This is a genomic window from Streptomyces sp. NPDC054842, from assembly GCF_053611025.1.
In genome coordinates this window covers 57,672-170,821 of the sequence record NZ_JBSGZN010000008.1, presented here as the reverse complement: position 1 = coordinate 170,821, position 113,150 = coordinate 57,672, and the positions used below count along the sequence as shown (strand labels likewise).

Below are 113,150 nucleotides of genomic sequence, written 5' to 3'. Positions count from 1 at the left end.
GTGGCGCGCCGGGCCGCCGAGGCGTTGCCCGCAAAGAGGTCGCGGATGGCCTCGACCGAGGTGAGCGCGTCCTTGCCCCGGGCGGGTTCCTCGCTGTTGACGAGTCGTACCGCGTAATCCGAGTAATAGGCCAGTTCCACTTGTAGTCCTTACTGGGGCGCTCTATCGTCGTGGCTGCGGTCGGGTAAGAGATGACTGTGCTTACAGGGTATTACGCGGCGGAGTGGAGAAGGGGCGGCCATGACGAGCACGACCGGAACGGACAGGGCGACGGCCGGAACCGACTGGCAGGCCTGGCAGAAGAGCTGGGACCGGCAGCAGGAGTGGTACATGCCCGACCGCGAGGAGCGGTTCCGGGTCATGCTCGACATGGTGGAGGCCCTCGTCGGCACCGCGCCGCGCGTCCTCGACCTCGCCTGCGGCACGGGCACCGTCACCGCCCGGCTGCTCGACCGGTTCCCGGACGCGCGCAGCACCGGCGTCGACCTCGACCCGGCCCTGCTCACCATCGCCCGGGGCACCTTCGACGGGGACGACCGGGTCTCCTTCGTCACCGCCGACCTCAAGGACCCCGCGTGGACGACGGCACTGCCGTACGCGTCGTACGACGCCGTCCTGACCGCGACGGCCCTGCACTGGCTGCACTGCGAACCCCTCGCGGTCCTCTACGGGCAGGTCGCGGAACTCGTCCGCGACGGCGGCGTCCTCATGAACGCCGACCACATGATCGACGAGACCACGCCGCGGATCAACGCGGCGGAACGCGCCCAGCGGCACGCGCGGATGGACCGGGCCGGGCGGGACGGCGCCCTCGACTGGGCGCAGTGGTGGGAGCTGGCCGCCGCGGACCCGGTCCTCGCCGGGCCGACCGCCCGCCGCTTCGAGATCTACGGCGAGCACGCCGACGGTGACACCCCCTCCGCCGACTGGCACGCCCGCGTGCTGCGGGAGAAGGGCTTCGCCGAGGCGCGCCCGGTGTGGCGCTCGCCGTCGGACGCGCTGGTCCTCGCGGTGAAGTGACGCCGGTTCACGCGGAAGGGGCGGTACGGAGATTTCCGTACCGCCCCTTCCCGTGCGGCGCGTGCCGCGTGCCGAACGGTCAGAGCACCTTCGACAGGAAGGACTGCGTCCGCTCGTGCTGCGGGTTCGTCAGGACGTCGCGCGGGTTGCCGGACTCGACCACCACACCGCCGTCCATGAAGACCAGCGAGTCGCCGACCTCCCGGGCGAAGCCCATCTCGTGCGTGACGACGACCATCGTCATGCCGGACTCGGCGAGGTCGCGCATGACGTCGAGGACGTCACCGACCAGCTCCGGGTCGAGCGCCGAGGTCGGCTCGTCGAAGAGCATCAGCTTCGGGTCCATCGCCAGCGCGCGGGCGATCGCCACGCGCTGCTGCTGGCCGCCGGACAGCTGCGAGGGGTAGTTGCCTGCCTTGTCCGCGAGGCCCACTCGCTCCAGGAGCTGGCCCGCGCGCTCCCGCGCCTGGGCCCTGCTGATGCCCTTGACCTGCACCGGCGCCTCCATGACGTTCTCCAGCGCCGTCATGTGCGGGAACAGGTTGAAGCGCTGGAAGACCATGCCGATGTCCCGGCGCTTGCGGGCGACCTCGCTGTCCTTGAGCTCGTAGAGCTTGTCGCCCTTCTGCCGGTAGCCGACCAGCTCGCCGTCGACGTACAGCCGGCCGGCGTTGACCTTCTCCAGGTGGTTGATGCACCGCAGGAAGGTCGACTTGCCGGAACCCGAGGGGCCGATGAGGCAGAAGACCTCGCCGGACTTCACCTCCAGGTCGATGCCCTTGAGGACCTCCACCGGGCCGAAGGACTTGTGGACACCCTCGGACTTCACCATCGCAGTGGTGGCGTCCGCCTTGGTCACGTTCGCGGTCATGCCGCGCCTCCCTTCGGGCGGCCCAGCGACAGCAGGTTGGCCTTGATCTTCTGGAACGGGGTGGCGGGCAGGCTGCGGCTGGAACCGCGTGCGTAGTACCGCTCCACGTAGTACTGCCCGACGCTGAGGACCGAGGTCATGATCAGGTACCAGGCGGCGGCGAGGAACAGCATCTCCACCGGTGCGCCGGAGGTCTGGCCGATGTCCTGGGCGTACCGGAAGAGTTCCGGATACTGGACCACCGAGACCAGCGACGTGGTCTTCAGCATGTTGATGACCTCGTTGCCCGTCGGCGGCACGATCACGCGCATCGCCTGCGGGATCACGATCCGGCGCAGCGTCTTGCCGTGGCTCATGCCGAGGGCGTGCGAGGCCTCGGTCTGGCCCTCGTCGACCGAGAGCAGACCGGCGCGGCAGATCTCCGCCATGTAGGCGGCCTCGTTCAGACCGAGACCCAGGAGCGCCGTCAGCAGCGGCGTCATGAAGCTCGACCAGTAGTCCTTGTAGATCGGACCGAGGTTGATGTACTCGAAGACCAGGCCCAGGTTGAACCAGATGATCAGCTGGACCAGCACCGGGGTGCCCCGGAAGAACCAGATGTAGAACCACGCGATGGACGAGGTCACCGGGTTCTTCGACAGCCGCATCACGGCCAGCATGATGCCGCCGACGATGCCGATCAGCATCGACAGCACCGTCAGCAGGAGCGTCTTGCCGACGCCCGTGAGGATGCGGTCGTCGAAGAAGTAGTCCGGAACGGCGTTCCAGTTGATCTTGCCCTGGCCGAACGCGTAGATGATCGAGACGAAGATCGCGATCGCGATGACGGCGGAGACATAGCGGCCGTAGTGCCGCACCGGAATGGCCTTGATGGCCTCCGGTCCGGCCGGCGGAGTGTCCGCGGGGCCCGTCGTCTTGTCGATGTCAGCAGTCACGGATGTTGCCTTTCAGCGCCGCTGTCGCGGTCACTTGCCGCCGTTGATCTCGGCCGACTTCACCGCTCCGGCGTCAACGCCCCACTTGGAGATGACCTTGTCGTACGAGCCGTCCTTGATGATCGCGTCGAGCGCGGCCTGGAGCGCGTCCCGCAGCTGCGTGTTGCCCTTGGCCACCGCGATGCCGTACGGAGCGGCCTCGACCTGGTCGCCGACGATCTCGAAGTCGTTGCCGCCGCCCGAGGTCTTCACCGCGTACGCGGCGACCGGGAAGTCGGAGGAGCCGGCGTCGGCCCCGCCGGCGCGCAGCCGGGTCTGGGCCTGCTGGTCGTTGTCGTAGGCCTCGATGGTGATCTTCTTGCCACCGGTGCACTTCTTCGACTCGGCCTTGGCGAGGTCCTCGGAGACCGTGCCGCGCTGGAGGGCGATCTTCTTGCCGCACAGGTCGGACCAGGTCTTGATGCCCTGCGTCTTGCCCTTGGGCGTGTAGATGGAGACACCGGCGGTGAAGTAGTCGATGAAGTCGACGCCCTCGCCGACCTTCTTGCCGGTCTCGGAGTCGATGCCCTCCTGACGGTCCTTGGTGTCCGTCATGGCCGACATCGCCATGTCGTAGCGCTTGGAGCGCAGACCGGTCAGCAGGGTGTCGAAGGTGCCGTTCTCGAACTCGAACTTCACGCCGAGCTGCTTGCCCATGGCGTCCGCGAGGTCGGGGTCGATGCCGACGGTCTTGCCGGACTTGTCCTTGAACTCGACCGGCGCGTACGCGATGTCCGAGCCGACCTTGATGACGCCCTTGTCACGGATGGCCTGGGGAAGCTTGTCCGCCAGCGGGGCGGTGCTGGTCTTCGTGCTGTCCGAGCCCTTGTCCTTGGTCTGGTCACCGCAGCCGGTGACGAGCAGGGCGCCGGCGACCGCGATCGCACCGACCGCTGCTATACGGGACCGAGCGGCGGGGGTACGACGGGTGGAGCTTGCGGTCATGGTGGGTTCCTCCGGCGGATGAGGGAGTTGCCGATGGGTCGACGAGAACACACACCATCGGGTGTCGCGACCTCGTGTGATGACGGCATCTTGCCATTCGGACTTGCGCATTCAGGTGACTCGCTATGTCAAAATCGGATAACGGGTCACCCCCGAACCACCCCACACCGGTCCACCGGGACCGGATCTTGTGCGGGAATCCCCCCTTCCGGCCGGAAGATCTTCGGTTCTCCGCTGACTGCGAGCGACCGCTTCTGCGCACTTGTGCGGCTTGAGGACCAAGCGAGGACTTGTCCATATATCCGGGCATGAGTCATGTCACGCGCGTGTGACCTTCGCACTATGGACTCGTCCCCGCCCTGGTCCGTCGGGTAAGAAGGTTCCTTACACCCCTCATCCGGGGCTCAGGGCGCGTGTGCGGCGCGCCCGTCGCGTATCCGCCCGTACGCAACCACGGCGGCAGGGCATGCGCGGTGCCCGCCCACGCCTCAACCAGGAGTGGTCACCCTCAAACCTTGAAGACTTAAGGGGTAAAACAAAGTGGCAGCGGAGATCGTCAATCCTCGCAGCGACAGCAGTACGGATCAGGAGGGAGGGGCGGAGCCCCTCGATTCCTTCGACCCGGCATTCGCGCTGCACCGTGGCGGCAAGATGGCCGTGCAGGCCACCGTGCCCATCCGCGACAAGGACGACCTGTCCCTGGCGTACACACCCGGCGTGGCGAAAGTGTGCAGCGCCATCGCCGAGCAGCCGGAACTGGTCCACGACTACACGTGGAAGTCGTCCGTCGTCGCCGTCGTCACCGACGGCACGGCCGTGCTCGGACTCGGTGACATCGGTCCGGAGGCCTCGCTCCCCGTCATGGAGGGCAAGGCCATCCTCTTCAAGCAGTTCGGCGGGGTCGACGCCGTGCCGATCGCCCTCGACTGCACGGGCGTCGACGAGATCGTCGAGACCGTGGTCCGGCTCGCGCCGTCGTTCGGCGGCGTGAACCTGGAGGACATCTCGGCGCCCCGGTGCTTCGAGATCGAGCGGAAGCTCCAGGAGCGCCTGGACATCCCGGTCTTCCACGACGACCAGCACGGCACCGCCGTCGTCACCCTCGCCGCCCTGCGCAACGCGGCACGGCTGACCGGGCGCTCGCTCGGTGAGCTGCGCGCGGTGATCTCGGGCGCCGGTGCGGCCGGGGTCGCCATCGCCAAGTTCCTGCTGGAGGCGGGGCTCGGCGACGTCGCGGTCGCGGACCGCAAGGGCATCGTGTCGCGGGACCGGGACGACCTCACCCCGGTCAAGCGGGAACTGGCCGAGCTCACCAACAAGGCCGGCATCTCCGGTTCGCTGGAGTCGGCGCTCGCGGGCGCCGACGTCTTCATCGGCGTCTCCGGCGGTACGGTGCCGGAGCCGGCGGTGGCGTCGATGGCGGAGGGCGCGTTCGTCTTCGCCATGGCCAACCCGGACCCCGAGGTCCACCCGGAGGTCGCGCACAAGTACGCGGCCGTGGTGGCGACCGGCCGGTCCGACTTCCCGAACCAGATCAACAACGTGCTCGCCTTCCCGGGCATCTTCGCCGGTGCGCTCCAGGTCCGGGCCTCCCGGATCACGGAGACGATGAAGATCGCGGCGGCCGAGGCGCTGGCCGCGGTGGTCGGGGACGACCTCGCCGCGGACTACGTGATCCCCTCGCCGTTCGACGAGCGGGTGGCGCCTGCGGTCACCGCCGCGGTTGCCGCTGCCGCTCGGGCGGAGGGTGTGGCTCGGCGCTGACGTGCCGGTCGCGTCGCCTGTGGCCCCGTCGGGACTCGTCCCGGCGGGGCCGTCTTCTTCGCCGCGGGGGTTGCCGACGGCGCCTGACGTGCTCCCTGCCGCGTGGTCCGGCGGTGCGCGACTTCTCCGCGATTTTTTACCTGGGCGGTGGTCCATGCGGGTGGTTCCTCGCCCCCTCCGCCCCCTCCCGTCCCGTCCCCGGGGGCTGCGCCCTCGGGACCCCCCTGTCGCGCTCCGCGCTCGTCCTCAAACGCCGGACGGGCTGAAAGCAGTCCCCGGGGCTCTTGGGGTGCGCTCGTACTCGAATGCCGGACGGGCTGACATCGGCCCCCGGGGCTCTCCGGGTGCGCTCGTCCTCGGACGCGGGACGCCGGGCGCCGGACGGCTGAACCGGTGGCGTTTCGGGACGCGTGTCACAGAGGGACGTGGTTCCTTCGGGGAGGGGCGGAGCCTATCGTCATGGTCATGTTCGCTGCCTACGCCGCCCGAATCGACCGTGACCAGCCGCTGAACGGCCTGGAGTTGGGGGAGCGCCCGGCCCCCGAGCAGAGGCCCGGCTGGACGACCGTGAACGTCAGGGCCGCTTCCCTCAACCACCACGACCTGTGGTCCCTGCGCGGAGTCGGCCTGTCCGAGGACAAGCTGCCGATGATCCTCGGCTGCGACGCCGCGGGCGTCGACGAGGACGGCAACGAGGTCGTCCTGCACTCCGTGATCGGCCAGAGCGGCCACGGCGTGGGACCTGACGAACCGCGCTCCATCCTCACCGAGCGCTATCAGGGCACCTTCGCCGAACAGGTGTCCGTCCCGACGTGGAACGTGCTGCCCAAGCCCAAGGAGCTCTCCTTCGAGGAGGCCGCCTGTCTGCCGACGGCCTGGCTGACGGCGTACCGCATGCTCTTCACCAACGCGGGCGTACGGCCCGGGGACTCCGTCCTCGTGCAGGGTGCCGGCGGCGGTGTCGCCACGGCCGCGATCGTGCTCGGCAAGGCCGCGGGGCTGCGCATCTTCGCCACCAGCCGCGACGAGGCCAAGCGCAAGCGCGCCGTGGAGCTCGGCGCCGTGGAGGCGCTGGAGTCCGGCGCGCGGCTGCCGCAGCGGGTGGACGCCGTGATCGAGACGGTCGGCGCCGCCACCTGGTCCCACTCGGTCAAGTCGCTGCGTCCCGGCGGCACCGTGGTCATCTCGGGGGCCACCAGCGGCGACCGTCCCTCCCACGCGGAGCTGACCCGGATCTTTTTCCTGGAACTCAAGGTCGTCGGCTCCACGATGGGCACCAAGGACGAGCTGGAGGACCTGCTGTCCTTCTGCGCCGCGACCGGCGTACGGCCCGTGATCGACGACGTCCTTCCGCTCGACCGGGCCCGCGAGGGCTTCGCGCGGATGGAGTCGGGCGACCAGTTCGGCAAGATCGTGCTGACCACGGGCTGACGCCCGCCTCCGCTCTGTCCCGCGGCGGGCCCGGATCTCCGGGCCCGCCGTCGGCATGTCCGCCCGCGTTCCGCCGCACCCGGCATGTCAACCACGGTTGACATGCCGGGTGTGTCAACGTACGTTGACATCATGACCGAAGCGACGGATCTCGCCGAGCGTGCGGGTGACCGTGATCCGCGGATCGGCCTGCGGGCCGTCTCCGCGCTGCGAAGGCTGCTGGAGCAGCTGGAAGCCGTCCAGGTGCGCAGTGCGCGCAATCAGGGCTGGTCGTGGCAGGAGATCGCGGCGGAACTCGGCGTGAGCAGACAGGCCGTGCACAAGAAGTACGGGAGGCAGTGATGTTCGAGCGATTCACCAAGGACGCCCGCGCCGTGGTCACGGGTGCCGTCGAGCACTGTGAACGGGCGGGGGAGAAGCGGGTCGAGGAGGCGCACATGCTGCTCGCCCTCCTCGACCGGAAGGGCAGCCGCGGGTCGTTCGCCCTGACGTCCCTCGGGCTGGCCGACCGCCGGGACGCGGTGGCCCGGGACCTGGCCGAGGCCCGCCGCCGCGGAGGGTTCACCCGCGCCGACGCCGACGCTCTCTCCGGGCTCGGCATCGACCTCACCGAGATCCTCTCCCGCGTCGAGGAGGCGCACGGCCCCGGCGCCCTGGCCGGCTCCGGAACCCGCGGCCGGTGGTCGGGCCGACCCTCCTTCACCCGCGGGGCCAAGGACCTGCTCACGGAGTCCCTCCGGGTCGCCCTCGCCCACCGGGACCGCACCATCGGCGACGAGCACCTGCTCCTGGCCCTCACGGCCCGCCCGGGCGTCCCGGCCGAGGTCCTCGCGGACCACGGGGTGACGTACGACGGCGTACGGCGCGTGCTCTGGGGCGGGGGAGCGGCGAAGGCGGGGTGACATCCTGCGGTCACGCCGCTGCGGGTGGCCGGGCGCCGTTTCGTGAACCCGTGCCGCCGGGAGGCCCTCCGTGCCCGGCCCTCGTCGCCGGGTGGCATCTCGCGTCCGGGCCCGGACCGCCGGGGAGTTGCGGTGGGCCCGGGTTGCCGGTGACACCTCGTGGGGCAGGGTGGCAGGGTGGCGTCCCACGCCGGTCCCAGGTCGCCGGGTGACACCTCGTAGCCCCGGGGTTCGTAGCCCCGGGCCCCGAAACCCGGGCCCCGAAACCCGGGCTCTGGGGGACCTCCCGTGCCCGGCCCCGATATTGCCGGCGAGACGCGGTGTGCCCGGGGTGACGGTGACAACCGGTGAGCCCGGGTCGCCAGGTGACGTTCCGTGAACCCGTGCCGCCGGGTGACTCCCGGTGCCGGCCCGCGGGCGCGGGTGACACCTCGTGGCCCCGGCCCCCGGGTAACCCTCCCGCGGCCCCCGGTCGCCAGCTGACGCTCGCGCACCGGGGTCACCCGGTGGCACCGTGAGCCGGAGCCTGGGCTCACCCGTCCCGTGGGCTCAGGGCTTCGGGGTGCGCAGGGCCGCGCCGATGTGGGCCGCCGCCGTCGACAAGTGGCGGCGGGCGTCGCGCAGTTGCTCCTCGGTCACTCCGTGGTCGCGGGCCGCGTCGCGGATGTCGTCGCGGAAGCGGTCCAGGAGGCGGTCGAGGTCGCGGGCCGGATCACCGGTGGAGTCCTCGTGGGCCCAGGACGGCTCGTACCCGGCGGGGAAGTCCTCGCGCGTGACCGTGTACTCGGGCTCCGGTCCGGGCGGGGGCGTCGGTCCGGGGCGGCCGAAGCCGAAGTCCTTCCCGAGGCCCTTGCCGAAGTCCTTGCCGAAGTCGCCGAACTCCTTGGCCAGTTCGCTCAGGCCCTCGCGCACCCCGGTCGGCCAGTCGCCGCGCGCGAAGTGGTCCTGCACCTGGTCCTGGACCCGCTTGGCCATGCGCTGCATCTCCTCCTGGGCCTGGGCGCGGACCTTCTCCTGGGCCTCCTTGGCCTGCCGCCTGGCCCGCTGGGCCTCGTCGCGGGCGCGCCGGCTCTCGTCCTTGGCGCGCCGGGCCTGCTCCTTCCACTCCTGCTTGACCCGCCGCATCTCCTCCTTCGCGAGCCGCCACGACTCCTTGTCGCCGAAGTCGCCGGACCCGGCGGCGGTTCCGAAGCCGCCCGCGTGCCCGTGCCGCTCGCCGGCCGCGGAGTCCCCCGGGGACCCGCGCCGGGCCTCCCGGGCCGCCGCCCGCATCTCGCGCCGCAGGTCGCCCGCGGCGCCCCGCACGTCGGCCCGGATCTCGGCGGCGAGCTCTGCGACCGACTCGCGGATCTCCAGCTCCAGGTCGGCCAGCTCACCGCTGCGGTCGGCCAGTTCGGCGCGGCCCGCGTCCGTGATGGCGTACACCTTGCGGCCGCCCTCGGTGGTGTGGGTGACCAGTCCCTCGGCCTCCAGCTTGGCGAGGCGGGGGTAGACGGTGCCGGCCGAGGGGGCGTACAGCCCCTGGAAGCGCTCCTCCAGGAGGCGGATCACCTCGTACCCGTGGCGCGGGGCCTCGTCCAGCAGCTTGAGCAGGTAGAGCCGCAGGCGGCCGTGAGCGAAGACGGGAGGCATCTCAGAGCACCTTCTTGTCGGTCGTGCCGTCAGTCTGCGGCTCGTCCTCCGCGGGTGGCCGCCGCAGCAGGGCGATGGAGCCGGAGGCGGTCGTCGCCTTGAGCCTGCCGTTGCCCGCGCCCAGCCTGCCGGTGATCGTCTTGGCGCCCCAGTGCCCGCTGACCCGCAGGTCCTCGAAGGCGCTGGAGACCGTGCCGCTCGCGGTGTTGGCCTCCACCTCGGCGTCCGCCGGGTGCGGCAGCCGGACGGCGATCTCACCCGACACGTTCGTCAGCTGGACGTCGGTCGCGGTGGCCGTGGCGTCGAGGTCCACGATCATCGAGCCGCTCACGGACTCGGCCCGCACGCAGGAGCCGGAGCCCTCGACGACGGTCAGATCGCCCGAGACGGAGTTGAAGCGCAGGTCCCCCGTGACCGCCTGGGCCTCCAGATTCCCCGAGACGGTGCTCACGCGGACCGGGCCGGCCACCCCGACCAGGGTCGTGTCGCCCGAGACGCCCTTGACCTCCACCCGGCCCTCCGTCCCGGACACCACGGCGGCGGCGCCCACGACGCCCACCTCGATCCGGGTCCCCGCCGGGACGGCCAGCGAGACGACCGCGCTGCGGCGCCAGCCCATCGGGTCGAGCCACTTGAGGAAGCCCTTCCAGGGGAGGTCCTCATAGGCGACGGTCAAGGTGCCGTCCGTCTGCCTCACGAGCAGGGGAGGGCCCTCCAGCTCGGAGACCTCCAGCCGGGCGGAACCCTCGTCGGTGCCCACGACGTTCACCGTTCCGTTCACGATGCGCACGTGGAGCGTCGTCACGGGGTCGTCGAACGTCAGCTTTCCGGGCTCTGCGACGGACCACTCGGACATGATGCGACCTCCTCGGCCGGATGGGACACGACACGCCATATCGCGTCTTCCACGGAACACGATATATCGCGGGAACGGAAAGTCAAGACACTCGTTCCCGTGAACGTGACGCTGGGTCACCGGCGGCAGGAGGTAATAAAACGGGCATTTCGGGCGCGGGTCGCCCTACCGTAGAACCATGCCGACCACCCCCGACGAGCCCGCGGCCCCGCCCGCCGGCGCCCTCCTGCTCTGCCGGTCGGAGCCCGACACCGTGGGGCCCGCCGCCCGGCTGCTGCGGGAGCGGATGGAGCTGCTCGCGGCGGGCGGCGAGTGGAGTGTCCTGGTGCCCGCGGGCACGCCCTGGACCGACGGCGCCGAACCGGTCGACCGGGTCCTGACCGGCTGGGCCGCCGCCCTCGCGGTGGGCGCCCCCTGGCCGGTGCTCGCCCTGTGGTGGGACGCCGACCGCAGCGGCTACAGCCTGGCCTCGGGATTCCGCCGTCCCGTCGGCTACGAATGGCTCGCGAACGGCACCCCGGTGGGCCAGGACGAGGCGATGCGCACCTTCGCCGCGCGCCTCGGCCTCGACCCCGTCCTCGACATGCAGGCACTGGAGCGGCTGACCCGCCCCGACGCGGCGGCCGACGCCCGGGCCCGCCTGCGCGGGCTGCTCGCCGTCCTCATGCGCGCGGGGGTGACCCTGCCGGACGGCCTGGCCCCCGGCCTCCCGGCCGACCGCCTGTGCGAGAACGCCCGTGCCCTGCCCGGCGCCCGCGCGATCACCTGGTCCGACCGACGCGAGGACGCCGGGGTGGAGCCCGGGACCGTTGACGGCGCCGGGGCGACCCCCGGGACCGTGGACGACGGGGGTGAGCAGCCTGGGACCGTCGAGGACGCCCTCACGGAGTCCGAGGTCGTCGACGGCGGCGGCGCGGAGCCCGGGGCCGTCACGGACGCCCGTGCGGAGGCCGCGGAGGCCGGGACCGCCGAGGACGGTGGTGCGGAGCCCGCGTTCCGGGCCGTCCGGGCCGGTCACTCCCGGCACGGTCACGCCGGGCACGCCTGGCACCGTCCCGCGCCCGGAAGCCACCGGCCGCCCGTGCGTGCCCTGGCGGCCGCGCAGCTGGCCGTGGGGCTGGCCCTCGGCGTCTACGGGATCCGGTGCCGCAGCGGCGGCTGGATCGCCTCCGGGGCCCTGCTGCTGGCCCACGGCGCCCTCGGTCTCGCGTACGACCGCCTCCGTGACGACGGGTGACGTCCCGCCACCCCCGTAAGGCGGCGGTTCCCGTCCGTGCCTGGGCCGGTCCTACTCCTCGTCGTCCTCGTCGTCCAGCCGCGCCAGCCACGTCGCGAGCCGCTCCACCGGGACCTCGAAGTCCGGGTTGAGGTCGACGAACGTGCGCAGCTGCTCGGCGAGCCACTCGAAGGTGACCTCCTCCTCGCCGCGCCGCTTCTCCAGTTCCTCGATGCCACGGTCGGTGAAGTACACGGATGCTCTCCTGGGGCTGGGCCGGCGCTGACCGGCCGGGGGTCGTACCCCTCCAGGTTAGGCGGCACCCGTACGGCGTCCCGTACCGCCTCCGACCACGGAGCCGGCCCCGCCGCCCGGTGGGGGCGACGGGGCCGGCTCCTCGCTCGCTCGGCGGTGCTCCGGGGCTCAGGCCTCGAACACCTCACGCACCAGCTGCTCCTGCTCGGCCTGGTGGCGCTTGGCCGAACCCACCGCCGGGGAGGACGAGTGCGGACGCGAGATGCGCCGCAGCCGCTCGCCGTGCGGGACGTCCGCGCCGACCGCCAGGTCCAGGTGGTCGATCAGGTTGAGGGCGATGAAGGGCCACGCGCCCTGGTTCGCCGGCTCCTCCTGGGCCCACAGGTACTTCTCGGCGTTCGGGTACTTGGCGATCTCCGCCTGGAGCTCGGCACCCGGCAGCGGGTACAGGCGCTCGATGCGGATGATGGCCGTGTCCGTGACGCCCCGCTTGGTGCGCTCGGCCTCCAGGTCGTAGTAGACCTTGCCGGCGCAGAACACCACCTTGCGGACCGCGGCCGGGTCGGCGGACGCGTCGCCGATGACCGGGCGGAACTGGCCCGTCGTGAACTCCTCCGCCTTCGACGCCGCCGCCTTCAGGCGCAGCATCGACTTCGGGGTGAAGACCACCAGCGGCTTGTGGTGCGGGTTGTGCACCTGCCACCGCAGGAGGTGGAAGTAGTTCGACGGCAGGGTCGGCATCGCGACCGTCATGTTGTTCTGCGCGCACAGCTGGAGGAAGCGCTCCGGGCGGGCGGACGAGTGGTCCGGGCCCTGGCCCTCGTAGCCGTGCGGCAGCAGCAGCGTGACGCCGGACGTCTGGCCCCACTTCTGCTCCGCCGAGGAGATGAACTCGTCCACGACCGTCTGGGCGCCGTTGACGAAGTCGCCGAACTGGGCCTCCCACATGACCAGGGACTCCGGCCTCGCGAGCGAGTAGCCGTACTCGAAGCCCATCGCCGCGTACTCGCTGAGCAGCGAGTCGTAGACGTTGTAGCGGGCCTGGTCCTCGGACAGGTACAGCAGCGGCGTGTAGTCCTCGCCGGTCTCCCGGTCGATGAGGACCGCGTGGCGCTGGCCGAACGTGCCGCGGCGGGAGTCCTGGCCCGAGAGGCGCACCGGGGTGCCCTCCAGGAGCAGGGAGCCGATCGCGAGCGTCTCGCCCATGCCCCAGTCGATCGTGCCGTCCTCGACCATCGACGCGCGGCGCTGCAGCTGGGGCAGCAGGCGCGGGTGGACGGTGACCCGGTCGGGGATGTTGACCTGGGACTCGGCGATGCGCTTGACGACCTCCGCGGAGACCGCGGTGTTCACGGCGACCGGGAACTGGGCCTGCGGGTCGGAGACGGGTGCCTCACCCGGCTGCGAGGTGGCCTCGCGGACCTCCGTGAAGACCTTCTCCAGCTGGCCCTGGTAGTCCTGCAGCGCCTGCTCGGCCTCTTCCAGCGTGATGTCGCCGCGACCGATGAGGGACTCGGTGTAGAGCTTGCGCACCGAGCGCTTCTTGTCGATCAGGTCGTACATCAGCGGCTGGGTGAACGCCGGGTTGTCCGACTCGTTGTGACCGCGGCGGCGGTAGCAGATGAGGTCGATGACGACGTCCTTGTTGAACGCCTGGCGGAACTCGAAGGCCAGGCGAGCGACGCGGACGACGGCCTCGGGGTCGTCGCCGTTCACATGGAAGATCGGCGCCTCGATCATGCGGGCCACGTCGGTGGCGTACATCGAGGAGCGCGACGACTCCGGGGCGGCGGTGAAGCCGACCTGGTTGTTGATGACGACGTGCACCGTGCCGCCGGTGCGGTAGCCGCGCAGCTGGGACATGTTGAGCGTCTCGGCCACGACGCCCTGGCCGGCGAAGGCCGCGTCACCGTGCAGGGCGACCGGCAGGACCGTGAAGTCCGTGCCGCCCTTGTTGATGATGTCCTGCTTGGCGCGGGCGATGCCCTCCAGGATCGGGTCGACCGCCTCCAGGTGCGAGGGGTTCGCCGCCAGCGAGACCTTGATCTGCTCGCCGTCGAGGCCGGTGAAGGTGCCCTCGGCGCCCAGGTGGTACTTCACGTCGCCGGAGCCGTGCATCGACTTCGGGTCGAGGTTGCCCTCGAACTCGCGGAAGATCTGCGCGTACGACTTGCCGACGATGTTGGCGAGGACGTTCAGCCGGCCGCGGTGGGCCATGCCGATGACGACCTCGTCCAGGCGCGACTCGGCGGCCGAGTCGAGCACGGCGTCGAGCAGCGGGATGACGGACTCGCCGCCCTCCAGGGAGAAGCGCTTCTGGCCGACGTACTTCGTCTGCAGGAAGGTCTCGAACGCCTCCGCCGCGTTCAGCCGGCGCAGGATGCGCAGCTGCTCCTCGCGCTCCGGCTTGGTGTGCGAGCGCTCGATGCGGTCCTGGATCCACTTGCGCTGCTTGGGGTCCTGGATGTGCATGAACTCGACGCCGGTGGTGCGGCAGTACGAGTCGCGCAGGACGCCGAGGATGTCGCGCAGCTTCATCAGGGACTTGCCCGCGAAGCCGCCGACGGCGAACTCGCGCTCCAGGTCCCAGAGGGTGAGCCCGTGCTCGGTGATGTCCAGGTCGGGGTGCTTGCGCTGGCGGTACTCCAGCGGGTCGGTGTCGGCCATGACGTGGCCGCGGACCCGGTAGGAGTGGATCAGCTCGAAGACGCGCGCCGCCTTGGTGACGTCGTCGTCGTGCGAGGCGTCGATGTCCTTGAGCCAGCGGACCGGCTCGTAGGGGATGCGCAGCGCCTCGAAGATCTCGTCGAAGAAGCCGTTCTCGCCGAGCAGCAGGTTCGCGACGATCCGCAGGAACTCGCCGGACGCGGCGCCCTGGATGACCCGGTGGTCGTAGGTCGACGTGAGCGTCATGACCTTCGAGATGCCGAGCTTGTTCAGGGTGTCCTGGGAGGTGCCCTGGAACTCTGCGGGGTAGTCCATCGAGCCGACGCCCATGATGACCGACTGTCCGGGCATCAGGCGCGGGACGGAGTGGACGGTGCCGAGGCCGCCGGGGTTGGTCAGCGAGACGGTGACCCCGGTGAAGTCGTCCATCGTCAGCTTGCCGTCACGGGCCCGGCGGACGATGTCCTCGTAGGCCTGCCAGAACTCGAAGAAGTTCAGCGTCTCGGCCTTCTTGATGCCCGCGACGACCAGCTGGCGGTCGCCGTTGGGCTTCACCAGGTCGATGGCGAGGCCGAAGTTGACGTGCGGCGGCTTGACGAGGGTGGGCTTCCCGTCCTTTTCCGCGTAGTGCCAGTTCATCGACGGCATGGCCTTGATGGCCTGCACCATCGCGTACCCGATGAGGTGGGTGAAGGAGATCTTCCCGCCCCGGGCGCGCTTCAGGTGGTTGTTGATGACGATGCGGTTGTCGAAGAGCAGCTTCACCGGCACGGCGCGCACGGACGTGGCCGTGGGCAGTTCCAGCGAGGCGTTCATGTTCTTCGCGACGGCACCGGCGGGACCGCGCAGGGTCACGTACTCGGGGCCCTCGGGGGCCTCGCCCGCGGGCTCGGCGGCCTTCGGCTTCGCGGCGGCCGGAGCGGCCTTCGCGGGAGCGGGCGCGGCGGCCGCGGGCTTCGGCGCCGCCGGAGCGGCGGCCGGGGCCGCCGGGGCGGCGGCCGGAGCCTGCGCCGGGGCGGCCTGGGCCGGAGCGGCGGGCGCAGCGGGCGCGGTCTTCACCGGAGCGGCCGGAGCCGGGGTGCTGGTGCCTGCGGCCCCCGTGGCCGCAGTACCCGCCGCAGCCGTGGCGGTCGCGCCGCCCGGCTTGTAATCGGCGAAGAAGTCCCACCAGGCTCGGTCCACCGAGTTCGGGTCCTGGAGGTACTGCTGATAGATCTCGTCGACGAGCCACTCATTGGGACCGAAGGCCGCGGCCGGGTTCTTCCCGGCTTGGTCGTCGGTCGAGATGCTCGAGTTACTGGGGGACTGTGGCGACACGGCGGCAACCGCCCTCTTCCGCTTCACAAGGTGATGGACAGCGGGAATAAAGGCTACGCCTCCCTGGCCGAGAAGGTCAGGCCGGGCTGGTCATCGTCGTGTAAGTCACATCAGATTGCGTGTTTCGGGGCTGGAAATGGCGGGAAACAAGCGTGGTTCCGCTTCGGAGCGGGCACGCCTGCCCGGCCGCGCCGCCCCGGGGGCGCGGGCCCCTGCCTGCTCACACGTGTCCGTCAGGACGGACAGAGGTGGATCTTGAGGCTCCGCTTCGAACCCTACGTCAACTCGGCATCGAAGGCAGGCCCGGAAGGGTGACCTGGATCCGGCAACCGCGTTGGCTTTCGGCCACTCCGATCCGGCCCCCGTGCAGATCGACCGCCCAGCGGGCGATGGCGAGCCCGAGGCCCGTGCCGCCGTCGCTGCCGGGACCGTGCGGCGAGGGCACGCCACCGCGGTTGAACCGCTCGAAGACGCGGTGCCACTCGGATTTCGGGATGCCCGGGCCCTCGTCGAGGACCTCCAGGTCCAGCGACTCCGGGTAGGCGCCCCGGCGGGCCTTCACCGTCACCCGGCCGTGCGGCGGGCTGTGCTTGACGGCGTTGTCGATGAGGTTGGCGACGACCTGGTGGATCCGCTCCGGGTCCGCGTGCGCCGTCAGCTCCGGCGGGGACACGTCGAGGTGCAGGTGGACGTCCGTGCGCGTGTGGCTGCCGGAGCCCGAGGCGATCCCCGCGCGCGCGGAGGCGACCATGTTGGCCTCCTTGAGCACGCCCGACAGGTAGGGCCAGACCTCGAAGCGCCGCTTCTTCAGCGGGACCACGCCGTTGTCGAGGCGGGAGAGGTCGAGGAGGGTCTCCACCAGGCGGCCGAGGCGCTCCGTCTGCTTGAGCGCCGTGCGCATCGTCTCGGGGTCGGCGGCCGAGACGCCGTCCACCACGTTCTCCAGGACCGCGCGCAGGCCGGCGATGGGGGTGCGCAGCTCGTGCGAGACGTTCGCCACGAGTTCCTTGCGCTGGCGGTCCTGGGCCTCCAGCTCGTCCGCCATGAGGTTGATCGTCTGGGCCAGGTCGCCCAGCTCGTCGCGGCGGCCGTCGCTCACCCGGCGGGTGTAGTCGCCGTGCGAGATGGACCGGGCGACCGTGTTCATCTCGTCCAGCGGGGCGGTGAGCGAGTGCGCCACGAACTGCGTGATCAGGAGGGTGGCGATCATCGAGAAGACGGTGATGAAGCGCAGCTCGGTCTCGGTGCGCACCGCGATCATCAGCAGACCGGTGGTGATGAAGACGGAGACCACGACCAGCGTGCCGAGTTTCGTCTTGATGGAGAAGGGGCGCACGCCTCCCCAGGGGCCCGCACCCTTGCGTCCCCCGGACCCGGTCATCACATCCGCCCCCTCAGAGGTCCCGAACAGCGGCCCGGCTCAGGGAGTCGGGGTCTCCAGCGCGTAGCCCACACCGTGGACCGTACGGATCCGCTCGGCGCCGATCTTCCGGCGCAGGGCCTTGATGTGGCTGTCGACGGTGCGCGTCCCGGAGGCGTCCGCCCAGTCCCAGACCTCGGCGAGCAGCTGCTCGCGGGAGAGCACCGCGCGCGGGGTGTTCGCCAGGCAGACCAGCAGGTCGAACTCGGTGGGCGTCAGGTGCACGTCCTCCGAGCGGACCCGGACCCGGCGCTGCGCGTGGTCGATCTCCAGCTCGCCGAGCCGCAGGATGCCGCTGCGGGGCGTGGACGCGGCCACCACGGCACGCTCCACGCGGCGCAGCAGGACGTGCACGCGGGCGGCCAGTTCCCGCATCGAGAACGGCTTCGTCATGTAGTCGTCGGCGCCGACGCCGAGCCCGACCAGCATGTCCGTCTCGTCGTCGCGGGCCGTGAGCATCAGCACCGGCACCGGACGCTGGGCCTGTACGCGGCGGCAGACCTCCAGGCCGTCGAAGCCGGGCAGCATGATGTCGAGGATCAGCAGGTCGGGCTGCCAGGCCTCGGCGGTGTCGACGGCGGCCGGGCCGTCACCGGCGGTCTGGACGAGAAATCCCTCGGCTCGCAGGCGGGCCGCGATGGCGTCGACGATCGTCGGGTCGTCCTCGACCACCAGCACCCGGCGCTGTGCGCCGGGCGTCGCCGCCGTGCCGTTGTGGGAGGTGTGTGTCTGCTCCATCGCCCGCCCCTGAGTGTGCTTTCCGGAATCCGTGGGGTGATCCCATGACTGCGCTTGACGCTTGAATGATCGGCGTCAGGGAAGCAGAGTACGGGCAGTCACCACGGCTCGGCTATCCAGGCCTTACCGCGAGATGCACCACGTCGGGAACGCCCCGGGCAACGGGGATCTCTTCGGTACGCACCTGTTGGAATCCGGCATTCCGCAAGGTTCCTTCAAATTCCGGAGAGGGCTGCGCGGACCACACCGCGAGCACCCCGCCGGGGCTCAACACCCTTGCGCAGCTTGCCAGTCCGGCCTGCGAGTACAGGCTGTCGTTGCCCTCGGTGACCGTCCAGCCGGGTCCGTTGTCGATGTCCAGGCACAGCGCGTCGTACGTGTCGGATGTCTCATTGACGTACGCGACGAGATCGGCCTCGACGACGGCGGTCCGCGGGTCGGCGAGGGCGTCCGCGGACAGCGCGGACAGCGGTCCCGAGCGGTGCCAGCCGATGATGGCCGGTTCCCGCTCCACGACCGTGATGCGGCCCCAGCGGGGATCGGCGGCGGCGTGTGTGAGCGAGAAGCCGACGCCGAGTCCGCCGATCAGCACGCCGGGCCGCGCCCGCCCGTCCAGGGCGCCGTACGCGGCGTCGACCAGCAGCCGCTCCGAGCGGCCGTCGGAGGTGTCCATCAGGAAGCAGCCGTTGGCGATGATCTGCAGCAGCCCTCCGTGGCGCCGCAGCGCGACCTCGCCGTACGGGCCCTCCCGGCGGTCGATGACCACAGGGGTGTCGTACGTGGCAGTCATGGCGCCCATCCTGGCATCGCCGGCGCCGCGGCCCCGGCGATTTTCACCCGGTGAACCGGGCGCTCGTCAGCGGCGCGTCCACCCGCCACCCCAGGGACTCGTACAGCGCCCGTCCGTCCGGTGTGCCGGCCAGGACTCCCGTGCCGGCGCCCGCGGCGACGGCCAGGCCGGTGAGCGCGCGCATCACCAGCCGGCCCAGGCCCCTGCGGCGGTGCGCGGGGGCCGTCTCGATCCGGTCGAAGACCGCGGTGGCGCCGGTCGGCGCGACGTGTCCGTGCGCGGCCCAGGAGCCGTCCGCCGACAGGACGAGGGCGTGCCCGACGCCGCCGCGCGACCAGGTCCGCAGGCGGTAGCCGTCCGGCGGCGAGTGGGCGCCGTCCGACGGCGCCGCTTCCGCCGCCGGGCCGGTGGCCGTCAGCGGGGCGGTCATGAGGATTCCCGGCCCCGCGTCCGCCGCCGGGCAGGCTGCCGTCGGTGGGGCGGTCATGAGGTTTCCCGGCCCCGCGTCCGCCGGGCCGGTGGCCGTCAGCGGGGCGGTCATGAGGAAACCCGGCACCGGGTCCACCCACCAGCCGTCGCCGAGCCAGGGCCCCACGGCCGCCGGCTCCGCGAAGACCTTGAGCCACACGCCGGTCCCCGTCACCGCGTCCGCGACCTCGCGCACGGCGGCCTCCCGGACGGCGTCCCCGGTCGCCGCCAGGACGTGCCGGGTCACGTGGTCCGGCAGTCCCACGTCGATCGTGAACCCCCAGGGACCGACCACGGGCGGAGCCGCCCCGCGCGAGACGACCCACCCGTCCACCCATGCCCGCACGATCCCGGTCACCGCATCCCCCGTAATGGTCATTCAGCCTTGTGGACTATTACGTGAGGACGGTACCCGGGCCGCCGTCCAGGGCGACAGCGGTGATCGCTGAGAGCGAACGCGGCCGGGGGAACAATCGGCGGCTCATGTGCATTGAGTCGGCATAGCTCAACTTGACTGCCGAAGGGGAGATCATGGCTGCTGAGTCCACGGCGTTCACACCGCTCGCCCTGCCCGTGCTGCCGCTCGACGACGAGGTCGTGCTGCCCGGGATGGTGGTTCCGCTGGACCTCAACGACACCGACGTCCGCGCCGCCGTGGAGGCCGCCCAGGCCGCCGCGCGGTCCGAACCCGGCAAGCCGAAGGTGCTGCTCGTCCCGCGCATCGACGGGTCGTACCCGGGCACGGGTGTGCTCGGCACCGTCGAGCAGGTCGGCCGCCTGGCCGACGGTGACCCGGGCGCGCTGATCCGCGGCCGTGCCCGCGTGAAGATCGGCGCGGGGACCACCGGCCCCGGCGCCGCCCTCTGGGTCGAGGGCACGAGGATCGACGAGACCGTGCCCGACCCGCTGCCCGGCCAGGTCACGGACCTGGTCAAGGAGTACAAGGCCCTCGCCACCAGCTGGCTGCGCAAGCGCGGCGCCTGGCAGGTCGTGGACCGCGTCCAGGCCATCGACGACGTCTCCGCCCTCGCCGACAACTCCGGCTACTCGCCCTTCCTGTCCACGGAACAGAAGGTGGCGCTGCTGGAGACGACCGACCCGGTCGCCCGGCTGAAGCTCGCGACCGAGCAGCTCCGCGAGCACCTCGCCGAGCAGGACGTCGCCGAGTCCATCGCCAAGGACGTCCAGGAAGGCGTCGACAAGCAGCAGCGCGAGTTCCTGCTGCGCCGGCAGCTCGAAGCCGTACGCAAGGAACTGCGCGAGCTGAACGGCGACGCCCAGGACGGCGAGGAGTCCGACGACTACCGGGCGCGCGTCGAGGCCGCCGATCTCCCCGAGAACGTCCGCGAGGCCGCTTTCAAGGAGGTCGAGAAGCTGGAGCGCGCCAGCGACCAGTCGCCCGAGGGCTCCTGGATCCGCACCTGGCTCGACACGGTGCTCGAACTGCCGTGGAACGAGCGCACCGACGACAGCGCCTCCGCGTACGACATCCAGGGCGCCCAGCGCGTGCTGGACGCCGAGCACGCGGGACTCCAGGACGTGAAGGAGCGCATCACCGAGTACCTGGCGGTGCGCAAGCGGCGCAGCGACCGGGGCCTCGGCGTGGTCGGCGGGCGGCGCGGCGGTGCCGTGCTGGCGCTCGTCGGACCGCCCGGAGTCGGCAAGACCTCGCTCGGCGAGTCGGTCGCGCACGCCATGGGCCGCAAGTTCGTCCGGGTCGCCCTCGGCGGCGTGCGGGACGAGGCCGAGATCCGCGGCCACCGCCGTACGTACGTCGGCGCGCTGCCCGGCCGGATCGTCCGCGCCATCAAGGAGGCCGGGTCGATGAACCCGGTCGTGCTGCTCGACGAGATCGACAAGGTCGGCTCCGACTTCCGCGGCGACCCGGCCGCGGCCCTGCTCGAAGTGCTCGACCCGGCGCAGAACCACACCTTCCGCGACCACTACCTGGAGGTCGAGCTCGACCTCTCCGACGTGGTCTTCCTGGCCACGGCCAACGTGCTCGAAGCCATCCCGGAGGCGCTGCTCGACCGCATGGAGCTGGTCCGCCTGGACGGCTACACCGAGGACGAGAAGGTCGTCATCGCCCGCGACCACCTGCTCCCGCGCCAGCTGGAGCGGGCCGGTCTTGAGAAGGACGAGGTCACGCTCGACGAGAGCGCGCTGCGCAAGCTCGCCGGCGAGTACACCCGCGAGGCCGGCGTCCGGAACCTGGAGCGGTCGGTGGCCCGGCTGCTGCGCAAGGTGGCGGCCCAGCACGAACTGGGCGAGCGGGAGCTGCCGTTCACGGTCACCGACGCCGACCTGCGCGCGCTGATCGGACGGCCGCACCACGTGCCCGAGTCCGCGCAGGACCCGGCGGAGCGGCGGACGGCGGTGCCCGGTGTCGCCACCGGACTCGCGGTCACCGGCGCCGGCGGTGACGTCCTCTACGTGGAGGCGTCGCTGGCCGACCCGGAGACGGGCGCGGCGGGGCTGACCCTGACCGGCCAGCTCGGTGACGTGATGAAGGAGTCCGCGCAGATCGCGCTCAGCTTCCTGCGCTCGCGCGGGGCCGAGCTGGAGCTGCCGGTCGGCGACCTGAAGGACCGGGGTGTGCACATCCACTTCCCGGCGGGCGCCGTGCCCAAGGACGGACCGAGCGCGGGCGTCACCATGACGACGGCCCTGGCGTCGCTGCTCAGCGGCCGCCTGGTCCGCACGGACGTGGCGATGACCGGCGAGGTGTCCCTGACCGGCCGGGTGCTGCCCATCGGCGGCGTCAAGCAGAAGCTGCTGGCCGCCCACCGGGCCGGGGTGACCACCGTGATCATCCCGAAGCGCAACGAGGCCGACCTGGACGACGTCCCGGCCGAGGTCCTGGAGAAGCTCGACGTCCACGCCGTCACGGACGTCCGCCAGGTCCTGGAACTGGCTCTCGCCCCGGCGACCAGCACCGCGGGGGCGGAGGTACCGGTGGCGGCGTGACGGACGCCGCCGGTCGAGGAAGGCCCGGGCCCCGAGGGGTCCGGGCCTTTCCGTGCCGCGGTGCGGGGACCCGCCGCCCGGGCGGGCGCGCCCGTACGGCGGCGTCAGCCGTTGGCGAGGGCGACCACGCGGTCGAGGGCGCCGTTGAACTTGTCGTGGTCGCCGACCGTCGGGCCAGAGGACGTGTACTGCCACATCGTGTAGAAGCCCCAGCCGGCCGGCAGCGTGCCCGGGTCGGCGGCGTAGCGGGCGATCCACAGCGGGCTGGCCGCGGCGAATCCGCCGTAGTTGCCGGTGCACTGGGTCCACCAGGTGGTGGCCGTGTAGATGACGGCGTCGCGGCCGGTGCGCGCCTTGTACTGGTTCAGGAAGTCCCGGATCCAGGTGACCATCCCGCTCTGCGTCTTGCCGTAGCAGGCCGCGCCGTACGGGTTCCACTCGATGTCGAGGGCGCCCGGCAGCGTCCGGCCGTCACGCGACCAGCCGCCTCCGTGGTCCACGAAGTAGTTCGCCTGGGTGGCGCCGCCCGTGGTGTCGGGGGTCGCGAAGTGGTACGACCCGCGCACCATGCCGACGTTGTAGGAGCCGTTGTACTGCTGGGCGAAGTAGGGGCTCGTGTAGTACGTCCCCTCCGTCGCCTTCACGTAGGCCCACCTGACCCCGCTGTTCCACAGGGTCGACCAGGCGACGTTGCCCTGGTGGCTGCTGACGTCGACGCCCTCCGTCTGCGTGGCGTCACCGGTGGACGGCGTCCCGTCCCGGCCGTCGTGCGCGAGGACGCCCATGCCCATGTGGGCGGAGCCCCGGGCGGGTGTGCCGGCGGCCTGGGCCAGGGACGCCGGAAGGGTCAGCAGGAGGGAGAGGGCGGCGAGCAGGATCCCCGCCGTGGGCAGGCGCCGGGGGGAGCGCGACGGGCGGGTGGTCTCGCGTCTGAGCACGGGCATGGCGTGCCTCCGAGGGGTTCGGTGGTGCGCGGTGACGCTCGGTGGGGGGAAAGCGGGGGAGAACCGGGGCAGCCGCACGCGCTGGAGGGGAGAGCCGGCCGTCGTGACCGGTCAATGGCGTGGGCATGCCAGTGGTTGCCTGCTGAAGAAGCTACGCACGTAGAAGTACGGGTGGGAAGGGGGTCCGGAGGCTGCCGTTGGTCTACTCCTGCGAAATACTGACGGAGCTGCGGCAACGGCCACTTTTGGCGGAAACTTTCAGGATCGGGAAACCGGGTCAGGGGTGCTGACGTGCACGAGCACGGGAACGAGGACGGGCCCCGCGTCGGGTCCACGGCGTCGGGAACAGGTGTGGACCAGGAATTCCCCGCGCTGGAAAGGGAGTTGACCGTCTTCCTGCGGCGCGCCCGCGCCTCCTCCGGGGAGATGGCCCGGGAGGTCCACCCCGATCTGGAGTCCTCCGCGTACGGGCTCCTCGTCCGGCTGGAGGAGTGCGGCCGGCAGCGGGCCACCGAACTCGCCGCGTACATCGGCGTCGGCAAGGCCACCATGTCGCGCCAGCTGCGCGCCCTGGAGGAGATCGGCCTGGTGGCCCGCGAGCCCGACCCGGCGGACGGCCGCGCCTGGCTCGTCCACCTCACCGAGGAGGGCCGGGTGCGCTTCCGGGCGGTCCGCGAGGCGCGCCGGGCCCGGTACGTACGCCAGCTCGCGGGCTGGGACCCGCGTGAGGTCGCCGAACTGGCCCGGTTGCTGCATCAGTTGAACCAGCGCGTGGAAGGCGAGTAGCCGCCTCCGCAATCCCGGCCGGCCCTTTCGACGGCTCCTCGCCCGAGCACCGCGGGCCCGGCGGCCCTGGGGACCGACGGGCGGAGGGCCTCGCGGTTCTCTGCGCCCGACGGGCGGAGGGTCTTGCGGCTGGATGTGCCGGACCGGCGGGGGGTCTTGCGGCTCTCTGCGCCGGACGGCGGGTTCTGCGGCTCGACGCCGACCGGCCGAACGGCGGGTCTGTCGGGCCCGCTGACCGACCGGCGGCTTCCGCGGGTCGACGCAGCCCGTCCGACTGGCGAGTCGCTGCGGGCCCTACGCCCGTCCGGCGGGCCCCGGCTCAACGCGGCTCGGCTCCGCGCCCGTTGGGTTCCGGCGTCCCGCTCCGCCCGCCCGGCACCGCCTACAGCTCCACGTACGCCACCGTCGCGTCGTCGTGCGTCTTGCTGCGGCGCAGGTGCGTCCGCCGCACCGCGTCCGCCCTCTCCAGCGCCCGCGTCCGCTCGACCAGGGACTCGGCGCCCTCCTTGCGGACGAGGGTGAACAGGTCGGCCCAGTCGCCCTGGTGAAACCTCTCCGTCCAGCGGGCCGCGCCGTCGGTCAGGGCGGCCAGGGCGCGCACGTCCGCCCGGGGCACCGTGCCCGTCACCGCACGCCGGGCGACCGCGAAGTCCGCGGCCGCGGTGAAGAAGCCGCCCTCCTTGTTGCGCACCGTGGCGTCCGCGACGGCGTCCGTCGCCAGGGACGCCATCGGGATGCGCGACAGGCGGTCGTCCAGCACCGCGGTCACCTCTCCGGTCGGGGCCTGGAGCAGCAGCGCCGAGTCCGAGAGGACCAGGTGGTCGACCGTGTGAGCGGACCAGCGTGCGAGGACGACGGTTGCCTGGGGCGTGCGCGGGTGAGAAAGGTCACACGTGTCCGCGTGGGCCGCGGCCGTCCGGCGGATCGCCTCCGCCAGCACCTCCGACAGCGTCACATCCGGTTGCGAAACGGATAGTTCGGTCAGCGCCCCGCCCAGCCGCGCGGTGAACCAGGGGACCGAATGCCGGCACCCGGCGTCGCCCGCCGGGGGCGTCACCCCGTCCAGTACGACCAGGGCGCCGCCCTGTCCTGAGGCCGGAAGCCCGACCGCGACGAAGTCCTCATTGGGGCGGCCCGGGTCGCCCGGCCGCGTGACGAGTTCGGTGCGCATCCGGCCAGTCTGCACGAGCCCTTCACACGGGCGGCCCGAGGCCGCCTGCGCCCACCGGACGGCGCTCCTCCGCGGCCCCGGCGCCGGGTTTGGCACGTAATGATCGACTCCGGCGGAGCGCGGCGGCGAATACTGCCAAAGCCCGCCGCCGACGTCCAACCGGCCCGCCGCGCGAGGCCGCGGCACGCGCCAAGGGAACTTGCCCGCCAACTCCTCGCCGATGTTCACTCCTTCGGGTGGCGGCTCGGACGATGCGGGACCACTGCCCACCGGCACTGGGAGGGTCGGGAGCCGTACCGGGCGGCGGACGCCCCAGTTGACGGAACGTCACCCGGGCCCATGGGTACACGAGTCAGGAATGCGAGCACCGGTGCAGAAAATGCGGCCTCGGCGCACAGGCAAGCAGACGGCCTCCAAGGAGGGTGCGACCGGCGACGCCGCCGCCGACTCCGCGGGCAGGGGCCGTCCCGCCCACGTACGCAACCGGCTCATCGTCGCCGTGGCCGTCGTCGCGGCGGCCATCGCGGGAGCGGGCGCCCCGACCGTCCTCGCCGCCTCCGGCCGGCTGAGCGACTCCCAGGACCTGGTGACGCTCGCCCGGCAGACGCAGGAGGCGCTCACCCTCGCGCACTCGCTGGCCGACGAGCGGGACGAGGTCACCTCGTACATCGCCGCCGGACGCCCCAAGACCAAGGCGCCCTCCGAGCAGCGCAGCGCCCGGGTGGACCGGCAGGTCGAGGAGCTGCGCGCCGACACCGACGCCCCCGCCGGGCTGCGCGAGGACCTCGACACGGTCGCCACCGTGCGCCGGGCCGCGCTCACCGGCAAGAGCACCGCCCTCGAAGCCCACCAGGCGTACTCCGCGGCCATCACCGAACTGCACGGCCTGGTCGAGGAACTGGCGGAGCTGATGCCGCCCCGCGCGGGCTCCGGCGCGTACTCCCTCGCCGAACTCGACACCGCCGTCCAGCAGGCCGCCGCCGCCCGCGGACTGCTCCTCGCGGCACTCAGCGTCCCGCGCTCCGAGCGGACCTCCATCGACCCGGTGACCGGACTGCCGACCACCACCGAGAGCTCGTCGGACGCCGACACCAAGCAGCGGAACGCGCTCACCGCCGCCGCCCAGCAGGCCCGCCTGCGCTCCGACGCCGCCCTCGCCGACTTCCGCGAGACCGCGCCCAAGTCCGCGCGCGCCTCGTACGACGCGACGGTCAACGGGCCGGACGTCACCGCGGCCGACAAGTACCTGGCCGGCCTCACCGACCAGCCGACGCTCTCCGACGGCGAACTCGGCACCGCCGTCAAGAAGCTCGACGCGTCGCTCTCCGCCCGCGTCGAGCTGATGCGCGGCGTCGAGGCCTCCCTCAACGACCGCCGCACCAAGGACCTCGCGAAGCTGCGCGACGACGACGTCACCGGACTCGAACTGCGGGTCGCCCTCCTCGGCGCGCTGCTCCTGGTCGCCGTCGGCGTCGCCACCGCGATGGCCCGCACCCTGACCCGCCCGCTGGCCGTCCTGAGGATCGGCTCCGCCCGGGTCGCCGCCGACCCGGCCGGCGAGGAACCGGTCAAGTTCACCGGCCGCAACGACGAGTTCGCCCAAGTCGTCCGGTCCGTCAACGCGCTGCGCGCGCACGCCGCCGCGCTGCACGAACGGCAGGCCACCCTGGAGGCCGACCGCAAGCACCTCATCGGGCAGCGCCAGACGATGGCCGACGAACGCGACCGGCTGCGCACCGAACTCGCCGCGGCCACCGCCCACCTGGAGCAGGTGCGGCACAGCATCCACGGCACCTTCGTCAACCTGGCGCTGCGCACCCTCGGCCTCGTGGAGCGGCAGCTCGCCGTCATCGAGAACCTTGAAGAGCGCGAGCAGGACCCCGAGCGCCTGTCCACCCTCTTCAAGCTCGACCACTTCGCCACCGTGATGCGGCGGCACAGCGAGAACCTGCTGGTCCTCGCCGGCGCCGAGCACATCCAGCAGCACGCGGGCCCGGTCCCGCTGGTCGACGTCGTACGGGCCGCCGTCAGCGAGATCGAGCGGTACGAGCGGGTCCGGATCGCCGCGCTGCCGCCGCACGCCCACCTGGCGGGCTTCGCCGCCGACGACATCAGCCACCTGCTCGCCGAACTGCTGGAGAACGCCACCTCCTTCTCGCCGCCCGACATGGCCGTCGAGGTCTCCGGGTGGCTCCTGGAGAGCGGCGAGGTGATGCTCTCCGTGCAGGACGAGGGCATCGGCATGACCACGGAGCGGATGAGCCAGCTCAACGCGCGGCTCGCCGACTTCGACCCGGACGACGCCTACGACGAGGAGAGCGGCGAGGGACTCGGGCTCGGCCTGTACGTGGTCGCCCGCCTCGCGCACCGCCACGGCCTCCGCGTGCAGCTGCGCGAGCAGAAGCAGGGCGGGGTCGCCGCCGTCGTCGTCCTGCCCCGCGCCCTGCTGGCCGCCGCACCCGCCACCGTCGCCGCGCCCGCGTCCGCACCGGTCCCCGGAGGCGCCCCCGCGCTCTCCCTGCCGGGAGTCGACGCCGAGGCCAACTCCAACGTGCTGCGCGGCCGGTCGGTGCCCTCGCCGTCCGCGACGACCGCCCCCGACGGTCCGGCCGGGACCCCCGCGTCCGGCGACCCGCTCATAGCCGCGGCCGAGGAAGCGGTACGCAACCAGGCCGCGCCCGGCGAGACCGCGCCCGAGACCGGAGCCGACGCCACCGCGGACGAGGACGCGCACGAGGACGCCCCCGTCCCTGAGGCCGAACGGCCCGCCGAGACGACCATGGAACTGCTCGCCCCGGAACCCCCGGCGGACGAGCCCCCCGCCTCCGCCCCCGCGGCGGAGCCCGAGACCACCACCGAGGCCGGCTCCGCACCCCCCACGGACGCCGTGCTCCCCGCCCGGACCACCGCCGACCCCTACGCCATCGGCCCCGACGCCCACGAGCGGGCCGAGGACGAACCGCAGCGGGTCACCGCCAAGGGCCTGCCCAAGCGCACGCCGAAGATCTCGGCACCCGCGGCGGCTCCCCGGCAGCGCACCGGAGGTGTCGACGCCGAGGCCCTGCGCCGCAGGCTCGGCGGTTTCCACCGCGGCGCGCAGGAAGGCCGCCGCGACGTCGAGGCGGAGATCGCCGAGGAGACGTCGCAGACCAGGGCGCCCGAGGCGGACGCCGTACCCGCGGCACAGGACGTACCAGCCACCGGGGGCACAGTCGAGGAGGCAAGCAGTTGACCGCGCCCAGTACCTTCGGACTGAGCAGTGAGGCCCGCAACCTGCACTGGCTGCTGACGAACCTCGTCGAGGAGGTGCCGGGGCTGCTGTCGGTCGCGGTCGTCTCCTCCGACGGCCTGCTGCTGCTCTCCTCCGACCCCGGGAGGAACGCGGAGGCACGGACGGCGGCCGAGCAGACGGCCTCCGGGCCCAAGGGGTCCGCCGCCGACCTCGCCACCATCGTCTCCGGCATCGGCAGCCTGACCATCGGCGCCGCCAAGCTGATGGACGGCGGCGGGGTGAAGCAGACGATGGTCGCCATGGACGAGGGCAGCCTCTTCGTCATGTCGATCAGCGACGGCTCGCTGCTCGGCGTGCACGGCTCCCCGGACTGCGACATGAGCGTCGTGGCGTACCACATGGCGCTCTTCGTCGGCCGCGCGGGACACGTCCTGACCCCCGAACTCCGCAGCGAACTCCGCAGATCGCTGGAGACCGAGTCGGTGGGGAGCGCCCGATGAGCACTTCCAAACTCCCCGTCCGCGGCGGCGACCGCAAACCCGCCCGGGTGCGCCCCTACTCGCTCACCGGCGGCCGTACCCGCTTCGGGCACGTGCTGCTCGTCGAGACGTTCGTGGCGGCCCTGGAGGCACCCGAGGAGCGCCGGGAACTGACCAACGGCTCGCTCGCCAACCGGGTGATGCCCGAGATGCGGGCCATCGTCGAACTCTGCCGCCGGATGCGTACGGTGGCCGAGATCGCCGCGCTGCTGAAGATGCCGCTCGGCGTGGTCCGCGTGCTGCTGAGCGACCTGGCGGACCAGGGAAAGATCCGTGTGTACGGAACCGGTCACGGCCCGGGACAGCCGGACCGCGCACTGCTGGAAAGGGTGCTGAGTGGACTCCGCCGTCTCTGACGCCACCACAGGTGTCTCCGCGGACGTCGAGCACGACGTCTTCCGCCTCGCCGAGCCCGAGGAGGAGCTGCGGGCCTGGCAGACCGACCGGACGCGCGCCCCGATCGCCACGAAGATCGTGGTGGCGGGCGGCTTCGGCGCCGGCAAGACCACCCTGGTCACCGCGGTCTCCGAGATCACGCCCCTCCAGACGGAGGCGCTGATGACGGAGGCCAGCGAGGACACCGACGACCTCAGCGCGACGCCGGAGAAGCTGACCACCACCGTCGCCATGGACTTCGGGCGGATCACGCTCGACGACGACCTGGTGCTCTACCTCTTCGGCACGCCCGGACAGCAGCGCTTCTGGTTCATGTGGGACGACCTGGTGCGCGGGGCGATCGGCGCGGTGGTCCTCGCCGACACCCGCCGCCTGACGGACTGCTTCCCCGCGCTCGACTACTTCGAGAGCTGCGGACTGCCGTACGTCGTCGCGGTCAACCACTTCGACGGCAGCGAGCGCTTCGATCCGGAGGACGTGCGCGAGGCCCTCACGGTGTCCCCGCACATACCCGTCATGATCATGGACGCCCGGCGCCGGATCTCGGTCGTGGAGACCCTGCTGGCCCTGGTCGGCCACGCTCTCGACGTCACACCCGAATAAGTAGTACGCATCTGCACAGTTAAGGACCCGCATGCGGAAGATACTCGTCGTCGGAGCCGGTCAGTCCGGACTCCAGCTCGCCCTCGGCCTCCAGTCGCACGGGTACGAGGTCACCCTGATGTCCAACCGGACGGCGGACGAGATCCGGTCCGGCCGGGTCATGTCGACCCAGTGCATGTTCGACACGGCGCTCCAGCACGAGCGCGACCTCCAGCTGAACTTCTGGGAGTCCCAGGCCCCGAAGATCGAGGGACTCGGCGTCTCGGTCGCCGCGCCCGGCTCGCACGACCCCGGTCCCACCCAGCGGGCGATCGACTGGGTGGGCAAGCTCGACGGCCACGCCCAGTCCGTCGACCAGCGCGTGAAGATGGCCGGCTGGATGGAGACCTTCGCGCAGCGCGGCGGCCAGCTCGTCATACACGGCGCCGCGGTCTCCGACCTCGACTACTTCTCCCGCACCTACGACCTCGTGCTGGTCTCCGCCGGCAAGGGCGAGCTGGTCTCCATGTTCGGCCGCGACGCGGCGCGTTCGCCCTACACCGAGCCGCAGCGCGCGCTCGCCGTCGCCTACGTCCACGGACTGGGCCCGCGCCCCGAGCACCCCGACTACGACGCGGTCCGCTGCAACCTGGTCCCCGGCGTCGGCGAGCTCTTCGTCATGCCGACCTTCACCACCTCGGGTCGCGCCGACATCCTCTTCTGGGAGGGCATACCCGGCGGCCCGCTCGACGTCTTCAACGGCGTCAAGGACCCGGCCGAACACCTCTCCCTGACCCTCGAACTCATGGAGAAGTTCACGCCCTGGGAGTACGCGCGGGCCACCAGGGTCGAGCTGACCGACGCGAACGGCACCCTCGCCGGCCGCTACGCCCCCACCGTCCGCAACCCCATCGGCCGGCTGCCCGGCGGCGGCCTGGTCCTCGGCGTCGCCGACGTGGTCGTCGCCAACGACCCGATCACCGGCCAGGGCTCCAACTCCGCGTCCAAGTGCGCCGCCGCGTACCTCGCCTCGATCGTGGAGCAGGGCGACAAGCCCTTCGACGAGACCTGGATGCAGGCCACCTTCGACCGCTACTGGGACACCGCCCGGCACGTCACCAAGTGGACCAACGCGATGCTCGGCGTCCCCCCGGAGCACGTCCTGAACCTGATCGGTGCCGCCGGCCAGCTCCAGCCGGTCGCGGACCGCTTCGCCAACGGCTTCAACGACCCGGCGGACTTCGAGAACTTCTTCTACGAGCCGGAGAAGACCGAGGCCTACCTCGCCTCGGTCACCGGCGCGGCGAAGGAGTAGCCCTCGTCGGACCCGTCCGTGGCGTCCCGGGGGAGCTTCGGCGGCGTGAACCGCCGCAGGGGCTCCCCGCCGGGGTCGGGCCGCACCGCGCCCAGCACCGGGTTCGCCGCGATCGGTGACACCTTGATCCTCGCGCCGGGCCGCGGCGCCTGCACCACCATGCCGTCGCCGAGGTAGAGGGCGACGTGAGTGGCCTCCGGGAAGTAGATCACCAGGTCCCCGGGGCGCAGCTCGCCCAGCGGGACGCGGTCCAGCTCGGCCCACTGCTCCTGGCTGGTCCGGGGGATGGGCCGCCCGGCGTGCTCCCAGGCCCGCGAGGTCAGCCCCGAGCAGTCGTACGACTCCGGGCCCTCGGCGCCCCACTCGTAGGGCTTCCCCAGCTGCCGCACCGCGTAGCGCAGCGCCCTGTCGCCCTCCCGCGACGGCGCGCGCAGGCTGCTGAGCGCACCCGACGCCATGAACGTCCGCTGCGCCCTGACCGCCCCCGACTTCTCCAGCTCGGCGAGCTGCGCCAGCTGGCCGGCGCTGAGCGTGGCGAGCAGCTCCTCGACCTCGGCCAGCTTTCCCCGGACCGTGTCGCGGTCCTTCTTCCGCCGCTCGGTGAGGGTGAGCTGGGCGTCCAGGGCCTTGCGCGCGGCCCGCGCCAGCCCGTCCGTGCGCTTCTCGTCACCGGTGAGCCGGTCCAGGGTCTCGGCCCGCTCCCGCGCCACCTGCCCGATCACGTGCCCCTCGTCGAGTGCGTGCCGCGGGTCACGGGCGAGCAGCAGGCGTACGTAGGGGGAGATCTCGCTGCTGTTCTGGTACTGCTGGCGGGCCAGCCGGCCGGCGGCGCCCCGGCTGTCGTGCAGGGAGAGCCGTGCCGCGGCCAGTTCCTTCTCCAGCCGCGCCGCCTCGGCCCGCTTCTCCCGCAGCTCCTCCTCGGTCGCGTTGTACGCCTCGGTGGCCTGCTCGGCCTGCCGGTACAGCTTCTGAAGATCCGTCAGCAGGGCGGTGAGGGAGCGGCCTTCTGGCGCCGGCGCGGCGGTGCCGGAGCCCGCGCCGGGGCCGGGAGCGGCCAGGGCGGGGGAGGGGGCGAGCAGCGCGCCGGCCGCCACCGCCGCCGTACAGACCAGGTGCAGCAACCTTCCTGACATGTCATCACCTCCACGAGGGGGCGGCGTCTCCGTCCCGCACCGTGAGGATCAGATGACCGCGCGCGGTCCGCGCGCGGAAGGTGGGCGGTTCGGCCCAACGGCGTCACTCGTCGGCGTCGTCCGGCTTGCCGCCCGGCGTGGCACCGTGCTCCGGGGCCCTACGGGTGCCGGTCGGTGCGCCGGCGTCCGGCCTGGACCAGGGCCACCTCGGTCCGCCGCCCGTCCGGCCCGTCGGGTCGTACGTGTACTTCCACCCCGGGTGCAGCCCGAACCGGCCGCCGTGCGCGCGCTGGACGCGGCGGTAGACGAGGACGGTCGGCGGACCGCCCGCGGCGTCCGGCACCGGGACCCGGTACACCTTGGGCGGGTGTCCGGTGATGCCGAGCAGGACGGGCAGGACACGGCCGTCCAGGGGGCCGCCCTCGAAGGGGGTGTCTTCGCTCTTCACGCCACCAGTGTCACAGCAGGTGCGCCGCGTCGCCGACCACGGGCAGCACGCGCCGGACCAGCGCGCCCACCGGGCCGTCCGCCGGTTCCAGGGCCAGCGCGGCCCGCACCACGGAGGCGGCCTGCGCGTCCCGGCCCGCCGTCGCCGCGAGGACCGCCACGAACTGCTCGACGAGCCAGTCGCGCAGTTCGTCCAGCGGCGGCTCCTTGTCCTCGTCGAGCCAGATCAGCGAGGCGGCCTCGACCGAGGTGATCCACATCCGGACGGTCATCCGCAGCCGGGGCCCCGGGTCCGCCACCTCCAGGTGGGTGAGGATGTGCTCGGCGGCGGCCCGCCGCACCCCGTCCACGATGGCCGTCGTCCGCGAGGTCTCCACGACGCTGCCGCCCTGGAGCAGGGCGCTGAACCCGGCGTCGTGCTGGTCGACGAAGGCGAGGTAGCGGTCGAGGGCCCGTGCCAGCCGGCGGGTCAGCGGACCCTCCGGCGGCTCCGCGAAGCACTGCTCCAGCTCCTCGGCGGCGGACCGCAGCGCCGCCTCGTACAACTGCTGCTTGCCGCCCGGGAAGTAGCGGTACACGAGCGGCCGCGACACCCCCGCCGCCTCCGCCACGTCGTCGAGCGAGACCTCCTCGGGCGCGCGGTGCGCGAAGAGGGACAGCGCGGCGTCGAGCAGCTGGCTGCGCCGTTCCTCGACGCTCAGCCGGCGGTACGCGGGGGTGGGAGCCTGCGGGGTCATGTCCGGCAGCGTAACCGTGTTCCCACCGGGGCACTCCGTCACCGGGCACGGACCGGACCCGCCCGGTACGGGCCCGTACGGACGGCGTGCCGGTCGCCGGGGGGCGCGTCACCGCAGGGCGGTACGCGTCACCGCGGGGCGGTACGTGCGCCACCGCGGGGCGGTACGCGCGTCGCCGGGGAGCGGTACGCGCGTCACCGCGTGCGTCGGCCGTCCGCTAGGCCAGCAGCCCCGACGACTTCCACAGCCGCCGTCCGACCCCGCGCAGCACCCCGATGTCGTCCAGGAAGTCCGTCAGCCGCTTGGAGCCCGTCTGCATGACCTCGCGCCGGTGGCCGCTGGCCTGCACCTGGGCGACGGCCTCGCGCCGGTCGAGGCCGACGTTCGTGTAGACCTCGGGGTTGATGAACGCCTGCGAGAACACGCGGGCGAACTCGCCGGAGGTGACCCGGGTGAACTCCTGGGACCAGCGGGGGGCCGTCATCATCTGGCGGCGCAACTCCTCACGGGCGTACCGGACGTGGCGGGCCTCCTCGACCACGTGGATGCGCGTGACACCGCGGACGAGGCTCTGCACGCGCTCGTCCGGGAAGGTCAGGCGCTGCATCCAGTCGAGCACCTCCTCGCCCAGCAGCGTCGCGGTGAACGAGCCGGGGGTGGTGGAGACGGTCTTGAAGAGCCGGCCCAGGTTCTGGTGCACCCGGCTGACCGGGTAGTACGGCGTCCCGCCCCGGCTGATCAGGCGCGCGAACATCTTCGAGTGGCGGCACTCGTCCTCGATCTCGGTGAGCGCGTACCGCACGTGGGCGCTCGTCGCCGCCTTGTCGTAGATGTGCCGCACCAGCAGCTGCATCAGGATGATCTCGAACCAGATGCCGAGCGAGGCGAGGGCGGCGGCCTCGTGCTGCGAGAGGGCGATGCGCTGCTCCTCGCTCATCCGCTTCCACAGCGGGGTGTCGTAGAGCGAGACCAGCTCCGGCGGCCAGAACCACTTGCCCGGCTCGAACGGAGCGTCCCAGTCCAGCTCCTTGTCCGGGTCGAAGGAGTGCTTGGCGGAAGAGTCGAGCAGGCGCTCGGCCACCTGCTCCCGGTCCTTGAGCAGGCCGAGCGCGTCGCGCAGCACATCGGCTTCCGTGACTGTCGTCATGACTGTTCCCACCTCGTCGTACCGGATGAACAGGTGCCGGACACCTCGGGGTTACCGGCGGTCACGTCTTATGAGACTGCTTGTCAGCAAGCTCGTCAATCCCCTGTGCGCGAGTTGTTGACCCCGGGTCCACCCCGTGTGAGCCTGCGAGGTATGCCGACGTATGAGCTCTACGCCATGAACGCGGGAGACCCCCTCTGGGCCGTGCAGGCCGACGGAGCGGCACGCTTCAGCTGGGAGTACGACGACGGGCGCGACCGGCTGCTGGCCCTCTACCAGAAGGGCAAGGACAAGCAGTGGGACGGCCAGAAGCGCATCGACTGGGACCTGGAGGTCGACCCGTACGATCCGCTCGGCACCCCGGACGAGGCACTGACCCTCCACGGGACGCCGTACTGGGCCAAGATGACCGACCGCGACCGGGGCGAGCTGCGCAAGCACTACGCCTCCTGGCAGTTCAGCCAGTTCCTGCACGGTGAGCAGGGCGCCATGGTCTGCGCCGCCCGGATCGTCGAGTCGGTCCCCGACCTGGACGCCAAGCTGTACTCGGCGACCCAGACCATGGACGAGGCGCGCCACGCGGAGATCTACTCCCGCTTCCTCCACGAGAAGATCGGGATGCTTTACCCGATCAACGACAACCTTCAGTCGCTCCTCGGCGACACCCTGAGCGACTCCCGCTGGGACATGCCCTACCTCGGGATGCAGGTCCTCATCGAGGGCCTCGCCCTCGCCGCCTTCGGCATGATCCGGGACACCACGGACAAGCCCCTGCCCAAGCAGATCCTCGCCTACATCATGCAGGACGAGGCCCGGCACGTGGCCTTCGGCCGCATGGCGCTGCGCGACTACTACCGGCAGCTCACCGACGCCGAACTGCGCGAGCGCGAGGAGTTCGTCATCGAGGGCTGCTACCTGATGCGCGACCGGCTGCGCGGCGTCGAGGTCCTGGAGAACTTCGGCATCCCCAAGGCGCAGGCCGAGGAGTACAGCGAGCAGTCCGAATTCCTGCACCTCTTCCGCCAGTTGCTCTTCAGCCGCATCGTCCCCTGCGTCAAGGACATCGGCCTGTGGGGCAAGCGCCTCCAGCAGGCCTACGTGGACATGGGCGTCTTCGAGATGGGCAACGCGAACCTGGACCTCCTCATGGCCCAGGACGAGGAGATCGCCGAGAAACTCGACGCTGAACGGTTCGCGGCCGAGGAGCAGGAGCGCGTGGCGGAGGTGCGGGAGGCGATCGAAGCGGGGGCGGCCGAGTCCTGACGTCACCCGTCTGGAGTACGGTTCTGGCGTGTCCACGCCTCCACCGCCCCAGCATCCGCAGAACCCGTACGGGCAGCAGCCCCAAGGCCCCTACGGGCAGCAGCCCCAGGGTCCGGACCCCTACGGGCAGCCGCCCCAGGGTCCCTACGGCCAGCAGCCCGCCGCGCCCTACGGGCAGCAGCCGGGCCCCTACGGCCAGCAGGCCGCGCCCTACGGAGCGCCGCCGCAGGCCCCGTACGGCGCGCCCGGCCAGCAGCCCCACGGCTGGGGCGCGCCCCCGATGGCGCCCCCGCCGAAGAAGCGCCGGGTCGGTCTCGTCCTCGGCATCGTCGGCGGAGTCGTCGCCCTCGTCGTCGTCATCGTGGTGGCGCTCGCGGTGGTCGGCTCGAAGACCGACGCCGGCTTCCCCGACGCCGAGTACAAGCTCACCCTGCCCAAGACCCTGCTCGACGAGCGCTACGAACTCGCCCAGGACCTCTCCGACTCCGAGGGCTCCAAGGTCGAGGGCGAGGCGGACGGCGCCTGGGACGCGCGGGACGTCACCGCCGTGGTCGGCCAGTACAGCCTCGGCGGCGACGCCACCAAGGGCAACGTCGTCATCTCGGGCATGTACGGCCGGTTCAAGAACACCGGCACCGCCCGCGACAAGATGATGGAGGGCGCCGCCGGTTCGGACGGCGCCGAGGTCGCCGTACCGCCGAAGGACTTCAAGCCCTCCGGCTCCGACACCACCATCACCTGCCAGGTGCTCACCAAGGAGCAGCTGGGCACCAAGATGACCATCCCCATGTGTGGCTGGGTGGACGGCAACACCGGCGCCTCCGTCGCCGAGATCACCGCCGCGACCATGACGAAGGACCCCTCCGACGTGGACCTGGAGGCGGCCGCCGAGACCGCGCTGAAGGTGCGCTCCGAGATCAGGAAGCCGATCGGCTGACCCGGCGCCGCGTCACGAGGACGCGGCGACCGACGGGGCCGGCAGCCCGGCCGGCCCCGCGGGCCCCGCGGGGAACGACGTCCGCAGGGTGAACGCGTAGGCGGTGGGCCCGTGTTCACGCAGGTGCAGGAGGCGCGTCTCCGCCTCCCGCACCGTCGGGCGATGGCCTGCCGGCACCCACCACAGAGCCGTGACCGCCTCCTGGAGCCGCTCGAACCACTCGCGGCGGCGGGCCAGCATCTCCCGGTGCCGCCCCTGGTACATGAACGCGGTCAGCGCGTCCGTGTCGCGCCACGACGACAGGTTGACGATGAGCCAGTCGTCGCCGAGGACGGGGACGTCCGTCGCGTTGCCCGAGTCGTCCTGCAACCGCCAGACGAACCCCGGAGCCTCGTCCGCGGCGGCGTTCACCGGGTCGAGGGCGTCCACGAAGTCCTTCAACTGCGGTGAATCCAAAGGTGCCTTGAGACGGGCGATGTTGACCTGCGCCAGTTCGTAGAGGGTCGGGTGCGAGGCTTCGTACGCGGCTGATTCGGTCATGTACCGAACGTTAGGTCGGTTCCCGGGAGGACTTCCAGCCCCGTCTCACGCACTGGGCGCCGAGCCTGCCCCGCCCCGCACGGGCTCCGCCCACGAGTCGCCGCCGTCCCCTCGCACGGGCCCGCCCACGAGCCGCCGCCGCACTCCGCCCGGGCTCGGCCCACGAGTTGGCGCCGCCGCACTACGCACAAGCTCCGCCCGCACGATGGCGCCGCCGCACTATGCACAAGCTCCGCCCGCGAGTTGGCGTCGCCGCGCCCCGCGCCCGCCCCGCTCAGGAGTCGAGCACGGCCTTCATCACCGCCCTGGCGATCGGCGCCGCGTCCCCGCCCCCGCTGATGTCACCGCGCCGGGCCGCCGCGTCCTCCACGACCACCGCGACCGCCACCGCCGGCTGCATCTCGCCGGCCGCCTGCGCCCAGGAGACGAACCAGGCGTACGGCGTACCGGAGTTGCCGATGCCGTGCTGCGCGGTGCCCGTCTTCCCGCCGACCGTGGCCCCCGGGATGGCGGCGTTCGCACCCGTGCCCTTCTCCACCACGTCCGTCATCATCTGCCGTAGCTTCACCGCTGTCGACGGACGCATCGCCTGCTGAACGGCCCGCGTGCCCTTGGTCCGCACCGTCGTGCCCGCCTCGGTCGTCGTCCGCTCCACCAGGTACGGCGCCCTGACCGAGCCGCCGCCCGCCACCGCCGCCGAGATCATCGCCATCTGCAGCGGAGTCGCCCGCGTGTCGAACTGCCCGATGGACGACAGCGCCAGCTGCGCCCGGTCCAGCTCCGTGTCGAAGTTGCTCGGCGCGACCGGGAACGGGATCCGCAGGCCCCGGTCGTTGAAGCCGAAGGCCGTCACCGACCTGGTCATGTCCTTGAGGCCCACGTCCACGCCCAGCTTCGCGAACACCGTGTTGCAGGACCACTCGAAGGCGTAGCGCAGCGTGGCGTCCTTGCAGCCCTTCACCTCGTTCGTCAGCCGGGTCGTCGTCCCCGGCAGCGTGTACGGGTCCGGGGACTTCGTCCGCGCGTCCAGGTCCGTCACCGTGCCGGAGTCCAGCGCCGCCGCCGCCGTCACCACCTTGAACGTCGAACCCGGCGGATACGTCTGGCGGATGGCCCGGTTGAGCATCGGCTTCGCCTCGTCGCCGTTCAGCCGGGCCCACGCCCGCCGCGCCCGCGCACTCGTGCCCGACAGCCGCCCCGGGTCGTACGACGGAGCCGAGACCAGCGCGAGGATCCGGCCGGTCGACGGCTCCACCGCGGCCACCGCTCCCCGGCGCCCGGCCAGCCCCGCGTAGGCCGCCCGCTGCGCCGCCGCCTCGATCGTCGTGACCACCGCGCCGCCGGGGCTGCGGGAGCGCGTGAAGTCGTTCCACAGGGGCAGCGGGGCCAGCATCGGATCGGCGCCCGACAGCACCCCGTCCTCCGTGTTCTCCAGCAGCGAGGTCCCGTACATCTGCGAGGCGTACCCGGTCACCGGCGCGTACAGCGGCCCGTCCTGGTACGTCCGCTCGAACCGGAGCTGCTCGCCCGTGTCCTTGGACCCGGTGACCGGCCTGCCGCCCACCATGATGTCCCCGCGGGGCTGCCCGTAGCGCGCGATCGTGGCGCGGCGGTTGGCCGGGTTCCCGTCGTACGACGGCGCCTGGACGAGCTGCACGCGCACGGCGTTCACCAGGAGCGCGACGAACAGCACCGCGCACAGGGCCGCCGCTCTGCGGATGTATCTCGTCACGGCGCCGCCGTCCCGTCGTACTGGCTGCGCGCCGAATCACTGATCCGGATGAGCAGCGCCACGATGATCCAGTTGGTGACGACCGAGGAGCCGCCCTGGGCGAGGAACGGCATCGCCATCCCGGTCAGCGGGATCAGCCCGGTCACCCCGCCCGCGATCACGAACACCTGCAACGCCAGGATCGAGGCGAGACCGATCGCCAGCAGCCGCCCGAAGGGGTCGCGCAGCGCGAGTCCCGCTCGGTAGCCGCGCTCCACCAGCAGCGCGTACAGCACGAAGATCCCGCAGAGCCCGACCAGCCCCAGCTCCTCGCCCGCCGTCGCCAGGATGAAGTCCGACTTGGCGGCGAAGCCGATCAGGATGGAGTGACCGAGCCCGAGACCGGTGCCCGTCACCCCGCCGGCCGCGAACGCGAAGAGGGACTGGGCGAGTTGGTTCGGACCCTGGCCCGCGTCGATCGACGCGAAGGGGTGCAGCCAGTCCTCGACCCGGCTGTGCACGTGCGGCTCCAGCCGGCCCACGGCGACCGCGCCGACCACCGCGAGCAGCAGGCCCACCGCGATCCACCCGGTGCGGCCCGTGGCCACGTACAGCAGGATCACGAAGAGGCCGAAGAAGAGGAGCGAGGTGCCGAGGTCCCGCTCCAGGACCAGGACGCCCACGCTCAGCAGCCAGATCGCGACGATCGGGCCGAGCACCCGCCCCGTCGGCAGCTGGAGCCGGGTGAACCGCCAGACCTGCCGGCCCGAGTACGCGAGCGCGTGCCGGTTCGCCGCCAGGTAGCCGGCGAAGAACACCGCGAGCAGCACCTTCGCGAACTCGCCCGGCTGAAAGGAGAATCCGGCCACCCTGATCCAGATCCGGGCCCCGTTCACCGACGGGAAGAAGATCGGAAGCGTGAGCAGGGCGAGCGCGGCGACCACGCAGACGTAGGTGTAGCGCTGGAGCACCCGGTGGTCCCGCAGCACCACCACGGCGACGGTGAAGAACGCGACACCGAGCGTGGACCAGACGAGCTGAGTGGTGGCCGCCTGGTCGCGCGGCGTCTCCAGGTCGAGCCGGTAGATCAGCACCAGGCCGAGCCCGTTGAGGAGCACGGCGATCGGCAGCAGCACCGGGTCGGCGTACGGCGCCCGCAGCCGCACCGCGACATGCGCCAGCAGCGCGAGCACGCCGAGCCCGGCGCCGTAACCGGCGGCGCCGGGCGGGACGGTGCCGTGCTGCGCGAGACCCACGGCGCAGTAGCCGTACACCGACAGCAGGACGGCGACCACGATGAGGGAGAACTCGACGCCACGGCGCCGGGGCAGCCGTACGGCGGAGGGGGGCGGATCCGCTGCCACGGTCGTTCCGGCCTCGATCATGTCCGGAACGTAGCAAGCGAGGGGCGTGATGTCCCGTTATGTCGCGGGAATCGGGCCAATGTGGTGGACCTCGGGCCCCGGTGCGGGACGCCCGGTCAGCACCAGCGGGGGGCCGCGCCGATGTTGTCGATGTACTTCGCCGAGCCCCAGGCCCAGGTGCCGTCCGTCAGGAGGTACCAGAGGTTGTTCCCGCCGACCCACTCGCCGCGCGTCTTGCAGAAGATGTGGACGGTCGCACCGTACGGCTCGACCCGGATGACCGCGCTGCCGCGCGTCGGGGCGTCGCGCAGCACCAGTCCGCCGCGGGCGGTGACCCGGCCCTTGTAGAGGCGGGGGCTGTGGTTGCCGTCGTGGTTCCAGTCGCGGCCGCTGTTGTTCCAGTTCTGGCCGCCTTCGTGCCGGCCCTGGCTGTCGTCGTACTCCTGGCTGCCGCTGAGCTGACTCGCGCCGGAGTCGGCGTCCCAGTCGTCCGCGACGGCCGGCGAGGTCGTGGCGGCCAGGGTGACGAGGGCACCGCCGGCGGCGGCTATGCCCAGGCGGGTGAGTGTGGACCGCAGGGTCATGGTGGCTCCTCCAAGACGGGACGAGGCTGACTGTTCGCCACACTAGGAGCGGGCGTGTCGCCGCGCCCGTCACAGTGAGCCATCGGGGAGGGGCGGGGGGTCACGACGGGAGCGGGGGCCGGGCCGGGTCAAGGGCTGAGCCCCGCCTCGGTCGGGGACGGGACGGGTCAGGTCTCGGTAGGGGGCAGGCCCGGTGTCGGCCCCGAGGCTGATCCGGGGAGCCGGCCCGGGACCGGCGGGTCCGTGCCCGGGGGAGTCGCCACCTCCCGGGGGAGGGTCAGCGTCGCGATCGCGCCGCCGTCCGGGGCGTTCGCGAAACCGAGTCGCGCGCCCAGCACCTCGGCCTGGCCCAGCGCGATCGTCAGCCCCAGCCCGTGCCCCCGGGCACCCCCCTCCGTGCGGAACCGCTGTGGGCCGTGCGCCACGAGGTACTCCGGGAACCCGTCGCCGTGGTCCCGCACGGTCACCACCGGACCGTCGACGGTCAGCATCACCGGCGCCCGCCCGTGCTTGTGCGCGTTCGCGACCAGATTGCCGAGCACCCGTTCGAGCCGGCGCCGGTCGGTCTCCACGCAGACGTCCCGGACGACGCGGACCTCCGTGCCCGACCCCCACGCCACCCGCCCGGCCAGCGGCGCGAGCCACAGCGCGTCCAGGTCCAGCCGCTCGCCCCCGGTGTCCAGGCGGGAGATCTCCAGCAGGTCCTCGGTGAGCGTGCGCAGGGCGGCGACCCGGTCGCGGACCAGCTCCGTCGGACGGCCCGGAGGCAGCAGCTCCGCCGCCGCGTGCAGCCCCGTCAGCGGCGTGCGCAGCTCATGCGCCACGTCCGCCGTGAACCGCTGCTCGCTCAGCAGCTTGCCCTGGAGCGTCGACGCCATCGTGTCCAGGGCCCCGGCGACCGCGGCCACCTCGTCCTGCCGCCGCGTCGGATCCTTCGTACGCGGGTCGTCCACCCGCGCGTCCAGGTCGCCCGCGCTGATCCGCCGGGCCACCCGCGCCGTCCCGTGCAGCCGCCGGGTCACCCGCGTCACCGCGAACGCGCCCACCAGCAGCGTCGCCCCGATCGCCAGCGTCGAGGACCAGACGATCGCCCTGTCCAGCGCGTCGATGGTGTGGGCGCCCTGCGCGTAGTCCACCCGGACGGCCAGCGCCCGCCCGCCGCCGGCCGGCCCCGCCGCCCACATGGTGGGGCGCGGGTCGTGGTCGCCGACCATCGTGCCGCGCCGCCCGCCCGCCGCGAGCGTCTCCAGCGGCGCGGGCAGTCCCGGGAGGCCGACGCCGGCGCCGGGCGGCAGCCGGTCCCCGGCCTCGTACGCCTCAGTCACCGCGGTGAGCCGGTCGAGCGCCTGCTCCCGCGCCTCGCCGACGGTGTGATTGGTCACCGAGACGTGGACCAGCAGGCCGAGGAGCGCGGCGAGCGCGCAGCACATCACGGTGATGAACGCGGCCGCCTTCCAGGTGAGGGTGGCCGTCCACCGCGGCAGGGCCGGTCTCACGAGGCGCTCTCGGACGGCACCGGCGACCTCGTCGGCCGCGGGGTCCCCACCCGCAGGATCTCGTCCCGGGTCGCCAGCATCGCGTGCTGGTGCCGGTCCCACGTCCACACCGTCCGGTACTCGTATCCCGGCAGCGTCGACGGCGAGCGGATGATCACGGCCCGGCCCGCCAGCTCGACCCCGGCCGTGCTGTCCGAGGTCCCCATGATCTGGACCAGCTCGTGCCTCGTGAACGTGTACACCCGCACCGCCAACTGGTTCCCGGGGAAGCGGATGCCCAGCACCATGTCGTCCTTACCGTCGCCGGTGAGGTCCCGGTAGTACGCCCGCAGCACCGGGCACCTCGCGCCGCCCGCGCCCTTGCCGCCGCAGTCCTCCAGGCGGTCGGCGGTCTCGGCGTACAGGGCGTGCGGGCCGGTGTACTCGTCCGGATGCGCGGCCACCTCCGCGCGCACCACGTCGAGCGGGTCCACCCGGTGGATGTCGTCGCCCGGCGCGGTCACGCCTGCGACCGTCTCGGTGTCCGCCTCCCCGTAGTCGAGCGCGGGCGTCGAGGCGGGCGGCACCTCGGGCCAGAGCCGGGTCGGTCCGACGGCCGTCGGTGTCGCCCCGGCCCCGCGCAGGTCACCGGCGTCGCCGCAGGCCGTGCCGGTCACCAGGAGGAGGACGGTGAGCGCGGCGAGAGCGGTGGCGGTGCGCGGGCCCGCCGGGGTGGCTCGGCGGGGGCGGGCGTCGTCCAGGCGGTGACCGTAGTGGTGAGGGTGGGGCTGGCGGTGGCGGTGCGGGCGGTCGGGTGTCACTGCGCTCCTGCGTGCGGGCCGGCCTCGCCCCGGCGGGTCGTCGGGCGACGGAACCGGTCGCCGCCGCCCGCTACACCCTATTCGCGTTGTATGCGCTCTTCGCGGGAAAGCCCGGTATGTCCACCCGGCGTCGACGCCGACGCCGTCGGCCGCCGACACGGCCGCCTGTCCGCCGTCGCCTGCCCGGTCCGGTCACCGGACACCGGTCACTCGGTGAGTTCCTCCAGCAGCCGCGCCGTCGCGAGCCCCGCCCGCAGGTACTCCACGAACAGCTCGTTGTGCAGCGCCCAGGGCGAACGGCGCGAGCGGATGAGCCGGATCACGTCCTCGGGGGCGTGACCTGCGCGGACGAGGGCGTGCGCCACGACGAGCCCCGAGCGGTTGTAGCCGTGGTAGCAGCGGACGAGCACCCGCCGGCCCTCGTCGAGCGCCTCGCACGCGGTCTGCGCGAGGCGCATCACGCCCGCCAGTTGCGTACCGTCCAGGGGGCCGTCCGGGATCGGCCACACGTGGTGCTCCACGCCCGGGTCCGGACCGTGCCCGGGAAGCCGCAGCAGCGTCAGGACCACGTCGAACTCGTCGTGGACCACCGCGAACTCGTGCTGCCCCGAGTTCGCCCTGAACTCGTGGCCGCCCATCCACAGCCCCGGCACGATCTCGCTCCACGGGCTGCCCGGAACCGGTACGTCGGAGTGCTTCCCGCGGGTGCGCAAAGGTGCCTCCCCCTCACGGCCTGCGAGGCCTCAGGCCCTGCCAAGTCCTCCCAAAGGTAACCGGCTTCTTGCCCCTGGAGCACCCCTCCTGTTCCCATGGTCATGGGGTGATGGTGCATGAACCGACTGCGCGTCATACCGACCTGGCGGCACGGCCGGGAGCGGCTGTACGTCTGCCACACGGACGGCAGGAACGTCGCCTGGTACGACAGGGACGCGGCCCGGGTGAACCTGCTCAGCGAGGACCGGCGCGAGGACGTGCTCGACGCGCTCGGGCCCTTCCTCACCGGGCCGGTGACGGTGGGACCGCCGCCCGTCCCGACGCCCGCCGAGCTCGCCCGGCTCACCCTGCATCCCGACGACGACCTGGCGCCCAACCGGCCGGGCGAGGCGCTGCTGGTCGCCCTCGACCGCGACCCCGGGCCCGCCCACCGGCTGCGGGCCGATCCGCGGCGGCGGGCGCTGGCCACCGAACAGGCGGTGGGGGAGGCGCTGGACGGGCTGGAGGGCGCGGGGTGGCACACGCTGCACTCGGTGCCGCTCCCCGGCGGCGACCGCATCCACCACCTCGTCATCGGCCCCGGGGGACTGTTCTCCGTGCGGACGCTGTACGCCCGCAAGCAGCGCGTCCTCGTCGCCGATCCCATGGTGACCGTCGGCCGCCGGGAGCCGTATCCGCTGCTGCGGGCGGTACGGGCGGAGGCGGACCGCGCGTCCTACGCCCTCACGGCCGAGGTCCACCCCGTACTCGTGCCGGCCGGACCCAGCGCCGTGACGGTGACCGCCGCGCCGCGCGCGGTCCGCATCCTGCGGGACACGGACGTGCCGTCCCTGGCCCGCCTCGGCGGCGTCCTGAAACCGGCGGACGTGGAGGCGCTCCACGCGATGGCAAGGGACCGCCGGACGTGGTCACGCGTGTGAACTGACGGGGGCGGGCGGGCGTGGGTGCGGTGTCCCGCGGTGTCCGTCGGGGCGCTGTACGGCGGTGGGTGGGTCGGGGCCGGGCCGGTACATCCGGCCGTCGGTAGTTGGTGTCGGCGTCGGTCACCAGCGTTGCTCGGTTGCGTACGTCCCGTACCCGACGGCCATCTGATGTACCGGCACGGCCCCTTCCGCCGGATCGCGGCTGCGGGTCGATGGCGGCCGAGGCGCGGGGGCGCGGGCCCGGTGGTCCCGGTGCGGGCGTGCGTGCCGCTCGGGGCGATGGGGGTTCCTCCGCTTGAGCGGAGGCGAGAGTGGGGGAGGGCGGGCGCAGGCGGCAACCCGCCGCCGCCGGGTTCGCCGCCCTGCCCCGGCGCCGGGGGCTGGATGTACGTCGGGGGAGTGGGCCCACGGGCGGCATCCCGAGGCGCTGGACTCGCCGACCCGAAATGCAGAGCGCTGGTGACCTTGGGTGTGTGGGGCCTCGCGGGTGGTGCTAGGCGTACCTGGGGAAGTCGGCCCGCGCGGGCGGCACCGGCGTAGGTGCCGCGCCCGCCATCTCGTCCCCCGAACGCGGATCACGGCGCCCGGCGGTGAGAGGCCGAGGGAGCGCCCGCAACTTTCCTCAAGGCGTCCGGCGGAGCCCCGCGACGAGAAGCCTCACCAGCCGCCGCGCGTCATAGCGCGCGTCACTGTCCGCTCCGATGCAGAGGTTCCCGACCCCCCGCATGAACTCGAGCGGCTGCACGTCGTTCCGGATCTCCCCGGCGGCCGCCGCGGCCGCGATCAACTCCCCGCACACCGGCACGAGCCGGTCGAGGAAGTACGCGTGGAGCGCCTCGAACCCGGCGCTGTCGGACCGCAGCACCGCCGCGAGCCCGTGCTTGGTGACGAGGAAGTCCACGAACCGGTCGATCCACTCGCCCAGCGCGGCATACGGGCCGGCGCTGTCGGCCAACAGCGCCGGTCCCGCCTCGGCGCACGCCTCCACCTGGTGCCGGTAGACGGCGATGATGAGGTCCGCCCGGGTCGGGAAGTGCCGGTAGATCGTGCCGAGGCCGACCCCGGCCTCGGCGGCGATGTCCCGCACGGGCGCCTCCACGCCGGACCGCACGAACACCGCGGCGGCCGCGTCGAGCAGGGTCCCCTCGTTGCGCCGCGCGTCCCTCCGCTTGGACCGGGCGGGCCGCCCCGCGCCCTCGTCGCCGTCGCTCACCGCGCACTCCTTCCACCTCGCGCTTGCTAAAGCGGAACGTTGTTCCGTATCGTTTCCGGAACGAGGTTCCGTTTGCTCATGATGGCAGAGCGCGTACCCGTGACCAAGTCACGCCCTGCTCCGAAACCGAAGGACGTACGGCCATGCCCGACTCGAACACCGCGACCCTGTCCGACCTCGCGGGACCGTCCACCACGGTCGTCTCCGCGAAACCCGTGATCCTCCCGGCCCCCGGCCGGGGTGAGGACCTCCAGGTCCGGGTGTCCGCGCCCGCGACCGGCGGCGGACTGCCCGTGATCGTCCTCTCCCACGGCTACGGCTCGTCGATGGACGGCTACGCCCCGCTGGCCGACTTCTGGGCCGCCCACGGCTTCGCCGTCCTCCAGCCCACCCACCTCGACTCCAGGACGCTCGCCATACCCGCCGACGACCCCCGTACGCCGCGCATGTGGCGCTTCCGGATCGAGGACGTCCGGCGCGTCCTGGACGAACTGGACGCCCTGGAGGCCGCCGTACCGGGCCTCGGCGGCCGGATCGACCGGAGCCGGGTCGCCGTGGCGGGCCACTCCTGGGGAGCCCAGACGGTGAGCGCGCTGCTGGGCGCGCGGGTCCTGGACGCCGAGGGGGTTCCGGGGGAGGACATGTCCGACCCCCGGGTGACGGCGGGTGTGCTGCTCGCCCTGACCGGCAGGGGCGGCGCGGACCTGTCCCCGTTCGCCGCCGAGCACTTCCCCTTCATGAACCCGTCCTTCGACGAGATGAAGAAGCCGGCGCTCGTCGTCGCGGGGGACCAGGACCGGTCCGCGCTGACCACCCGGGGCCCCGACTGGTTCACCGACCCGTACGTCCTCAGCCCGGGAAGCAAGAGCCTGCTCACCCTCTTCGGGGCGGAGCACTCGCTGGGCGGCGTCTCCGGCTACGACGCGGCCGAGACGACGGACGCGAGCCCCGGGCGCGTCGCCCTGCTCCAGCACCTCACCTGGGCCTATCTGCGCACGGCCCTGACCCCCGAGGACGACAGCTGGCCCAGGGCGGTCGCCGTACTGCGCGACACCCCGGACCCGCTGGGCCGCCTCCGGAGCAAGTAGACGACGCCCTGGACTACGCCGACCGGTCCGGGCGCCCGATAGTCCCCCGTCCGCCGACGGCTCACGTCCGCCGAGGGCTCACGCGGGGAGCGCCCGAGCGTGGCCGGGATCCAGCAGCGGCGCCAGCAGGTCGCCGTACCGTTCGAGGCGGGGCTCGATGTCGGCGGCCAGGAACACCAGGTGACCGGGGTCGGTGCACTCCGCGACCTCGTCCCACGTCACCGGCGCGGAGACGCTCGGCTCGGCCCGCGCCCGCAGCGTGTACGCGGTCGCGGTCGTCTTCTTGGCGGCGTTCTGGCTGAAGTCGACGAACACCTTGCCGGGCCGCAGGCTCCGCGTCATGCGGTGGGTGACCCGCCCGGCCAGCGCCGCCTCTGCCTCCACGGCGAGCCTCTTCGCGTACGCCGTGACGGCCTCCGACGGGGTCGGCTCGATCCCCGCGAGCAGATGCAGCCCCTTCGACCCGGACGTCTTCGCGTACGCCTCGATCCCGTCCGCCGCCAGCCGGTCCCGCAGCCACAGCGCGACCTCGCAGCACTCGACGACGGTCGCGGGCGCCCCCGGGTCGAGGTCGAAGACCATCCGGTCGGCGAGTCCCGGAGTCTCGATCCGCCACTGGTGCGTGTGGAACTCCGTGACGAGGTTCGCGGCCCACATTAGGCTGGCCAGGTCCTGCACGATGACCATCCGGGCGGGCCCCTCCGAACGGGGGACCTCGGCCGTGGTGACCCAGCCGGGCGTACCGGGCGGCACGTTCTTGGCGAAGAAGACCTGGCCGTCCGGGCCGTCCGGGTAGCGGAGGAAGGACAGCGGCCGGGCCCGGAGGTGCGCCAGCAGCGCGCCGGCGTTGGTGGCGTAGTAGTGCAGCAGCTCGCCCTTGGTGAAGCCGGTCGCCGGATACAGGACCTTCTCCAGGTTGCTCAGCGTGAGCCGTCGCCCCTCCACCTCGGTAATCGGCGTCATACGATGAGAATCCCACGAAACCGGCTGATAACGACCGGAAAGGTACGGCACGTGAGATCCATCTGGAACGGCGCCATCTCCTTCGGCCTGGTCAGCATCCCGATCAAGGTGGTCAACGCCACCGAGAACCACTCGATCTCGTTCCGCCAGATCCACCTGGAGGACGGCGGCCGCATCCGCTACCGCAAGGTCTGCGAACTGGAGGACCGCGAGGTCACGACGGGTGAGATCGGCAAGGGCTACCAGGACGCCGACGGCACGATCATCCCCATCACCGACGACGACCTGGCCCAGCTCCCGATCCCCACGGCCAGGACCATCGAGATCGTCGCCTTCGTGCCGGCCGAGCGGATCGACCCGCTCCAGATGGACACGGCGTACTACCTCTCCGCGAACGGGGTCCCCGCCGCGAAGCCGTACACCCTGCTGCGCGAGGCGCTGAAGCGCAGCAACAAGGTCGCCATCGCCAAGTTCGCCCTGCGCGGCCGGGAGCGCCTCGGCATGCTGCGCGTCGTCGACGACGTCGTCGCCATGCACGGCCTGCTCTGGCCGGACGAGATCCGCGCGCCGGAGGGGGTCGCCCCGGACGCCGGTGTCACCGTGCGCGACCAGGAACTGGACCTGGCCGACGCCCTGATGGACACCCTCGGCGAGGTCGACCTCGAAGAGCTGCACGACGACTACCGCGAGGCGGTCGAGGAACTCATCGCCGCCAAGGCCGCCGGCGGGGAGGCGCCCGGCCCGCCGGCGGACGAGAAGTCCGGCGGCAAGGTGCTCGACCTGATGGCGGCGCTGGAGAAGAGTGTGCGCGCCGCGAAGGAGTCCCGCGGCGGGGACACGGGCGGAAAGACGGAGGCGGGGGAGGACGCGGAGGTCACGCACCTCACCGAACGCAAGCGGCCGGCGAGGAAGACGGCCTCGCGCAAGTCCGCGGGCGCCGCCCCGAAGGACGTCGGCGGCAAGAAGTCCACCTCGACGGCGAAGAAGACCCCGGCGAAGAAGACGACGGCCGCGAAGTCGACCGCCGCCAAGGACTCGGGCACGAAGACGGCGGCCTCGAAGAAGACGACGGAGAACTCGAAGAAGACGGCGGAGAAGAAGTCGGCGCCGTCCAAGAAGACGGCAGCGAAGAAGACCACGGGCACCACGGCGAAAACACCGACCAAGAAGGCAGCGCCCCGCAAACGTGCGTCGGCCTGAGGGTCACGGGGTCCCGGTACGCGGTACCTGGCCTGGCGGTCACCGGGCCCCGGTACCGGCCTGACGGTCACCGGTACGCGGCCTGACGGTCATATGGTCCCGGTACCCGGCCTGACGGTCACCTGGTCCCGATACGCGGTACCTGAGATGCGCCCTGACGGTCACTTGGTCCCGGTGCGGCGCGGGGCCAGTACGGCGTTGTGGCCGCCGAAGCCGAAGGAGTTGCTGAGGGCGAGGTCGTCGAGGGCCGGGAGCGAGACTGGCTCCCACTCTCTCAAGCCGGCATTCACCCTGGTCAGCGCTTAACCCCCGCTGATCCTCGGCGAGTGCCCCGGCATCCGAACCTGCGCACACGGCTCCGGAGGCCGCTTACGGGAATGGCGAACCAGCAGGTCAGGGGACCGGACTATTCGTGGACAGAAGATCCCGTCCACGAATAGTCCGCGCCTGACTGTTCTGCTACTCCAAGATGTCGAGCGAGGGGAGGCTGTCCACGATCCTCATCGTCTCCAGGCTGACCGTGACGATTCGCTTGAGCAGGTCGATGATGTAGCGCGGATCGTCAGACCAGTCGTTGGGATCGTTGATGATCTCCGACGCCTTATCCACCTTGACCTGGTAGCGATCGATGATCCACTCGATCGCGGATCGGGCACCGAGCTGGTAGCGGTACGCTTCCTCGGGGATGTTGGTCAGCTTGACCCGCGTGTTGTAGACAATGGTCGACCGGTCAGCCTGCCCCTTGATCTTCGGGATCTTCATCTTGGCGACCCGGTACAGCTCGCTTGGGGGTGTGGCGGACGCGTCGCCGGTCACCGTCTCCAGGATGCCCTTGTACGGCTGGGCCTGCTCATAGTTGATGTGCAGGTCGGCGAGCTTACGGCCGGCCTCGGCGAAGCCGTGGAAGTCACGCACCTTGGGGATGCGCGGCAGCGACTTCTTCAGGTCTGCGGCGAAGCGCTCGCAGTACTCCGGGGAATGGAGCAAACCATAGGTGTAGTAGAAGGCGTCATCCTTGGTGATGGTCAGGTCGGGGTACGCCTTGCGGTAGCCAGCCAAGACAGCGTCGGTGATGTTGTCGATGCGCTCGTAGCTGCCATCGGCATCACCAAAGTCGAAGCCTCCCTGGACGGCCAGTTCCCGGTATGTGTAGCGAGGGAAGAAGAACCCTCCCTTTCCGAATAGGTCAAGGCAGGGCAGGGCGTCGGTTGCGAGCAAGGTGAACTCACTCGTCGCGTGGAAGCCGTTGACGTAGAACCCGAAGTTCTCCCGGTCTGGTGTCGGGAACATCTGTGGCAGCTTACCGGGACGGTCGTTGAGATTCTGCTCGAAGTAGACATGCTGCCGACAGAAGGGGCGGTAGAGGCTAGAAATCAAACGGTTTGAATCGAACTCAACTTTTTGCCCCCGCGCAACCTTGGGAATTAGAGTAGAGGACCAGCTGATCTTCTTTTGGTCGAAATCAATGAATCTCTCCACATCTGCAACGCTCGGAGTTGCATTCGCCCGAACCCTGCAGTGGTCAGCAAAATCCTCAACCTGGCCATTATAGAATTCGATCATGGATTCCACGTTTTCGCCAAGCTTCCGCGCGGAGAAGTTGTAGACCCAAGCATCGCGGTTGGTTTTGAGTCCGCCAGAATGCAGTGCGAAAATGGGCGCCGCCGCCGGGCTCTTATCCTTGTCGCCGATCGCCTGGAAGTTTGCGAAGCGTTCGTCACGCTGGTTGATCCAGTCGCCGTCGGCGTTCGGGAGGAGTTGCTCCCACTCCACGACTTCCAAACTTTGCGAGCCGATGATGCGGAGCTTGTCTTCACGGCTGAGGTAATCGCCGATGTCCCGGTAGTACAACTGGCAATCCGCTGCCATGCCGGCACTCTGCTCGCCCTTGACCAGAATCAGGATGGCCACGGTGTTACGGCTGCCCGACTCGAAGACGTTACCCGCTTCCTTTTTCCGCTGCTCACCAGCGGTACGTGCATTCCCGCGCAGGTTGTAGCAGTAGATCGCATCGAACTCCTCGGCTAGCGACTTGCGCAAGCCGTCGGCCGTGTTGCCGTCGATATAGCCGCCGTTGGAGACGAAGGCGACTACGCCTTCTTCCTTGATGCGGTCGGAGGCCCAGCGGATAGCACGGATGTAGGAGTCGTAGAGCGAGTTTTTGAGGGTCGCCGTCGACTGAGCGGCGTATGTCTCCTGGATGCGGCTATCCAGGGTCTCGTATTTAAGGTTCTTGTTGTCGTCGTTCTGGCTATCCTGCCCCACCGAGTAGGGCGGGTTGCCGATGACAACTGTGATCGGCTGGGCCTTCTGCTTCTTCGCTCGCTCGCTGTTGCCTTCCAGGACGTCCATACCGTCGAGCTTTGCCGTGCCTTCCGCAAGCTGGAACGTATCCGCCAGGACGATGCCCTCAAACGGTCGGTAGTCCCCACCGGCGAGGTCGTGAAAGGCTGCCTCGATATTGACGGCCGCGATGTAGTACGCGAGCAGCACGATCTCGTTGGCGTGCAGTTCGCTGGTGTACTTGCGCAGTAGGTCGTCGGGCTTGATGAGCCCGGACTGGAGGAGGCGGACGGGGAAGGTGCCAGTGCCGACGAAGGGATCGATGATCTGCACACCCTCGTCGGACAGGGACTTGCCGAAGTGTTTGGTCAGTGCCTGTTCGGTGGAGCGGATGATGAAGTCGACGACCTCGATCGGGGTGTAGACGATGCCCAGGGCGTCAGCAGTCTTGGGCAAGGCCGTCTTGAAGAACTTGTCGTACAGCTCGACGATGACGCGCTGGCGTCCCTCGTGGTTGTCGATGTCCTGAGCGCGGACCTTGACCGAGTGGTAGAAGCTCTCCAGGGTCTTGGCCTCGGCATCAAGCCCCTGGTCGTCGAGGATGTCAAGCATCCCCTGCATGGCCCTGGAGACCGGGTTGTGCTCAGCGAAGCCGTAGTCCTTGAACAAGGCGTCGAAGACGGGCTTGGTGACGATGTGCTGGGCGAGCATGTCGACCGCCGCGTCATCGGTCACGCCTGGGTTGATGGTCGCCCGCAGCTCGGCGACGAACTCCTCGAACGTAGCCCGCTTGTCAGGAAGAATGAGCGCGGCCTTGATACGGGTGACGTGGCGCTCGGCGATCTGGGCGATGTCCTTGGCCCAGACCTCCCAGTACTGACGCTCACCGACCTTGTCGACGATGCGGGCGTAGATGGCATCTCGCCAGTCGCTTATGGAGAACAGGGCGTCCTGGATGTGCTGGGCGCCCTGGGCTTCCTTCTCCTTGGAGTCCTCCGCGGTGCTGGAGCCGTCCCTGTCGCCGACCGCCTCGTCACCCGCACCGATGTGCCCGATGCCGATAATCTCGGGCTTCTTCTTGTTTAGCTCGATCTGGTTGACGGTCGCGTTGAAGCGGTCATCGTGGGCACGCAGCGCCTGAAGGACCTGCCAGACGGTCTTGAAGCGCTGGTTGTCCGCGAGCGCCTTCTCCGGGGTCATCCCGGCAGGGACGGCGACGGGCAGGATGATGTAGCCGTAGTTCTTGCCCGGCGCCACGCGCATGACGCGCCCAACGGACTGCACAACATCGACGACGGAGTTGCGCGGGTTGAGGAACAGCACCGCATCGAGGCTGGGGACATCCACGCCTTCGGACAGGCAGCGAGCGTTGGTCAGGATGCGGGCGTTGCTCGGACCGGGGTCCTGCTTGAGCCAGTCGAGGAGCCGGTTGCGCCGCAGGGTGTTGAACGTGCCGTCGACGTGTTCAACCTCGCAGTGCAGCACGTCGTCATCAGCGTCGTCGTACGCGTCGACGACCTCGTTGAACCGCTCCATGATCGCCTTGGAGTCGGCGATAGAGCGGGAGAACGCGACGGCCCGCTTCATCGGGGCGTCATCCTTGCCGAACCCGGAGCCATCGGCGAAGGTGCCGGTGCGCTTGGCCAGGGCGTTCCAGCAACCGATGATCTTCGCCGCGTCGTCGATCCGTAGTTCGGAGTCGCCGCCGGCGAGACCTTCCTGAAGGGTCTTGGCGACCACGCCTTCGTCGATGGTGAGGATGAGGACCTTGTAGTCGGTAAGCAAACCCTGCTCGACGGCCTTGCCGAAGCCGAGGCGGTGGAACTCAGGACCGTACTGCGCCTCGTTGTCCATCGAGGCGACGGCCGCGGAGGCGCCCTTGGCTTCCTGCTTGGTGTCGTCGCTGTACACGCGCGGGGTGGCGGTCATGTACAGCCGGCGGTCGGCGCCGATGAAGCTGTCGTCGTGGACGCGGACGAACGCGGACTCGTCGTGGCCGGACAGGGTGACGCCGGTGGTGCGGTGGGCCTCGTCGCAGAGGATCAGGTCGAACCGCGGCATGCCCTGCTTCTGGGCGGCGGAAATCGTGGCGATCGACTGATAGGTCGAGAACACGACGGTCAGGCCGGGGGCGGCCTCGACGCTGGCCATTTGCGCCATCAGCCGCTCGGGGCTGGTGGTCGCCGGCAGGGCGAGGTCGTGGGTCGACATGTCCTTGTCGTCGCCCTGGGCCTTTTGCTTGCCGACCTGGGCGTCGGAGCAGACGGCAAACGCACGCAGCGGGACCTTGGCCTCGTATGACCACTCACGCAGCGACTGCGAGAGGAGAGCGATGGAGGGCACCAGGAACAGGACGGTGGTGTGCTCACCCTGCCCGGCCTCGGCCCGCTCCTGCTGAAGCCGTTCGGCGATCTTCAGGCTGGTGAAGGTCTTGCCGGTGCCGCAGGCCATGATGAGCTTGCCGCGGTCATCCTTGGCGAAGCCGGCGAAGACGTCGTCGATCGCCGCCTTCTGGTGAGGACGCGGGGTCTTCTTGTCCCGCAGCGTCATCTGGACTTCGTGGTCGATGCCGGCCGCGGGCAGGTGCCATTCGACAGCGCTGTTCGCGATGCCGGCCAGTCCTATCCGGGTGACGGGGATCTGCTGGTCGCTGAGCGCGGCTTCGGCGTTGTCGCTCCACTTGTCCGTCGTGGAGATGATCACCCGACGGGTGAAGGCTCCCTTGCCGGAGGCCGTGAAGAAGGAGTCGATGTCTTCCTTGCGGATCGTGTGGTGCGGCTCGTAGAACTTGCACTGGATGGCGCAGAAACCGCCGGTCTCACGATCCTGTGCAACCAGGTCGATGCCCGTGTCGCGCTTGTCCTGCTCTGCCCCCGGCCAGTCGACCCACATCCACACCCGGGTGAACTGCTCGGTCCACTCCGGATCGGTGCTGAGGTACTGGACCATGAGCTCCTCGAAGCGGGTCCCCCGATCCCGGTTCACGGTGGATCCCTCACGGATCGCCTTGAGAACGTCGTGCACCGTCGTCGTGGTCTCAGTCAACTCGCTCCGCACCCCATCACCGTCCACGGCGCACCTGCCGGACGCCGGATTGTTCCCACCGAAAAGCTCCACAACTCTACTGCTCAAGTCCATGATCTAATTTCGATCAGGAACTTTCGATAGGGCTTTCAGTTGGCCCATCACGGGCAGTCCGCCCACGCAGCATCACCCACCACTCGCCCCGGCTCCCATCCCGTCTGCTGTCGACCCACACGCCGTGGAGCGGGCGTGGTTCAGGGCGTCAAGGTGGAGCGCGCCACTGTACGAACGACCTTGACGCCCTGGGCCGCGTCTGCTCGGCTCTGCCTGGGTCGATGGCAGGCGGGATGGGAGCTCCCCCTCGCATGCCACACTCGGCCGGCACTCGCGTACGGCGCCCCGTCCATCCCGGATGCAGGAGCGCCCCCGCCGGAGGCACTGTCTTGACCGCGGCGGCGTTCGTGCGGTGCTCGCCCCTCATAGCCCGGCCTTATCCCACTTGTGGACGCGCGTCGGCGCAGCGCCCGCAGCGCGGGCCGGAGGCATGAGCGCGGAGGGCGGCGGAGCCGGTAGCGCGCCCGGCGGAGCGGAGCGCAGCCGGGCTTGATGAAGTAGGGAAAGTTCTACCGCACTCATGATCGGCAGCCGCTCGATCGTGGCCTGTCGGCTCACTCCTCGACTCGGCTACCGTTCCATCCATGCCTTCTGCACTGGACACGCCTCAGGGAGCGGCCGAACTCGCCGAGTCCCTACTTCCCCAGCTCGGGAACCGTTGGCTGCACACGCAGGCTGTGGCCGCTCGGGCTCAGGAAGCCGCTGCCGCTGTGTCCGAGGCTGACCGTGATCTCCTCGTCGCTGCCGCGTGGCTCCACGACATCGGCTACGCACCCGAGCTGCGCGAGACCGGGTTCCATCCCCTTGACGGTGCCCGGCATCTCGAAGCGCTGGGTGCGCCGGCGCGCTTGGTGCGACTGGTCGCTCATCACTCGGGTGCCGTGTACGAAGCTGAGCAACGCGGGCTGTCGGCAGAGCTGGCCGTCTACAAGCGGGAGGACTCCCCGGTGCTCGACGCTCTGATCTTCGCCGACATGACCACGGGGCCCGCCGGGCAGTCCTTTGACTTCGACACCCGGATTGACGAGATCTTGGTCCGCTACGAACCGGGCAACGAAGTGCACAACGCGATCAGCAACGCGCGCCAGTACCTCCAGGCCGCCGTCGAGCGGACCCTGGGCCGCATGGCTCATCAGCCGATGTAGGGCTCCGCGCGGTCGGCCAAGCCGTGCTCGATCCGCATGCGCATCGACGGGTGGATGTTCAGCTCGTCCAGCCTGCTCGGATCGACAAACGCGACCTCTTTGCTCTCGCTGCTCGTCCGCAGCTGGCCGCCGACGATGCGGGCATGGAAGCAGATGGAGAACTGCTGGCGGACCTCGCCGTCGTCGTACGCCATGACGTGTCCGGGGTTCGTGTAGATCCCGATCAGGCCGGTGACCTCGACGTCGAACCCGGTCTCTTCCTTGGTCTCGCGTACAGCCGCGTCGGGTGCTGACTCGCCCAGATCGATGCCGCCACCGGGCAGGGCCCACAGGTCGTTGTCGGTCTTGTGGATCAGCAGGACCTCACCGGCCTCGTTGCGGGCAATGGCGGTCACGGAGGGGACGAGGCTGTTCGCCTTCGGGGCGTTCGGATCGTTGAAGTAGTCGACGCGTGCCATAGGTTCAGCGTTGCACGGTGGGGGCCTCTTATGCCTTCCGGCCCTGGTCCCACGCGTAATCGAAGCTTCGCATGTAGTGCCGGAACGTCCGTGCTCCCGGCAGGTACTTGAAGTGCATCACCGGATTCTGCCCTGCGGGAGCTCCCAGCACGTGAGGGTTCACCAGCACGTCGTCATCGAACCGGTAGATCGAGTTGTAGAGGATCGTGTCGTGCAGCCGGATTTCGACGCCGGGTGTCGACATGGCGGGCTGCAAGTACCGGCGAGTGATCCGCGCTCGTGCCGCCAGGTCGTCGCCGATGCCCTCCTCTTCGCCACGCTGCCGGATAGCCGCGGACTCCGGGTCGCCTAGCAGGATGCGGACCTGGGCGCCGGCCTTCGCCTTCTCGGCCAACTGGTCCGGCAGGTCCGGGTGGCTGTCGAAGAGGAACAGTCCCGCGTAGACGAGGATGTCGACCTGGTCCGTCGCCTTTTCGATCAGGGACGACCACAGAGGGGCAGGAACCGCGCCGCGGTGCGGGTAGTACGTGATCAGCTCCGAGGCGCTCGCTTTCTCGGCCTGCTTCTCGACTGAGGGCCAGACGTAGACCTCGTCAACGCCGAGGAAGCTCGCGGCCTTCCAACGGTGCCCCCGGTGCGGCGTCCGGTTCGTGGTGATCCAGCGCTCGACGCTCTTGGGGTCGACTCCGACGTGCTCGGCAACGGACTGGATCGTCTCGCCCTTCGCCGAAATCGCTGCACGCAGACGCTCGTTCGCCATGGCGTTCCCTTCGTTGGGACCCGTAGGGACGTTTTGACGGTAGCTCAGACGTCCCTAAACGTCCAGACGGACCGTGATGCGTCCACCCCCTCTCACGGTCCCCTGATCTCACCGACGAGACGTCGGCCAAAAGCTCACCACAGCAGGAGACAAGACGATGCGTCAGATTCCCGTGGACACCTCCGCTGCGACCGTGATGGTCGCCAAGACCCCGCAGCCCAAGGTCAAGGACCGCCGTACCGGCGAGATCGCCACCGACGCCGAGACCGGCGCGACGATGATGACTGTGGACGTGATGTTCGCGGCGAATGACGAGGTGGAGATCCTGTCCATCGCCGTCCCGGAGCCGGGCATCACCGGCGAACTGGCCATGGGCACGCCGGTCGCGCTCACGGGCCTGATCGCCCGGCCGTGGGAGAACGACTTCAACGGCCAGAAGCGGCACGGCATCGCCTTCCGCGCCGTCGCGGTCACGTCCCTCGTCGCCGCTGCCGCGAACTCCAAGGCTGCCTGATCATGACTGCCTTCACGGTCGCTCTGGTGCTGGTCGTCGCCGCTGCGGGTCTCCTGCGGTGGCGGCGCCCGGCCTGGTACTGGCTGACCTTCGGCGTCACCGTCGCCGCGTTGCGGGTCCTGGTCCGCTACAGCTCCGTCATGGACGCCTGCGGCCTGACGGTCCCGCCCCCGCGCTGGCGCCTGGCCCTGGCCCGGGTCACCAACCGCCCCATGCCGCAGTCCCGACCGCCGCGCATCCTGCGCTTCCGGCCGACCCGGACCGGCCTGGTCCTTCGGCTGGGCCTGCGCCCCGGACAGGACGCCTTCGACATCGCCGCCGCCTCGGACCGGCTGCGCCACTCCTTCTCCATGTACGGCGTCACCTCGCGTGAGGTCCGCTCGGGTGTCGTGGAGGTACGGATGACCGGCTATGACGTCCTCAAGCGGGTGCAGATGCCTGTCAAGGTCGACAGCCGCCCGATGCGGGTCCCCGTCGCACTGCGGCAGGACGGCTCGGTGCACTACCGCGACTACCGCGCCGTGCCGCACGCCCTCACCCTCGGCGCCACCGAGTCGGGCAAGTCTGTGTACCAGCGCAACCTAGTCGCCGGGCTCGCCCCGATGGAGGTCGCCCTGGTCGGCATCGACTGCAAACAGGGGGTCGAGCTGTTCCCGCTGGCGCGCCGGTTCTCCGCCCTGGCCGACAACCCCGACACCGCCGCCGACCTCCTCGACGCGCTCGTGTCTCGCATGGAAGGGGTCTACCAGCTCATCCGCGCTGAGCAGCGCATCACGGCCGCCGTCCCCAATGCCGAGATAGCCGCTGATATCTGGGACCTGCCCGAGCACCTGCAGCCCGTCCCGGTCGTGGTTCTGGTCGACGAGGTCGCCGAATTGGCCCTGTTCGCCAGCAAGGACGAGGAGAAGCGGCGCGACCGCATCATCACCGCGCTGGTCCGCCTCGCCCAGCTCGGCCGCGCGGCCGGCATCTACCTGGAGATCTGCGGGCAGCGATTCGGCTCCGAACTCGGTAAGGGCATCACCATGCTCCGCGCCCAGCTCACCGGCCGCACCGCCCACCGCGTCAACGACGAAACCAGCGCCAACATGGCCTTCGGCGACATCGCCCCGGACGCTGTCCTCGCCGCCATCCAGATCCCCGCCGAGCTGCGCGGCCTCGCCGTCGCGGGAGACTCCACCGGCGGCTGGCACCGCATCCGCGCCCCGCACACCTCCCTGCGTCAGGCCGTGAACATCTGCAACCGGTACGCCGACCGCACCCCGGCCCTGCCCGAACTGGCCCCCTTCCGGCCCGGGCTGACCAGCGCCTCCGAGGCTCCGGTGCCGCTTTCCAAGACGGCTCCTGTCACGGCCTGACTCCCCCCGCTCCACGGTCGGCGCGACCGCCCTTCGCGCCAGGTCCCTACCCCCGCCATGCCTGATGGAGGACGCCATGGCCGAACGGGAAACCACCCGCACCACGATGCGGTTCTACCTGACCACCCACAAACGACACTGGGTCAAGCTCACTGATCACCCGTTGTTTTTGAAGTCGGAGCATTTCGCCATGGCCCGCGCGCTGCCTGAAGCGCGTGGCCCGTACGCGGTCGACTCTGGGGGCTTCACCGAATTGCAGCGCCATGGCCAGTGGACGCGCAGCCCGCGGCAGTACGTCGATGACCTGCGCCGCATCTGGGAGCACGTCGGTCCCTACGACTGGGCTGCCCCGCAGGACTGGATGTGCGAGGACCTGATCATCCACGGCGGCACGGCCGGACAGCTGCGTTTCGCCGGAACGCACCTGAGCGTGGTCGAGCACCAGCGCCGCACCGTGGCTAACTTCCTCGACCTGCGCTCGCTCGCCCCAGACCTGCGGATCATCCCGGTCCTGCAGGGCCGCACCATCCCCGACTACGAACGCTGCTTGGAGATGTACGAGCGGGCAGGAGTCGACCTGCTCCGTGAGCCCACAGTGGGACTGGGCTCAGTGTGCCGGTTGCAGTCCACCCGTGAGGGCGCCGCCATCGTCACCGCCATGGCCGCCCACGGGCTGCGTCTGCACGGCTTCGGCTTCAAAACCCTTGGCCTGGCCAAGGTCGGCCACCTGCTCGTCTCGGCGGACTCCGCCGCTTGGAGCTCTCACGCCCGCTACCGGCCTGCCATGCCCGGCCACACGCACAAGAACTGCGCCAACTGCATGGACTACGCCCTTCGCTGGCGCACCCGGGTCCTCGCCGCCACGCGGTCCGCAGCACCGGTCACGAGCCGTGGTGCCTCGCACGGACAACTGCCCCTGTTCTGAACCGAAGGAGGTGATGTCATGTCTCGCTCGATCCGTGTAGACGCCGTGCTGATCCAAGCTGTGATCGCCGGTGCGCTGTCCTTCGCACATCTGCACGACCTGGCGGCTGCTGCCGGACAGGACGGCTGGAAGGCATGGGCCTACCCGGTCAGCGTCGACCTGCTCCTGGTCGCCGCCTGGCGACGGCTGCGGAGCGAGGGGCCGTCCCGGCTGGCCTGGTGCTGGTTCCTCATCGCCCTGTTCGCGTCGCTCGGCGCGAACGTCGCCACCGCTGGATTCCTCGACCTGGCCGACCCGCCTGCTCTGCTGCGCCTGGGCATCGCCGGATGGCCCGCGCTCGCTTTCCTGGGCGGAACCCTCCTGGCCCACTCCACCGTCCACCAGCTCCCGAATGCGCCGGCACCTGCCTCAGCGCCGGAAGCCGACACCACGGGCGACCGCGAACCGGCCCAAGACCCGCAGTCCGCCCCGGCCCTGGTCGAGGAACCGCCGGCGCTTCCGCCCGCCGAGCCCGCACCCGCGGTTCCCGCCGTCCTCATCGACCACGCTCGCAAGGTCGCCGCCGACTACCGCGACCGCACCGGTGCCCCGATCGACACCGAGACCCTCCGCGCCCGCCTCGGCGTCCCGCCCCACCTCGCCGACGCCATCGCCGCTCAACTCGCCTGACCAGGAAGGAGAACCGCTGTGCCCGCCCGCGACCACTTCCACTCCGTGATGCGGATCGGCCCCGTGCAGATCGGCACCCACCGCGACCGCCACGGCCGGACCGCGCATGCCGCCGTGTGCACCGCCGACCGCTGCGGCTGGTCCGCCGACTACTCCAGCCAGACCGCCGCCCAGCTCGCCGCCCGCACCCACCGCTGCCGCGTCCGCTAGGAGATCACCGCCATGCAGGTCCCGCTCTGGTTCGCCCTGGCCGTCGTCGGCTACCTCGGCTGCAAGCTCATCCGCCCGCCGCTCTGGCTCGTCCTGGTGCTCCTTCTCGGCGGCTACCTCATCGCCGACAGCCTCCTCGCCCCGGTCATCGACACCGCCATCAAGTAGGGAGAACCACCATGCTCCGCCCCAAGATCCCGACTATGCCCACCCCGCCCGGGCTCGTCTCCCGGCCCGCCGTGATCGAGCCGACCGCCGTCATCCAGCACACCCCCGTCACGCCCGCCCCGGTCCCGCCCGCCTCGCCGCCCCGGCCGACGGTGCAGCTCACCCCGGGATCGGTGCTCGCCCTCGTCGGTGGCGGCACGGCCGTGGTCCTGGTCGTCGGCGCCGTCCTGGTCTCTATGCTCCTGGCGGTCGCCGTCACCGGCGCCTCGGTCGCCGTCTGCGCCCTGGTCATCCGCTCGCTCATCTCCTCCCAGCACCGCCGCTGAACGGCCCGGAGGCGACGCACAAGCCGCCAAGCACGCCACCGCCTCTGGGACCGCGTCCGGAACGCCAACCGCTATCGCCAGGGAGAACGTCATGGACCTCAACACCACTGCGAGCATCGTGCCGTTACTCGGCTGGGCCGTGCACGGCGGCATCCTCGCTCGCCGTCTCGCCTGCGCCCGCCGCGACCCGCTCACCGGCCTGCACACCCGTGCCGGATGGACCGACCGCGCCGAACACTGCATCCGCCGGCACCCGAACGCCGCCGTCCTCCTGGTCGACCTCGACCACTTCAAGAACCTGAACGACACCAACGGCCACCCCGCCGGGGACGCTGCACTCGTCGCCATCGCCGACAGGCTGCGGGCCTGGTGCGGACACAACGGCACCGCTGGCCGCCTGGGCGGGGACGAATTCGTCGCCGTGATCCGGGACCTGGCCGCCGTCGACCTCGACGCCCTCAGTGCCGCACTGCACCGGCCACTGACCTACGGCGGTGCATCTCTGCCGCTGGCCGCCTCGGTCGGCGTCTGCCCCGTAGCGGATCTCGCGGCGCCCGTCCTGACAGACGCGCTCAGCGCCGCTGACGCGGCCATGTACGCAGCCAAGGGCCGCAGCCGCCGGGGCTCCCACACCACTCGCTGAAAGGCCACCGGGTGGCGCACAAGCCGCCAAGCACGCCGCCACCCGGGGCCGTTCCTTCCAACCGCAATCGAAAGGAACCACCATCATGGCCCACCTCAGCCCGCGCCCGCCCAGGATCTGCCCGGCCTGCGACGGCTTCGCCTCCGTCGCCGTCACCCTCGGCGGACGCGACCACCGTGGCCACCTGCGCACCATCACCGCGCACTGCACGGCCTGCCAGGGCACCGGCACCGCCCCCATCCGCCGCGGCCGGGAGGGCGCCCGTGCCTGAGCAGCTGCTCGACCCGGTCACCCTCGGCGACCTGCTGAGGGTGGCTTCGGCCGACGACTTCGACCGCTGGGAAGACCAGATCCGTCGCACCGGCGGCTGCTCCGACCCGATCCACCTCACGGGGTGGACGCTCACCAAGGACAAGACCACCGGCGAGACCCTGCACCACTACTCCACCGAGAACGAGCCGGGCGGACGGCTCCGCCTCGCCTGCGGCAACCGCCGGGCCTCCCGCTGCCCCTCCTGCGCCTGGACCTACGCGGGCGACACCTACCACCTCATCCGCGCCGGCCTCGCCGGGGACGACCGCCGCGACATCCCCGCCACCGTCCGCGACCATCCCCGCGTTTTCGCCACCCTCACCGCCCCCTCCTTCGGCCCCGTCCACAACCAGCCCGACCGGGGCATCTGCCGCTGCCGCGTCCGCCACACCGCCGACGATCCCGCACTCGGCACGGCCCTCGACCCGAGCACCTACGACTACGCGGGCGCAGTGCTGTTCAACAACCACGCCGGACAGCTCTGGCAACGTTTCACCAACCGGCTCCGCCGGGAAGTCGCCGCCCGCGCCGGCATCTCGCAACGGGAGCTGAAGGAAGCAGCCCGGATCTCCTATGGCAAGGTCGCCGAGTTCCAAAAGCGCGGGGCCCTGCACTTCCATGCCGTCATCCGCCTCGACGGCCCCGACGGGCCATACACCCCGCCTCCGGCCTGGGCAACGGTAGGTCTCCTTGAGGACGCGATCCGGGCCGCCGCTGCGCACTCCTACACCTCGGTCTCCGTCCCGGCCGCCGCCGACCAACCCTCCCGTACCTTTCGCTGGGGCACCCAGCTCGACGTCCGCCCCGTCAAGGCCTTCGGGGACGGATCCGACATCACGGAACAGGCCGTCGCCTCCTACGTCGCCAAGTACGCCACCAAGGCCGCCGAGAACACCGGCACCCTCGACCGCCGCATCGGGGAGCTCTCCGAACTCGACCGCCACAAAATCCCGGACCACACCCGCCGCCTCATCGAGGCCTGCAAGCAGCTCGACCCGCTGTACCCCGAACGCCGGTTGTGGGCATGGGCCCACATGCTCGGCTTCCGGGGCCACTTCACCTCCAAGTCCCGCCGCTACTCCACCACCCTCGGCGAACTCCGCCAGGCCCGCGCCGACTACCGCGCCGCCCAAGAGCACGCCGCTCTCGGCTTGGACGACGTCGAACCGGACACTGTCCTCGTCCTGGCCGACTGGCAGTACGCCGGCCACGGCCACACCCCCGGCGAATCCGCCCTCGCCGCCACCATCGCCCGGGATCTCCAGCTCAACCGCGAAACCGCCCGCGAAGCCCTACGCGACCAACTCGCCATGGAAGGAGCTCAATTGTGAGGGATGAACTGATGACGGTCCCTGAGGTTCTCAGCGAGTTGAGGAAGGTCTCGCGGCGCACCTTCTACCGCTGGCGGGAACTGGGCCAGGCGCCGAAAGCCCTCAAGCTTCCCAACGGTGAGCTGAGGGTGTGGCGGAGCGACTTCACCGCGTGGCTGCGCGAGCGGGAGGAAGCCGCGTGAAGTCTCTCGACGTGAAGATCTGGGGAGTCCGTAAGCGCGCTTCGAAGCGGCCTTCCTACGACGTGCGTTGGTCAGTTGGCGGATCGGTTTTCTCGGAGACATTCCGGACCAAGGCCCTGGCAGATCACTACCGAACCAAGCTCATGCGTGCCGCCCGAGAGGGTGAGGAATTCGACGACGGTACGGGCCTTCCGGACTCGATGACCGAGGCAAAAGCCAAGCTGACCTGGTATGACTTCGCCCAGCGATACCTGGCGATGAAATGGCCCCATGCCGCGCCCAACACCCGCGACGGGATCAATGAATCGCTGACCTCGGTGACGATCGCGCTGCTCGACGACCGCCCGGGACGGCCGAGTGCCCCTCTGATCAGGGCCGCCCTGCGGAACTGGGCGTTTGTCCTCCCGGCGCCGGCTGAGCGGGAGGTGCCTATGGAGGTTGCGAACACTTTGCATTGGATCGCCAAGGCGTCGCGGCCGCTGAATGATCTGGCCGATCCTGTGACGGCGCGTGAGGTGCTTGACTCGTTCAAGATTCGTCTTGATGGGAAATCCGCTGCGGCCGAGACCGTACGCCGCAAGCGTCGCACGTTCGTCAACGCCTTGCACTACGCCGTGGACCTCGGTGAATTCCGGGAGAATCCGCTCACCGCCGTGCGCTGGCAGAAACCCAAGGTGTCCAGCGAAGTGGATCCCCGCGTTGTGGTCAATCCGCAGCAGGCTGTCTCACTGCTCCACGCCGTGTCCTACGTCGGTGGCTATCGCAGGGCCCGGGGGCGTCGCTTGGTCGGGCTCTTCGCCTGCATGTACTTCGCCGGCCTGCGCCCTGCCGAAGCGGTCGGCCTCGCCGAAGCTGACCTGACGCTGCCTGAGCAGGGCTGGGGGACGGCCCTCCTGCACCGCACGCGTCCGAGCGTCGGTAAACAGTGGACGGACTCCGGCGACAGCCATGACGACCGCGGACTGAAGAACCGACCCACCGAGGACGTGCGTCGTGTCCCACTCCCGCCCCAACTCGTCGCGATCTTCCGCGAGCACCTCGACACCTTCGGAACCGCCGCTGACGGCCGCCTCTTCTTTAGCGAGGGCGGGGGAGTGGTCGCCTCCTCCACGTACTGGCGGGCCTGGCAGGAAGCCCGGACGCTGGCACTCCCGCCTGCCGCGGTGGCCTCCCCTCTGGCTCGGCGGCCGTACGACCTTCGCCACTCCGCTCTGTCGACGTGGCTCAACGCCGGCGTCGACCCCACCGAGGTTGCGGAACGGGCCGGCAACAGTGTTGAGGTCCTGCTTGGCCGCTACGCGAAGTGTCTCGACGGGCGCCAGGAGGTGGCCAACCGCCGTATCGAGGATCTGCTGAGCGAGTACGTCTGAACGGCGCGCGCGTCGCCTCCTACGTTGGGCCCCTGGACCTTTCCGGGGGCCTTCGTCGTTTGTGGGGACTGACCAGGGAAAACGCTCCAAGATCCTGTCCACGAATAGTCCACAGACGCCGACATAGGGCCGCTCAGGGCGGCATACGGCTGCGCAGGGCTGTAGATACGCGAAGACCCCGGCCTCAGCGTTTCCGCTGGTGACGGGGTCTTTAGGCACCTCATAAGGGGTGCCCCCGGCAGGATTCGAACCTGCGCACACGGCTCCGGAGGCCGTTGCTCTATCCCCTGAGCTACGGGGGCGTGTCGGCCGCGGTGTGTGCGGCGACGGGTAGAACCCTACCAGCTCGACAGGGGGTGCCATGAACAGGTTTCCGCGGGGAGTCGGGGCCCTGAACTGGGCGGCGTGACCCCCAGGGGGTGGAAGTCGGGAAAACCCGGACGCGGTGGTCGCCGCCCACCTACTCTCGAGTTGTGCCAGGTGCGTCCGGTCGGGTCCTTGTCGTGGACGACAACAAGGTGATCCGGCAGCTGATCAGGGTCAACCTCGAGCTGGAGGGCATCGAGGTCGTGACCGCCGCCGACGGTGCCGAATGTCTGGACATAGTCCACCAGGTACGGCCCGATGTCGTCACCCTCGACGTGGTGATGCCCAGGCTCGACGGGTTGCGAACCGCTGCCCGGCTCCGTGCCGACCCCCGGACGCGGAATCTTCCCCTCGCCATCATCAGCGCCTGCACTCAGCACGAGGTCGACACCGGTCTCGACGTCGGCGTCGACGCGTTCCTCGCCAAGCCCTTCGAGCCCGCCGAACTCGTCCGTGTCGTCATGCAGTTGATGGACCGGGCCGCCGAGCCCGGCCTGGCGATCGGGCCCACCTCCGGCGTCTGTGGCAACGCCCACGGCGGAGTGCATGGAACTACTCACGGCGGGCCTCCCGGAAGTGCCCACGGCAGTAGCGACCCCGAGCGCGCCGGTCGCACCGGGAGTTAGCTCGGTCGGGCTCGGTTGTCGCCGATCAGTTTCGATCAAGTGACCGGGCGTCCCCCCTTCGCTGCTCGCCGCACGCCCCCGTTGTTAGGGAGGGCCGGCCCCGCCGGTGGGCCTCTCGCGATCGGTGGAGGGATGCGGGAGCGCGTTGCCCCGCTCCGCCGGTGTCGCCGACGTCGAGATCACCGTCGAGATCGCCGGACCGAGGTTCCTGATCATCGCCTCACCGAGCCTCACCCCACCCACCCAGGTGTTTCCACCACGGGACCGTCCCCCCCCCCGCCCGCCCTTCTCCAACCCCCACCCCCGTCCACATCCCGGAACCCCGGGAAACCGAGTCGCCGCCCCACCCCCCTCCTCCCCTAGGCTTGACCCGTGACCCCCGTCGAGCTCTCCCGTACCGTGCTGCGCGCGGTGCGTCGTGCTGTCGACGAGGGGGAGCTGAGCGTGGCCGTGCCCGCACGTGCCGTCGTCACCGTGCCCGGGCCCGGAGGCTGCGGGGACTACGCCACCAACATCGCCCTGCAGCTGGCCCGGCCCGCCGGACGCCCGCCCCTGCACGTCGCCCAGGTTCTGCGGCCTCACCTCACCCGCTCCGCCGGTGTCGCCGGCGTCGAGATCACCGGCCCGGGGTTCCTGAACATCCGCCTCGACCGGACCGCCGACCCCGCGACCGCCCTCGTACGCGAGATCCGCGCCGGTGAGTACGGCCACAGCGACGCCCTCGCCGGGCAAGTGCTGCGGTTCCGCATTCCGTACGACATCCGTGCGGAAGTCGTCGCCGACGCCCTCGTCCGTATCGTCGCCACGCAGGGCGGCCGCGCCGAGGTCGAGCACCGTACGTCCGACACCTCCGCAGGTGGCAGTGCCGGGGCCCCGCAGCGGACGATCGCGACCACTCCCGCGGACGATGGCCGCGCCGAGGTCGATCACCGCACGCCCCCCACCTCCGCCGATGCCCGCGCCGGGGCCCAGCAGCCGGCGATCGCGACCACTCCCTCGGACGATGGCCGCGCCGAGGTCGATCACCGCACGCCCCCCACCCCCGCCGACGCCCGCGCCGTCGCCCCGAAGCCGACCGTCGCCCCCACGCCCGCGGACACCAGTCAACCCCGGCGCCCCGACATCACCCCCGCGCCGCCGGTGCCCCCCACGGACCTCCGCCCCGTCCCCGCCCCCGAGGACCCCACGCCGCTCGGGGCCGATGCCGCGCGGTGGGCGTTGCTTTGTCCCGCTGGGCATGATCGGCCGCGGGTCACCGCCGACCATCTGGTGCAGCGCGCCGTCAATCCGCTGTTCCGGGTGCGTTACGCGCATGCCCGTACCCGGGCGCTCACCCGGAACGCCGCCCGGCTGGGGTTCACCGGTACCCCGGGTGACCCGCGGACGCCCGACGCCGGCGCTCTGCTGCGCGCTCTCGCCGACCACCCCCCGGCTCTGCGCGCCGCCGCCACCCAGTACGCGCCCGACCGGCTCGCCCGGCAGCTGGTCGTCGTCGCCGACGCGGTCCTCGGCTTCCAGCACACCGTGCTGCCGCTCGGGGACGAGAAACCCTCGGCCGCCCACCGTGCCCGGCTCGCGCTCGCCGAAGCCGCCGGGGCGGTGCTGGCCGGCGGCCTGTCCCTGCTCGGCATCAGTGCCCCTGACTACCTGTGAGAGAAGAATGAGCCGTTCCGCACACCCCGCCGGGCCCCGTCACGCCGATGTGCTCCCCGAGGGTCACTACAGCGCCCCGCCGAAGGACCTCAACGCCCTCGACCCCAAGGTGTGGGCCCAGACCGTCACGCGTACCGAGGACGGTGTCGTCAGCGTCGGCGGGATCGACGTGACGCAGCTGGCCGAGGAGTTCGGCACCCCCGCCTACGTCGTCGACGAGGCGGACTTCCGGGCCCGGGCGCGCGCCTGGCGTTCCGCCTTCGGGCACGACGCCGACGTCTTCTACGCCGGCAAGGCGTTCCTGTCGCGTGCCGTGGTCCGCTGGCTGCACGAGGAGGGGCTGAACCTCGACGTCTGCTCCGGCGGCGAGCTCGCCACCGCGCTGTCCGCCGGCATGCCCGCCGACCGGATCGCCTTCCACGGCAACAACAAGTCGACCCGCGAGATCACCCAGGCGATCGAGAGCGGGGTCGGGCGCATCGTGCTCGACTCCTTCCAGGAGATCGTCCGGGTCGCGCACATCGCCGAGAGCCTCGGCAGGCGGCAGCGCGTGCAGATCCGCGTCACCGTCGGCGTGGAGGCGCACACGCACGAGTTCATCGCCACCGCGCACGAGGACCAGAAGTTCGGCATCGCGCTCGCGGACGGGCAGGCCGCCGAGGCCGTACGCCGTGCGCTGAGTCTCGACGGGCTCGAACTCGTCGGGATCCACTCGCACATCGGGTCGCAGATCTTCGACATGGCAGGGTTCGAGGTCGCCGCCCGTCGAGTGGTCGCGCTGCTGGCCGCCGTGCGGGACGAGCACGGCGTGGAACTGCCCGAGATCGACCTGGGCGGCGGTCTCGGCATCGCGTACACCAGCGACGACGACCCCCGCGAGCCGCACGAGATCGCCAAGGCGCTCGGCGAGATCGTCACCCGCGAGTGCGAGGCGGCCGGACTGCGCACGCCCCGCATCTCCGTGGAGCCGGGACGCGCCATCGCCGGGCCGACCGCCTTCACGCTGTACGAGGTCGGCACGATCAAGCCGCTGGAGGGCCTGCGGACGTACGTCTCCGTCGACGGGGGCATGTCCGACAACATCAGGACCGCGCTGTACGACGCCGAGTACAGCGTGTCCCTCGTGTCCCGGGTCAGTGACGCCGAGCCCATGCTCGTCCGGGTGGTCGGCAAGCACTGCGAGAGCGGCGACATCGTGGTCCGCGACGCGTTCCTGCCCGCCGACCTCGCGCCCGGCGACCTCATCGCGGTACCGGCGACCGGCGCGTACTGCCGTTCGATGGCGAGCAACTACAACCACGCCCTGCGGCCGCCGGTGATCGCGGTCCAGGACGGCGAGGCCCGGGTGATCGTCCGCCGTGAGACGGAGGAGGACCTGCTGCGTCTCGACGTCGGATGACGTTCCCGGGGACGCCTTGGCGGCGGGCGCAAGATCTCCTGTGTCCGCCGCTCAGGAAAATGAAATAGACATCTCACGATCCGGACGAGGGATAGAAACTCCCGTCCGGTGAGTGAGACTGGTCGAACCGTGACGGTATGAGGAAACGAGGTCGGATGATGCGTACGCGTCCGCTGAAGGTGGCGCTGCTGGGCTGTGGGGTCGTCGGCTCCGAGGTGGCGCGCATCATGACGACGCACGCCGACGACCTCACGGCGCGCATCGGCGCTCCGGTGGAGCTGGCCGGCGTGGCCGTGCGGCGGCCCTCCAAGGTGCGCGAGGGCATCGACCCGGCGCTGGTCACCACGGACGCGACCGCGCTGGTCAAGCGCGGGGACATCGACGTCGTCGTCGAGGTCATCGGCGGCATCGAGCCGGCCCGTACGCTCATCACCACCGCCTTCGAGCACGGCGCCTCGGTCGTGTCGGCCAACAAGGCGCTGCTCGCCCAGGACGGCGCGGCCCTGCACGCCGCCGCCGAGCAGCAGGGGCGGGACCTCTACTACGAGGCCGCCGTCGCCGGTGCCATCCCGCTGATCCGGCCGCTGCGCGAGTCCCTCGCCGGCGACAAGGTCAACCGGGTGCTCGGCATCGTCAACGGCACGACCAACTTCATCCTCGACAAGATGGACTCGACGGGTGCCGGCTACCAGGAGGCCTTGGACGAGGCCACCGCCCTCGGGTACGCGGAGGCCGACCCGACCGCCGACGTCGAGGGCTTCGACGCCGCCGCGAAGGCCGCGATCCTCGCCGGAATCGCCTTCCACACGCGCGTGCGCCTCGACGACGTGTACCGCGAGGGCATGACCGAGGTCACCGCCGCCGACTTCGCCTCGGCACGCCGGATGGGCTGCACCATCAAACTGCTCGCCATCTGCGAGCGGGCGGCCGACGGCGGCTCGGTCACCGCGCGTGTGCATCCCGCGATGATCCCGCTCAGCCACCCGCTGGCCTCCGTGCGCGGCGCGTACAACGCCGTCTTCGTGGAGTCGGACGCGGCGGGCCAGCTCATGTTCTACGGTCCCGGAGCGGGCGGCGCGCCGACCGCGTCCGCCGTGCTCGGCGACCTCGTGGCGGTGTGCCGCAACCGGCTCAGCGGCGCGACCGGGCCCGGCGACTCCGCGTACACCCAGCTGCCGGTCTCGCCTATGGGCGAGGTCGTCACGCGCTACCACATCAGTCTCGACGTGGCGGACAAACCGGGCGTGCTCGCCCAGGTCGCGACCGTCTTCGCCGAGCACGGCGTCTCCATCGACACCGTGCGCCAGCAAGGCCGACCAGACGGAGGCGGCGACGCCTCTCTCGTCGTCGTCACCCACCGGGCGTCCGACGCCTCCCTGAACGGGACCGTCGAGGCGCTCCGCAGCCTCGACACCGTACTCGGCGTCGCCAGCATCATGCGGGTTGAAGGAGAGTAACCAGCAATGACCCACCAGTGGCGCGGAATCATCGAGGAGTACCGGGACCGGCTGCCGGTCTCCGACAGCACTGAGGTCGTGACGCTCCGGGAGGGCGGTACGCCGCTCGTGCCGGCGCAGGTGCTCTCCGAGCGCACGGGCTGCGAGGTGCACCTGAAGGTCGAGGGCGCCAACCCCACCGGGTCCTTCAAGGACCGCGGCATGACCATGGCCATCACGCGGGCCAAGGAGGAGGGCGCGAAGGCGGTCATCTGCGCCTCCACGGGCAACACCTCCGCGTCCGCCGCCGCCTACGCCGTGCGCGCCGGGATGGTCTCCGCCGTCCTGGTGCCGCAGGGCAAGATCGCGCTCGGCAAGATGGGCCAGGCCCTCGTGCACGGGGCGAAGATCCTCCAGGTCGACGGCAACTTCGACGACTGCCTCACGCTGGCCCGCTCGCTGTCGGACAACTACCCGGTGGCGCTGGTCAATTCGGTCAACCCGGTGCGTATCGAGGGCCAGAAGACGGCCGCGTTCGAGATCGTCGACATGCTCGGCGACGCGCCCGACATCCACGTCCTGCCGGTCGGCAACGCGGGCAACATCACGGCGTACTGGAAGGGTTATCGCGAGTACGCCGCGGACTCGATCGCCTCGCGGACCCCTCGTATGTGGGGCTTCCAGGCATCCGGCTCCGCGCCCATCGTGCGCGGCGAGGTGGTCAAGGACCCGTCGACCATCGCCACCGCGATCCGGATCGGCAACCCGGCCTCGTGGCAGTTCGCGCTGGCCGCGCGGGACGAGTCGGGCGGCCTCATCGACGAGGTGACGGACCGTGAGATCCTGCGCGCCTACCGGCTGTTGGCCGCCCAGGAAGGCGTCTTCGTCGAGCCCGCCTCCGCCGCGTCGGTCGCCGGTCTGCTGAAGGCCGCCGAGCAGGGACTGGTCGACCCCGGCCAGCGGATCGTCTGCACGGTGACCGGGAACGGCCTCAAGGACCCGGACTGGGCCGTCGCGGGCGCCCCGCAGCCGGTCACCGTCCCGGTGGACGCGGTGACGGCGGCCGAGCGCCTCGGTCTGGCGTAGGCCCGACGCGGCGACGGTCGCGGTACGGGCGGGCGTGGCCGCGCGGGGGTGACGGTCGCCGCGCGGCGCCGACCCGGGGACCGGTGGTGGGGCGGCGCAGGTCGCGCCCACCGCGGCACCCGGTATCCGCTATCCGGCACGCGTCGCGACGCGTGCCGGATAGGCCGCCCGCCGACCCCCCGCACGGAGGGACGGTGGCCGCGGCGGAACCCGTGCCACTGTCGTCGTCGCCGGGCCGGTGGGAATCGCCTGCTCAGCCGCATCCGGCGTCCGCGCGGGGAGGCACGGGCAGCGGCCGCCGGTGGTCCGCGGCGGACGTCGGCCGGGTTCCCGGGGGAGGCGGCGCGCGGGTTTCGTCGACGGCCGTTTTCCGGGCCGTTCCGCGGGCACCCGACAGCGGATGCACAAGGGGCTCACGACACGCATCGTGCGCCTCCCGTGCGCCCTATGTCGCCACAGAACCTTCCTTCGATAGGCTGTACCGAACCCGCCCGCCGCATATGCCGCGGAGCCGCGCCGCGCCTGCGGCCCACGGGTCTTGCGCACGTATCGCAGTTCATCGACATCTCGCACATCACGCAGCTCAAGGAGAGTCATCGAGCGATGGCCGGTCCAGCCTTCCGCGCCGCCGCCGTCCGGGTGCGCGTCCCCGCCACCAGTGCCAACCTCGGCCCGGGCTTCGACGCCTTCGGCCTGTCACTGGGGCTCTACGACGACGTGGTCGTCCGGGTTGCCGACTCCGGGCTGCACGTGGACATCGCAGGCGAGGGCAGCGAGACGCTCCCGCGCGACGAGAGCCACCTGCTCGTACGCTCCCTGCGCACCGCCTTCGACCTGCTGGGCGGACAGCCCCGCGGTCTTGAGATCGTCTGCGCCAACCGCATCCCGCACGGCCGCGGCCTCGGCTCCTCGTCGGCCGCCATCTGCGCGGGCATCGTCGCCGCCCGCGCCGTGACGATAGGGGGCGACACCCGGCTCGACGACACGGCGCTGCTCGAACTCGCCACCGAGATCGAGGGCCACCCCGACAACGTCGCGGCCTGCCTCCTCGGCGGCTTCACGCTCTCCTGGATGGAGAGCGGCGCCGCGCGGGCGATCCGGATGGAGCCCGACAGTTCCGTCGTTCCGGTGGTCTTCGTGCCCGGCAAGGCCGTCCTCACCGAGACCGCGCGGGGACTGCTGCCGCGCAGCGTCCCGCACGTCGACGCCGCCACCAACGCGGGTCGTGCCGCACTGCTCGTCGAGGCGCTGACCAGGCGCCCCGAGCTGCTGCTGCCCGCCACCGAGGACCGGCTGCACCAGGAGTACCGCGCTCCGGCCATGCCGGAGAGCGCCGCCCTGGTGGAGCGGCTGCGGGCCGACGGCGTGCCCGCGGTGATCTCCGGCGCGGGGCCCACGGTCCTGGCGCTGGCCGACGAGGAGAGCGCCGACAAGGTCGCCCATCTGGCGGGCGAGGGCTGGGCCGCGAACCGCCTGGACCTCGACGCGCAGGGGGCGAGCGTGCTGCCGCTCGCGCCGGCCGGCGCCCAGTAGGAGCCACGGTTGCCGGATTTCGAGAGGGGGAATGTTTGTTGGATCCGGTAGTGTTAATCTCAAGTCTGCACCCGACCCCGCCATGGCGAGGTGCTTCGTGTCCCCGTCCGGGACAACCATTCTTCCGGGAGCCTCCCAAGCCGCACCGTGTTCCGTACTCCGTACGACGACACTGAGCGGTTTGCCGAGCACGCTCCGGAACCGGCGTGACCGAGCCGCGTGACACAGGCACCGAGTGCCACGGCTCCGGGAATCGTCATCACCAGATATCTCTTCCGCCGCTTTGGCGGACCACCGCCCCGGCACGGTCCACAGAGACAGGACCAACGCCGGACAGCACAACCGGTCGCCGAGCCAGACAGGCCGACGTCCGCTCCAGGGAAGGACCCTTCGTGAGCGACACCACCGATCTGATGGGCGCACGTGTCGAGGAGACCGCTGCCGCGCCCGCCACGGACGCCTCCGCGCCTGCCACCGGTGCCGGCTCCCGGCGGCGCCGTGGCACCGGCCTCGACGGCATGGTGCTGGCCGAACTGCAGCAGGTCGCATCCGGCCTCGGCATCAGGGGCACCGCGCGTATGCGCAAGAGCCAGCTGATCGAGGTCATCAAGGAAGCGCAGGCCGGGGGAGGCGCCGCGGCCAAGACCGCCGACGCCGCCGAGACCAAGCCGAAGCGCCGCGCCACCTCCAAGGCCCGTACGGGTGACGAGGCCGCGCCCGCCGCGAAGTCGGCGGAGAAGGCCGACAAGGCCGCCGAGAAGGCCACGGCCCAGCAGCAGATCGAGATCCCCGGCCAGCCCGCCGGAGGCCCGGCCCGCGCGAGCGAGACCGAGCGCGGGGGAGACGACGCCCCCGCGGGCGAGCGTCGCCGCCGCCGGGCCACCGCCGAGGCCGGCAGCCCCGAGACGGTCGCCGCCGAGGCGAAGGGCGAGCCCAGGGCCGAGGCGTCCGGCGACGACGGCGCCGAGGGCCGTCAGGGCCGCCGCGACCGCCGTGAGCGGGGCGAGCGCGGTGAGCGTGGCGACCGCGGTGGCCGCGACCGCGACCGCCGTGGCAAGGGCGACGACCAGCAGCAGCAGGGCGGCCAGGGCGGCGGCGGTCAGCAGCGCCAGGAGCGTCAGGAGCGCCAGGACCGTCAGCAGCAGGGTGGCGGCCGTCAGGACCGGCAACAGCGGGACAACGGGCCGCAGGACGACGACGACTTCGAGGGTGGCCGTCGCGGCCGCCGGGGGCGTTACCGCGACCGTCGTGGCCGTCGCGGCCGTGACGAGTTCGGCGCCAACGAGCCGCAGGTCGCCGACGACGACGTCCTGATCCCCGTCGCGGGCATCCTCGACATCCTCGACAACTACGCGTTCATCCGGACCTCCGGCTACCTGCCCGGGCCGAACGACGTGTACGTCTCCCTCGCCCAGGTCCGCAAGAACGGCCTGCGCAAGGGTGACCACGTCACCGGCGCGGTCCGCCAGCCCAAGGAAGGCGAGCGCCGCGAGAAGTTCAACGCGCTCGTCCGCCTGGACTCCGTCAACGGCATGGCGCCCGAACACGGCCGTGGCCGCCCGGAGTTCAACAAGCTGACGCCGCTCTACCCGCAGGACCGCCTCCGCCTGGAGACGGACCCGGGTGTGCTGACGACCCGGATCATCGACCTCGTCGCGCCGATCGGCAAGGGCCAGCGCGGTCTGATCGTGGCCCCGCCGAAGACCGGCAAGACCATGATCATGCAGGCGATCGCCAACGCGATCACGCACAACAACCCCGAGTGCCACCTGATGGTCGTCCTGGTCGACGAGCGTCCGGAAGAGGTCACCGACATGCAGCGGTCGGTCAAGGGCGAGGTCATCTCCTCGACCTTCGACCGTCCGGCCGAGGACCACACCACGGTCGCCGAGCTCGCCATCGAGCGTGCCAAGCGCCTGGTGGAGCTGGGCCACGACGTCGTCGTGCTGCTCGACTCGATCACGCGTCTGGGCCGTGCGTACAACCTCGCCGCGCCCGCCTCCGGCCGCATCCTGTCCGGTGGTGTCGACTCGACCGCGCTGTACCCGCCGAAGCGCTTCTTCGGTGCCGCGCGCAACATCGAGGACGGCGGCTCGCTGACCATCCTGGCCACCGCGCTGGTCGACACCGGCTCGCGCATGGACGAGGTGATCTTCGAGGAGTTCAAGGGCACCGGCAACGCCGAGCTCAAGCTCGACCGCAAGCTCGCCGACAAGCGCATCTTCCCGGCGGTGGACGTCGACGCGTCCGGTACCCGTAAGGAAGAGATCCTGCTCGGCAGCGACGAGCTGGCGATCACCTGGAAGCTGCGCCGGGTGCTGCACGCGCTCGACCAGCAGCAGGCGATCGAGCTGCTTCTCGACAAGATGAAGCAGACGAAGTCGAACGCCGAGTTCCTGCTGCAGATCCAGAAGACGACGCCGTCGCCGGGCAACGGCAACGACTGACGTCAGGCAGTACGAACCACCGAGGGCCGCCCCTGTCACGCATGTGACGGGGGCGGCCCTCTGTGCTGTGTGGGGGCCGGTGTACGATCGCGACTTCATCTTGAGTCGAAGAAGTCTTCGATTACTGTTCGACGACGCTTCGCTCTCTCAACTCTTGACTCTGTGGGGGGACTTGAGTGGGCACCACCACGTCCGGAACCGGTCGGCACAGACGCCGGATACGCATAGCCGTCCCTGTCGCGGCGGCCGGGCTCGCCGCCGCCGTCGCCGGCGCGCTGCTGATGTCGTCCGCGGACGCGGCCACCGCGCTGCCCGAGCCGACCGTCAAGCCCACGACCAGCTCGGCGCCGCTCGCCGAGCTGACGAAGCGGGTGGCGGGAGCCCTCGCCGGTGACGACACGGCCGGCGAGACGCCGACGAAGTCGGCGCTGAGCGCCGGTACCGGCGCCTCGGCCATCGACCCGAAGATCATCGGCGGCACCGAGACCACGATCAGCACCGCCCCGTGGATGGCGCAGCTCTGGTACTACGACGACCGGGGCACCTCCGGCGAGAGCGACGACCTCGGCTTCTTCTGCGGCGGCGCCGTGGTCTCGCCGACGAAGATCCTCACCGCCGCGCACTGCGTCGACGGCTACGACTGGCACGCCAACGGCGCCGTCATCACCAACACCTCGCAGCTGCCGACCACCGACGCGTCGGACAACACCGACCTGCACGGCGGCACGGTCTCCGGCGTCTGGCGCCAGTGGGACCACCCCTCGTACAACGACGTGACCATCGACAACGACATCGCCGTCCTGACGCTGCCGAACCCGATCTCCGCCAAGCCCATCCGGATGACGACCTCGGGCGACACCACGTCGTACGCGGCCGGCACCGAGGCCACGCTCTACGGCTGGGGCCGCACGACCTCCACCACGGAGGACATCTCGGAGACGCTGAAGACGGCGACCCTGCCGATCCAGTCCGACAGCACCTGCGCGGGCTACTACGGCTCCGACTTCGTCAAGGGCCACATGGTCTGCGCGGGCACGCCGGCGACCGGCAGCGACACCGGCACCACCTCCGCGTGCAACGGCGACTCCGGCGGCCCGCTCGTCGTCGGCGGCCGCATCGTCGGCGTCGTCTCCTGGGGCGTGAAGGACTGCGTGGCGGAGGGCGCGTACAGCGTCTTCTCGAAGGTCAGCTCGTACGCCGGGGCCGCGTACCCGCGCGTCGAGGACACCAACCTCAGCGGCGACGACAAGGCCGACCTGTTCCTGCGCCAGAACTCCAACGACGAGCTGTTCGAGAAGGACTCCAAGGGCACCACGTTCGGCGCCCGCCAGTCCTGGGGCGGCTGGGCCGGGGTCAACGTCATCCTGCAGACCGACCTCGACCGCGACGGCTACCAGGACATCGTGGTCCGCCGCAGCTCCGACGGTGACGTCTTCTGGCAGCACTGGGTGTCCGCCAGCGGCACCTGGGCGACCAAGCAGATCTTCGACAACTGGAAGACCCGCACCCGCACCCTCGCCCCCGGCGACGTCACCGGGGACGCCCTGCCCGACCTGCTCTCCGTCGACTCCTCCGGCTACCTGTGGATCTACCCGGGCAAGGGCAACGGCTCCTTCTCCGCCCGCGTCCAGGTGAGCTCCGGCTGGAACCAGTACAACTCGGTCCGCGGCCACGGCGACTTCACCGGCGACGGCAAGGCCGACCTGATCACCCGCAGCAAGAGCAACTCGTACGTCTACCTGTACAAGGGCACCGGCAAGGCGGGCTCCGGAGCCTTCTCCAGCCGCATCAAGGTGCGCACCTGGAGCGGCTACAACGCCTTCGACGCCCCGGGTGACGTGACCGGCGACGGCCGGGCCGACTTCCTGGCCCGCACCCCGGGCGGCACGCTCTACCTGTACAAGGGCACCGGCAAGGCCACCTCGGAGATCTTCGCCACAAGGATCACGATCGGCACCGGTTACGAGAAGTACGACATCTTCGCCTGAAATCGCAGGTGAGCCCGGAGACCCGCGGCTCGCCCGTCACGCACTGTGCCCACCGCTCCACGCGGTGGGCACAGTGCGTTGTGCAACCCTTTCCCGGGTTTCCCCGTCTGACCGTACGGAGTGACCATGGACCGGTACGCGTCATGACAAACCGGGCCCAAGCAGGGGGTAACCGACCGACCGAGGACTGAGGAGCACATGTCTGCCGAGAGCACGCCGGTACCCGGCACACCCCCGGAACCCGGCCCGGACGGCCCCCGCCACCGCGCCCCGGGCCGCCGCCGCGCCCCCCGCGGCAAGCGCCGCAAGGGCCTCCTGATCACGGCCTGGACCGCCGCGGGCGTCGTCGCCCTGGGCGGCGCCGGCCTCGGGTACGTGTACGTCAAGCTCAACGGCAACATCAAGAGCGTCGACATCAACCAGGCACTCGGCAGCGACCGCCCCCTGGACGTCGACAACGGCTCGCAGGACATCCTCGTCCTCGGCTCCGACACCCGCTCGGGCACCAACAAGAAGCTCGGCGGCGGCACCGACGACGGCTCCGCCCGCTCGGACACCGCGATGGTCGTGCACCTGTACAAGGGCCACAAGAAGGCCAGCGTGGTCTCCATACCGAGGGACACCCTGGTCGACCGGCCCTCCTGCACGGACGGCGAGGGCGTCACCCACGACGCCGCCTCCCAGGTGATGTTCAACTCGGCGTACTCCACCGGCGGCGCCGCCTGCGCCGTGAAGACCGTCGAGTCGATGAGCGGCATCCGCATGGACCACTACGTCGAGGTCGACTTCAGCGGCTTCGAGAAGCTGGTCGACGACCTCGGCGGGGTGGACATCACCACCACGAAGGACATCTCCGACCCGGACAGCCACCTGAAGCTGAAGGCCGGCAGCCACACGCTCGACGGGAAGCAGGCGCTCGGCCTGGTCCGCACCCGGCACGGTGTCGGCGACGGCTCCGACCTCGGCCGCATCCAGCTCCAGCAGGCGTTCATCAAGGCCCTGGTCGACCAGGTCAAGGACCTCGGCGTGCTGACCAGCCCGAAGAAGCTGTACGACGTCGCCGACACCGCCACCAAGACCGTCACCACCGACTCCGACCTCGGCTCGGTCAAGGAGCTCGCGTCCTTCGCCGGCGGCCTCAAGGGCATCAGCTCCTCGAAGATGCACATGGTCACCATGCCGGTCGCCTACGACAGCGCGAACGCCAACCGCGTCCTCGTGGACAAGACCAAGGCGGAGCAGGTCTGGACGGCCCTCAAGGAGGACAGGCCGATCCCGGGAGCAGCGACCGAGGGCACCGCGACCGGCGAGGCCAAGGGCGTCGTCAGCTCCGGCTGAGCGGCACGGGCGCCCCCGGGGCCGGGCCGCCGGGGCCCGGGGAATAGATCGTCCCCCACCCCGGTTTTGGGGGATGCGCCCAGTCCTGGCAGACTGGTACGTCGGCTCCGGTTCACGCACCCGCATCCCGCGGCGGCGACCCGGCGCCCTCCCGAAACTAGGAGACACCCTTGAAGCGCGACATCCACCCCGAGTACGTCGAGACGCAGGTCAGCTGCACCTGTGGCGCGTCGTTCACCACCCGCAGCACGATCTCCAGCGGCACCGTCCGTGCCGAGGTCTGCTCCGAGTGCCACCCGTTCTACACGGGCAAGCAGAAGATCCTCGACACCGGTGGCCGTGTGGCCCGCTTCGAGGCCCGCTTCGGCAAGGCTGCCGCTGCCAAGAAGTAGCGAGCCCACAGCGCCGGTCTCCGGTGTCCCCGCGCAGGGGACGCCGGGACCGGCGCTTTGCGGTGCAGCCCCCATTCGTCGTACCTACGTCCCGCCGCCCGTCAACCGGCGCGGGACAGCCCATTGGAGCCGGAGATGTTCGAGGCGGTCGAGGAACTCATCGGTGAGCACGCCGATCTGGAGAAGAAGCTCGCTGACCCGTCGGTCCACGCCGACCAGGCCAACGCGCGCAAGCTCAACAAGCGCTACGCCGAGCTGACCCCGATCGTCGCGACGTACCGCTCCTGGAAGCAGACCGGGGACGACATCGGCACGGCGAAGGAGTTCGCCGTCGACGACCCCGACTTCGCCGCCGAGGTCAAGGAGCTGGAGAAGCAGCGCGAGGAGCTCACCGAGAAGCTCCGGCTGCTGCTGGTCCCGCGCGACCCCAGCGACGACAAGGACGTGATCCTCGAGATCAAGGCGGGCGCGGGCGGCGACGAGTCGGCCCTGTTCGCCGGCGACCTGCTGCGCATGTACCTGCGCTACGCCGAGCGGGTCGGCTGGAAGACCGAGATCATCGACGCCACCGAGTCCGAGCTCGGCGGCTACAAGGACGTCCAGGTCGCCGTGAAGACCAAGGGCGGCCAGGGTGCCACCGAGCCCGGCCAGGGCGTCTGGGCCCGCCTCAAGTACGAGGGCGGCGTGCACCGCGTGCAGCGCGTGCCCTCCACCGAGTCGCAGGGCCGCATCCACACCTCCGCCGCCGGCGTGCTCGTCACGCCCGAGGCCGAGGAGGTCGACGTCGAGATCCACGCCAACGACCTGCGCATCGACGTCTACCGCTCCTCGGGCCCCGGCGGCCAGTCCGTCAACACCACCGACTCCGCGGTGCGCATCACGCACCTGCCCACCGGAGTCGTCGCCTCCTGCCAGAACGAGAAGAGCCAGCTCCAGAACAAGGAGCAGGCGATGCGTATCCTGCGCTCCAGGCTCCTCGCGGCGGCCCAGGAGGAAGCGGAGCGGGAGGCCGCGGACGCCCGCCGCAGCCAGGTCCGCACCGTCGACCGCTCCGAGAAGATCCGCACGTACAACTATCCCGAGAATCGCATCTCGGACCACCGCGTCGGCTTCAAGGCGTACAACTTGGACCAGGTGCTCGACGGCGACCTCGACGCCGTGATCCAGGCGTGCGTCGACGCGGACTCGGTGGCCAAGCTCGCCGCCGCGTAGGGCACGTACCAGCAAAGCCGTACGACAACAGCTCAGCCCCGGAGGACCAGCGTGCAGCAACATCTTGGGGGGCGACCCCCGAACCCCCGCAGCGTGCTGCTCGCGGAAGTGGCCCAGGCCACCCAGCGTCTCGCCGACGCCGGCGTGCCCTCGCCGCGCAACGACGCGGAGGAGCTCGCCGCCTTCGTGCACGGCGTGAAGCGGGGCGAGCTGCACACCGTCAAGGACACCGACTTCGACGCCCGGTACTGGGAGATGATCGCGCGCCGCGAGGCGCGCGAACCGCTCCAGCACATCACGGGCCACGCCTACTTCCGCTACCTGGAACTCCAGGTCGGACCCGGCGTGTTCGTGCCCCGGCCCGAGACCGAGTCCGTCGTCGGCTGGGCCATAGACGCCGTACGCGCCATGGACGTGGTGGAACCCCTCATCGTCGACCTGTGCACGGGCTCCGGCGCCATCGCGCTCGCCCTCGCCCAGGAGGTCCCGCGCTCGCGTGTGCACGCCGTGGAGCTGTCCGAGGACGCCCTGAAGTGGACGCGGCTCAACGTCGAGGGGTCCAGGGTCGACCTGCGCCAGGGAGACGCCCTGGACGCCTTCCCGGACCTCGACGGCCAGGTCGACCTCGTGATCTCCAACCCGCCGTACATCCCCCTCACGGAATGGGAGTACGTCGCCCCCGAGGCGCGCGACCACGATCCCGAACTCGCCCTGTTCTCCGGCGAGGACGGACTCGAACTCATCCGCGGCATCGAGCGCACCGCGCACCGGCTGCTGCGCCCCGGAGGTGTCGTCGTCATCGAGCACGCCGACACCCAGGGCGGGCAGGTGCCGTGGATCTTCACCGAGGAGCGGGGCTGGGCCGACGCGGCCGACCACCCGGACCTCAACAACCGGCCGCGGTTCGCGACCGCCCGCAGGGCGATGCCGTGAGCACGCCCACCGTTACGACAACCCAGCAGTACGTGTACGAGGAGGCCCGCTAAATGGCACGGCGATACGACACCGAGGACGCGACCGACCGCGCGACCGGGCTGCGCGAGGCCGCGTCCGCCGTCCGCCGTGGCGAGCTCGTGGTGCTGCCGACCGACACCGTCTACGGCATCGGCGCCGACGCGTTCAGCTCCGAGGCCGTCGCCGACCTGCTGGACGCCAAGGGCCGGGGCCGCAACATGCCCACCCCCGTCCTCATCGGCTCCCCGAACACCCTGCACGGGCTCGTCACGGACTTCTCCGAGATGGCCTGGGAGCTCGTCGACGCGTTCTGGCCCGGCGCCCTCACGCTCGTCGCCAGGCACCAGCCGTCCCTCCAGTGGGACCTCGGGGACACCCGGGGCACCGTCGCCGTGCGCATGCCGCTGCACCCGGTCGCGATCGAGCTGCTCACCGAGGTCGGGCCGATGGCCGTCTCCTCCGCGAACCTCACCGGCCACCCGTCCCCCGAGAACTGCGACGCCGCGCAGGAGATGCTCGGCGACTCCGTCTCGGTCTACCTGGACGGCGGGCCGACCCCGGGCATCGTGCCGTCGTCGATCGTCGACGTGACCGGCAAGGTGCCCGTCCTGCTGCGCGAGGGGGCACTGTCCGCCGAAGAGCTGCGCAAGGTCGTACCCGACCTCGAGGTGGCGAATTGACCCCCCCTGACTCCCCCAAGCTCTCGACTCCGCTCGACCAGGGGGCACCCCCATGCGTGGCATAGGCACGGGGATCACGGGGGCTGACGGGTCCCCCCAGGGGTCCTTCCGCATCCTCCACGTCAGCACCGGCAACGTGTGCCGCTCGCCGATCACCGAGCGGCTGACCCGCCATGCCCTGGCGGACCGCCTCGGCGACCCCTCGTGGGGCGGGCTGATCGTGGAGAGCGCCGGCACCTGGGGCCACGAGGGCGCTCCCATGGAGGCCAACGCCGAGGCCGTCCTCGCGGACTTCGGCGCGGACGCCTCCGGGTTCGTCGGGCGCGAGCTGCTCGACGACCACGTCATCCGGGCCGACCTGGTGCTGACGGCGACCCGGGACCACCGCGCCCAGGTCATCTCCATGGGGCACTCGGCGGGCCTGCGCACCTTCACCCTCAAGGAGTTCACCCGGCTGGTCCGCGCCATAGACCCCGCGACGCTGCCGCCCCTGGACGACGGGGTGGTCGCGCGCGCCCGCGCCCTGGTGCGCGCCGCGGCGGCTCTACGCGGGTGGCTCCTCGCCCCGACGGCGGAGGCGGACGAGGTGTACGACCCGTACGGCGCCCCGCTCCCGTTCTTCCGCTCGGTCGGCGACGAGATCAACGAGGCGCTCGATCCGGTCGTCACGGCGCTGACGGGGGTCCCCGCCCGGACGTGACACCGGGCGTGCCACCGGCCCCGGTCCTACATTGGACGTAGCCACGCCCCGCCGAGGTCCGGAGCCCACCATGCCGGTCACACCCATGCTCGAAGCGGACGTCCTGCGCCGCCAGGACCCGGAACTCGCCGACATCCTCCTCGGGGAGCTCGACCGGCAGTCGACGACCCTTCAGCTCATCGCCGCCGAGAACTTCACCTCGCCCGCCGTGCTCGCCGCCCTCGGGTCGCCGCTCGCCAACAAGTACGCGGAGGGCTACCCGGGCGCCCGGCACCACGGCGGCTGCGAGATCGTCGACGTCGCCGAGCGCCTCGCCGTCGACCGCGCCGAGGCCCTGTTCGGCGCCGAGCACGCCAACGTGCAGCCCCACTCGGGCTCCTCCGCGGTGCTCGCCGCGTACGCCGCGCTGCTGCGCCCGGGGGACACCGTGCTGGCGATGGGCCTGCCCTACGGCGGCCACCTCACGCACGGCTCGCCCGCCAACTTCTCGGGCCGCTGGTTCGACTTCGTCGGCTACGGCGTCGACGCGGAGAGCGGGCTCATCGACTACGAGCAGGTGCGGGCGCTCGCCCGCGCGCACCGTCCGAAGGCCGTCGTGTGCGGCTCGATCTCCTATCCGCGGCACATCGACTACGCGGCCTTCCGGGAGATCGCCGACGAGGTGGGCGCCTATCTCATCGCCGACGCCGCGCATCCGATGGGGCTCGTCGCCGGGGGAGCGGCGCCCAGCCCGGTGCCGTACGCCGACGTCGTGTGCGCCACCACCCACAAGGTGCTGCGCGGTCCGCGCGGCGGAATGCTGCTGTGCGGGAGCGAGCTGGCGGAGCGGCTGGACCGGGCGGTCTTCCCGTTCACGCAGGGCGGCGCCCCGATGAACACGATCGCCGCCAAGGCCGTCGCGTTCGGTGAGGCGTCGACTCCGGCGTTCTCGGCGTACGCCCATCAGGTGGTCGCCAACGCGCGCGTGCTGGCGGCGGCGCTGGAGGCGCAGGGACTCGCGATCACGACGGGCGGCACCGACACCCATCTGCTGACCGCCGACCCGGCGCCGCTCGGCGTGGAGGGGCGTACCGCCCGCGGCCGGCTCGCCGCGGCGGGCCTGGTCCTCGACACCTGCGCCCTGCCGCACGGGGACGCCCGGGGGTTGCGCCTCGGCACGGCCGCCGTGACCACGCAGGGCATGGGCGAGGCGGAGATGGCGCGGATCGCCGTCCTGTTCGGGAACGTGCTGCGGGACGGGGCCGAGGCCAGGACGGCACGTGAAGAAGTGCGGGAGCTGACCGGGAGATTTCCGCCCGCCTTCCCCTAGCGGGGGTGGGTGGCGATGGCGGCACAGCCACTCGTGCAACCATCGTCGCTACCCGGAAGTCCTCACTCATATGCGCGCGAAGCTAGGGTGTGGGGCTGTGATGGCCAGCGAGACCTGTGGGGAAGCCCGTGCGTGAATACCTGCTGACGCTCTGCATCACGGCCGCGGTGACGTACCTGCTGACAGGGCCGGTACGTAAATTCGCGATCGTGGCCGGAGCCATGCCGGAGATCCGGGCGCGTGACGTGCACCGGGAACCCACTCCGCGGCTCGGCGGGATCGCGATGTTCTTCGGACTGTGCGCGGGCCTGCTGGTCGCGGACCACCTGGAGAACCTGAACGAGGTCTTCGCCAGCTCGAACGAACCGCGCGCGCTGCTGTCCGGCGCGGCGCTGATCTGGCTGATCGGCGTCCTGGACGACAAGTTCGAGATCGACGCCCTGATCAAGCTGGGCGGCCAGATGATCGCCGCGGGCGTGATGGTCATGCAGGGTCTGACGATCCTGTGGCTGCCGATCCCGGGTGTCGGCCTGGTCGCGCTGACCCAGTGGCAGGGCACGCTGCTGACGGTGGCGCTCGTCGTCATCACCATCAACGCGGTCAACTTCGTGGACGGCCTCGACGGGCTCGCCGCGGGCATGGTGTGCATCGCCTCCGCCGCGTTCTTCCTGTACGCGTACCGCATCTGGTACAGCTACGGCATCGAGGCCGCCGCCCCGGCGACGCTGTTCGCCGCGATCCTGATGGGCATGTGCCTGGGCTTCCTGCCGCACAACATGCATCCCGCCCGGATCTTCATGGGCGACTCCGGCTCGATGCTCATCGGACTCGTGCTGGCCGCCGGCGCGATCTCCATCACCGGGCAGATCGACCCCGACGCGATGAACCTGTTCTCCGGGTCGGAGCGCAACACGGTGCACCAGACGGTGCCCGTGTACATCCCGCTGCTGCTGCCGCTGACGATCATCGCGGTGCCGGCCGCCGACCTCGTGCTCGCCATCGTGCGGCGCACCTGGCGCGGCCAGTCACCGTTCGCGGCCGACCGCGGGCACCTGCACCACCGTCTGCTGGAGGTCGGCCACTCGCACAGCAGGGCCGTCCTGATCATGTACTTCTGGTCGGCGGTGATCGCGTTCGGAGCGCTGGCCTACTCAGTGAACTCCGCCTCCATGTGGATCGTGCTCGGCGTCATGCTGTTCAGCGCGGTCGGCCTGGTGCTGCTCCTGCTGCCGCGCTTCACTCCGCGCACCCCGCGCTGGGCCGAGCGCTTCGTGCCGCCGCGCTACCGCCGTCGCGGAGCCGTCGACGCCTCGCAGGGCGAGGGCGGGGCGTCCGCCGCGTACGAGGGCACCGAGGGCGACGACGACGCGGAGGAGCCTCGCGCCCCGGTCGTCACGGGCGTCTCAGGCGTCAACGGGGCCACGGCAGTTGGGGTCCGCGAGCGACGGCTGGACCGGCGCGGTGCGGGGTCCTCGCACTGAGGGAAGGTAAGAATCCCGCAAGAGCCGTGCGCGCAAAGGTGCCCATTACCAGACAAGTTGGCCCCGATCTTGCACAGACGCGCGGATTAACTCTCATGTGTGACACCGAGCACACCCAGCAGGTAAAGACCTCATCAAATAGTTTGTGATACCGTTCACGAGAACCCCGGGCAGAGCCGAAGGGCCGTGATGCGACGGCTCCTTGGCGTGCGGTCACCACCCCGACCCGGGACTACGCTCGTCCATGACGACACGCCCCCTTAGCAAGCGGAGTTGCCGCCATGCCGTCCAATGACGCCCGGATTCTCCTTCAGGCCGCTGTGCCCACAGCTGCCGTCGGCGCGATCGCCGCCGTCGTCAGTGCCGTGGTCGCCGGCGGCAAGGGAGCCCTCGGGGCGCTCGTCGCGACGCTGGTCGTGATCCTCTTCATGGGCCTCGGGCTCTACATCTTGCAGCGGGTCGCCGCCACGCTTCCGCACCTGTTCCAGGCGATGGGACTGCTGCTCTACACGGCGCAGATCCTGCTGCTCTTCATCTTCGTCGCCGTGTTCAAGAACACGTCGCTGTTCAACCCCAAAGCCTTCGCGATCACACTGGTCGCCGCCACGCTCGCGTGGATCGGCGCCCAGGCGCGCGCCCACATGAAGGCCAAGATCCTCTACGTCGAACCCGACTCCTCGAAGGGCGACAAGCCCGAGAAGTCGGAGCACTCGTCGTGAGGGGTAGGGCCGGGATAAAGGCGCGTGGGAGATCCTGCTATCGTCCGGTGCCAACTGCGGCATCGCGGGCGCGGGCATCTGAGCTGACGCCTGCTCAATCGCGAGGCTTGATGCCCGACAGCCGCCCTCACATCCGTAACACCAGTCCAGTGCCGAACCGCGGCTGCGCGCCGCGCCGACACAACGAGGTTGCCGTACCTATGCGCCACGCTGAAGGAGCCCGCGGTGAGTGCTGACCCGACGCAGGTGCTCGCCTTCGAGACCGACTGCCACATCTTCGACGGCTGTGGATTCCCGGCTCCCGGCCTGCACTCGTTCCTGTTCGAGCCCCTGTGGGGCGACGGTGACAGCAACGTCTACTTCAACAAGACGATGCTCCTGGCGCTGCTCGGCTCGCTGGTCGTCATCGGTTTCTTCTGGGCCGCCTTCCGCAAGCCGAAGGTCGTCCCGGGCAAGCTCCAGATGGTCGCCGAGGCGGGCTACGACTTCATCCGTCGTGGCGTCGTCTACGAGACGATCGGCAAGAAGGAAGGCGAGAAGTACGTCCCGCTGGTCGTCTCGCTGTTCTTCTTCATCTGGATGATGAACCTCTGGTCGATCATCCCGGTCGCCCAGTTCCCGGTCACCGCGATCATCGCGTACCCGGCGGTCCTCGCACTGATCGTCTACGTCGTCTGGGTCTCGCTGACGTTCAAGCGGCACGGTTTCATCGGCGCGTGGAAGAACATCACCGGCTACGACAAGTCGCTGGGCCCGGTTCTGCCGCTGGCCATGTTCATCGAGCTTCTCTCGAACCTGATCGTCCGGCCGTTCACGCACGCGGTGCGACTCTTCGCGAACATGTTCGCGGGTCACACCCTGCTGCTGCTGTTCACGATCGCCAGCTGGTACCTGCTCAACGGGTTCGGGATCGTCTACTCGGGCGTCTCGTTCATCATGGTCCTCGTCATGACGGCCTTCGAGCTGTTCATCCAGGCCCTGCAGGCGTACGTGTTCGTGCTGCTGACCTGCACGTTCATCCAGGGCGCGCTCGCCGAGCACCACTGAGCGACCCACCCCAAGACCCCCTAGTTGTTCGGTGGCCAACCCCCACCGGCCAGTTCACAGCAAAGGAATGCAGACATGATGAACCTCGCTGCCGAGGTCTCCGGCTCGCTCGGTTCCATTGGCTACGGTCTCGCCGCGATCGGCCCCGGCGTCGGCGTCGGCATCATCTTCGGTAACGGCACCCAGGCCCTGGCCCGCCAGCCCGAAGCCGCCGGTCTGATCCGCGCCAACCAGATCCTCGGCTTCGCCTTCTGTGAGGCGCTCGCCCTCATCGGTCTGGTCATGCCGTTCGTCTACGGCACCTGATCCAACCGATCAGCGACAGCCCACTAGACGAAAGGCACTGACATGAGCCAGCTGCTCATTCTGGCGGCCGAGGAGAAGGAAAACCCCCTCGTCCCGCCGATCCCCGAGCTTGTCATCGGCCTGATCGCCTTCGTCATCGTCTTCGGCTTCCTGGCGTGGAAGCTCCTCCCGAACATCAACAAGGTTCTGGAGCAGCGTCGCGAGGCCATCGAGGGCGGTATCGAAAAGGCCGAGGCCGCTCAGACCGAGGCCCAGAGCGTTCTTGAGCAGTACAAGGCTCAGCTCGCCGAGGCTCGGCACGAGGCCGCGCGTCTGCGCCAGGAGGCGCAGGAGCAGGGCGCCACGCTCATCGCCGAGATGCGCGCGGAAGGCCAGCGGCAGCGTGAGGAAATCATCGCCGCCGGTCACTCCCAGATCGCGGCCGACCGCAAGTCCGCCGCGCAGGCCCTGCGCCAGGACGTGGGCAAGCTCGCCACCGACCTGGCCGGCAAGCTCGTCGGTGAGTCCCTCGAGGACCACGCCCGGCAGAGCCGGACCATCGACCGCTTCCTCGACGAGCTCGAGGAGAAGGCCGAGGCCGCGCGATGAACGGAGCGAGCCGCGAGGCCCTGGCAGCCGCACGTGAGCGTCTCGACGCGCTGACGGACTCGACGTCCGTGGACGCGGCGCAGCTCGCCGACGAGCTGGCCGCCGTCACCGCGCTGCTCGACCGCGAGGTGTCGCTGCGTCGGGTCCTCACCGACCCGGCGCAGCCCGGTGAGGCGAAGGCCGAACTGGCCCGGCGTCTCCTCGGCGGCCAGGTCAGCGGTACGACCGCCGACCTGGTGTCCGGTCTGGTGCGCTCCCGCTGGTCACAGCCGCGCGACCTGGTGGACGCCCTGGAGGAGCTGGCGAGCACCGCCGAGCTCACCACGGCGCAGCAGGCCGGCGCGCTCGACGACGTCGAGGACGAGCTGTTCCGGTTCGGCCGGATCGTCTCCTCGAGCACCGAGCTGCGCGCCGCGCTGACCAACCGCGCCGCCGGCAAGGCGGCCAAGGGCGAGCTGCTGCGCAGCCTGCTCGGCGGCCGGGCCCACCCGGTGACCGAGCGACTGGTGACCCGCCTCGTGACCGTGCCGCGTGGACGTAGCCTGGAATCGGGACTGGAGTCCCTGTCCAAGCTCGCCGCCGCGCGCCGGGACCGGATGGTCGCCGTCGTCACCTCGGCGGTACCGCTGAGCGACGGGCAGAAGCAGCGCCTCGGCGAGGCTCTGGCCAAGCTCTACGGCCGCCGGATGCACCTCAACCTCGACGTGGACCCCGAGGTCCTCGGCGGGATCCGGGTGCAGGTCGGTGACGAGGTCATCAACGGCTCCATCGCGGACCGGCTCGAAGAGGCCGCCCGCCGCATGGCGAGCTGACAGCAACTTCATAAGCAAGAACGCAGTAGTCGCGGCCCTGGTTGGGCCGTTGCAGAGGATTCACCTCTTTCAGGGGGAGTCCCCAACCCCCCAAAGTGAAACTTCGGGCCCAACAAGGAGAGCAGGGAACCCAGATGGCGGAGCTCACGATCCGGCCGGAGGAGATCCGGGACGCGCTGGAGAACTTTGTCCAGTCGTACAAGCCGGACGCGGCCTCGCGCGAGGAGGTCGGTACGGTCACCCTTGCCGGCGACGGCATCGCGAAGGTCGAGGGCCTCCCCTCGGCCATGGCCAACGAACTGCTGAAGTTCGAGGACGGCACCCTCGGTCTTGCGCTCAACCTCGAAGAGCGCGAGATCGGCTGCGTGGTCCTCGGCGAGTTCAACGGCATCGAGGAGGGCCAGCCGGTCACCCGTACCGGCGAGGTCCTGTCGGTCGCCGTGGGCGAGGGCTACCTCGGCCGCGTGGTCGACCCCCTCGGCAACCCGATCGACGGCCTCGGCGAGATCGAGACCAGCGGTCGTCGCGCGCTGGAGCTGCAGGCCCCGGGCGTCATGGCCCGTAAGTCGGTGCACGAGCCGATGGAGACCGGCTACAAGGCCGTCGACGCGATGACCCCGATCGGCCGTGGCCAGCGTCAGCTGATCATCGGTGACCGCCAGACCGGCAAGACCGCCCTGGCCGTCGACACGATCATCAACCAGCGCGACAACTGGCGCACCGGCGACCCGAAGAAGCAGGTCCGCTGCGTCTACGTCGCCATCGGCCAGAAGGGCTCGACCATCGCCTCCGTGCGTGGCGCCCTCGAGGACGCCGGCGCGCTGGAGTACACGACCATCGTCGCCGCCCCGGCGTCCGACCCGGCCGGCTTCAAGTACCTGGCGCCGTACACCGGTTCGGCCATCGGCCAGCAGTGGATGTACGAGGGCAAGCACGTCCTCATCATCTTCGACGACCTCTCGAAGCAGGCCGACGCCTACCGCGCCGTGTCCCTGCTGCTCCGCCGTCCGCCGGGGCGCGAGGCCTACCCCGGTGACGTCTTCTACCTGCACTCCCGTCTGCTGGAGCGCTGCGCGAAGCTCTCCGACGAGATGGGCGCGGGCTCGATGACCGGTCTGCCGATCGTCGAGACGAAGGCCAACGACGTCTCGGCGTTCATCCCGACCAACGTCATCTCCATCACCGACGGCCAGTGCTTCCTGGAGTCGGACCTGTTCAACGCCGGTCAGCGCCCCGCGCTGAACGTCGGTATCTCCGTCTCCCGAGTCGGTGGTTCCGCGCAGCACAAGGCGATGAAGCAGGTCTCCGGCCGACTGCGTCTGGACCTCGCCCAGTACCGCGAGCTGGAGGCCTTCGCCGCCTTCGGTTCCGACCTGGACGCGGCCTCGAAGTCCCAGCTGGAGCGCGGTCAGCGTCTGGTCGAGCTGCTCAAGCAGCCGCAGTACCAGCCGATGCCGACCGAGGACCAGGTCGTCTCCGTGTGGGCCGGTACCACCGGCAAGATGGACGACGTCCCGGTCAACGACATCCGCCGCTTCGAGAAGGAGCTCCTGGAGTACCTGCACCGCAAGGAGCAGGGCCTCATGACCTCCATCAAGGAGGGCGGCAAGATGTCGGACGACACGCTGACCGCCGTCGCGGACGCCATCACGGAGTTCAAGAAGCAGTTCGAGACCTCGGACGGGAAGCTTCTCGGCGAGGACGCTCCGGCCGCCGCCAAGTGACGTAAGGAAGGGACCTGACTCATGGGAGCCCAGCTCCGGGTCTACAAGCGTCGCATCCGATCCGTCACCGCGACCAAGAAGATCACCAAGGCGATGGAGATGATCGCCGCCTCGCGCGTCGTCAAGGCGCAGCGCAAGGTGGCGGCCTCCACGCCGTACGCGACCGAGCTCACCCGCGCGGTCACGGCGGTCGGTACCGGGTCGAACACGAGGCACCCGCTGACCACGGAGGCGGAGACGCCGACGCGTTCCGCGGTGCTGCTCCTCACGAGCGACCGCGGACTGGCCGGCGCCTTCAACTCCAACGCCATCAAGGCGGCGGAGCAGCTGACCGCGCGTCTCGAGGCCGAGGGCAAGGAGGTCGACACGTTCATCGTCGGCCGCCGCGGTCTGGCCCACTACAACTTCCGTGAGCGCAAGGTCGCGGAGTCGTGGTCGGGCTTCACCGACGAGCCCACGTACGCGGACGCGAAGAAGGTCGCGGGTCCGCTGATCGAGGCGATCGAGAAGGACACGGCCGAGGGCGGCGTGGACGAACTCCACATCGTCTACACCGAGTTCGTCTCGATGATGACGCAGACGGCGATCGACAGCCGGCTGCTTCCGCTCAGCCTCGAAGAGGTCGCGGAGGAGACGTCCACCAAGGGCGAGATCCTTCCGCTCTACGACTTCGAGCCGTCGGCGGAGGACGTCCTCGACGCCCTGCTGCCGCGGTACGTCGAAAGCCGCATCTACAACGCGCTGCTCCAGTCGGCTGCCTCCAAGCACGCCGCCACGCGCCGCGCGATGAAGTCGGCCACCGACAACGCGGGAGACCTGATCACCACGCTCTCCCGACTTGCCAACGCGGCCCGCCAGGCCGAAATCACCCAGGAAATCAGCGAGATCGTCGGTGGCTCCGCAGCCCTCGCCGACGCGACCGCGGGGAGTGACAAGTAATGACGACCACTGTTGAGACGGCCGTTGCCACGGGCCGCGTCGCCCGGGTCATCGGCCCGGTCGTCGACGTGGAGTTCCCCGTCGACGCGATGCCGGAGATCTACAACGCCCTGCACGTCCAGGTCGCCGACCCGGCGCAGGAGGGCGAGCTCAAGACGCTGACCCTGGAGGTCGCCCAGCACCTGGGTGACGGCCTGGTCCGCACCATCTCGATGCAGCCCACCGACGGTCTGGTCCGCCAGGCCCCGGTGACCGACACGGGCACGGGCATCTCCGTCCCGGTCGGCGACTTCACCAAGGGCAAGGTGTTCAACACCCTCGGTGAGGTGCTGAACACCGACGAGACCTACGACGGCGAGCGCTGGTCCATCCACCGCAAGGCGCCGAACTTCGACGAGCTCGAGTCGAAGACCGAGATGTTCGAGACCGGCGTCAAGGTCATCGACCTTCTCACCCCGTACGTCAAGGGTGGAAAGATCGGCCTGTTCGGCGGTGCCGGTGTCGGCAAGACGGTGCTCATCCAGGAGATGATCTACCGCGTCGCCAACAACCACGACGGTGTCTCCGTGTTCGCCGGTGTCGGCGAGCGCACGCGTGAGGGCAACGACCTCATCGAGGAGATGGCGGAGTCCGGCGTCATCGACAAGACCGCGCTGGTCTTCGGTCAGATGGACGAGCCCCCGGGCACCCGTCTGCGCGTGGCGCTGGCCGGTCTGACCATGGCGGAGTACTTCCGCGATGTGCAGAAGCAGGACGTGCTGTTCTTCATCGACAACATCTTCCGCTTCACGCAGGCCGGTTCCGAGGTCTCGACCCTGCTCGGCCGCATGCCCTCCGCGGTGGGCTACCAGCCGAACCTGGCCGACGAGATGGGTCTCCTCCAGGAGCGCATCACCTCGACCCGTGGTCACTCGATCACCTCGATGCAGGCGATCTACGTCCCCGCGGACGACCTGACCGACCCGGCCCCGGCCACCACGTTCGCCCACCTCGACGCGACGACGGTTCTCTCCCGTCCGATCTCCGAGAAGGGCATCTACCCGGCCGTGGACCCGCTGGACTCCACGTCCCGCATCCTGGACCCGCGGTACATCACGGCGGAGCACTACAACACCGCGATGCGCGTCAAGAACGTCCTCCAGAAGTACAAGGACCTTCAGGACATCATCGCGATCCTCGGCATCGACGAGCTGGGCGAGGAGGACAAGCTCACCGTCCACCGCGCCCGTCGCGTGGAGCGCTTCCTGTCCCAGAACACCCACGTCGCCAAGCAGTTCACCGGCGTCGACGGGTCGGACGTGCCGCTGGACGAGTCGATCACCGCGTTCAACGCGATCATCGACGGCGAGTACGACCACTTCCCGGAGCAGGCGTTCTTCCTGTGCGGTGGTATCGAGGACCTGAAGGCCAACGCCAAGGAGCTCGGCGTCTCCTGACGCCGGCCCCACATCGTGGCGAGAGGGGGCGGGTGCGTCCCGCCCCCTCTGTCACGCCTACTAGACTTTGACCCAACACCCGGCAGCAACGCCGGGTGGTGACCCGAGGAGCCCACCTTGGCTGCTGAGCTGCACGTCGAGCTCGTCGCCGCGGACCGCAGTGTCTGGTCCGGCGAGGCCACCCTGGTCGTCGCGCGTACCACGTCCGGCGACATCGGCGTCATGCCCGGTCACCAGCCGCTGCTCGGTGTGCTGGAGTCGGGCCCGGTGACCATCCGTACGAACGACGGTGCGACGGTCGTGGCCGCTGTGCACGGCGGTTTCATCTCGTTCGCGGACAACAAGCTCTCGCTGCTGGCCGAGATCGCCGAGCTGTCGGACGAGATCGATGTCCAGCGTGCGGAGCGGGCGCTCGAGCGCGCGAAGTCGGACGCGGACGCGTCCGCCGAGCGTCGCGCGGACGTCCGGCTGCGTGCGGTGTCGGCTCGCTGACCCCAGCACGCACGTAATGACGTGACTCAGCCGCGGCCGGGACTGGAGCAATCCAGACCGGGTCGCGGCTGAGGCGATGCGGGTGCTTTTTTCCGTTCCGTTACCTGCTTTACCTAGGAGACGAGGAGGTCGGTGTCGATGGTCCTCGCTCTGACTGTGTGCGGGTTGGTAGTGGCGCTCGTGGTGGTGGGGCTGTTCGTCTTCGGTCTCCGCCGCCGGCTGATCCAGCGCTCGGGCGGGACGTTCGACTGCAGTCTGCGCTGGGACGTCCCCGAGAAGAGCGACCTCAACGGCAAGGGCTGGAGCTACGGGGTCGCCCGCTACAACGGCGACCGCATCGAGTGGTACCGCGTCTTCTCCTACGCCCCCCGGCCGCGCCGTACCCTGGAGCGCTCGGCGATCGAGGTGGCCGGCCGCCGTGCCCCGGAGGGGGAGGAGGAGCTGGCCCTGCTGTCCGACTCCACGGTCCTCACCTGTCTCCACCGCGGTACGCGTCTGGAGCTGGCGATGAGCGAGGACGCGCTGACCGGATTCCTCGCGTGGCTGGAGGCGGCCCCGCCCGGCCAGCGCGTCAACGTCGCCTGACCGGCGTGACCCGTCCGACCGGTGTTCCCGGCGTGACCCGTCCGACCGGCGTGACCGGCGTGACCCGTCCGACCTCGCGCCGGGAACGCCCGGCGCAAAGGAATGCGCCGCGGACGGGCCCGGGGGCCTGTCCGCGGCGCGGAGTGGTTCAGTTACGCCAGGGTCAGTTGAGACCGCTGTTGATGGCGCTCACCAGCTCACCGTTGCCGGTGTCGCCGCTGAACTCCCAGAAGAACGCGCCGCCCAGGCCCTGGTTCTTGGCCCAGGTCATCTTCGAGCCGATGGTCGCCGGGGTGTCGTAGCTCCACCAGTTGGTGCCGCAGTGCGCGTACGCCGTGCCGCCGACGGTGCCGGTGGCCGGGCAGGCCGTCTTGAGGACCTTGTAGTCCTCGATGCCCTGCTCGTAGGTCCCGGTCGCCGGGCCGGTCGCGGTGCCGCCGGGCGCGGACTGCGTGACGCCCGTCCAGCCGCGGCCGTAGAAGCCGATGCCGAGCAGGAGCTTGCTCGCCGGGACGCCCTTGGCCTTGAGCTTGGCGATCGCCGCGGCCGAGGTGAAGCCCTCCTTCGGGATGCCCGAGTACGAGGTCAGCGGGGAGTGCGGGGCGGTCGGGCCCGTCTTGTCCCAGGCGCCGAAGTAGTCGTACGTCATCACGTTGTACCAGTCGAGCGAGGCCGCGGCGCCGCCGTAGTCGGCCGCGTCGATCTTGCCGCCGTCGGTGCCGTCCGCGGTGATCGCGGCGGTGACCAGGTTGTTGGCGCCGAACTTGGTGCGCAGGGCGGAGGCGAGGGTCTTGATCGCCGCCGGGCCGCTGGTGTCGCAGGTGAGGCCGCAGGCGTTCGGGTACTCCCAGTCGATGTCGATGCCGTCGAAGACGTCGGCCCAGCGCGGGTCCTCGACCAGGTCGTAGCAGGACTGCGCGAAGGCGGCCGGGTTCTTCGCCGCGTCGGTGAAGCCGCCGGACCAGGTCCAGCCGCCGAAGGACCACAGGACCTTGATGTTCGGGTACTTGGCCTTCAGCTGGCGGAGCTGGTTGAAGTTGCCGCGCAGCGGCTGGTCCCAGGTGTCCGCGACCCCGCTGACCGACTGGTCGGCGGTGTACGCCTTGTCGTAGTCGGCGTAGGCGTCACCGATCGTGCACTTGCCGCCCTGGACGTTGCCGAAGGCGTAGTTGATGTGCGTGATCTTCGCGGCGGAGCCCGAGGTGACGAGGTTCTTCACGTGGTAGTTGCGCCCGTAGACGCCCCACTCGGTGAAGTAGCCGAGCTTGACCTTGCTTCCGGTGCCCGGGCCGGGGTCGGTGCCGCCGCCCGTGGTGTGCACCTTGACCGCGCCGCTCGCCGGTCCGGTCTGGTCCGCGGTGTCGCGGGCCTGGACGGTGTAGGAGTAGTCGGTGCCGGCGGTGAGGCCGGTGTCCGAGTACGAGGTGGTGGTCACGGTGGCGACCTTGGCGCCGTCGCGCAGGACGTCGTAGTTCTTGACGCCCTTGTCGTCGGTGGCCGCGCTCCAGGCGAGCTTCACCGAGGTGTCGGTGACGCCGGACGCGGTCGGTGTGCCGGGCGCGGAGGGTGCGGCGTCGCCGGGGACGGTGGTGCCGTCACAGCTGCCGCCGTTGATCTTGCAGTTGGAGGGCGAGCCGGTGCCGGTGCCGTTGAAGCCGAAGGAGACCGAGGCGCCGGCGGCGAGCGTGCCGCTCCAGGACTTGTTCTTGGCGGTCCAGTGGGTACCGGAGTTGGTGACGTCGGCGTCCCACGCCGAGGTGACCGACGTACCGGAGGGGAAGTCCCACTCGACGGTCCACGAGCTGATGCTGGTGGTGCCGGTGTTCTTGACGGTCCACTTGCCCTCGAAGCCCGAGCCCCAGTCCTGGGTCTTGGCGTAGGTGGCGGTGACCGAGGTGGCCGCCGAGGCGGGGCTCGCGAGCCCGACCAGCGCGGCGAACGGGAGCAGCAGGGTGGTGAGACCGGCGACGGCTCTGAGTCTGGCTCTCTGCCTGAAGCGCATGGTGCCTCTCCTCATGGTCTGTTCGCCTCCGGGGCGCTGCGGCCGGCGGCGAGGAATGTCGTGGGCATGGCTAGGCGCAGTGCGGCGAGAATAGAAAGGTCTGGACCACAGGTCAATAGGTCTGGACCAGTGAGCTTGCGGCGGACTAGACGCCCAACTCCTGCGCGAGCACGGCCGCTTGGACCCGGCTGCGCAGCTCCAGCTTCCCCAGCAGGCGGCTGACGTGGGTCTTCACCGTGGCCTCGGCCATGTCGAGGCAGGCCGCGATCTCCGCGTTGGACAGCCCGCGGCCGAGGCAGGACAGCACCTCGCGTTCCCGGCGGGTGAGCGCGTCGAGGACCGCGGGGTCGGCCGCCGGCTCCCGTACGGGCCCGGCGGCGAACTCGGCGATCAGCCGCCGGGTGACGGCCGGGGCGATCAGGCCCTCCCCGCGCGCCACCGTCCGCACGGCCTCCAGCAGGTCCCTGGCGTCCGTGTTCTTCAGCAGGAACCCCGCCGCGCCGGCGCGCAGCGCCCCGAAGACGTATTCGTCGAGGTCGAAGGTGGTGAGCACGAGGACGTCGGCCAGCTCCTCGGCGACGACCCGGCGGGTGGCCGCGACCCCGTCCAGCAACGGCATCTGGATGTCCATCAGGACCACGTCCGGCCGCAGTTCGCGGGCGAGTGCCACGGCCCGCTCCCCGTCCGCGGCCTCGCCGACCACCTCGATGTCGGGCGCGCTGCCCAGGATGAGGACGAGCCCGGCCCGTACGGCGGCCTGGTCCTCGGCGACGAGCACGCGGATCATCGGGTTCCTCCCGAGCCGAGGGGCAGTACGGCGCGCACCGTCCAGACCGTCGCGCCGGGGGAGCCGGGCGACTCCTCGGGGCCCGCCTCGAAAGTGCCGTGCAGCAGGGCGGCCCGCTCCCGCATGCCGATCAGACCGGCTCCGGAACCGGGCGCCCGCGGCCCGTCCCGGTCGCCGTACGGGCTGGTCACCCACACGGTGAGCGTCTCCTCGTGCTGCGCGAGCCCGACCGTGACCCGGCCCTCACCGGCGTGCTTGAGGGCGTTGGTCAGGGACTCCTGGACGATGCGGTAGGCGGCGAGCCCCACCGGCGCGGGGAGCCCGTCCTCGTGCGCGGCCTCCAGCACGGCGTCGAGGCCGTTGGCGCGGGCGCCCGCCACCAGCGCGCCGATCCCGTCCAGGGTCGGCGCCGCGGCCGGCTCCCGGCCGCCGCCCTCGTGCCGCAGGATGCCGATGAGCCTGCGCATCTCGGCGAGACCGTCGACGCTGTTCTCCCGGATGACGGTGAGGGCGTCCCGGGTGGTGCGCGGATCGTCCAGGGAGAGCGCGGCAGTGGAGTGGATGGCGATCGCCGACAGGTGGTTGGCGACCATGTCGTGCAGTTCGCGTGCCATCCGGGCCCGCTCCGCGGTGACCGCCTGCACGCGGTCCTTCTCGGCCAGCAGCGCCGTCTGCTCGGCGCGCAGCCGGGCGGAGTCGGCGGCGTCCCGGTGGGTGCGGACGACCACGCCGGTGACGGCCGGGCCGAAGGAGACGATCCCGGTCAGGAAGCCGACGAGCAGGGCCTCGGGCGTCCGCCACCAGGCGAGGAAGCCGATCGTCGTCGCCACGGTGACCAGTCCGGTGGTGACGGGCAGCCGGCGGGCGGTGGCCGGACTGCCGTACAGCGCGGCCGCGTACATCAGGTCGGTGTACATCAGGACCGTCACGATGCTGCCCCGCGTGAACTGGTCGGCGACCAGCGCCAGCGTGCCGGCCACCACGGCGGCCCGCGGTCTGCTCCGGCGCAGCAGCTCCAGGCCCGCCATCACGGTGAGCGGGACCAGCACCCACGGCCCCTCAAGCAGCCCGGCCGGGGTGGAGTACAGGCCGAACGCCCACACCAGGACGCCGCTGAGCAGCCCGGCGAGCGCGACGTACACGTCGAAGCGGTGCGGGCGGGGGAGCGGGGCGGCCATGACCTCCATCCAACACGGCGGGCGGCCGGGGCGCGTGCTCCCGGCGGACGGTCCCCGACTACATCGAAGGATGCAGTCGCACCTCGTCACCGCCGACGACGCCCCGCCCCGCCGCGCACGGGAGCCTGGGGAGGTGAGGGAGAGGAGCGACCGTGGTCGTCGGACTGATCATCGCCTGTGAGGTCGGTTTCTGGGTGCTGCTGGCGGCCGGACTGGCCGCCCGCTACCTGCTGGGGCTGCGCCGGACCGGCCTGGCCCTGCTGCTGTGCGAGCCGCTCCTCGAACTCGTGCTGTTCGCGGCGACGGCCGTCGACCTGCGGCGGGGCGCCGAGCCGGGCTGGGAGCACGGCCTGGCCGCTCTCTACCTCGGGTTCACCGTCGCCTACGGGCACCGCACGGTCCGGTGGCTCGACGCCCACGCGGCGCACCGCCTGGCCGGCGGACCGCCCCCGCCGAAGCCGCCCCGCCACGGCCTCGCGCGGGCCCGCCACGAGGGCCGGCTGTGGCTGCGCACCCTCGTGGGGGCGGCCGTCGCCTGCGCCCTCCTCCAGGGTGCGATCGCCTACGTCGGCCAGGACGGCGCCGAGTCCCTGCGCGCCTGGCAGGGGGTGGCACTGCGGGCGGCCGGGATCCACGGGCTGATCGCGCTCAGCTATCTGGTGTGGCCCAAGCGGCGCCCGGCGTCAGCGCTCCCCGCCCGGGACCCACAGCACGTCCCCGACTCCCTTGTTGGCCGTGCGGGCCAGGATGAACAGCAGGTCCGATAGCCGGTTGAGGTAGGTCGCCGTCAGCGGGTTCATCACCTCGCCGTGCACCTCCATGGCCGCCCAGGTCGAGCGCTCGGCCCGGCGCACGACCGTGCACGCCTGGTGCAGCAGCGCCGCGCCGGGTGTACCGCCCGGCAGGATGAAGGAGCGCAGCTTCTCCAGCCGCTCGTTGAAGCGGTCGCAGTCGGCTTCGAGACGGTCGATGTAGAACTGCTCGACGCGCAGCGGCGGGAACTCGGGGTTCTCCACGACCGGTGTCGACAGGTCCGCGCCCACGTCGAACAGGTCGTTCTGGACACGGGTGAGGACCTCGACGATCTCCTCCTCCAGCCCGCCGAGGGCGATCGCCGTACCGAGGGCCGCGTTCGCCTCGTTGGCGTCCGCGTACGCGGAGATCCGCGGATCGGTCTTGGCGACCCGGCTCATGTCGCCGAGGGCGGTGGTGCCGGTGTCGCCGGTCCTGGTGTAGATGCGCGTCAGATTGACCATGCGGCCAGCGTAGTTACGCCCCGGCCCCGCGGAAGACCCGTGTGCCCACCGTCACGGCCGTCCGGCGGATCCACCACACCGTCACGGGGTCCGCCGGACGGGAGAAGGTCCCGGGGCGCGATCCGGGCGAAGTGTCCCGGAAACACCGGTACTCGTGGACGAGACGGAGGACCCGCCGAGCGGGAAGGTCCTCAACTACGCCGTCCGGGCGGCGCAATGACCCATGCCGGTGTGATGTCCGTCAGATGAGACGTGACGCGCATTACTTACCGGTCACAGCGGCCCTCACGAGCGCTAGGGTCCGCCGGAGAGGCTACATAAACAGCGTGTTAAGGGGAGTCGGAGTGGCACGGAAGCTCGCCGTCATCGGAGCCGGACTCATGGGGTCCGGTATCGCCCAGGTCTCCGCGCAAGCGGGCTGGGACGTCGTTCTGCGTGACGTCACCGACGAGGCGCTGACCCGTGGCACCGACGGAATCAAGGCGTCGTACGACAAGTTCGTCAGCAAGGGCAAGCTGTCGGCGGAGGACGCCGAGGCCGCGCTCGGGCGCATCACCACCAGCACCGACCTCGGCGCGGCGGCCGACGCCGACATTGTCGTCGAGGCCGTCTTCGAGAAGCTCGAAGTCAAGCATGAGATCTTCCGTACGCTCGACAAACTCGTCCGCGACGACACGGTCCTCGCCTCCAACACCTCCGCCATCCCGATCACCAAGATCGCGGCCGTGACGGAGCGCCCGGAGCGCGTCGTCGGCGCCCACTTCTTCTCGCCGGTCCCGATGATGCAGCTGTGCGAGCTGGTGCGCGGCTACAAGACGAGCGACGAAACCCTCGCCACCGCACGGGAGTTCGCCGAGTCCGTCGGCAAGACGTGCATCGTCGTCAACCGCGACGTCGCCGGCTTCGTCACCACCCGGCTCATCTCGGCGCTCGTCGTCGAGGCGGCCAAGCTGTACGAATCGGGCGTGGCCACCGCAGAGGACATCGACCTCGCCTGCAAGCTGGGCTTCGGCCACGCCATGGGACCCCTGGCCACGGCCGACCTGACGGGCGTCGACATCCTCCTGCACGCCACGAGCAACATCTACACCGAGTCGCAGGACGAGAAGTTCGCGCCGCCGGAGCTGATGCGCCGGATGGTTGACGCCGGTGACATCGGACGCAAGAGCGGGCAGGGCTTCTACAAGCACTGAATCCGTACGGCCCTTCCGACCATCACCCCCCAGGGTGAATTCGGTATCGGTTCGCTTACAGACGGCAACCTCTGCGCCCTCAGGGCAGTCAGACGGTGCACACAGTCGTACGCAGACAGACAGCCAGACAGACAGACGCGGAGTACGAAACGCACTCTCGGGGAGCGCATATGTACATCAGGGGCGACCACGCCGAGCTGGTCGTCGGGGGCCGCCTCGACGTCCGCAGCGCGGCGGACGCCCGCACGGTCCTGCACTCGGCCGTCGACGACGGAGTCGGCGACCTGGTGCTGGACCTGTCCGAGCTGGACTCCTGGGACGCCACCGGACTCGGCGTCATCATGGGAGCCCACCGACGCGCCGGGCGGTGCGGCCGACGGCTCGTACTCCGCGGCGTACCGGCACAGATGCAGCGCCTGCTGGTCGCGACCCGGCTGCACCGCATCCTCGCCATCGAGGGCGGCATCGGCGTCGAGTCACTGCCCCGGGTCTGACGCGACGCACGAATCGTGTCCTCGCACGCAATCCTCACGAAGCTGTGATGTCTCGGGCGGCGCGGTACCCCGGCTGTTCCTGGATACTGAGCGAAGGTTTAGGGTTCGCCTGCCCGCCGTCGGAACCCCTGGAGCGGGCACCGGACCAGAAGCGACAGCGCGGTGTGCACCAAGGCCGGGAGGGGCTCGGCACACGACGCTTTTGGGGGGCAGGACATCATGGACCCGAACACCCGGGAACCCGCAGAGTACGGTCATGACGACGACGGCCGGGCGCCTCGGCAGCGTCCGCCGCGCGAAGCGCTGACCAGCGACTTCGGCCAGCCCGCACCGGCGCTCGCCCGCACCGTCCAGCTCGTGACGGGCGACTTCCTGCTCACGGTCAACCCCGTCGACGGCAGCGAGATAGAGAACTGCCCGCCGGGACAGCGGCCCCCGAAGCCCCCGAAACTCAGCGCCGACGAGCGCGCCGAACGCGACCGCGCGGCCCGTCCGCCCGTGCCGCCGGGACCCGCGCAGGCCCGGCTGCCGCTCCTGGAGCGCCAGGAGGAGCGCGAGCGCCTCGTCCGGCTCCTCGCCCGCGGCCGCTCCGTACGCCTCACCGGCCCCGCCGGCTCGGGCCGCACCGCCCTCCTGGACGCCGTCGCCGACGACTGTGCCGACCTCGCGCCCGACGGCGTCGTCCGGCTCAGCGGCTACCGGCGTACGGCCGCCGACCTGCTGCACGACCTGTTCGCCGCCGTCCACGACGCCCCCCGCCACCGGCCCGGCCGGGACGAACTGCTCGGGCTCGTCCACGAGATCGGCGCGGTCGTCGTCCTCGACGACCTGGAGTTCGGCGGCAGCGCGCTCGACGAACTGCTCGACGCCACCCCCGAGTGCGCCTTCGTCCTCGGCGCCACGCCCGACGTCCCCGCGCCGTCCGCCGACTCACTCCTCGAAGAGGTGTTCCTCCCCGGCCTCGACCGCGCGGGCAGCCTCGATCTCCTCGTACGCGCCGTCGGCCGCACCCTGACCGAGGACGAGTCGAACTGGGCCGGCGACCTCTGGTTCGAGTCCGAGGGCCTCCCGCTGCGCTTCGTCCAGGCCGGTGCCCTGCTGCGGCAGCGCGACCGGCTGCGCGCCGGCCCCGAGGGCGCCGACGGCTTCGGCTACTACGACGACGCCCCCGCCGGCCCGCCCGTCGACGCCGAGGACGCGCCCGCCGTCCCGCTGCCCTCGCTCGCCGAGGGCGCCGCGCCCGCCGCGCTGCTCGCCTCCCGGCTCAGCGAGTCGGCGCGCGCCACCCTGCGCTTCGCCCTCGCGCTCGGCGGCGAGGTGCCCCACCAGGCCCACCTGCCCGCCCTCGTGGGCGACACCCACGCCGACGCCGCCCTCGCCGAACTCGCGGGCTGCGCCCTGGTCTCCCCGGTCGGCTCCCGGTACCGGCTCGCGGCCGGCGTGCAGGCCCAGCTGGAGGCCGCCGGGTACGCCGACGACATCGAGGAGCACGCGCTCACCGCCGCCCGGCACTACACCTGGTGGGCCGGTCACCCCTCCGTCACCCCGGACCGGGTCTGCGCGGAGGCGGACGCCGTCCTCGCCGCGCTGACCCTGCTGGTGCCCCTCACCACCGCCCCGCTGGACGACGAGGAGAGCCCCGCCGTCCAGCTCGCCCGCACGGCCGCGCCCGCGTTCGCCGCCGGCCTGCACTGGAGCGCCTGGGAGCGGGCGCTGCGGTCCGGCGCCGAGGCGTCCCGGCTCGCCGGCGAGGTCCCCGACCAGGCGTACTTCCACCACGAGCTGGGCGTCCTCGCGCTGTGCGGCGGTCAGTTCGACCGCTCGCGCGCCGAACTGGAGGCGTCCATCGGGCTGCGGGGCGCCCTCGCCGACAAGCGCGGCACCGTCGCCGGCCGCCGCGCCCTCGCACTGGTCGCCGACCGCTCCGGCGCCCTGCTTCCCGCCGTGCTCACCGCGGCGGGCGAGGAGGTGCCCGGCCCGCGGCACGAGGAGCCCGCGTCGCCCCCCGGCGGCGTACCGGCCGCGTTCGCGCTGCCCGCGCCGCCCGAGCCCTCGACCCTCGTGACCCAGCGGCCCGCCGCCACCACGTCCGCCCGCCGGACCGGCGGCGTCAAGGGCCTGGTGAGCGGGACGCGCCGCAACCTGGTCGCCGCCGGCTCGGGCGCGCTCCTGGCCGCCGTGCTGGGCACCGTGGTGACGCTCGGCATGACCTCCGACAAGAACGACGACCCGTCCGACCGGGTCGGCGTCAACCCCACGGCCACCCGGGGCGCCGAGGACGACAGCCTCGGCGCGGACAAGACCGACGAGGACTCCGGGGACGCGGGCGCGTCGAGCGAGCCGACCGATCCGGGCCCGGACGGCAGTTACGGGACGTCGGACGACCCGACACCGTCCGACACCGGAAAGCCGTCGGACGACCCGAGCGGCACGAAGGGTTCGGAACCGTCGAAGTCGCCGTCCAAGTCGGCCACCACCAAACCCTCTTCGCCGAAACCGACCTCGCCGAAGCCGTCGACCACCAAGCCGCCGGCGAGCCACTCGCCGTCGCCGTCACCGTCCCCGTCGAGCGGCACGCCGTCGGCGCCCGCCACCTCGAACTCCGCGAGCGGTCCGGCGACCAGCTCCGCCAGCGGGCCCGCCGGCGGCGCGGACGGTGCTCCGCTGATGTGAGCCGGGAGCGCGAACAGCGGAAGGGCCGGGTCCGCGGACGGACCCGGCCCTTCGCGCGCCCGGCGCCCGCCGGTGCCCGTCTCTAGAACAGCCGCAGCTTGTCGTCCTCGATGCCGCGCAGCGCGTTGTAGTCCAGGACCGTGCAGCCGATGCCTCGGTCGGTCGCCAGGACCCGGGCCTGCGGCTTGATCTCCTGCGCGGCGAAGATGCCGCGCACCGGAGCGAGGTGCGGATCGCGGTTCAACAGCTCCAGATAGCGCGTGAGTTGCTCCACGCCGTCGATCTCGCCGCGCCGCTTGATCTCGATGGCGACCGTCTGGCCCTCGGCGTCGCGGCACAGGATGTCGACGGGCCCGATGGCCGTCATGTACTCGCGGCGGATGAGCGTGTAGCCCTCGCCGAGCGTCTCGATGCGGTCCGCGAGCAGTTCCTGGAGGTGCGCTTCCACGCCGTCCTTGATCAGGCCGGGATCCACGCCCAGCTCGTGCGAGGAGTCGTGGAGGACCTCCTCCATCGTGATGATGAGCTTCTCGCCCGCCTTGTTGACGACGGTCCACACGCCGTCCTCGTCGCCCGACCCCTCCTTCAGCGTGCAGGGCGGCGACATCCAGTTGAGGGGCTTGTAGGCCCGGTCGTCCGCGTGGATGGACACGCTGCCGTCCGCCTTCACGAGGATGAGGCGGGGGGCGGACGGGAGATGGGCGGTGAGCCGGCCCGCGTAGTCGACGGAGCACCGGGCGATGACGAGACGCATGGTCGGCAACGCTACTCGAAGGGCACCTGTGCACGCGATTCGCCCGCGTCCCGCCCGTCCCGTCCGCCCCCCGAGCGCTTTCGAACACGCCTGTTTGCCCTGGAAAACCCGTGTTCGGTACTGGCCGATTGTGTGCCTACCGGTTGCCCGCTGTGTGGGCATTCTCCTGGTGCCGCCCTCATCCGTTGCTTACCGTATAAACGGGAGGTCGCGACGCGTGTACGCAGCGTGTCTGATGTCGTGGTCTTCCGCCCTGTCCGTCAACCCCCGTTCCCGCGGGGGTGCGAGAGGAGAACCCATGTCGCTCGACGTCTCACCGGCCCTACTCGAACAGGCCGAGCGAGGCGAGGTCGACGAAGCTGACTTCGTCGACTGCGTCCGGACCTCCCTGCCCTACGCATGGGAGATGATCAGCTCCCTGGTGGCCCAGCTGAAGGTGGACGGCGGCAACTTCGCCGACAACCAGACGCCGCCGCCGGACGAGCAGGCGCGTGGCCAGCTGCTGCGTGCGCTCGCGAGCGACGCCATACGCGGCGCGCTGCAGCGGCACTTCGGAGTGCGACTGGCCTTCCAGAACTGCCACCGGGTCGCGGTGTTCCCGTTGGACGCCACGGTGGACGACACGCTGGCACGCTTCACGTCGGTCCGCAGCCAGTTGCTCAACCAGTCCCCGGAGTTCCGGGACTGCTGACGCACTGAGCCGCACGGCTTGCCGCTCCGTACGCGGGAGGTGCATCTGTACCGGGGCGGCAAGCTCCCCGAACGACCGGGCCGTTCAGCCGAGATGCGGGAGCACCTCGGAGCCGAGCCGCCGTACGTTCTCCTCGGTCGTCGCCAGATCGCCCGAGCCCTCGACCAGCAGGGCGAAGCGTGAGATGCCGGTGCGCTCCGACGTGGCCGCGAGCCGGTCGGCGCACAGCCTCGGCGTCCCCACCGGGTGCAGCCCGCAGAGCAGTTCGGTGTACGCCCAGGGGTCCCGCATGCTGCGGGCGCGGCCGTCCACCGTCACATGCGCGTCCAGTCCCTGTTTCAGCCAGCCGGGCATCGCCTTGAGCAGCGTCTCGACCGCGTCGGTGCGGCGGTCGGCGATCTGGCAGACGCCCGCCGAGACGTGACCGGCGCCGACGACCTCCTCGGGCGGGCGTCCCGCGGCGCGTGCGTGCCGCCGCCAGAACGCGACCATTTCGGCCTTCTCCTCGTCGCCCACGTGCATCCCCAGGAGCATCGGCAGTCCGCGCTCGGCGGCGAGCCGGACACTGGCCGGCGAGGTGCAGGCGACGACGACCTCGGGGCCCGCGGCACCGCTCAGGTCCTCCGACGGCCGCGGCACGACCGGGACCTCACGGAAGGGGAACCGCTCACCGGTGCCCGCCACGGACGGCTCGCGCAGCCAGCGCACCAGCAGATCGAGTGATTCCGGGAACCCCTTCTCGTACGCCTCCAGGCCCGCGCCGAAGACCTCCAGGTCGACCCAGGGGCCGCCGCGGCCGACGCCCAGCGAGAACCGCCCGCCGGACGTCACGTGCAGCAGCGCGGCCTGCTCGCCGAGCGCCACGGGGTGCACGGTGGGCAGCACGCTCACCGCCGTGCCGACCCGGATCCGGTGGGTGCGGCCGAGCAGCAGCGCGGCCAGCGTGACGGCCGAGGGGCACGTCCCGTACGGCACGAAGTGGTGCTCGGCCAGCCACACCGAGTCGAGTCCCGCCTCCTCGGCGACCTCCGCCGAGCGCACCGCGCGGTGCAGCGCCTCCCCCTGGCCCTGACCCGGGAACTGGGCCGCCAGTACAAAACTTCCTACGCGCATCGCACTCCTGCCTCCTTGGCACCGACGCGGAGCTTCCCCACCGGCATAACCCCCTGACACGTGCCGAAGACACGGGTTGCCAGGGAGATTTGCGGATTGTCTGCGGAATGGGCCGGTCGATGGGGGTCGGAGGGGGTTGGTGGAGTACGCGTACCCGGGCGGCCGCCGCGTAGGCTGGACGCGGCTCCCGCTCCCTGTATAGCTCCGTGAGGTGTCCCGTGTCCCCGCGTCGCAATCGTCCGAAGGGCGCCGGCTCGCCCGGCCCGAGCGGTTCCGCGGACCAGGACGAGCGGTCCGGCCGCTACGGGGGATGGCAGTCCACGGAGAGCTGGCGCGGCGAGGAGTGGAGCGTACGCCACGTGGCGGGCGCGGGAGCCCAGGGAAAGACGTACCGCTGCCCCGGCTGCGACCAGCTGATCCCCTCCGGCGTCCCGCACGTGGTGGCCTGGCCCGAGCACTCCGGGGTGGACGAGCGGCGCCACTGGCACAAGGCCTGCTGGAACGCGAAGGACCGCCGCACCTCGCGGGCGCAGCGGTCCCGTAACGCGCCGAGGTTCTGAACCCCGTACCTCCCGGCGGCCGTCCGCCTCAGACGTCGCGGCGCTCCAGCAGGACGAAGGCGCCGGCGATGGCCGCCGCGGTGACCCCGGCGAGCAGGCCGAGCTGCGCGGTGCCGCCGCCGTCCTCGCCGTCCAACTGGAAGATCTTCGCGAGGGCGTTGGGGGCGTTGTAGTCCATCATCTTCTCGCCGAGGGTGCGCATGCTCTCGGACATCATCAGGAACGCGGGCATGATCGCGGGCACCAGCACGACACCCAGCATCGTGGTGATCGCGCCGGCCGAGTGCCGCAGCATGGAGCCGACGGCGAGCGCCAGCACCCCGAGCAGCGAGACGTACAGCGCGCCCTTGAGGACCGTGCCGCCCCACTCGTTGTCCGACGAACCGCCGTGCAGGCCCGACGTGGTCAGGCCGACCAGCCCGATGGCGAACGCGGAGACGACGAACGCGACCGCGAAGAAGATCAGCAGCTTCGCGGCGAGCACCCGGTGGCGCTGCGGCGAGGCCGTGAAGGTCGTGCGGATCATGCCCGTGCCGTACTCGGACGAGACCACCAGGACGCCCAGCGTGATCAGGCAGATCTGCCCGAGCATCAGGCCGAAGAAGGCCGGGATCGTGTACGGGACGTCGGTGTAGTCCGCGTCGCTCGTCTGGGCGGCCACCAGGAAGCCGATGCCGATCACCAGCAGCAGGAACACGCCGAGCGTCCACATCGTGGAGCGCACCGACTTGATCTTCGTCCACTCGGAGGCGAGGGCGTGCCCGAGGTGGGTGCGGGTGACCGGGATCGGCGAGGTGTACGAACCGCCGGGCCCCGCCTGCCAGTTGGGGGCGGGAGCCGTCTGCTGCGGCATCGGGGGCTGGGGCGTGCTCATCGGGAGTCCTCGCTGTCGCGCTTGTTCAGGTCGGGAGCGGCAGAGGGCGCGGCGGGTGCCGCGGAGGGCTGTGCGGGCGCCTGCGGGGCGGGCTGGGCGTACGGGTTGTGCTGACCCGGGCCGGGGGCCGCCGGGGCGCCGTAGGGGCCCGCGGGCGGCTGTCCCTGGGGCATGGCGAACGGCTGGCCGCCCTGCTGGGGCGGCGGCGGCGCGTACCAGCCGGGCTGGCCCTGGCCCGGCACCGGCATCTGCTGCGGCGGCATCCCGGGCGGCAGGACGCCCGGCGGCAGCTCCTGCTGGAGGCCGGCCTTCTGGTCGATGGTCGAGCGGTAGTCGACGGCGCCCTGCGTCATCCGCATGTACGCCTCCTCCAGCGACGCCTGGTGCGGCGACAGCTCCCACAGGCGTACGTCGGCGGAGTGCGCGAGGTCGCTGATGCGGGGGAGAAGCAGGCCCATCACCCGCAGCGCGCCGTCCTGCTCGGGCAGCACCTGGCCGCCGGCCTCGGTCAGCGCGGCCGTCAGCTTCTCGCGCAGCTGCGGCTCGGTGTCCGGGGTGCGGACCCGGGCGAAGTCGGCCGAGTTGTGCGAGATGAAGTCGCGGATGTTGGAGTCGGCGAGCAGCTGGCCGCGGCCGATCACGATGAGGTGGTCGGCGGTGAGCGCCATCTCGCTCATCAGGTGCGAGGAGACGAAGACCGTACGGCCCTCCGCGGCCAGGGACTTCATCAGGTTGCGCACCCAGAGGATGCCCTCCGGGTCGAGGCCGTTGACCGGCTCGTCGAAGAGCAGCACCTGGGGGTCGCCGAGGAGGGCGGCGGCGATGCCGAGCCGCTGGCCCATGCCGAGCGAGAACCCCTTGGACCGCTTCCTTGCCACGTCCTGGAGGCCGACGACGCCGAGGACCTCGTCCACCCGGCGGGCCGGGATGCCGGAGAGCTGCGCGAGGCAGAGCAGGTGGTTGCGGGCGTGCCGGCCGCCGTGCACGGCCTTGGCGTCGAGGAGCGCGCCGACCTGGCGGGGGGCGTTGGGCAGCTTCCGGTAGGGGTAGCCGCCGATGGTCACCTGCCCGGAGGAGGGGTTGTCGAGGCCGAGGATCATGCGCATCGTCGTCGACTTGCCCGAGCCGTTGGGCCCGAGGAAGCCGGTGACGGCGCCCGGCCGCACCTGGAAGGAAAGGTTGTACACGGCCGTCTTGGCGCCATAGCGCTTCGTCAGGCCGACTGCCTCGATCATGCTCCGCACCCATCGAAAGGTTCAGGACGACGGGGCACACGCCCCCGTAAGGGTTAGGAGGATATCCGGGCGCCGGCGGTTCCACTCAAGAGACGGTAAAACGACGCAGGTCACGCGGGTGCGCGGTCAGCCAGGCGTGTCTTTCCTTGTCAGGTACGTGTCGTACCTGGTCAGCGGTGTTCCGGAAGCGGACGATCCGCCGCCGGACGTCACGCGTCCCGCTTCCTCAGCAGCACGTAGCCGCCGACGAGCGCCACCGCCACCCACAGCAGCATGATGCCGAGCCCGCCCCACGGACCGTACGGGGTGTCGTCGTCCAGCGGGGTCACCACCCGCAGGATCCTGCTGCCCGCCTGGTCGGGCAGGAAGCGGCCGACCTTCTTGGTGGCGGACACGTTGCCGAGGATGGCCGAGATCAGGAAGAAGAACGGCATCAGAATGCCGAGCGAGAGCATCGGACTGCGCAGCATCGTCGCCACGCCCATCGAGAACACGGCGATCAGCGTCATGTAGAGACCGCCGCCGATCACGGCGCGCAGGACGCCCGGATCGCCGATCGACGCGCGGAGCGACCCCAGCGCCGCCTGCCCCAGGAAGAACGTCACGAAGCTGGTGAGGAGCCCGACCAGCAGCGCGAGACCGGTCGCCACGGCGATCTTGCTGAACAGGAACGTGCCGCGCTGCGGCACGGCTGCCAGCGAGGTGCGGATCATCCCGGTGCTGTACTCGTTCGAGACGACCAGCACACCGAACACGATCATCGCCAGCTGGCCGAGGCTCATGCCCGCGAAGCTGATGAACGTCGGGTCGAAGGACAGCCGGTCCCGCTCGCTCATGTCGTCGAACTCGTTCTTCGACAGCAGCGAGATGAGGATGCCGAGCGCGACCGTGACCACCAGGGCGAGACTCAGCGTCCAGACCGTGGACGCCACGGAACGGATCTTGGTCCACTCGGACCTGATGACCTGCGTCGCCGCCATGCTCAGCCCCTCTTCCAGTCGCCGCCCCAGCCCTGCCGCCCGTCCACCGGTGCCGGCGGCGGCGCCCCGGCCGGGTCGAGCGGGGTGTCGGCGTGCGCGTGGTACTCCACCGACTCCGCGGTCAGCCGCATGAACGCCTCCTCCAGTGATGCGCGCTGAGGACTCAGCTCGTGCAGCACCAGCCGGTTCCGCCCGGCCAGCTCACCGATCTCCTCCGACCGCACTCCGTCCACCTCCAGCACGCCGTCGCCCGCCTCCAGGACCGCGATGCCCGCCCCGTGCAGCACGTCGAGCAGCTCCTCCCGGTGGGGCGAGCGGATCCGCACGTACGAACGCGAGTTCTGCGCGATGAAGTCCGCCATGGACGTGTCCGCGAGCAGCCGCCCCTGGCCGATCACGACGAGGTGGCCCGCGGTGAGCGCCATCTCGCTCATCAGGTGCGAGGAGACGAAGACCGTACGGCCCTGCGCGGCGAGGGATTTCATCAAGTTCCGGATCCAGTGGATGCCCTCGGGGTCGAGGCCGTTGACCGGCTCGTCGAACATCAGGATCCGCGGATCTCCCAGCAGCGCGCCCGCGATGCCGAGCCGCTGACCCATGCCGAGGGAGAACCCCTTCGCCTTCTTCCGGGCGACCGAGGTGAGCCCCACCGTGTCGAGCACCTCGTGCACCCGCCCCCGCGGGATGCCGTTGCTCTGCGCCAGACACAGCAGGTGGTTGAAGGCACTGCGCCCGCCGTGCATCGCCTTGGCGTCCAGCAGGGCACCGATGTACCTCAGCGGGTCCTTCAGCCGGTCGTAGCGCTGACCGTCGATCCGGACGTCGCCCGAGGTGGGCCGGTCGAGCCCGAGCATCATCCGCATCGTGGTGGACTTGCCCGCGCCGTTGGGACCGAGGAAGCCGGTGACGATGCCCGGCCGGACGGCGAACGTGAGGTTGTTGACCGCCACTTTCTCGCCGTACCGCTTGGTCAGCCCCTCGAGCTCGATCATGCGGCCACCGTAGAACGGGCCCCCTGGGCCTGCCACCGCAGACGACGCGGCCGGGTACGACGAGGGCCCGCACCTCCGCCTGGGAGGCACGGGCCCTGCTGTCGCTGTTCCTCGCCGCCGGCTAGCGGGACTGCTGCGCCGGGACCCCACGCGAGATGGGCTCGTCCTCGGCCGGCGTGCCGGCCGCGGCCACCGCGGCGCCCGTGAGCGTCGCCAGCATCTCGCGGACGTTCGTGAGCTGCGCGTTGATCGAGTCGCGGCGGTTGGTGAGAGCCGCCAGCTCGCGCTCGGACTCCGAACGGATGCGGTCCGCCTTGGCGTTCGCGTCGGCCACGATGTCCTCGGCCTGGCGCTGAGCGGTCTCCACCGTCTGACGGGCGCGGCGCTCGGCGTCCGTGCGCAGCTTCTCGGCCTCCAGGCGCAGCTGCTCCGCGCGGTGCTCGATCTCCGCGAGACGCTTCTCGGCCTTGGCCTGACGGGACGCGAGGTCGCGCTCCGACTGCTCGCGGCGCTTCGCCAGGTTCGTCTCGAAGTCCGCGGCGGCCTGGGCGGCCTTGGCGCGGGTCTCCTCGAAGAGGGCGTCCGCCTCCTCGCGCTTCGACTGAGCGTCCTTCTGCGCCTCGGAACGCAGCTGGGAGGCCTCGCTCTTGGCCTTCTCGACGATCCGGACGCCCTCGTCCTCCGCCTTGGCCTTGCGGTCCGCAGCGAACGATTCTGCGTCGTTGCGCACCTGCTGGGCCGCCGACTCGGCGAGCTCACGGTGCTGCTCGGACGCGCGACGGGCCTCCTCGCGCAGGTCCTTCGCCTCCTCCTCGGCGAGGCGGAGGATCTTCTCGACGCGCGCGCCGAGACCCGCGTACGACGGCTCGGCGTCGCTGACCTGGGCCTGGGCGTTCTGCGTCTCGAGGTGGAGTTCCTCGATGCGCTTCTCGAGAGCAGTGATACGGGCCAGAGCGCTGTCACGGTCGGAGACGAGCTTCGAAATGCGTTCGTCCACCTGAGCGCGGTCGTACCCACGCCGCACAAGCTCGAAGCCGTAGGGGGAAGTGTCGCTCATGGGGTTCCTGTCGAATGAGACCGGTGAGGTGATAGAAGGAATCCTAGGGGCCAAAGCGGTGTGTCATCGAGCGGATACGTGTTTGATCTGGAGAATGACACTCCTTTCGGGTGGCTGGCTGTCCGAGAGCTTGCCAGCGGCTGTCAGGAAGGTCCTGGCCAAGCACGTGACCGGTGTCCCGGGCCGGGCTCTGTCGTGGGGATCGGGCCCGCCGTGACAAACGTTCCGTCCCGGCCGACCTGTGCCTGCCGGACCCCGCGACGCCGGCCTGATCCAACGACAGGCCCTAGCCCTCCGACGTCTTGCCACCCGAACGGGGCGCACCGACGGCGGCGCCGGCCTTGACCCCGCCGTCCTTGGCCGCGGACGGCGCCTCGAAGGACTCCAGCGCCTCCAGGACGTCCTGGACCCGCGAGATCTCGGCGTTGATGTCCTCGCGCCGGCGGACCAGCACGTCGAGTTCGCGCTTGCCCTCCTCGACCATGCGCCGCGCCTCCTGCTCGGCGTCCGCCTTGATCTTCGTGGCCTCGGCGACGAGTGAACTCTTCTTCTGCTCGGCCTCCTTGAGCAGCCCCTCCGCCTTCTTCACGGCGGCGATCCGCACCTTGCTCGCCTCGGAGTTGGCCTCCGCGACCAGGTCCTTCGCCTTCGCCTCGGCCTTCGCGAGCTGCTCCTCGGCGGCCTTCACCAGCGCGTCGCAGCGCTCGCCGGCCGTCCGCATCGCCTCCGCGGACTCCCGGCGGGCCCGGTCGTGCAGCTCCTCGATCTCCGAGGTGATGCGATCCCGCAGCTCCTCCGCGCGCTCCCTTATGG

At 70.9% G+C, this 113,150-nt stretch carries 104 protein-coding genes, 1 tRNA gene and 1 pseudogene (2 of these 106 cut by a window edge); 63 read left to right on the top strand and 43 right to left on the bottom strand.

Annotated elements, in window-relative coordinates:
* Positions 1 to 140: the 5' end (the start) of a CGNR zinc finger domain-containing protein gene (locus ACWGIS_RS09120; RefSeq protein WP_453361734.1), read on the bottom strand. 490 nt of this gene lie to the left of the window's left edge; only the first 140 of its 630 coding nucleotides appear in the window; it begins with the start codon at positions 138 to 140; the stop codon falls past the left edge of the window.
* Between the two features lie 100 nt (positions 141 to 240).
* Here ACWGIS_RS09120 and ACWGIS_RS09115 point away from each other — a divergent pair, with 100 nt between their 5' ends.
* The gene (locus ACWGIS_RS09115; RefSeq protein WP_453361733.1) at positions 241 to 1,020 is read left to right on the top strand and encodes a class I SAM-dependent methyltransferase; all 780 of its coding nucleotides are present in this window, start codon (positions 241 to 243) and stop codon (positions 1,018 to 1,020) included.
* 79 nt (positions 1,021 to 1,099) lie between these two features.
* On the opposite strand, the gene ACWGIS_RS09110 is transcribed toward ACWGIS_RS09115, so the two are convergent.
* The 3 genes from ACWGIS_RS09110 to ACWGIS_RS09100 are packed head-to-tail and all read right to left on the bottom strand — an operon-like array spanning position 1,100 to position 3,810.
* Complete coding sequence (locus tag ACWGIS_RS09110) at positions 1,100 to 1,891, bottom strand: amino acid ABC transporter ATP-binding protein (protein WP_453361732.1); 792 nt, start codon at positions 1,889 to 1,891, stop codon at positions 1,100 to 1,102.
* Positions 1,888 to 2,826, bottom strand: a complete 939-nt coding sequence (locus tag ACWGIS_RS09105) for an amino acid ABC transporter permease (protein ID WP_453361731.1) — start codon at positions 2,824 to 2,826, stop codon at positions 1,888 to 1,890. The genes ACWGIS_RS09110 and ACWGIS_RS09105 overlap by 4 nt, the downstream gene beginning before the upstream one ends.
* Before the next feature lie 30 nt (positions 2,827 to 2,856).
* Positions 2,857 to 3,810: an ABC transporter substrate-binding protein gene (locus ACWGIS_RS09100; RefSeq protein WP_453361730.1), complete on the bottom strand. Its 954-nt coding sequence runs from the start codon at positions 3,808 to 3,810 to the stop codon at positions 2,857 to 2,859.
* 540 nt (positions 3,811 to 4,350) lie between these two features.
* Between ACWGIS_RS09100 and ACWGIS_RS09095 the strand changes: the two genes are divergently transcribed.
* The 4 genes from ACWGIS_RS09095 to ACWGIS_RS09080 all read left to right on the top strand — a co-directional run bounded on the left by ACWGIS_RS09095 (position 4,351) and on the right by ACWGIS_RS09080 (position 7,907).
* The gene (locus tag ACWGIS_RS09095; protein WP_453361729.1) at positions 4,351 to 5,574 is read left to right on the top strand and encodes an NAD(P)-dependent malic enzyme; all 1,224 of its coding nucleotides are present in this window, start codon (positions 4,351 to 4,353) and stop codon (positions 5,572 to 5,574) included.
* 465 nt (positions 5,575 to 6,039) lie between these two features.
* Complete coding sequence (locus ACWGIS_RS09090; protein ID WP_453361728.1) at positions 6,040 to 7,005, top strand: zinc-binding dehydrogenase; 966 nt, start codon at positions 6,040 to 6,042, stop codon at positions 7,003 to 7,005.
* A gap of 132 nt (positions 7,006 to 7,137) precedes the next feature.
* Positions 7,138 to 7,347, top strand: a complete 210-nt coding sequence (locus ACWGIS_RS09085) for a helix-turn-helix domain-containing protein (protein ID WP_010984411.1) — start codon at positions 7,138 to 7,140, stop codon at positions 7,345 to 7,347.
* Positions 7,347 to 7,907, top strand: coding sequence for a Clp protease N-terminal domain-containing protein (locus ACWGIS_RS09080; protein WP_453361727.1), 561 nt, complete (start codon positions 7,347 to 7,349; stop codon positions 7,905 to 7,907). Before ACWGIS_RS09085 ends, ACWGIS_RS09080 begins: the two co-directional genes overlap by 1 nt.
* A 549-nt stretch (positions 7,908 to 8,456) precedes the next feature.
* On the opposite strand, the gene ACWGIS_RS09075 is transcribed toward ACWGIS_RS09080, so the two are convergent.
* Positions 8,457 to 9,539: a helix-turn-helix transcriptional regulator gene (locus tag ACWGIS_RS09075; RefSeq protein WP_453361726.1), complete on the bottom strand. Its 1,083-nt coding sequence runs from the start codon at positions 9,537 to 9,539 to the stop codon at positions 8,457 to 8,459.
* A 1-nt stretch (position 9,540) separates the two neighbouring features.
* On the bottom strand, positions 9,541 to 10,395 hold the full coding sequence (locus ACWGIS_RS09070) for a DUF4097 family beta strand repeat-containing protein (protein WP_453361725.1): 855 nt from the start codon (positions 10,393 to 10,395) through the stop codon (positions 9,541 to 9,543).
* A gap of 178 nt (positions 10,396 to 10,573) precedes the next feature.
* On the opposite strand from ACWGIS_RS09070, the pseudogene ACWGIS_RS09065 reads away from it, so the two are divergent.
* A pseudogene (locus ACWGIS_RS09065) lies at positions 10,574 to 11,176 on the top strand (hypothetical protein); the annotation flags it as partial.
* A 507-nt stretch (positions 11,177 to 11,683) separates the two neighbouring features.
* On the opposite strand, the gene ACWGIS_RS09060 reads toward ACWGIS_RS09065, so the two are convergent.
* From ACWGIS_RS09060 to ACWGIS_RS09035, 6 genes are all read right to left on the bottom strand, one after another.
* Positions 11,684 to 11,866, bottom strand: a complete 183-nt coding sequence (locus ACWGIS_RS09060; RefSeq protein WP_005312030.1) for a DUF6104 family protein — start codon at positions 11,864 to 11,866, stop codon at positions 11,684 to 11,686.
* A gap of 168 nt (positions 11,867 to 12,034) precedes the next feature.
* On the bottom strand, positions 12,035 to 15,850 hold the full coding sequence (locus tag ACWGIS_RS09055) for a multifunctional oxoglutarate decarboxylase/oxoglutarate dehydrogenase thiamine pyrophosphate-binding subunit/dihydrolipoyllysine-residue succinyltransferase subunit (protein WP_453361724.1): 3,816 nt from the start codon (positions 15,848 to 15,850) through the stop codon (positions 12,035 to 12,037).
* A gap of 280 nt (positions 15,851 to 16,130) precedes the next feature.
* Positions 16,131 to 17,231 (bottom strand): HAMP domain-containing sensor histidine kinase, encoded by a 1,101-nt coding sequence (locus ACWGIS_RS09050; protein ID WP_355785386.1) that lies wholly within the window; start codon positions 17,229 to 17,231, stop codon positions 16,131 to 16,133.
* 39 nt (positions 17,232 to 17,270) lie between these two features.
* Entirely contained in the window at positions 17,271 to 18,008 is a 738-nt protein-coding gene (locus tag ACWGIS_RS09045) for a response regulator transcription factor (RefSeq protein WP_054236710.1), read from the bottom strand.
* A gap of 112 nt (positions 18,009 to 18,120) precedes the next feature.
* Positions 18,121 to 18,798: a spermidine synthase gene (locus ACWGIS_RS09040; RefSeq protein ID WP_453361723.1), complete on the bottom strand. Its 678-nt coding sequence runs from the start codon at positions 18,796 to 18,798 to the stop codon at positions 18,121 to 18,123.
* Between the two features lie 43 nt (positions 18,799 to 18,841).
* Positions 18,842 to 19,645, bottom strand: coding sequence for a GNAT family N-acetyltransferase (locus tag ACWGIS_RS09035; protein WP_453361722.1), 804 nt, complete (start codon positions 19,643 to 19,645; stop codon positions 18,842 to 18,844).
* A 152-nt stretch (positions 19,646 to 19,797) separates the two neighbouring features.
* On the opposite strand from ACWGIS_RS09035, the gene lon reads away from it, so the two are divergent.
* On the top strand, positions 19,798 to 22,233 hold the full coding sequence (gene lon / locus ACWGIS_RS09030; RefSeq protein ID WP_453361721.1) for an endopeptidase La: 2,436 nt from the start codon (positions 19,798 to 19,800) through the stop codon (positions 22,231 to 22,233).
* 104 nt (positions 22,234 to 22,337) lie between these two features.
* Here the strand turns inward: lon and ACWGIS_RS09025 are convergent, their stop codons facing one another.
* Positions 22,338 to 23,177, bottom strand: a complete 840-nt coding sequence (locus tag ACWGIS_RS09025; RefSeq protein WP_453361720.1) for a lysozyme — start codon at positions 23,175 to 23,177, stop codon at positions 22,338 to 22,340.
* A 291-nt stretch (positions 23,178 to 23,468) separates the two neighbouring features.
* On the opposite strand from ACWGIS_RS09025, the gene ACWGIS_RS09020 reads away from it, so the two are divergent.
* Positions 23,469 to 23,963 carry a MarR family winged helix-turn-helix transcriptional regulator gene (locus ACWGIS_RS09020; protein ID WP_453361719.1) on the top strand — a complete coding sequence of 165 codons (495 nt, stop codon included), beginning with the start codon at positions 23,469 to 23,471 and terminating at the stop codon, positions 23,961 to 23,963.
* 382 nt (positions 23,964 to 24,345) lie between these two features.
* On the opposite strand, the gene ACWGIS_RS09015 is transcribed toward ACWGIS_RS09020, so the two are convergent.
* Positions 24,346 to 25,134 carry a protein phosphatase 2C domain-containing protein gene (locus ACWGIS_RS09015; RefSeq protein WP_453361718.1) on the bottom strand — a complete coding sequence of 263 codons (789 nt, stop codon included), beginning with the start codon at positions 25,132 to 25,134 and terminating at the stop codon, positions 24,346 to 24,348.
* A gap of 370 nt (positions 25,135 to 25,504) precedes the next feature.
* Between ACWGIS_RS09015 and ACWGIS_RS09010 the strand changes: the two genes are divergently transcribed.
* The 5 genes from ACWGIS_RS09010 to ACWGIS_RS08990 are packed head-to-tail and all read left to right on the top strand — an operon-like array spanning position 25,505 to position 31,198.
* Positions 25,505 to 28,366 (top strand): nitrate- and nitrite sensing domain-containing protein, encoded by a 2,862-nt coding sequence (locus ACWGIS_RS09010; RefSeq protein ID WP_453361717.1) that lies wholly within the window; start codon positions 25,505 to 25,507, stop codon positions 28,364 to 28,366.
* A complete protein-coding gene (locus ACWGIS_RS09005) occupies positions 28,363 to 28,866 on the top strand; it encodes a roadblock/LC7 domain-containing protein (protein WP_453361716.1) in 504 nt (167 codons plus the stop codon). The genes ACWGIS_RS09010 and ACWGIS_RS09005 overlap by 4 nt, the downstream gene beginning before the upstream one ends.
* Positions 28,863 to 29,261 (top strand): DUF742 domain-containing protein, encoded by a 399-nt coding sequence (locus tag ACWGIS_RS09000; RefSeq protein ID WP_453361715.1) that lies wholly within the window; start codon positions 28,863 to 28,865, stop codon positions 29,259 to 29,261. Before ACWGIS_RS09005 ends, ACWGIS_RS09000 begins: the two co-directional genes overlap by 4 nt.
* Positions 29,242 to 29,904 carry a GTP-binding protein gene (locus tag ACWGIS_RS08995; RefSeq protein WP_453361714.1) on the top strand — a complete coding sequence of 221 codons (663 nt, stop codon included), beginning with the start codon at positions 29,242 to 29,244 and terminating at the stop codon, positions 29,902 to 29,904. The genes ACWGIS_RS09000 and ACWGIS_RS08995 overlap by 20 nt, the downstream gene beginning before the upstream one ends.
* Positions 29,905 to 29,935: 31 nt before the next feature.
* The gene (locus ACWGIS_RS08990) at positions 29,936 to 31,198 is read left to right on the top strand and encodes a styrene monooxygenase/indole monooxygenase family protein (RefSeq protein ID WP_453361713.1); all 1,263 of its coding nucleotides are present in this window, start codon (positions 29,936 to 29,938) and stop codon (positions 31,196 to 31,198) included.
* Here the strand turns inward: ACWGIS_RS08990 and ACWGIS_RS08985 are convergent.
* The 4 genes from ACWGIS_RS08985 to ACWGIS_RS08970 form a co-directional block, all read right to left on the bottom strand.
* Positions 31,162 to 32,331, bottom strand: a complete 1,170-nt coding sequence (locus ACWGIS_RS08985) for an NlpC/P60 family protein (RefSeq protein WP_453361712.1) — start codon at positions 32,329 to 32,331, stop codon at positions 31,162 to 31,164. The two genes, ACWGIS_RS08990 and ACWGIS_RS08985, sit on opposite strands and share 37 nt — an antisense overlap.
* Before the next feature lie 103 nt (positions 32,332 to 32,434).
* Positions 32,435 to 32,779 carry a hypothetical protein gene (locus ACWGIS_RS08980; protein ID WP_453361711.1) on the bottom strand — a complete coding sequence of 115 codons (345 nt, stop codon included), beginning with the start codon at positions 32,777 to 32,779 and terminating at the stop codon, positions 32,435 to 32,437.
* A 10-nt stretch (positions 32,780 to 32,789) separates the two neighbouring features.
* On the bottom strand, positions 32,790 to 33,515 hold the full coding sequence (locus ACWGIS_RS08975; protein WP_453361710.1) for a TetR/AcrR family transcriptional regulator: 726 nt from the start codon (positions 33,513 to 33,515) through the stop codon (positions 32,790 to 32,792).
* Between the two features lie 217 nt (positions 33,516 to 33,732).
* The gene (locus ACWGIS_RS08970) at positions 33,733 to 34,662 is read right to left on the bottom strand and encodes an AurF N-oxygenase family protein (protein WP_355793965.1); all 930 of its coding nucleotides are present in this window, start codon (positions 34,660 to 34,662) and stop codon (positions 33,733 to 33,735) included.
* Positions 34,663 to 34,815: 153 nt separating this feature from the next.
* On the opposite strand from ACWGIS_RS08970, the gene ACWGIS_RS08965 reads away from it, so the two are divergent.
* Positions 34,816 to 35,925, top strand: a complete 1,110-nt coding sequence (locus ACWGIS_RS08965) for a ferritin-like domain-containing protein (RefSeq protein ID WP_453361709.1) — start codon at positions 34,816 to 34,818, stop codon at positions 35,923 to 35,925.
* A gap of 28 nt (positions 35,926 to 35,953) precedes the next feature.
* A complete protein-coding gene (locus ACWGIS_RS08960) occupies positions 35,954 to 36,862 on the top strand; it encodes a hypothetical protein (RefSeq protein ID WP_453361708.1) in 909 nt (302 codons plus the stop codon).
* Between the two features lie 12 nt (positions 36,863 to 36,874).
* Here the strand turns inward: ACWGIS_RS08960 and ACWGIS_RS08955 are convergent, their stop codons facing one another.
* The 7 genes from ACWGIS_RS08955 to ACWGIS_RS08925 form a co-directional block, all read right to left on the bottom strand.
* A complete protein-coding gene (locus ACWGIS_RS08955) occupies positions 36,875 to 37,402 on the bottom strand; it encodes a DUF3291 domain-containing protein (protein WP_453361707.1) in 528 nt (175 codons plus the stop codon).
* Between the two features lie 274 nt (positions 37,403 to 37,676).
* Positions 37,677 to 39,134, bottom strand: coding sequence for a penicillin-binding transpeptidase domain-containing protein (locus ACWGIS_RS08950; protein ID WP_453361706.1), 1,458 nt, complete (start codon positions 39,132 to 39,134; stop codon positions 37,677 to 37,679).
* Positions 39,131 to 40,498, bottom strand: a complete 1,368-nt coding sequence (locus ACWGIS_RS08945; RefSeq protein WP_453361705.1) for an FtsW/RodA/SpoVE family cell cycle protein — start codon at positions 40,496 to 40,498, stop codon at positions 39,131 to 39,133. Before ACWGIS_RS08945 ends, ACWGIS_RS08950 begins: the two co-directional genes overlap by 4 nt.
* Before the next feature lie 95 nt (positions 40,499 to 40,593).
* A complete protein-coding gene (locus tag ACWGIS_RS08940) occupies positions 40,594 to 41,061 on the bottom strand; it encodes an SH3 domain-containing protein (protein ID WP_453361704.1) in 468 nt (155 codons plus the stop codon).
* Positions 41,062 to 41,228: 167 nt separating this feature from the next.
* On the bottom strand, positions 41,229 to 42,557 hold the full coding sequence (locus ACWGIS_RS08935; RefSeq protein ID WP_453361703.1) for an ATP-binding protein: 1,329 nt from the start codon (positions 42,555 to 42,557) through the stop codon (positions 41,229 to 41,231).
* Positions 42,554 to 43,357, bottom strand: a complete 804-nt coding sequence (locus tag ACWGIS_RS08930; protein WP_453361702.1) for a hypothetical protein — start codon at positions 43,355 to 43,357, stop codon at positions 42,554 to 42,556. The genes ACWGIS_RS08935 and ACWGIS_RS08930 overlap by 4 nt, the downstream gene beginning before the upstream one ends.
* A 206-nt stretch (positions 43,358 to 43,563) precedes the next feature.
* Positions 43,564 to 44,070, bottom strand: a complete 507-nt coding sequence (locus ACWGIS_RS08925) for a protein-tyrosine phosphatase family protein (protein WP_453361701.1) — start codon at positions 44,068 to 44,070, stop codon at positions 43,564 to 43,566.
* 117 nt (positions 44,071 to 44,187) lie between these two features.
* Between ACWGIS_RS08925 and ACWGIS_RS08920 the strand changes: the two genes are divergently transcribed.
* Positions 44,188 to 44,991 carry a nuclease-related domain-containing protein gene (locus tag ACWGIS_RS08920; RefSeq protein WP_453361700.1) on the top strand — a complete coding sequence of 268 codons (804 nt, stop codon included), beginning with the start codon at positions 44,188 to 44,190 and terminating at the stop codon, positions 44,989 to 44,991.
* Positions 44,992 to 45,616: 625 nt separating this feature from the next.
* Here the strand turns inward: ACWGIS_RS08920 and ACWGIS_RS08915 are convergent.
* Positions 45,617 to 46,207, bottom strand: coding sequence for a TetR/AcrR family transcriptional regulator (locus ACWGIS_RS08915; protein ID WP_453361699.1), 591 nt, complete (start codon positions 46,205 to 46,207; stop codon positions 45,617 to 45,619).
* 143 nt (positions 46,208 to 46,350) lie between these two features.
* On the opposite strand from ACWGIS_RS08915, the gene ACWGIS_RS08910 reads away from it, so the two are divergent.
* Positions 46,351 to 47,295, top strand: a complete 945-nt coding sequence (locus ACWGIS_RS08910) for an alpha/beta hydrolase family protein (RefSeq protein WP_453361698.1) — start codon at positions 46,351 to 46,353, stop codon at positions 47,293 to 47,295.
* A 78-nt stretch (positions 47,296 to 47,373) separates the two neighbouring features.
* Here the strand turns inward: ACWGIS_RS08910 and ligD are convergent, their stop codons facing one another.
* The gene (gene ligD, locus ACWGIS_RS08905; protein ID WP_453361697.1) at positions 47,374 to 48,258 is read right to left on the bottom strand and encodes a non-homologous end-joining DNA ligase; all 885 of its coding nucleotides are present in this window, start codon (positions 48,256 to 48,258) and stop codon (positions 47,374 to 47,376) included.
* Positions 48,259 to 48,309: 51 nt separating this feature from the next.
* Between ligD and ku the strand changes: the two genes are divergently transcribed.
* A complete protein-coding gene (ku, locus tag ACWGIS_RS08900; protein WP_453361696.1) occupies positions 48,310 to 49,458 on the top strand; it encodes a non-homologous end joining protein Ku in 1,149 nt (382 codons plus the stop codon).
* A gap of 459 nt (positions 49,459 to 49,917) precedes the next feature.
* Here ku and ACWGIS_RS08895 read toward each other — a convergent pair whose 3' ends face one another.
* Positions 49,918 to 54,786, bottom strand: a complete 4,869-nt coding sequence (locus ACWGIS_RS08895) for a DEAD/DEAH box helicase (RefSeq protein ID WP_453361695.1) — start codon at positions 54,784 to 54,786, stop codon at positions 49,918 to 49,920.
* A 677-nt stretch (positions 54,787 to 55,463) separates the two neighbouring features.
* Between ACWGIS_RS08895 and ACWGIS_RS08890 the strand changes: the two genes are divergently transcribed.
* The gene (locus tag ACWGIS_RS08890; RefSeq protein WP_453361694.1) at positions 55,464 to 56,024 is read left to right on the top strand and encodes an HDIG domain-containing metalloprotein; all 561 of its coding nucleotides are present in this window, start codon (positions 55,464 to 55,466) and stop codon (positions 56,022 to 56,024) included.
* Here ACWGIS_RS08890 and ACWGIS_RS08885 read toward each other — a convergent pair.
* Together ACWGIS_RS08885 and ACWGIS_RS08880 are read right to left on the bottom strand one after the other, a co-directional pair.
* Positions 56,012 to 56,482, bottom strand: coding sequence for an NUDIX hydrolase (locus ACWGIS_RS08885; protein WP_453361693.1), 471 nt, complete (start codon positions 56,480 to 56,482; stop codon positions 56,012 to 56,014). The genes ACWGIS_RS08890 and ACWGIS_RS08885 overlap by 13 nt on opposite strands.
* 28 nt (positions 56,483 to 56,510) lie before the next feature.
* Entirely contained in the window at positions 56,511 to 57,242 is a 732-nt protein-coding gene (locus tag ACWGIS_RS08880) for an XRE family transcriptional regulator (RefSeq protein WP_453361692.1), read from the bottom strand.
* A 157-nt stretch (positions 57,243 to 57,399) separates the two neighbouring features.
* Between ACWGIS_RS08880 and ACWGIS_RS08875 the strand changes: the two genes are divergently transcribed.
* The 12 genes from ACWGIS_RS08875 (at position 57,400) to ACWGIS_RS08820 (ending at position 65,250) form a co-directional block, all read left to right on the top strand.
* A complete protein-coding gene (locus tag ACWGIS_RS08875; RefSeq protein WP_453361691.1) occupies positions 57,400 to 57,756 on the top strand; it encodes an SCO3933 family regulatory protein in 357 nt (118 codons plus the stop codon).
* A 2-nt stretch (positions 57,757 to 57,758) separates the two neighbouring features.
* Positions 57,759 to 59,114: an FtsK/SpoIIIE domain-containing protein gene (locus ACWGIS_RS08870; RefSeq protein ID WP_453361690.1), complete on the top strand. Its 1,356-nt coding sequence runs from the start codon at positions 57,759 to 57,761 to the stop codon at positions 59,112 to 59,114.
* Between the two features lie 76 nt (positions 59,115 to 59,190).
* A complete protein-coding gene (locus tag ACWGIS_RS08865; RefSeq protein ID WP_453361689.1) occupies positions 59,191 to 60,039 on the top strand; it encodes a deazapurine DNA modification protein DpdA family protein in 849 nt (282 codons plus the stop codon).
* Between the two features lie 18 nt (positions 60,040 to 60,057).
* Complete coding sequence (locus ACWGIS_RS08860; RefSeq protein ID WP_453361688.1) at positions 60,058 to 60,708, top strand: DUF2637 domain-containing protein; 651 nt, start codon at positions 60,058 to 60,060, stop codon at positions 60,706 to 60,708.
* An 18-nt stretch (positions 60,709 to 60,726) separates the two neighbouring features.
* Positions 60,727 to 60,918: a mobile element transfer protein gene (locus tag ACWGIS_RS08855; protein ID WP_356169374.1), complete on the top strand. Its 192-nt coding sequence runs from the start codon at positions 60,727 to 60,729 to the stop codon at positions 60,916 to 60,918.
* A 12-nt stretch (positions 60,919 to 60,930) separates the two neighbouring features.
* Positions 60,931 to 61,086 carry a hypothetical protein gene (locus ACWGIS_RS08850; protein WP_361348886.1) on the top strand — a complete coding sequence of 52 codons (156 nt, stop codon included), beginning with the start codon at positions 60,931 to 60,933 and terminating at the stop codon, positions 61,084 to 61,086.
* Positions 61,087 to 61,097: 11 nt separating this feature from the next.
* Entirely contained in the window at positions 61,098 to 61,412 is a 315-nt protein-coding gene (locus ACWGIS_RS08845; RefSeq protein ID WP_453361687.1) for a SpdD-like protein, read from the top strand.
* A gap of 91 nt (positions 61,413 to 61,503) precedes the next feature.
* The gene (locus ACWGIS_RS08840) at positions 61,504 to 62,055 is read left to right on the top strand and encodes a GGDEF domain-containing protein (protein WP_453361686.1); all 552 of its coding nucleotides are present in this window, start codon (positions 61,504 to 61,506) and stop codon (positions 62,053 to 62,055) included.
* 85 nt (positions 62,056 to 62,140) lie between these two features.
* Positions 62,141 to 62,326 (top strand): hypothetical protein, encoded by a 186-nt coding sequence (locus ACWGIS_RS08835; protein WP_453361685.1) that lies wholly within the window; start codon positions 62,141 to 62,143, stop codon positions 62,324 to 62,326.
* A complete protein-coding gene (repSA, locus tag ACWGIS_RS08830) occupies positions 62,319 to 63,698 on the top strand; it encodes a replication initiator protein RepSA (protein WP_453361684.1) in 1,380 nt (459 codons plus the stop codon). Before ACWGIS_RS08835 ends, repSA begins: the two co-directional genes overlap by 8 nt.
* A gap of 11 nt (positions 63,699 to 63,709) precedes the next feature.
* Complete coding sequence (locus ACWGIS_RS08825) at positions 63,710 to 63,880, top strand: helix-turn-helix transcriptional regulator (protein WP_453361683.1); 171 nt, start codon at positions 63,710 to 63,712, stop codon at positions 63,878 to 63,880.
* Positions 63,877 to 65,250: a tyrosine-type recombinase/integrase gene (locus ACWGIS_RS08820; protein WP_453361682.1), complete on the top strand. Its 1,374-nt coding sequence runs from the start codon at positions 63,877 to 63,879 to the stop codon at positions 65,248 to 65,250. The genes ACWGIS_RS08825 and ACWGIS_RS08820 overlap by 4 nt, the downstream gene beginning before the upstream one ends.
* 230 nt (positions 65,251 to 65,480) lie before the next feature.
* On the opposite strand, the gene ACWGIS_RS08815 is transcribed toward ACWGIS_RS08820, so the two are convergent.
* Positions 65,481 to 65,552, bottom strand: a tRNA-Arg gene (locus ACWGIS_RS08815).
* A gap of 117 nt (positions 65,553 to 65,669) precedes the next feature.
* Between ACWGIS_RS08815 and ACWGIS_RS08810 the strand changes: the two genes are divergently transcribed.
* The 26 genes from ACWGIS_RS08810 (at position 65,670) to ACWGIS_RS08685 (ending at position 94,498) form a co-directional block, all read left to right on the top strand.
* Positions 65,670 to 66,242 carry a response regulator gene (locus tag ACWGIS_RS08810; protein ID WP_453361681.1) on the top strand — a complete coding sequence of 191 codons (573 nt, stop codon included), beginning with the start codon at positions 65,670 to 65,672 and terminating at the stop codon, positions 66,240 to 66,242.
* A gap of 372 nt (positions 66,243 to 66,614) precedes the next feature.
* Positions 66,615 to 67,895 carry an ArgS-related anticodon-binding protein NrtL gene (nrtL, locus tag ACWGIS_RS08805; RefSeq protein WP_453361680.1) on the top strand — a complete coding sequence of 427 codons (1,281 nt, stop codon included), beginning with the start codon at positions 66,615 to 66,617 and terminating at the stop codon, positions 67,893 to 67,895.
* A gap of 7 nt (positions 67,896 to 67,902) precedes the next feature.
* The gene (gene lysA / locus ACWGIS_RS08800; RefSeq protein WP_453361679.1) at positions 67,903 to 69,294 is read left to right on the top strand and encodes a diaminopimelate decarboxylase; all 1,392 of its coding nucleotides are present in this window, start codon (positions 67,903 to 67,905) and stop codon (positions 69,292 to 69,294) included.
* A 158-nt stretch (positions 69,295 to 69,452) separates the two neighbouring features.
* Complete coding sequence (locus ACWGIS_RS08795) at positions 69,453 to 70,751, top strand: homoserine dehydrogenase (RefSeq protein WP_453361768.1); 1,299 nt, start codon at positions 69,453 to 69,455, stop codon at positions 70,749 to 70,751.
* Positions 70,752 to 70,757: 6 nt separating this feature from the next.
* Entirely contained in the window at positions 70,758 to 71,816 is a 1,059-nt protein-coding gene (gene thrC, locus ACWGIS_RS08790; protein WP_356169397.1) for a threonine synthase, read from the top strand.
* A gap of 603 nt (positions 71,817 to 72,419) precedes the next feature.
* Positions 72,420 to 73,349 carry a homoserine kinase gene (gene thrB / locus ACWGIS_RS08785; RefSeq protein ID WP_453361678.1) on the top strand — a complete coding sequence of 310 codons (930 nt, stop codon included), beginning with the start codon at positions 72,420 to 72,422 and terminating at the stop codon, positions 73,347 to 73,349.
* A 392-nt stretch (positions 73,350 to 73,741) separates the two neighbouring features.
* Positions 73,742 to 75,796, top strand: coding sequence for a transcription termination factor Rho (gene rho, locus ACWGIS_RS08780; protein WP_453361677.1), 2,055 nt, complete (start codon positions 73,742 to 73,744; stop codon positions 75,794 to 75,796).
* A gap of 176 nt (positions 75,797 to 75,972) precedes the next feature.
* Positions 75,973 to 77,784, top strand: coding sequence for a trypsin-like serine protease (locus tag ACWGIS_RS08775; protein ID WP_453361676.1), 1,812 nt, complete (start codon positions 75,973 to 75,975; stop codon positions 77,782 to 77,784).
* Between the two features lie 198 nt (positions 77,785 to 77,982).
* Positions 77,983 to 79,122, top strand: coding sequence for an LCP family protein (locus ACWGIS_RS08770; RefSeq protein ID WP_453361675.1), 1,140 nt, complete (start codon positions 77,983 to 77,985; stop codon positions 79,120 to 79,122).
* A gap of 170 nt (positions 79,123 to 79,292) precedes the next feature.
* Positions 79,293 to 79,514 carry a 50S ribosomal protein L31 gene (gene rpmE, locus ACWGIS_RS08765; RefSeq protein ID WP_010984345.1) on the top strand — a complete coding sequence of 74 codons (222 nt, stop codon included), beginning with the start codon at positions 79,293 to 79,295 and terminating at the stop codon, positions 79,512 to 79,514.
* Between the two features lie 135 nt (positions 79,515 to 79,649).
* Positions 79,650 to 80,726 (top strand): peptide chain release factor 1, encoded by a 1,077-nt coding sequence (gene prfA / locus ACWGIS_RS08760; protein WP_453361674.1) that lies wholly within the window; start codon positions 79,650 to 79,652, stop codon positions 80,724 to 80,726.
* 93 nt (positions 80,727 to 80,819) lie between these two features.
* Positions 80,820 to 81,659 carry a peptide chain release factor N(5)-glutamine methyltransferase gene (gene prmC, locus ACWGIS_RS08755; protein WP_453361673.1) on the top strand — a complete coding sequence of 280 codons (840 nt, stop codon included), beginning with the start codon at positions 80,820 to 80,822 and terminating at the stop codon, positions 81,657 to 81,659.
* Between the two features lie 53 nt (positions 81,660 to 81,712).
* Positions 81,713 to 82,360 carry an L-threonylcarbamoyladenylate synthase gene (locus ACWGIS_RS08750; RefSeq protein WP_453361672.1) on the top strand — a complete coding sequence of 216 codons (648 nt, stop codon included), beginning with the start codon at positions 81,713 to 81,715 and terminating at the stop codon, positions 82,358 to 82,360.
* A 52-nt stretch (positions 82,361 to 82,412) separates the two neighbouring features.
* Entirely contained in the window at positions 82,413 to 83,060 is a 648-nt protein-coding gene (locus ACWGIS_RS08745) for an arsenate reductase/protein-tyrosine-phosphatase family protein (RefSeq protein ID WP_453361671.1), read from the top strand.
* A gap of 70 nt (positions 83,061 to 83,130) precedes the next feature.
* Positions 83,131 to 84,369: a serine hydroxymethyltransferase gene (locus tag ACWGIS_RS08740; protein ID WP_453361670.1), complete on the top strand. Its 1,239-nt coding sequence runs from the start codon at positions 83,131 to 83,133 to the stop codon at positions 84,367 to 84,369.
* A gap of 128 nt (positions 84,370 to 84,497) precedes the next feature.
* Complete coding sequence (locus ACWGIS_RS08735) at positions 84,498 to 85,850, top strand: MraY family glycosyltransferase (protein WP_453361669.1); 1,353 nt, start codon at positions 84,498 to 84,500, stop codon at positions 85,848 to 85,850.
* Positions 85,851 to 86,131: 281 nt separating this feature from the next.
* Complete coding sequence (locus ACWGIS_RS08730; protein WP_453361668.1) at positions 86,132 to 86,569, top strand: hypothetical protein; 438 nt, start codon at positions 86,132 to 86,134, stop codon at positions 86,567 to 86,569.
* A gap of 225 nt (positions 86,570 to 86,794) precedes the next feature.
* Positions 86,795 to 87,616, top strand: coding sequence for a F0F1 ATP synthase subunit A (gene atpB / locus ACWGIS_RS08725; RefSeq protein ID WP_453361667.1), 822 nt, complete (start codon positions 86,795 to 86,797; stop codon positions 87,614 to 87,616).
* Between the two features lie 75 nt (positions 87,617 to 87,691).
* Positions 87,692 to 87,922: an ATP synthase F0 subunit C gene (atpE, locus tag ACWGIS_RS08720; protein WP_355780514.1), complete on the top strand. Its 231-nt coding sequence runs from the start codon at positions 87,692 to 87,694 to the stop codon at positions 87,920 to 87,922.
* 42 nt (positions 87,923 to 87,964) lie between these two features.
* Complete coding sequence (locus ACWGIS_RS08715) at positions 87,965 to 88,510, top strand: F0F1 ATP synthase subunit B (protein WP_453361666.1); 546 nt, start codon at positions 87,965 to 87,967, stop codon at positions 88,508 to 88,510.
* Positions 88,507 to 89,322: a F0F1 ATP synthase subunit delta gene (locus tag ACWGIS_RS08710; RefSeq protein WP_453361665.1), complete on the top strand. Its 816-nt coding sequence runs from the start codon at positions 88,507 to 88,509 to the stop codon at positions 89,320 to 89,322. The genes ACWGIS_RS08715 and ACWGIS_RS08710 overlap by 4 nt, the downstream gene beginning before the upstream one ends.
* Before the next feature lie 134 nt (positions 89,323 to 89,456).
* Positions 89,457 to 91,046 (top strand): F0F1 ATP synthase subunit alpha, encoded by a 1,590-nt coding sequence (gene atpA, locus ACWGIS_RS08705; protein ID WP_453361664.1) that lies wholly within the window; start codon positions 89,457 to 89,459, stop codon positions 91,044 to 91,046.
* A 21-nt stretch (positions 91,047 to 91,067) separates the two neighbouring features.
* Complete coding sequence (locus ACWGIS_RS08700; protein ID WP_453361663.1) at positions 91,068 to 91,985, top strand: F0F1 ATP synthase subunit gamma; 918 nt, start codon at positions 91,068 to 91,070, stop codon at positions 91,983 to 91,985.
* A complete protein-coding gene (gene atpD, locus ACWGIS_RS08695; protein WP_453361662.1) occupies positions 91,985 to 93,421 on the top strand; it encodes a F0F1 ATP synthase subunit beta in 1,437 nt (478 codons plus the stop codon). The genes ACWGIS_RS08700 and atpD overlap by 1 nt, the downstream gene beginning before the upstream one ends.
* Positions 93,422 to 93,538: 117 nt before the next feature.
* Complete coding sequence (locus ACWGIS_RS08690; protein WP_121406000.1) at positions 93,539 to 93,913, top strand: F0F1 ATP synthase subunit epsilon; 375 nt, start codon at positions 93,539 to 93,541, stop codon at positions 93,911 to 93,913.
* 138 nt (positions 93,914 to 94,051) lie between these two features.
* A complete protein-coding gene (locus ACWGIS_RS08685; protein ID WP_453361661.1) occupies positions 94,052 to 94,498 on the top strand; it encodes a DUF2550 domain-containing protein in 447 nt (148 codons plus the stop codon).
* Between the two features lie 163 nt (positions 94,499 to 94,661).
* Here ACWGIS_RS08685 and ACWGIS_RS08680 read toward each other — a convergent pair whose 3' ends face one another.
* The 3 genes from ACWGIS_RS08680 to ACWGIS_RS08670 all read right to left on the bottom strand — a co-directional run bounded on the left by ACWGIS_RS08680 (position 94,662) and on the right by ACWGIS_RS08670 (position 98,465).
* A complete protein-coding gene (locus ACWGIS_RS08680; protein ID WP_453361660.1) occupies positions 94,662 to 96,500 on the bottom strand; it encodes a glycosyl hydrolase family 18 protein in 1,839 nt (612 codons plus the stop codon).
* 145 nt (positions 96,501 to 96,645) lie between these two features.
* Positions 96,646 to 97,287: a response regulator gene (locus ACWGIS_RS08675; RefSeq protein WP_453361659.1), complete on the bottom strand. Its 642-nt coding sequence runs from the start codon at positions 97,285 to 97,287 to the stop codon at positions 96,646 to 96,648.
* Entirely contained in the window at positions 97,284 to 98,465 is a 1,182-nt protein-coding gene (locus ACWGIS_RS08670; protein WP_453361658.1) for a sensor histidine kinase, read from the bottom strand. The genes ACWGIS_RS08675 and ACWGIS_RS08670 overlap by 4 nt, the downstream gene beginning before the upstream one ends.
* Before the next feature lie 152 nt (positions 98,466 to 98,617).
* On the opposite strand from ACWGIS_RS08670, the gene ACWGIS_RS08665 reads away from it, so the two are divergent.
* Positions 98,618 to 99,232, top strand: coding sequence for a hypothetical protein (locus tag ACWGIS_RS08665; protein ID WP_453361657.1), 615 nt, complete (start codon positions 98,618 to 98,620; stop codon positions 99,230 to 99,232).
* On the opposite strand, the gene ACWGIS_RS08660 is transcribed toward ACWGIS_RS08665, so the two are convergent.
* On the bottom strand, positions 99,149 to 99,721 hold the full coding sequence (locus ACWGIS_RS08660; protein WP_453361656.1) for a cob(I)yrinic acid a,c-diamide adenosyltransferase: 573 nt from the start codon (positions 99,719 to 99,721) through the stop codon (positions 99,149 to 99,151). The genes ACWGIS_RS08665 and ACWGIS_RS08660 overlap by 84 nt on opposite strands.
* 344 nt (positions 99,722 to 100,065) lie before the next feature.
* On the opposite strand from ACWGIS_RS08660, the gene ACWGIS_RS08655 reads away from it, so the two are divergent.
* The 3 genes from ACWGIS_RS08655 to ACWGIS_RS08645 all read left to right on the top strand — a co-directional run bounded on the left by ACWGIS_RS08655 (position 100,066) and on the right by ACWGIS_RS08645 (position 104,081).
* On the top strand, positions 100,066 to 100,914 hold the full coding sequence (locus ACWGIS_RS08655) for a 3-hydroxyacyl-CoA dehydrogenase family protein (RefSeq protein ID WP_453361655.1): 849 nt from the start codon (positions 100,066 to 100,068) through the stop codon (positions 100,912 to 100,914).
* Positions 100,915 to 101,084: 170 nt separating this feature from the next.
* Positions 101,085 to 101,408: an STAS domain-containing protein gene (locus ACWGIS_RS08650; RefSeq protein WP_453361654.1), complete on the top strand. Its 324-nt coding sequence runs from the start codon at positions 101,085 to 101,087 to the stop codon at positions 101,406 to 101,408.
* 219 nt (positions 101,409 to 101,627) lie between these two features.
* The gene (locus ACWGIS_RS08645) at positions 101,628 to 104,081 is read left to right on the top strand and encodes an ATP-binding protein (protein ID WP_453361653.1); all 2,454 of its coding nucleotides are present in this window, start codon (positions 101,628 to 101,630) and stop codon (positions 104,079 to 104,081) included.
* Positions 104,082 to 104,163: 82 nt separating this feature from the next.
* Here ACWGIS_RS08645 and nucS read toward each other — a convergent pair whose 3' ends face one another.
* Positions 104,164 to 104,835, bottom strand: coding sequence for an endonuclease NucS (gene nucS, locus ACWGIS_RS08640; RefSeq protein WP_355791422.1), 672 nt, complete (start codon positions 104,833 to 104,835; stop codon positions 104,164 to 104,166).
* Between the two features lie 298 nt (positions 104,836 to 105,133).
* On the opposite strand from nucS, the gene ACWGIS_RS08635 reads away from it, so the two are divergent.
* Positions 105,134 to 105,526, top strand: a complete 393-nt coding sequence (locus ACWGIS_RS08635; RefSeq protein ID WP_355791419.1) for an SCO5389 family protein — start codon at positions 105,134 to 105,136, stop codon at positions 105,524 to 105,526.
* Between the two features lie 84 nt (positions 105,527 to 105,610).
* On the opposite strand, the gene ACWGIS_RS08630 is transcribed toward ACWGIS_RS08635, so the two are convergent.
* Positions 105,611 to 106,639, bottom strand: coding sequence for an LLM class flavin-dependent oxidoreductase (locus tag ACWGIS_RS08630; RefSeq protein WP_453361652.1), 1,029 nt, complete (start codon positions 106,637 to 106,639; stop codon positions 105,611 to 105,613).
* A 218-nt stretch (positions 106,640 to 106,857) separates the two neighbouring features.
* Between ACWGIS_RS08630 and ACWGIS_RS08625 the strand changes: the two genes are divergently transcribed.
* On the top strand, positions 106,858 to 107,199 hold the full coding sequence (locus tag ACWGIS_RS08625) for an ATP/GTP-binding protein (RefSeq protein WP_453361651.1): 342 nt from the start codon (positions 106,858 to 106,860) through the stop codon (positions 107,197 to 107,199).
* Between the two features lie 28 nt (positions 107,200 to 107,227).
* On the opposite strand, the gene ACWGIS_RS08620 is transcribed toward ACWGIS_RS08625, so the two are convergent.
* From ACWGIS_RS08620 to scy, 6 genes are all read right to left on the bottom strand, one after another.
* On the bottom strand, positions 107,228 to 108,073 hold the full coding sequence (locus ACWGIS_RS08620; RefSeq protein WP_453361650.1) for an ABC transporter permease: 846 nt from the start codon (positions 108,071 to 108,073) through the stop codon (positions 107,228 to 107,230).
* Entirely contained in the window at positions 108,070 to 109,308 is a 1,239-nt protein-coding gene (locus ACWGIS_RS08615) for an ABC transporter ATP-binding protein (RefSeq protein ID WP_453361649.1), read from the bottom strand. The genes ACWGIS_RS08620 and ACWGIS_RS08615 overlap by 4 nt, the downstream gene beginning before the upstream one ends.
* Before the next feature lie 209 nt (positions 109,309 to 109,517).
* Entirely contained in the window at positions 109,518 to 110,288 is a 771-nt protein-coding gene (locus ACWGIS_RS08610; RefSeq protein ID WP_453361648.1) for an ABC transporter permease, read from the bottom strand.
* Positions 110,289 to 110,290: 2 nt separating this feature from the next.
* Entirely contained in the window at positions 110,291 to 111,280 is a 990-nt protein-coding gene (locus tag ACWGIS_RS08605) for an ATP-binding cassette domain-containing protein (RefSeq protein ID WP_453361647.1), read from the bottom strand.
* A gap of 121 nt (positions 111,281 to 111,401) precedes the next feature.
* The gene (locus ACWGIS_RS08600; RefSeq protein WP_453361646.1) at positions 111,402 to 112,337 is read right to left on the bottom strand and encodes a cellulose-binding protein; all 936 of its coding nucleotides are present in this window, start codon (positions 112,335 to 112,337) and stop codon (positions 111,402 to 111,404) included.
* Between the two features lie 286 nt (positions 112,338 to 112,623).
* On the bottom strand, positions 112,624 to 113,150 hold the 3' end of the coding sequence (gene scy / locus ACWGIS_RS08595) for a polarized growth protein Scy (RefSeq protein ID WP_453361645.1). The gene runs 3,322 nt beyond the window's last position; 527 of the gene's 3,849 nt are visible here — the last part of the coding sequence; the start codon falls outside the window, past its right edge — the gene reads right to left on this strand; the stop codon is at positions 112,624 to 112,626.

Excerpts from the sequence above, each read along its gene's own strand:
- ACWGIS_RS09115 (WP_453361733.1), top strand. The coding sequence starts at position 241 with ATGACGAGCACGACCGGAACGGACAGGGCGACGGCCGGAACCGACTGG.
- ACWGIS_RS09110 (WP_453361732.1), bottom strand. The coding sequence starts at position 1,891 with ATGACCGCGAACGTGACCAAGGCGGACGCCACCACTGCGATGGTGAAG.
- ACWGIS_RS09100 (WP_453361730.1), bottom strand. The coding sequence starts at position 3,810 with ATGACCGCAAGCTCCACCCGTCGTACCCCCGCCGCTCGGTCCCGTATA.
- ACWGIS_RS09090 (WP_453361728.1), top strand. The coding sequence starts at position 6,040 with ATGTTCGCTGCCTACGCCGCCCGAATCGACCGTGACCAGCCGCTGAAC.
- ACWGIS_RS09085 (WP_010984411.1), top strand. The coding sequence starts at position 7,138 with ATGACCGAAGCGACGGATCTCGCCGAGCGTGCGGGTGACCGTGATCCG.
- ACWGIS_RS09080 (WP_453361727.1), top strand. The coding sequence starts at position 7,347 with ATGTTCGAGCGATTCACCAAGGACGCCCGCGCCGTGGTCACGGGTGCC.
- ACWGIS_RS09075 (WP_453361726.1), bottom strand. The coding sequence starts at position 9,539 with ATGCCTCCCGTCTTCGCTCACGGCCGCCTGCGGCTCTACCTGCTCAAG.
- ACWGIS_RS09070 (WP_453361725.1), bottom strand. The coding sequence starts at position 10,395 with ATGTCCGAGTGGTCCGTCGCAGAGCCCGGAAAGCTGACGTTCGACGAC.
- ACWGIS_RS09050 (WP_355785386.1), bottom strand. The coding sequence starts at position 17,231 with ATGACCGGGTCCGGGGGACGCAAGGGTGCGGGCCCCTGGGGAGGCGTG.
- ACWGIS_RS09045 (WP_054236710.1), bottom strand. The coding sequence starts at position 18,008 with ATGGAGCAGACACACACCTCCCACAACGGCACGGCGGCGACGCCCGGC.
- ACWGIS_RS09040 (WP_453361723.1), bottom strand. The coding sequence starts at position 18,798 with ATGACTGCCACGTACGACACCCCTGTGGTCATCGACCGCCGGGAGGGC.
- ACWGIS_RS09035 (WP_453361722.1), bottom strand. The coding sequence starts at position 19,645 with ATGACCATTACGGGGGATGCGGTGACCGGGATCGTGCGGGCATGGGTG.
- lon (WP_453361721.1), top strand. The coding sequence starts at position 19,798 with ATGGCTGCTGAGTCCACGGCGTTCACACCGCTCGCCCTGCCCGTGCTG.
- ACWGIS_RS09025 (WP_453361720.1), bottom strand. The coding sequence starts at position 23,177 with ATGCCCGTGCTCAGACGCGAGACCACCCGCCCGTCGCGCTCCCCCCGG.
- ACWGIS_RS09015 (WP_453361718.1), bottom strand. The coding sequence starts at position 25,134 with ATGCGCACCGAACTCGTCACGCGGCCGGGCGACCCGGGCCGCCCCAAT.
- ACWGIS_RS09000 (WP_453361715.1), top strand. The coding sequence starts at position 28,863 with ATGAGCACTTCCAAACTCCCCGTCCGCGGCGGCGACCGCAAACCCGCC.
- ACWGIS_RS08990 (WP_453361713.1), top strand. The coding sequence starts at position 29,936 with ATGCGGAAGATACTCGTCGTCGGAGCCGGTCAGTCCGGACTCCAGCTC.
- ACWGIS_RS08985 (WP_453361712.1), bottom strand. The coding sequence starts at position 32,331 with ATGTCAGGAAGGTTGCTGCACCTGGTCTGTACGGCGGCGGTGGCGGCC.
- ACWGIS_RS08975 (WP_453361710.1), bottom strand. The coding sequence starts at position 33,515 with ATGACCCCGCAGGCTCCCACCCCCGCGTACCGCCGGCTGAGCGTCGAG.
- ACWGIS_RS08970 (WP_355793965.1), bottom strand. The coding sequence starts at position 34,662 with ATGACGACAGTCACGGAAGCCGATGTGCTGCGCGACGCGCTCGGCCTG.
- ACWGIS_RS08965 (WP_453361709.1), top strand. The coding sequence starts at position 34,816 with ATGCCGACGTATGAGCTCTACGCCATGAACGCGGGAGACCCCCTCTGG.
- ACWGIS_RS08955 (WP_453361707.1), bottom strand. The coding sequence starts at position 37,402 with ATGACCGAATCAGCCGCGTACGAAGCCTCGCACCCGACCCTCTACGAA.
- ACWGIS_RS08945 (WP_453361705.1), bottom strand. The coding sequence starts at position 40,498 with ATGATCGAGGCCGGAACGACCGTGGCAGCGGATCCGCCCCCCTCCGCC.
- ACWGIS_RS08940 (WP_453361704.1), bottom strand. The coding sequence starts at position 41,061 with ATGACCCTGCGGTCCACACTCACCCGCCTGGGCATAGCCGCCGCCGGC.
- ACWGIS_RS08920 (WP_453361700.1), top strand. The coding sequence starts at position 44,188 with ATGAACCGACTGCGCGTCATACCGACCTGGCGGCACGGCCGGGAGCGG.
- ACWGIS_RS08910 (WP_453361698.1), top strand. The coding sequence starts at position 46,351 with ATGCCCGACTCGAACACCGCGACCCTGTCCGACCTCGCGGGACCGTCC.
- ligD (WP_453361697.1), bottom strand. The coding sequence starts at position 48,258 with ATGACGCCGATTACCGAGGTGGAGGGGCGACGGCTCACGCTGAGCAAC.
- ACWGIS_RS08890 (WP_453361694.1), top strand. The coding sequence starts at position 55,464 with ATGCCTTCTGCACTGGACACGCCTCAGGGAGCGGCCGAACTCGCCGAG.
- ACWGIS_RS08885 (WP_453361693.1), bottom strand. The coding sequence starts at position 56,482 with ATGGCACGCGTCGACTACTTCAACGATCCGAACGCCCCGAAGGCGAAC.
- ACWGIS_RS08880 (WP_453361692.1), bottom strand. The coding sequence starts at position 57,242 with ATGGCGAACGAGCGTCTGCGTGCAGCGATTTCGGCGAAGGGCGAGACG.
- ACWGIS_RS08875 (WP_453361691.1), top strand. The coding sequence starts at position 57,400 with ATGCGTCAGATTCCCGTGGACACCTCCGCTGCGACCGTGATGGTCGCC.
- ACWGIS_RS08870 (WP_453361690.1), top strand. The coding sequence starts at position 57,759 with ATGACTGCCTTCACGGTCGCTCTGGTGCTGGTCGTCGCCGCTGCGGGT.
- ACWGIS_RS08865 (WP_453361689.1), top strand. The coding sequence starts at position 59,191 with ATGGCCGAACGGGAAACCACCCGCACCACGATGCGGTTCTACCTGACC.
- ACWGIS_RS08860 (WP_453361688.1), top strand. The coding sequence starts at position 60,058 with ATGTCTCGCTCGATCCGTGTAGACGCCGTGCTGATCCAAGCTGTGATC.
- ACWGIS_RS08850 (WP_361348886.1), top strand. The coding sequence starts at position 60,931 with ATGCAGGTCCCGCTCTGGTTCGCCCTGGCCGTCGTCGGCTACCTCGGC.
- ACWGIS_RS08845 (WP_453361687.1), top strand. The coding sequence starts at position 61,098 with ATGCTCCGCCCCAAGATCCCGACTATGCCCACCCCGCCCGGGCTCGTC.
- ACWGIS_RS08840 (WP_453361686.1), top strand. The coding sequence starts at position 61,504 with ATGGACCTCAACACCACTGCGAGCATCGTGCCGTTACTCGGCTGGGCC.
- ACWGIS_RS08835 (WP_453361685.1), top strand. The coding sequence starts at position 62,141 with ATGGCCCACCTCAGCCCGCGCCCGCCCAGGATCTGCCCGGCCTGCGAC.
- ACWGIS_RS08825 (WP_453361683.1), top strand. The coding sequence starts at position 63,710 with ATGACGGTCCCTGAGGTTCTCAGCGAGTTGAGGAAGGTCTCGCGGCGC.
- lysA (WP_453361679.1), top strand. The coding sequence starts at position 67,903 with ATGAGCCGTTCCGCACACCCCGCCGGGCCCCGTCACGCCGATGTGCTC.
- ACWGIS_RS08795 (WP_453361768.1), top strand. The coding sequence starts at position 69,453 with ATGCGTACGCGTCCGCTGAAGGTGGCGCTGCTGGGCTGTGGGGTCGTC.
- thrC (WP_356169397.1), top strand. The coding sequence starts at position 70,758 with ATGACCCACCAGTGGCGCGGAATCATCGAGGAGTACCGGGACCGGCTG.
- thrB (WP_453361678.1), top strand. The coding sequence starts at position 72,420 with ATGGCCGGTCCAGCCTTCCGCGCCGCCGCCGTCCGGGTGCGCGTCCCC.
- ACWGIS_RS08770 (WP_453361675.1), top strand. The coding sequence starts at position 77,983 with ATGTCTGCCGAGAGCACGCCGGTACCCGGCACACCCCCGGAACCCGGC.
- prfA (WP_453361674.1), top strand. The coding sequence starts at position 79,650 with ATGTTCGAGGCGGTCGAGGAACTCATCGGTGAGCACGCCGATCTGGAG.
- ACWGIS_RS08750 (WP_453361672.1), top strand. The coding sequence starts at position 81,713 with ATGGCACGGCGATACGACACCGAGGACGCGACCGACCGCGCGACCGGG.
- ACWGIS_RS08745 (WP_453361671.1), top strand. The coding sequence starts at position 82,413 with ATGCGTGGCATAGGCACGGGGATCACGGGGGCTGACGGGTCCCCCCAG.
- ACWGIS_RS08740 (WP_453361670.1), top strand. The coding sequence starts at position 83,131 with ATGCCGGTCACACCCATGCTCGAAGCGGACGTCCTGCGCCGCCAGGAC.
- ACWGIS_RS08730 (WP_453361668.1), top strand. The coding sequence starts at position 86,132 with ATGCCGTCCAATGACGCCCGGATTCTCCTTCAGGCCGCTGTGCCCACA.
- atpE (WP_355780514.1), top strand. The coding sequence starts at position 87,692 with ATGATGAACCTCGCTGCCGAGGTCTCCGGCTCGCTCGGTTCCATTGGC.
- ACWGIS_RS08715 (WP_453361666.1), top strand. The coding sequence starts at position 87,965 with ATGAGCCAGCTGCTCATTCTGGCGGCCGAGGAGAAGGAAAACCCCCTC.
- ACWGIS_RS08710 (WP_453361665.1), top strand. The coding sequence starts at position 88,507 with ATGAACGGAGCGAGCCGCGAGGCCCTGGCAGCCGCACGTGAGCGTCTC.
- atpA (WP_453361664.1), top strand. The coding sequence starts at position 89,457 with ATGGCGGAGCTCACGATCCGGCCGGAGGAGATCCGGGACGCGCTGGAG.
- ACWGIS_RS08700 (WP_453361663.1), top strand. The coding sequence starts at position 91,068 with ATGGGAGCCCAGCTCCGGGTCTACAAGCGTCGCATCCGATCCGTCACC.
- atpD (WP_453361662.1), top strand. The coding sequence starts at position 91,985 with ATGACGACCACTGTTGAGACGGCCGTTGCCACGGGCCGCGTCGCCCGG.
- ACWGIS_RS08685 (WP_453361661.1), top strand. The coding sequence starts at position 94,052 with ATGGTCCTCGCTCTGACTGTGTGCGGGTTGGTAGTGGCGCTCGTGGTG.
- ACWGIS_RS08680 (WP_453361660.1), bottom strand. The coding sequence starts at position 96,500 with ATGCGCTTCAGGCAGAGAGCCAGACTCAGAGCCGTCGCCGGTCTCACC.
- ACWGIS_RS08675 (WP_453361659.1), bottom strand. The coding sequence starts at position 97,287 with ATGATCCGCGTGCTCGTCGCCGAGGACCAGGCCGCCGTACGGGCCGGG.
- ACWGIS_RS08670 (WP_453361658.1), bottom strand. The coding sequence starts at position 98,465 with ATGGCCGCCCCGCTCCCCCGCCCGCACCGCTTCGACGTGTACGTCGCG.
- ACWGIS_RS08660 (WP_453361656.1), bottom strand. The coding sequence starts at position 99,721 with ATGGTCAATCTGACGCGCATCTACACCAGGACCGGCGACACCGGCACC.
- ACWGIS_RS08650 (WP_453361654.1), top strand. The coding sequence starts at position 101,085 with ATGTACATCAGGGGCGACCACGCCGAGCTGGTCGTCGGGGGCCGCCTC.
- ACWGIS_RS08645 (WP_453361653.1), top strand. The coding sequence starts at position 101,628 with ATGGACCCGAACACCCGGGAACCCGCAGAGTACGGTCATGACGACGAC.
- nucS (WP_355791422.1), bottom strand. The coding sequence starts at position 104,835 with ATGCGTCTCGTCATCGCCCGGTGCTCCGTCGACTACGCGGGCCGGCTC.
- ACWGIS_RS08635 (WP_355791419.1), top strand. The coding sequence starts at position 105,134 with ATGTCGCTCGACGTCTCACCGGCCCTACTCGAACAGGCCGAGCGAGGC.
- ACWGIS_RS08630 (WP_453361652.1), bottom strand. The coding sequence starts at position 106,639 with ATGCGCGTAGGAAGTTTTGTACTGGCGGCCCAGTTCCCGGGTCAGGGC.
- ACWGIS_RS08620 (WP_453361650.1), bottom strand. The coding sequence starts at position 108,073 with ATGAGCACGCCCCAGCCCCCGATGCCGCAGCAGACGGCTCCCGCCCCC.
- ACWGIS_RS08615 (WP_453361649.1), bottom strand. The coding sequence starts at position 109,308 with ATGATCGAGGCAGTCGGCCTGACGAAGCGCTATGGCGCCAAGACGGCC.
- ACWGIS_RS08610 (WP_453361648.1), bottom strand. The coding sequence starts at position 110,288 with ATGGCGGCGACGCAGGTCATCAGGTCCGAGTGGACCAAGATCCGTTCC.
- ACWGIS_RS08605 (WP_453361647.1), bottom strand. The coding sequence starts at position 111,280 with ATGATCGAGCTCGAGGGGCTGACCAAGCGGTACGGCGAGAAAGTGGCG.
- ACWGIS_RS08600 (WP_453361646.1), bottom strand. The coding sequence starts at position 112,337 with ATGAGCGACACTTCCCCCTACGGCTTCGAGCTTGTGCGGCGTGGGTAC.